At 34.1% G+C, this 115,343-nt stretch carries 99 protein-coding genes and 1 pseudogene (1 of these 100 running past the window's edge); 51 read left to right on the top strand and 49 right to left on the bottom strand.

Annotated elements, in window-relative coordinates:
- Together BM088_RS04575 and BM088_RS04580 are read left to right on the top strand one after the other, a co-directional pair.
- Positions 1-323, top strand: a 323-nt coding sequence (locus tag BM088_RS04575) for an IS66 family transposase (RefSeq protein WP_177207949.1), incomplete at its 5' end; no start/stop codon positions are given.
- Between the two features lie 31 nt (positions 324-354).
- Complete coding sequence (locus BM088_RS04580) at positions 355-1,863, top strand: response regulator (RefSeq protein WP_091980597.1); 1,509 nt, start codon at positions 355-357, stop codon at positions 1,861-1,863.
- A 538-nt stretch (positions 1,864-2,401) separates the two neighbouring features.
- Here BM088_RS04580 and BM088_RS04585 read toward each other — a convergent pair.
- The 13 genes and pseudogenes from BM088_RS04585 to BM088_RS04640 form a co-directional block, all read right to left on the bottom strand.
- Positions 2,402-2,761, bottom strand: coding sequence for a VOC family protein (locus BM088_RS04585; RefSeq protein ID WP_091980601.1), 360 nt, complete (start codon positions 2,759-2,761; stop codon positions 2,402-2,404).
- 210 nt (positions 2,762-2,971) lie between these two features.
- On the bottom strand, positions 2,972-3,367 hold the full coding sequence (locus BM088_RS04590; protein WP_091980605.1) for a hypothetical protein: 396 nt from the start codon (positions 3,365-3,367) through the stop codon (positions 2,972-2,974).
- A 120-nt stretch (positions 3,368-3,487) separates the two neighbouring features.
- On the bottom strand, positions 3,488-3,754 hold the full coding sequence (locus BM088_RS04595; RefSeq protein ID WP_091980608.1) for a hypothetical protein: 267 nt from the start codon (positions 3,752-3,754) through the stop codon (positions 3,488-3,490).
- A gap of 212 nt (positions 3,755-3,966) precedes the next feature.
- A complete protein-coding gene (locus BM088_RS04600; RefSeq protein WP_091980611.1) occupies positions 3,967-4,167 on the bottom strand; it encodes a hypothetical protein in 201 nt (66 codons plus the stop codon).
- Positions 4,168-4,288: 121 nt separating this feature from the next.
- Complete coding sequence (locus tag BM088_RS04605; protein ID WP_091980615.1) at positions 4,289-4,546, bottom strand: hypothetical protein; 258 nt, start codon at positions 4,544-4,546, stop codon at positions 4,289-4,291.
- A 345-nt stretch (positions 4,547-4,891) separates the two neighbouring features.
- Complete coding sequence (locus tag BM088_RS04610) at positions 4,892-5,278, bottom strand: hypothetical protein (protein WP_091980618.1); 387 nt, start codon at positions 5,276-5,278, stop codon at positions 4,892-4,894.
- A gap of 1 nt (position 5,279) precedes the next feature.
- Complete coding sequence (locus tag BM088_RS04615) at positions 5,280-5,816, bottom strand: SMI1/KNR4 family protein (RefSeq protein WP_091980622.1); 537 nt, start codon at positions 5,814-5,816, stop codon at positions 5,280-5,282.
- Between the two features lie 161 nt (positions 5,817-5,977).
- On the bottom strand, positions 5,978-6,499 hold the full coding sequence (locus BM088_RS04620; RefSeq protein WP_091980626.1) for a hypothetical protein: 522 nt from the start codon (positions 6,497-6,499) through the stop codon (positions 5,978-5,980).
- A 112-nt stretch (positions 6,500-6,611) separates the two neighbouring features.
- Positions 6,612-6,923: a hypothetical protein gene (locus tag BM088_RS04625; RefSeq protein WP_218156453.1), complete on the bottom strand. Its 312-nt coding sequence runs from the start codon at positions 6,921-6,923 to the stop codon at positions 6,612-6,614.
- 213 nt (positions 6,924-7,136) lie between these two features.
- Positions 7,137-7,697, bottom strand: a complete 561-nt coding sequence (locus tag BM088_RS04630) for a hypothetical protein (RefSeq protein ID WP_091980633.1) — start codon at positions 7,695-7,697, stop codon at positions 7,137-7,139.
- A gap of 274 nt (positions 7,698-7,971) precedes the next feature.
- Positions 7,972-8,209 (bottom strand): annotated as a pseudogene (locus BM088_RS28060) (transposase); the annotation flags it as partial.
- Positions 8,210-8,666: 457 nt separating this feature from the next.
- A complete protein-coding gene (locus tag BM088_RS04635) occupies positions 8,667-8,945 on the bottom strand; it encodes a hypothetical protein (RefSeq protein WP_177207950.1) in 279 nt (92 codons plus the stop codon).
- 22 nt (positions 8,946-8,967) lie between these two features.
- A complete protein-coding gene (locus tag BM088_RS04640; RefSeq protein WP_091980639.1) occupies positions 8,968-9,513 on the bottom strand; it encodes an alpha/beta hydrolase-fold protein in 546 nt (181 codons plus the stop codon).
- Between the two features lie 448 nt (positions 9,514-9,961).
- Here BM088_RS04640 and BM088_RS04645 point away from each other — a divergent pair, with 448 nt between their 5' ends.
- Positions 9,962-12,280: a winged helix-turn-helix domain-containing protein gene (locus BM088_RS04645; RefSeq protein WP_091980645.1), complete on the top strand. Its 2,319-nt coding sequence runs from the start codon at positions 9,962-9,964 to the stop codon at positions 12,278-12,280.
- A gap of 136 nt (positions 12,281-12,416) precedes the next feature.
- Here the strand turns inward: BM088_RS04645 and BM088_RS04650 are convergent, their stop codons facing one another.
- Positions 12,417-12,764: a hypothetical protein gene (locus BM088_RS04650; RefSeq protein WP_091980649.1), complete on the bottom strand. Its 348-nt coding sequence runs from the start codon at positions 12,762-12,764 to the stop codon at positions 12,417-12,419.
- A gap of 287 nt (positions 12,765-13,051) precedes the next feature.
- Positions 13,052-14,560: a S41 family peptidase gene (locus BM088_RS04655; RefSeq protein WP_091980653.1), complete on the bottom strand. Its 1,509-nt coding sequence runs from the start codon at positions 14,558-14,560 to the stop codon at positions 13,052-13,054.
- 202 nt (positions 14,561-14,762) lie between these two features.
- Between BM088_RS04655 and BM088_RS04660 the strand changes: the two genes are divergently transcribed.
- Both BM088_RS04660 and BM088_RS04665 read left to right on the top strand, forming a co-directional pair.
- Positions 14,763-16,043: an ATP-binding protein gene (locus tag BM088_RS04660; protein ID WP_091980656.1), complete on the top strand. Its 1,281-nt coding sequence runs from the start codon at positions 14,763-14,765 to the stop codon at positions 16,041-16,043.
- 41 nt (positions 16,044-16,084) lie between these two features.
- On the top strand, positions 16,085-16,807 hold the full coding sequence (locus tag BM088_RS04665) for a response regulator (protein WP_091980660.1): 723 nt from the start codon (positions 16,085-16,087) through the stop codon (positions 16,805-16,807).
- Positions 16,808-17,064: 257 nt separating this feature from the next.
- Here the strand turns inward: BM088_RS04665 and BM088_RS04670 are convergent, their stop codons facing one another.
- A complete protein-coding gene (locus BM088_RS04670) occupies positions 17,065-17,493 on the bottom strand; it encodes a hypothetical protein (RefSeq protein ID WP_245763755.1) in 429 nt (142 codons plus the stop codon).
- Between the two features lie 338 nt (positions 17,494-17,831).
- Between BM088_RS04670 and BM088_RS04675 the strand changes: the two genes are divergently transcribed.
- Positions 17,832-18,413, top strand: coding sequence for a hypothetical protein (locus BM088_RS04675; protein ID WP_091980667.1), 582 nt, complete (start codon positions 17,832-17,834; stop codon positions 18,411-18,413).
- Positions 18,414-18,979: 566 nt separating this feature from the next.
- Here the strand turns inward: BM088_RS04675 and BM088_RS04680 are convergent.
- On the bottom strand, positions 18,980-19,945 hold the full coding sequence (locus BM088_RS04680) for a TolB family protein (protein WP_091980670.1): 966 nt from the start codon (positions 19,943-19,945) through the stop codon (positions 18,980-18,982).
- Between the two features lie 182 nt (positions 19,946-20,127).
- On the opposite strand from BM088_RS04680, the gene BM088_RS04685 reads away from it, so the two are divergent.
- A complete protein-coding gene (locus tag BM088_RS04685) occupies positions 20,128-20,325 on the top strand; it encodes a hypothetical protein (RefSeq protein ID WP_091980674.1) in 198 nt (65 codons plus the stop codon).
- Between the two features lie 87 nt (positions 20,326-20,412).
- Here BM088_RS04685 and BM088_RS04690 read toward each other — a convergent pair whose 3' ends face one another.
- The gene (locus tag BM088_RS04690; protein ID WP_091980677.1) at positions 20,413-21,153 is read right to left on the bottom strand and encodes a transporter substrate-binding domain-containing protein; all 741 of its coding nucleotides are present in this window, start codon (positions 21,151-21,153) and stop codon (positions 20,413-20,415) included.
- Positions 21,154-21,414: 261 nt separating this feature from the next.
- On the opposite strand from BM088_RS04690, the gene BM088_RS04695 reads away from it, so the two are divergent.
- Both BM088_RS04695 and BM088_RS04700 read left to right on the top strand, forming a co-directional pair.
- A complete protein-coding gene (locus BM088_RS04695; RefSeq protein WP_091980680.1) occupies positions 21,415-23,796 on the top strand; it encodes a TonB-dependent receptor in 2,382 nt (793 codons plus the stop codon).
- A 67-nt stretch (positions 23,797-23,863) separates the two neighbouring features.
- Positions 23,864-25,432 (top strand): tetratricopeptide repeat-containing sulfotransferase family protein, encoded by a 1,569-nt coding sequence (locus tag BM088_RS04700; protein WP_091980684.1) that lies wholly within the window; start codon positions 23,864-23,866, stop codon positions 25,430-25,432.
- Positions 25,433-25,523: 91 nt separating this feature from the next.
- Here the strand turns inward: BM088_RS04700 and BM088_RS04705 are convergent, their stop codons facing one another.
- Positions 25,524-26,648: a pyridoxal-phosphate-dependent aminotransferase family protein gene (locus BM088_RS04705; RefSeq protein WP_091980688.1), complete on the bottom strand. Its 1,125-nt coding sequence runs from the start codon at positions 26,646-26,648 to the stop codon at positions 25,524-25,526.
- Between the two features lie 417 nt (positions 26,649-27,065).
- On the opposite strand from BM088_RS04705, the gene BM088_RS04710 reads away from it, so the two are divergent.
- The 17 genes from BM088_RS04710 (at position 27,066) to BM088_RS04790 (ending at position 50,639) form a co-directional block, all read left to right on the top strand.
- Positions 27,066-30,233, top strand: coding sequence for an HD domain-containing phosphohydrolase (locus BM088_RS04710; protein ID WP_091980692.1), 3,168 nt, complete (start codon positions 27,066-27,068; stop codon positions 30,231-30,233).
- 294 nt (positions 30,234-30,527) lie between these two features.
- Positions 30,528-31,874, top strand: a complete 1,347-nt coding sequence (locus BM088_RS04715; RefSeq protein ID WP_091980696.1) for a type VI secretion system protein TssA — start codon at positions 30,528-30,530, stop codon at positions 31,872-31,874.
- A 42-nt stretch (positions 31,875-31,916) separates the two neighbouring features.
- The gene (locus tag BM088_RS04720) at positions 31,917-32,447 is read left to right on the top strand and encodes an Hcp family type VI secretion system effector (protein ID WP_091980700.1); all 531 of its coding nucleotides are present in this window, start codon (positions 31,917-31,919) and stop codon (positions 32,445-32,447) included.
- A 29-nt stretch (positions 32,448-32,476) separates the two neighbouring features.
- Positions 32,477-32,980: a type VI secretion system contractile sheath small subunit gene (gene tssB / locus BM088_RS04725; protein ID WP_091980703.1), complete on the top strand. Its 504-nt coding sequence runs from the start codon at positions 32,477-32,479 to the stop codon at positions 32,978-32,980.
- Entirely contained in the window at positions 32,980-34,458 is a 1,479-nt protein-coding gene (gene tssC, locus BM088_RS04730) for a type VI secretion system contractile sheath large subunit (RefSeq protein ID WP_091980706.1), read from the top strand. The genes tssB and tssC overlap by 1 nt, the downstream gene beginning before the upstream one ends.
- A gap of 64 nt (positions 34,459-34,522) precedes the next feature.
- Positions 34,523-35,923 (top strand): type VI secretion system contractile sheath domain-containing protein, encoded by a 1,401-nt coding sequence (locus tag BM088_RS04735; RefSeq protein ID WP_091980709.1) that lies wholly within the window; start codon positions 34,523-34,525, stop codon positions 35,921-35,923.
- Entirely contained in the window at positions 35,923-36,336 is a 414-nt protein-coding gene (locus BM088_RS04740) for a GPW/gp25 family protein (protein ID WP_091980713.1), read from the top strand. The genes BM088_RS04735 and BM088_RS04740 overlap by 1 nt, the downstream gene beginning before the upstream one ends.
- The gene (gene tssF / locus BM088_RS04745) at positions 36,329-38,134 is read left to right on the top strand and encodes a type VI secretion system baseplate subunit TssF (RefSeq protein ID WP_177207951.1); all 1,806 of its coding nucleotides are present in this window, start codon (positions 36,329-36,331) and stop codon (positions 38,132-38,134) included. The genes BM088_RS04740 and tssF overlap by 8 nt, the downstream gene beginning before the upstream one ends.
- The gene (locus BM088_RS04750; RefSeq protein ID WP_091980720.1) at positions 38,125-39,129 is read left to right on the top strand and encodes a type VI secretion system baseplate subunit TssG; all 1,005 of its coding nucleotides are present in this window, start codon (positions 38,125-38,127) and stop codon (positions 39,127-39,129) included. The genes tssF and BM088_RS04750 overlap by 10 nt, the downstream gene beginning before the upstream one ends.
- A 4-nt stretch (positions 39,130-39,133) precedes the next feature.
- Complete coding sequence (tssH, locus tag BM088_RS04755; RefSeq protein ID WP_091980724.1) at positions 39,134-41,740, top strand: type VI secretion system ATPase TssH; 2,607 nt, start codon at positions 39,134-39,136, stop codon at positions 41,738-41,740.
- A gap of 8 nt (positions 41,741-41,748) precedes the next feature.
- Positions 41,749-42,456 carry a type 2 periplasmic-binding domain-containing protein gene (locus BM088_RS04760; RefSeq protein WP_091980727.1) on the top strand — a complete coding sequence of 236 codons (708 nt, stop codon included), beginning with the start codon at positions 41,749-41,751 and terminating at the stop codon, positions 42,454-42,456.
- Between the two features lie 20 nt (positions 42,457-42,476).
- A complete protein-coding gene (locus BM088_RS04765; RefSeq protein WP_091980731.1) occupies positions 42,477-43,481 on the top strand; it encodes a type VI secretion system-associated FHA domain protein in 1,005 nt (334 codons plus the stop codon).
- A gap of 1 nt (position 43,482) precedes the next feature.
- A complete protein-coding gene (gene tssJ / locus BM088_RS04770; RefSeq protein ID WP_091980734.1) occupies positions 43,483-43,986 on the top strand; it encodes a type VI secretion system lipoprotein TssJ in 504 nt (167 codons plus the stop codon).
- A gap of 19 nt (positions 43,987-44,005) precedes the next feature.
- Positions 44,006-45,340 carry a type VI secretion system baseplate subunit TssK gene (gene tssK, locus BM088_RS04775; RefSeq protein ID WP_177207952.1) on the top strand — a complete coding sequence of 445 codons (1,335 nt, stop codon included), beginning with the start codon at positions 44,006-44,008 and terminating at the stop codon, positions 45,338-45,340.
- A 12-nt stretch (positions 45,341-45,352) separates the two neighbouring features.
- Positions 45,353-46,513 carry a type IVB secretion system protein IcmH/DotU gene (gene icmH, locus BM088_RS04780; protein WP_091980741.1) on the top strand — a complete coding sequence of 387 codons (1,161 nt, stop codon included), beginning with the start codon at positions 45,353-45,355 and terminating at the stop codon, positions 46,511-46,513.
- Positions 46,510-49,854, top strand: a complete 3,345-nt coding sequence (locus tag BM088_RS04785; RefSeq protein ID WP_091980745.1) for a type VI secretion protein IcmF/TssM N-terminal domain-containing protein — start codon at positions 46,510-46,512, stop codon at positions 49,852-49,854. Before icmH ends, BM088_RS04785 begins: the two co-directional genes overlap by 4 nt.
- 98 nt (positions 49,855-49,952) lie before the next feature.
- Positions 49,953-50,639, top strand: coding sequence for a hypothetical protein (locus BM088_RS04790; protein ID WP_091980748.1), 687 nt, complete (start codon positions 49,953-49,955; stop codon positions 50,637-50,639).
- 82 nt (positions 50,640-50,721) lie between these two features.
- Here the strand turns inward: BM088_RS04790 and BM088_RS04795 are convergent, their stop codons facing one another.
- The 3 genes from BM088_RS04795 to BM088_RS04805 all read right to left on the bottom strand — a co-directional run bounded on the left by BM088_RS04795 (position 50,722) and on the right by BM088_RS04805 (position 55,641).
- Positions 50,722-51,606 (bottom strand): sterol desaturase family protein, encoded by an 885-nt coding sequence (locus tag BM088_RS04795; protein ID WP_091980752.1) that lies wholly within the window; start codon positions 51,604-51,606, stop codon positions 50,722-50,724.
- Positions 51,607-51,615: 9 nt separating this feature from the next.
- Positions 51,616-52,209: a hypothetical protein gene (locus tag BM088_RS04800; RefSeq protein WP_091980756.1), complete on the bottom strand. Its 594-nt coding sequence runs from the start codon at positions 52,207-52,209 to the stop codon at positions 51,616-51,618.
- A gap of 330 nt (positions 52,210-52,539) precedes the next feature.
- Positions 52,540-55,641, bottom strand: a complete 3,102-nt coding sequence (locus tag BM088_RS04805; protein WP_091980763.1) for a beta-propeller fold lactonase family protein — start codon at positions 55,639-55,641, stop codon at positions 52,540-52,542.
- A 129-nt stretch (positions 55,642-55,770) separates the two neighbouring features.
- On the opposite strand from BM088_RS04805, the gene BM088_RS04810 reads away from it, so the two are divergent.
- The gene (locus BM088_RS04810; RefSeq protein WP_091980766.1) at positions 55,771-56,352 is read left to right on the top strand and encodes a TetR/AcrR family transcriptional regulator; all 582 of its coding nucleotides are present in this window, start codon (positions 55,771-55,773) and stop codon (positions 56,350-56,352) included.
- Between the two features lie 102 nt (positions 56,353-56,454).
- On the opposite strand, the gene BM088_RS04815 is transcribed toward BM088_RS04810, so the two are convergent.
- From BM088_RS04815 to BM088_RS04825, 3 genes are all read right to left on the bottom strand, one after another.
- Entirely contained in the window at positions 56,455-57,663 is a 1,209-nt protein-coding gene (locus BM088_RS04815) for a hypothetical protein (RefSeq protein WP_091980767.1), read from the bottom strand.
- A 190-nt stretch (positions 57,664-57,853) separates the two neighbouring features.
- Positions 57,854-60,082, bottom strand: coding sequence for a GAF domain-containing protein (locus BM088_RS04820; RefSeq protein WP_091980769.1), 2,229 nt, complete (start codon positions 60,080-60,082; stop codon positions 57,854-57,856).
- Between the two features lie 68 nt (positions 60,083-60,150).
- Positions 60,151-60,570: a hypothetical protein gene (locus BM088_RS04825; protein WP_091980772.1), complete on the bottom strand. Its 420-nt coding sequence runs from the start codon at positions 60,568-60,570 to the stop codon at positions 60,151-60,153.
- Between the two features lie 242 nt (positions 60,571-60,812).
- Between BM088_RS04825 and BM088_RS04830 the strand changes: the two genes are divergently transcribed.
- The 5 genes from BM088_RS04830 (at position 60,813) to BM088_RS04850 (ending at position 65,014) form a co-directional block, all read left to right on the top strand.
- Positions 60,813-61,952: a hypothetical protein gene (locus BM088_RS04830; RefSeq protein ID WP_091980776.1), complete on the top strand. Its 1,140-nt coding sequence runs from the start codon at positions 60,813-60,815 to the stop codon at positions 61,950-61,952.
- 141 nt (positions 61,953-62,093) lie between these two features.
- Positions 62,094-62,699 carry a hypothetical protein gene (locus BM088_RS04835; RefSeq protein ID WP_091980779.1) on the top strand — a complete coding sequence of 202 codons (606 nt, stop codon included), beginning with the start codon at positions 62,094-62,096 and terminating at the stop codon, positions 62,697-62,699.
- Between the two features lie 270 nt (positions 62,700-62,969).
- Entirely contained in the window at positions 62,970-63,563 is a 594-nt protein-coding gene (locus BM088_RS04840; protein ID WP_091980782.1) for a hypothetical protein, read from the top strand.
- Between the two features lie 35 nt (positions 63,564-63,598).
- The gene (locus BM088_RS04845; RefSeq protein ID WP_091980786.1) at positions 63,599-64,279 is read left to right on the top strand and encodes an EAL domain-containing protein; all 681 of its coding nucleotides are present in this window, start codon (positions 63,599-63,601) and stop codon (positions 64,277-64,279) included.
- Between the two features lie 111 nt (positions 64,280-64,390).
- Positions 64,391-65,014 carry a hypothetical protein gene (locus BM088_RS04850; RefSeq protein WP_091980790.1) on the top strand — a complete coding sequence of 208 codons (624 nt, stop codon included), beginning with the start codon at positions 64,391-64,393 and terminating at the stop codon, positions 65,012-65,014.
- Between the two features lie 185 nt (positions 65,015-65,199).
- Here BM088_RS04850 and BM088_RS04855 read toward each other — a convergent pair whose 3' ends face one another.
- From BM088_RS04855 to BM088_RS04865, 3 genes are all read right to left on the bottom strand, one after another.
- Complete coding sequence (locus tag BM088_RS04855; RefSeq protein ID WP_091980794.1) at positions 65,200-68,400, bottom strand: DEAD/DEAH box helicase; 3,201 nt, start codon at positions 68,398-68,400, stop codon at positions 65,200-65,202.
- 395 nt (positions 68,401-68,795) lie between these two features.
- Positions 68,796-69,764 (bottom strand): transcriptional regulator, encoded by a 969-nt coding sequence (locus BM088_RS04860; RefSeq protein WP_091980799.1) that lies wholly within the window; start codon positions 69,762-69,764, stop codon positions 68,796-68,798.
- A gap of 12 nt (positions 69,765-69,776) precedes the next feature.
- On the bottom strand, positions 69,777-71,012 hold the full coding sequence (locus BM088_RS04865; protein WP_091980802.1) for an AAA family ATPase: 1,236 nt from the start codon (positions 71,010-71,012) through the stop codon (positions 69,777-69,779).
- A gap of 801 nt (positions 71,013-71,813) precedes the next feature.
- Between BM088_RS04865 and BM088_RS04870 the strand changes: the two genes are divergently transcribed.
- On the top strand, positions 71,814-73,028 hold the full coding sequence (locus tag BM088_RS04870) for a replication protein A (RefSeq protein WP_091980805.1): 1,215 nt from the start codon (positions 71,814-71,816) through the stop codon (positions 73,026-73,028).
- 60 nt (positions 73,029-73,088) lie between these two features.
- Here the strand turns inward: BM088_RS04870 and BM088_RS04875 are convergent, their stop codons facing one another.
- Positions 73,089-73,961 (bottom strand): DNA replication terminus site-binding protein, encoded by an 873-nt coding sequence (locus BM088_RS04875; protein ID WP_091980809.1) that lies wholly within the window; start codon positions 73,959-73,961, stop codon positions 73,089-73,091.
- Between the two features lie 186 nt (positions 73,962-74,147).
- Between BM088_RS04875 and BM088_RS04880 the strand changes: the two genes are divergently transcribed.
- The 4 genes from BM088_RS04880 (at position 74,148) to BM088_RS04895 (ending at position 77,805) form a co-directional block, all read left to right on the top strand.
- Positions 74,148-74,609, top strand: coding sequence for a low molecular weight protein-tyrosine-phosphatase (locus BM088_RS04880; protein ID WP_091980812.1), 462 nt, complete (start codon positions 74,148-74,150; stop codon positions 74,607-74,609).
- Positions 74,596-75,585, top strand: a complete 990-nt coding sequence (locus tag BM088_RS04885; protein ID WP_091980815.1) for a FecCD family ABC transporter permease — start codon at positions 74,596-74,598, stop codon at positions 75,583-75,585. The genes BM088_RS04880 and BM088_RS04885 overlap by 14 nt, the downstream gene beginning before the upstream one ends.
- Positions 75,586-76,350 (top strand): ATP-binding cassette domain-containing protein, encoded by a 765-nt coding sequence (locus BM088_RS04890; RefSeq protein WP_091980818.1) that lies wholly within the window; start codon positions 75,586-75,588, stop codon positions 76,348-76,350.
- A 99-nt stretch (positions 76,351-76,449) separates the two neighbouring features.
- Entirely contained in the window at positions 76,450-77,805 is a 1,356-nt protein-coding gene (locus BM088_RS04895) for a class II 3-deoxy-7-phosphoheptulonate synthase (RefSeq protein ID WP_177207953.1), read from the top strand.
- A gap of 33 nt (positions 77,806-77,838) precedes the next feature.
- Here BM088_RS04895 and ppsR read toward each other — a convergent pair whose 3' ends face one another.
- Positions 77,839-78,648: a posphoenolpyruvate synthetase regulatory kinase/phosphorylase PpsR gene (gene ppsR, locus BM088_RS04900; RefSeq protein WP_091980825.1), complete on the bottom strand. Its 810-nt coding sequence runs from the start codon at positions 78,646-78,648 to the stop codon at positions 77,839-77,841.
- Between the two features lie 208 nt (positions 78,649-78,856).
- On the opposite strand from ppsR, the gene ppsA reads away from it, so the two are divergent.
- Together ppsA and ydiJ are read left to right on the top strand one after the other, a co-directional pair.
- A complete protein-coding gene (gene ppsA / locus BM088_RS04905; protein ID WP_091980829.1) occupies positions 78,857-81,232 on the top strand; it encodes a phosphoenolpyruvate synthase in 2,376 nt (791 codons plus the stop codon).
- Between the two features lie 160 nt (positions 81,233-81,392).
- A complete protein-coding gene (ydiJ, locus tag BM088_RS04910) occupies positions 81,393-84,446 on the top strand; it encodes a D-2-hydroxyglutarate dehydrogenase YdiJ (RefSeq protein WP_091980833.1) in 3,054 nt (1,017 codons plus the stop codon).
- Positions 84,447-84,511: 65 nt separating this feature from the next.
- Here the strand turns inward: ydiJ and BM088_RS04915 are convergent, their stop codons facing one another.
- Both BM088_RS04915 and BM088_RS04920 read right to left on the bottom strand, forming a co-directional pair.
- The gene (locus tag BM088_RS04915) at positions 84,512-85,723 is read right to left on the bottom strand and encodes a tyrosine-type recombinase/integrase (RefSeq protein WP_091980837.1); all 1,212 of its coding nucleotides are present in this window, start codon (positions 85,721-85,723) and stop codon (positions 84,512-84,514) included.
- Between the two features lie 303 nt (positions 85,724-86,026).
- A complete protein-coding gene (locus tag BM088_RS04920) occupies positions 86,027-86,485 on the bottom strand; it encodes a hypothetical protein (protein WP_091980841.1) in 459 nt (152 codons plus the stop codon).
- A 539-nt stretch (positions 86,486-87,024) separates the two neighbouring features.
- On the opposite strand from BM088_RS04920, the gene BM088_RS04925 reads away from it, so the two are divergent.
- Positions 87,025-88,896, top strand: a complete 1,872-nt coding sequence (locus tag BM088_RS04925; RefSeq protein ID WP_091980844.1) for a DEAD/DEAH box helicase — start codon at positions 87,025-87,027, stop codon at positions 88,894-88,896.
- A gap of 91 nt (positions 88,897-88,987) precedes the next feature.
- Positions 88,988-89,278: a DUF1244 domain-containing protein gene (locus BM088_RS04930; protein WP_091980848.1), complete on the top strand. Its 291-nt coding sequence runs from the start codon at positions 88,988-88,990 to the stop codon at positions 89,276-89,278.
- 49 nt (positions 89,279-89,327) lie between these two features.
- Here the strand turns inward: BM088_RS04930 and BM088_RS04935 are convergent, their stop codons facing one another.
- Complete coding sequence (locus BM088_RS04935) at positions 89,328-89,852, bottom strand: YehS family protein (RefSeq protein ID WP_091980852.1); 525 nt, start codon at positions 89,850-89,852, stop codon at positions 89,328-89,330.
- A gap of 218 nt (positions 89,853-90,070) precedes the next feature.
- Between BM088_RS04935 and BM088_RS04940 the strand changes: the two genes are divergently transcribed.
- Positions 90,071-91,735, top strand: a complete 1,665-nt coding sequence (locus tag BM088_RS04940; RefSeq protein WP_091980856.1) for a formate--tetrahydrofolate ligase — start codon at positions 90,071-90,073, stop codon at positions 91,733-91,735.
- Positions 91,736-91,799: 64 nt separating this feature from the next.
- Here BM088_RS04940 and bamJ read toward each other — a convergent pair whose 3' ends face one another.
- The 9 genes from bamJ to BM088_RS04985 all read right to left on the bottom strand — a co-directional run bounded on the left by bamJ (position 91,800) and on the right by BM088_RS04985 (position 100,590).
- Entirely contained in the window at positions 91,800-92,270 is a 471-nt protein-coding gene (gene bamJ / locus BM088_RS04945) for a BamJ family beta-barrel-assembly machinery protein (RefSeq protein WP_091980860.1), read from the bottom strand.
- Between the two features lie 110 nt (positions 92,271-92,380).
- On the bottom strand, positions 92,381-93,493 hold the full coding sequence (gene asd / locus BM088_RS04950) for an aspartate-semialdehyde dehydrogenase (protein ID WP_091980864.1): 1,113 nt from the start codon (positions 93,491-93,493) through the stop codon (positions 92,381-92,383).
- A gap of 153 nt (positions 93,494-93,646) precedes the next feature.
- Entirely contained in the window at positions 93,647-95,329 is a 1,683-nt protein-coding gene (locus tag BM088_RS04955; protein ID WP_091980868.1) for a diguanylate cyclase domain-containing protein, read from the bottom strand.
- Positions 95,329-96,744: an ABC transporter substrate-binding protein gene (locus tag BM088_RS04960; RefSeq protein ID WP_177207954.1), complete on the bottom strand. Its 1,416-nt coding sequence runs from the start codon at positions 96,742-96,744 to the stop codon at positions 95,329-95,331. The genes BM088_RS04955 and BM088_RS04960 overlap by 1 nt, the downstream gene beginning before the upstream one ends.
- 301 nt (positions 96,745-97,045) lie before the next feature.
- On the bottom strand, positions 97,046-98,317 hold the full coding sequence (locus BM088_RS04965) for a sugar MFS transporter (protein WP_091980874.1): 1,272 nt from the start codon (positions 98,315-98,317) through the stop codon (positions 97,046-97,048).
- Between the two features lie 143 nt (positions 98,318-98,460).
- Positions 98,461-99,156, bottom strand: coding sequence for a hypothetical protein (locus BM088_RS04970; protein ID WP_091980878.1), 696 nt, complete (start codon positions 99,154-99,156; stop codon positions 98,461-98,463).
- A gap of 54 nt (positions 99,157-99,210) precedes the next feature.
- Positions 99,211-99,717, bottom strand: a complete 507-nt coding sequence (locus BM088_RS04975; RefSeq protein WP_091980880.1) for an RNA methyltransferase — start codon at positions 99,715-99,717, stop codon at positions 99,211-99,213.
- Between the two features lie 39 nt (positions 99,718-99,756).
- A complete protein-coding gene (locus BM088_RS04980) occupies positions 99,757-100,266 on the bottom strand; it encodes a YcgN family cysteine cluster protein (RefSeq protein ID WP_091980883.1) in 510 nt (169 codons plus the stop codon).
- A gap of 36 nt (positions 100,267-100,302) precedes the next feature.
- Positions 100,303-100,590: a YcgL domain-containing protein gene (locus BM088_RS04985; RefSeq protein WP_091980887.1), complete on the bottom strand. Its 288-nt coding sequence runs from the start codon at positions 100,588-100,590 to the stop codon at positions 100,303-100,305.
- A gap of 110 nt (positions 100,591-100,700) precedes the next feature.
- Between BM088_RS04985 and minC the strand changes: the two genes are divergently transcribed.
- Genes minC through minE form a run of 3 tightly spaced genes read left to right on the top strand, consistent with a single transcriptional unit; the run spans position 100,701 to position 102,488 of the window.
- Positions 100,701-101,414 carry a septum site-determining protein MinC gene (gene minC / locus BM088_RS04990; RefSeq protein WP_091980890.1) on the top strand — a complete coding sequence of 238 codons (714 nt, stop codon included), beginning with the start codon at positions 100,701-100,703 and terminating at the stop codon, positions 101,412-101,414.
- A 5-nt stretch (positions 101,415-101,419) separates the two neighbouring features.
- Positions 101,420-102,229: a septum site-determining protein MinD gene (minD, locus tag BM088_RS04995; RefSeq protein WP_091980894.1), complete on the top strand. Its 810-nt coding sequence runs from the start codon at positions 101,420-101,422 to the stop codon at positions 102,227-102,229.
- A gap of 1 nt (position 102,230) precedes the next feature.
- Positions 102,231-102,488, top strand: coding sequence for a cell division topological specificity factor MinE (gene minE / locus BM088_RS05000; RefSeq protein ID WP_091980898.1), 258 nt, complete (start codon positions 102,231-102,233; stop codon positions 102,486-102,488).
- A gap of 57 nt (positions 102,489-102,545) precedes the next feature.
- Here the strand turns inward: minE and rnd are convergent, their stop codons facing one another.
- The 3 genes from rnd to BM088_RS05015 form a co-directional block, all read right to left on the bottom strand.
- The gene (gene rnd, locus BM088_RS05005; RefSeq protein WP_091980903.1) at positions 102,546-103,688 is read right to left on the bottom strand and encodes a ribonuclease D; all 1,143 of its coding nucleotides are present in this window, start codon (positions 103,686-103,688) and stop codon (positions 102,546-102,548) included.
- A gap of 61 nt (positions 103,689-103,749) precedes the next feature.
- Complete coding sequence (locus BM088_RS05010) at positions 103,750-105,411, bottom strand: AMP-binding protein (protein WP_091980907.1); 1,662 nt, start codon at positions 105,409-105,411, stop codon at positions 103,750-103,752.
- Between the two features lie 195 nt (positions 105,412-105,606).
- Positions 105,607-106,491 carry an alpha/beta fold hydrolase gene (locus BM088_RS05015; protein WP_091980911.1) on the bottom strand — a complete coding sequence of 295 codons (885 nt, stop codon included), beginning with the start codon at positions 106,489-106,491 and terminating at the stop codon, positions 105,607-105,609.
- Between the two features lie 111 nt (positions 106,492-106,602).
- Here BM088_RS05015 and BM088_RS05020 point away from each other — a divergent pair, with 111 nt between their 5' ends.
- Positions 106,603-107,904, top strand: coding sequence for an alkaline phosphatase (locus tag BM088_RS05020; RefSeq protein ID WP_425439276.1), 1,302 nt, complete (start codon positions 106,603-106,605; stop codon positions 107,902-107,904).
- 34 nt (positions 107,905-107,938) lie between these two features.
- Here BM088_RS05020 and BM088_RS05025 read toward each other — a convergent pair whose 3' ends face one another.
- Positions 107,939-108,694, bottom strand: a complete 756-nt coding sequence (locus BM088_RS05025) for a class I SAM-dependent methyltransferase (RefSeq protein WP_091980915.1) — start codon at positions 108,692-108,694, stop codon at positions 107,939-107,941.
- An 83-nt stretch (positions 108,695-108,777) separates the two neighbouring features.
- On the opposite strand from BM088_RS05025, the gene gloB reads away from it, so the two are divergent.
- The 3 genes from gloB to BM088_RS05040 all read left to right on the top strand — a co-directional run bounded on the left by gloB (position 108,778) and on the right by BM088_RS05040 (position 111,572).
- Positions 108,778-109,545 carry a hydroxyacylglutathione hydrolase gene (gloB, locus tag BM088_RS05030; RefSeq protein ID WP_091980919.1) on the top strand — a complete coding sequence of 256 codons (768 nt, stop codon included), beginning with the start codon at positions 108,778-108,780 and terminating at the stop codon, positions 109,543-109,545.
- A 156-nt stretch (positions 109,546-109,701) separates the two neighbouring features.
- Positions 109,702-111,285, top strand: coding sequence for a lytic transglycosylase (locus BM088_RS05035; RefSeq protein ID WP_091980922.1), 1,584 nt, complete (start codon positions 109,702-109,704; stop codon positions 111,283-111,285).
- Positions 111,286-111,323: 38 nt separating this feature from the next.
- Positions 111,324-111,572, top strand: a complete 249-nt coding sequence (locus BM088_RS05040; protein WP_091980925.1) for a hypothetical protein — start codon at positions 111,324-111,326, stop codon at positions 111,570-111,572.
- A gap of 37 nt (positions 111,573-111,609) precedes the next feature.
- Here BM088_RS05040 and BM088_RS05045 read toward each other — a convergent pair whose 3' ends face one another.
- Genes BM088_RS05045 through yoaA form a run of 3 tightly spaced genes read right to left on the bottom strand, consistent with a single transcriptional unit; the run spans position 111,610 to position 114,649 of the window.
- Positions 111,610-111,951, bottom strand: coding sequence for a hypothetical protein (locus BM088_RS05045; protein WP_091980929.1), 342 nt, complete (start codon positions 111,949-111,951; stop codon positions 111,610-111,612).
- A 43-nt stretch (positions 111,952-111,994) separates the two neighbouring features.
- A complete protein-coding gene (gene tsaB / locus BM088_RS05050; protein WP_091980932.1) occupies positions 111,995-112,687 on the bottom strand; it encodes a tRNA (adenosine(37)-N6)-threonylcarbamoyltransferase complex dimerization subunit type 1 TsaB in 693 nt (230 codons plus the stop codon).
- A 21-nt stretch (positions 112,688-112,708) separates the two neighbouring features.
- Positions 112,709-114,649, bottom strand: coding sequence for a DNA repair helicase YoaA (gene yoaA / locus BM088_RS05055; RefSeq protein WP_245763756.1), 1,941 nt, complete (start codon positions 114,647-114,649; stop codon positions 112,709-112,711).
- Between the two features lie 135 nt (positions 114,650-114,784).
- Here yoaA and BM088_RS05060 point away from each other — a divergent pair, with 135 nt between their 5' ends.
- Entirely contained in the window at positions 114,785-115,303 is a 519-nt protein-coding gene (locus tag BM088_RS05060; protein WP_091980935.1) for a TlpA family protein disulfide reductase, read from the top strand.
- Positions 115,304-115,309: 6 nt separating this feature from the next.
- Positions 115,310-115,343, top strand: the 5' end (the start) of a protein-coding gene (locus BM088_RS05065) for a gluconate 2-dehydrogenase subunit 3 family protein (RefSeq protein ID WP_091980938.1). It continues 566 nt past the right edge of the window; the window shows 34 of its 600 coding nt (coding positions 1-34); it begins with the start codon at positions 115,310-115,312; the stop codon falls past the right edge of the window.

The raw sequence follows: 115,343 nt of genomic DNA on the forward strand, positions 1-115,343 counted from the left end.
CAACAACCGCAGTCGGCAAGCCAATCCATTATGCCTTGAATCAATGGGAAAAACTGATCCGCTATGTTGAAAACGGTCACCTGGATATTGATAACAATCGTGCCGAACGTGCGGTTAAACCATTTGTTATCGGGAGAAAGAATTGGATGTTCAGTAATACACGCAATGGTGCACAAGCCAGTGCGGTACTTTACAGCATAGTCCAAACAGCCAAAGCAAACGGATTGGTGCCATATGACTACATCAGTCATTGCCTTGAGCATCTTATCCATGCTCCTGAAAACTTGGATGCCATTCTGCCCTGGAATGTAAAACTGGGCTAGGTGTATTTGCCCAGTCGTTTACGATCTAACAGTGTTAATTATTGAACCTGTCGAAAATATGAGAGTTACGATAGCAGCGATGCTTGTTAAATTGTCATTTGGAAAAGTGATACAAGCAAAAAATGGTGCTGAGGCTTTGGTAATACTGGACAAGGGTCATATCAATATTGTTATATCGGAATATAACCTGCCTAAAGTCAATGGTATAGAGTTATTGAGGCATATCAGATCAAATTATGAAACAAGTAGAATACCATTTGTTATGTTATCGTCCACGATTGAACAAAATGAAGTATTGCTAGCCATTCAACACGGTGTCTCAGAGTATGTTGTAAAACCTTTTTCAATAAAAATTCTACAAAAATATCTAATAAGTTCTATGGAAAATCCTATCAAGTCAACTGCAAGTTTACTTAGTACGTATAAGGAGAATGCGATAACTCAATCTGAAATAGTACAAGAAAAGCCTGTAATACTTGTTGTCGATGATGTGCCGGACATTATTCATGTCATAGCTGATGTATTAAGGAAAGATTACAAAGTCAAAGGAGTAGTGAGTGGAGAGAAAGCATTAAAAATTTGCCAATCAAAATCTCAACCTGACTTGATTCTACTTGATATCATGATGCCAGGGATGGATGGCCTTGAATTGTGTAAAATTATCAAGACTGATCCATTGACTCAGCATATCACCATTATTTTTCTGACAGCTTTAAATCAACCTGAAAAAGTTGTCGAAGGACTGAGCTTGGGAGCGGTTGACTATATTACAAAACCGATTAACCCAAAAATAACCAAAGCTCGAGTTAAAACTCATATCAATTCGATTTTGAATCAAAAATTACTCCGTTCACAATTAGATACTATGATAGATAATATTAGTCTTAGGGATGAATTTGATCGGATAATTCAAAATGACCTGAAAAGCCCAATTTCGCATTTGCTGGCAGGTATTGAAGATATATTAAAAAGCAAGAAAAACAGTAATGTGGTTGCTACGATTGCACAGAGTTTAAAATTATCCTGCTCTTCTCTATCTCAACAAGTTAGCAATATGGGCATCTTGTACAAAATAGAGGATGGTAGTTATAAATTATCACCTGAAATTTTTGATCTTTCCCTTTTAGTAATTGATGTTATTGAAAAATATTCTTTACTTATTGAAAGAAAAAACCTTGAGTTAAAGACGGAGTTTAATGGACAACACAAAGTTAAAGGTGAGGCGTCACTTACTTCATCTATCATTTCTAGCCTTTTACAAAATGCAATTGAAGCTGCACCGAACGGGTCTGTAATTAAACTTAGTTTAGAAAATAAAGCTCAACTTGCATATCTTAAATTAACGAATCGAGGTAGTATACCACAAGAAATGAACAAGGTTTTCTTTGAGAAGTATTCAACGTCGGGTAAAAAAGATGCTTCAGGCATAGGCACTTATTCTGCAAAATTAATGACAGAAATTCAGCTCGGCACAATAGAATTAAATTCATCTATTCAAGGTGAAACCACCATTAACCTTTCACTACCTGCAAGTAATTAAATAATAAAAATTAACTTTCATAAAACGCCCTTAATACATTGAACAATGTGACAAACATTGACTCTTATTGCTCTCAGACACACTAAAAAAACTTTACTTACAGATAACTTAAGCTCACTGTTTTAGTGCATGCTTATTGAAAGTCGATTAAATTACAAATTCTAGCGCAGTATGTCCCTCTAAACGCCATAGGATGATTAATTTCATGTCCGTAGTATGATCAGAATGCTGACCTACGTTGCATCAAATTATTTATACCTCTAAAAACAAATTAAGTATTAAGATATAATTTTTTATGTTCCGTTTTCCTATCTTAGTGAACAATAAAAACCTTCAATATTGACCTTTGCTAATGACTTCACCAGGCTCAAAATTATCGTTTATGATAATAATCGATTACACGACATTGCGGTCATTAACCCAACTCAATTAATAGACGGAAAAAGTTTATTATGGAAAATGAACCGCCCAGTGCGGACCCGCATGATGGGTGGTATGGGGGCAGGGGGCTGGAGGTTAGAGACCTCCGACTACCCGATTAGGTGCAAAACTCCATTACTTCATGGACAATTCCGGAGGGATCTTTAAAAGCCGAATAACGTCCCCATCTATTTTGGTTTGGAGATTCATGCACAAAAACAACCCCTTTTGATTTCAAATCTCTCATTTTTTCATCCAAATTTTGAACAGTAAAAACCAAGGTAGAATTAGCATTATAACCATGCTCATATTCGATTGACTCCATCCCGCTCTGGAACATAAACACTATATGATGACCAATATTAAATTTTAAACAGTCGTTATGCTCTTCCATCAATTCAAAGCCTAAAACATTCACATAAAACTCTTTTGAAATATTAAGGTTATGAACGACTAATAACGTTGATGGATTCTCCATAATCAACTTTGCTCCTAACGAGCCTGTAGAATTTATCTAAAGGCTAAAATTTGTAGAAAGTGAGTTCCTGTATCGTATTGTAAGCTTAAAATCACAGCTAACTAATGCAATTAGGGCCCCATTTTTGGGCTGTAAAATTAAATTTTTAATTATTTTACAGCCTCAACGCTTTTATAATAGAGAGATGTTAACTATTTAAGCACGAAGCGGCTAGTTAACATTATTGCGCCAATTTGGTTGACGCTGTTCTAAATAGTTCAAGTTCTTAGCTAGGTTACAATGCGTAATGGAGGTTTTTTTCTTATCATTTTCAAAGAAAACAAATTTATCACCTAATTTGAACTCAGTATTACAAGAAGTCTTGTGGTTAAATGACAAGAAATAATAACCACTTTGAGGTTTTCCTTTTAAGACATCGACAATCTTTATTGAAACTTTGTCATAGTTTCCACCTTTATCAGTGATTGCCTCAACTGAATCGATTGATCCAACAAAAACATACTTAACCTGATTTAAGGACTCTTCAATTGTTGGATAATCAGCACATGAACAACCCCAAGTAGCCTTTGATATTATAATCAGTAGAAAAGAAAGTATTAAACGCATTCTCTTTGGTCCTTAATGCCTCTAGCCAAATTCTGGGGCGAATTGCTCAGTAAATGGCATAGCAAGCTTGGTAAATCTTAATTTAAACACTGTTATACGGAACTATTTCAAAGGCTGCCGCTACTTTTTCAATAAAATATTATTCTCTTTACCTTCTGGCTTCCAGCCATATTCCAACGCAAATTCAATACCTAGCTTAATTTCTGATGGCTTTAATTCAAAGTGCCAAGATGAAATATCAATGTATAAAATGGATGAGTTATTCCGATCTATGTTAACTCGAACATAAGATTCAACAAAAGGATATAATGTTAAATCTGATTGCTGAGTTACCCAAACATATTCTTGCTTAGCTATATGTATTTTTCGTATAGATTTACGACTCATTGTATGCCAATTTACCTGCTGTAAAACCCCACAATAAAAAGCTATAAATCAGATGGTTATACTTAATCTAGGTGCGAACGACCAACTGTTTTTTGTACTATCACTTCACTGGCTTGTAAAGTTACGTACTTAAATATCACCGCTTCCATCTGCTTGAGTTGGCTCAAAATCTCTTTTACTATTGTGAGCTTTGCTATTTCTATTAGAGTCTATTAAAAGTCAATTATTAAACCTACCATTAGACAAGGTAAACTCCAAGCTAATGCAAAATCCCAAACAAAAGTATTTTCCTTTAGGTTGTAGCTTAAAAGAACAACAATTATGATACTTGTTAACGAACAAATGATTCTTCCGCCAAATAAGCTGCAAAACGCTATAAAAAATCTTGCTCCTGAAATACGTTTATTTGACATTTAATTCAAACCTTGAGAGCAAAGCCCCGCTAGGAAGTGCGCCAAACGCGGGCGGGCGATTTGCTCCAAAATGGTATGACCACTTTGGTGAATCTTAATTTAGCGGCTTGTTATAAGAAATTTAATCACCCGTTCCTGTAATATTTGTATTGTTGTTCACGCCACCACCAAATAATTTTGATGGGCTTAGTTGAACATCTTGAGAGCGATGAAATAGCCAGAACCCAATAGCTGCTGCTACCGGAATTAGCCAAACAAGAATAATTTGAGCTACTTTCTGAAAAGTTTCAAGATCATCTCTCTTAGTCAAGTAAATTGACACAAATAAATTCATTAAAGCTACAACAGCAAAGAAAATGTGCCAGTAATTCAATTCCATCCAAACCTCCATAACTTTTAACGCTTTACTAATACGCGCATGAAATTAAATGTAATGTTCACACCTGTTTACTTTTAAAACAACAAGTTAAAGTTAAAGCTTTCCGATTTAGTAACTTGTTATAAGCCCTATACACGGCAGCCATTTTCATAATAATAGTGCTCTTGACTAACCGTAGTAAAACCACCAACTGAAAAATTGGCATTGTTTTTATTGAGCACCCAGACTGATCCCATACACAAAATTTCTAAGAGCTTATAACACCAACCACAACTGCGTTGTAAGTTTGCGGGCTTTTTGAAACAAAAAGCATGACAGTTTACGGAGTCTAATTGATGGTTCTTATTAACGAGCATACGCATCAAGTCTTGTAATTGTAAATGCAACAAACTCACCCACAACTTTTGGATCATGTGTATCAATGGGGACTTCAAGTTTAATGGCTCCTGCATCAACAATAACTTCAGGAGTTATATCAATTACTCTACCATAAACTCGATATGACCAGCCTATTAGATGTTCAATACCCATTTTTTGTTCGAGATTACCAGAGAATATAGACTCCCATTCTTCATCTTCGTAGAAAAGACCAGCTGAAATATCAATTTCAATCTTTTCACCAGCAGTACAATTTTCACCGCCAAAATCATCCATAGCGTGTAACTCAACGCCATCGATTTCAATGGTAGCTTGGAGGTACTCACCTTCCGATTTTATGAATATAGCTTCCATACTAGCCTAGCGAGTTAACGCACAGTTCCTTTTTCCAATATTCTTCAAGGCTTTTCCCATAAACTCCAACATCAGTACCAACTATAGAAATCACGGGGGATAAGCTTTTATTTTTAAAAACAACTAAAGCCCTATGCCCATACAATGCAATATAACCTTCAATATCATCGAAAGGAAAACCTTCAAGTTGCAATGCTTCGTTTACGTACTTTCTATTTTGTTCAATTTCTTCTAATAGCCATTTAGTATTTTCCAAATCTTCAGGGTATTGATAGCAAATACGACCATATATTTCTGGCGCTGTTTCCGCTTGAAAATCGACACAGTCTTGATCAAAACCATTTAATTCAGATAAAAATGTTCGATACATAGAGGGAACTGAAAACCCCAGTTTTTTCTGTAAAGAGTCTATTTCATTATGTGTTAACCCAGAGTTCCACCTTGTTTCAGGTTGAATCTGATAACCACAAACCCCTTCATAGAGATCACAATCATACCACTCAGATTCAGTTAAACTTTTAAATTCTCGCCAATTCATATTCGAACTACTAACCCTTTACACAACGGAAAATGCGTGGGCTTTATCTTTCCAATTGATGTAACTTGTTAACTGTGCACAACACTGATGTTAAAGCAGTTTTAGTGCAACAGCTAAATTAAAATTTATTAGTAACAGGTTTAAATGACTTGCTACCGCTTTTATTTATAAGTTTCATTATAAATATATACCGTTCCCTTGAAAATCCTCGGCAATTTTACTCGCCACTGTTTAGATTCTAATACAAGAGTATAAACAACAGGATCTCGCTCTTCATATATTAAATCCCGAACAACAACATGAGCAATATCTTCTTTTTCTTTAATAAAACCTAGAATGTTTTCCGGTTCATACAAACCAAAATTTTTTCCTCTAGTTTCCCATGTAAGTTGTGACCAAAATTCAAAAGCATCGTTTTCCAATATCTCTTTTATATCCTTTTCACCCAAAGGCTCTAATTCAAAGTCTTCATAAAAACTTTTTTTGTATAATAAAGGCTTTGTCGCCTCTTTTAACCATAATAATTCTGATTTTGCAACATACTCTGCTGCTTCATAGTAATTCTTTACTTTCATTTCACTAAGAAATTTATCAACTATATCAGCTGGGGATTCTATTGTTTTAGCCATTACATTTAGACTATTTAATAACAAGATAAGAAAAGACAACTTCAAAGGGTTCACAAGAGTACTCCTAATTACACATACAATTTAAAAAATAATATTTTTTGCACTGACCTCTCAGCAAGCGAAAGCGGCTTTAAACCGTTCCACGTGATTGCCATTATTACATGCTTTAGCTGATAGAGCATTTGGCCGATTCCGCTGCTAGTTTTAGTGTGAAGCCCGACATAAATGAGATGTTTAGATGGCAAGCATCAGGACTTGGTGCAGCCTTTGCGAAAGACTCTATCTCCTCGGTCATGTTGTTATGAATAAAACCCAATGATTCTAAACAGTCGTCTTCTGTATACGGAGTGCCTGAATCACGTTCTTTACACTTAAATAGGCTAACACTCGAAAACTCCAAATCTAAGGTATTTGGGCAATCTGTAGCAACCCAATCTCCTGTAGATTTAACCCAAGAAAGCTTTACCTTACGATTCAATACGTCATAGGAAAGACCGATGAAATCAAGATTGTTGTGCAAGTCATAATATACGCCATCGCTCTCAACGGCGATGAAGTCACTTGCGATATTAAAGTTAGATAGATTCATCGTGTCCGTGATATATAACGCTTACCTTTTGAGATTTTAATTGCCGCGAAGCGGCTATTAAAATTCCCTAAGAGGTACTTGTTAGCTTTTGTTTTAATAAAATTAGTATCCATTAACATATTTACTTACTATTACAATAATATCGACTAATGGCCACTCCCAATTACCCTCTATAAAAAAGTAACCCGCAAATATCACCATGAATAGTAAAAAATATCTTGTTGCAATAAGATAATTTCTGGGGATATCAAGTTCCCCTTTTTTGTCACGAATATAGTATCCAATATCAATTAAAAAACCAAAGGCACCAAAAATACCAAATATCAAAACTACACCGCTAAATTTAGAAATAGAACCTGTAGGTAAAATTAAATCTGTAATTGCAAACCATAGACTCAAAGCGAAACCATTAAACAAAAAAACTGGTTCATAGTCTGTTTGTTTGCTCATAAATGAATATGCTGGTGCTTTTGATGCTCCCAAATAAATCAAAGATAAGGAAAAGAACAAATAAAACCCAATTGATCTTTGTTCAATAATAGCCAAATCAAGTACTACAAAATTCATAAAGAAATACAGTGCAACGATACAGCCAATATGTACAATTACTTTATTGTCTACAGCACAGGCTTGCTTCTGTTCATGTTTAATATTTAAATTCACTCAAATTCTTCAGTAGTAAGCTAACGAGCCTGTAGAATTACTCGTTTTTATTTATATTTTTCAATCGAAACACTCTACTGATATTAAATTGTTTTAACAATCAAAAACGTTTACGTTTTTGCTAATTTTTTATTTTTATAAATAGAATGAAGATAATGGTGGTATTTATTAATAAAAAGGCCGTATTTAAATAATATTTGAGGTGCTTTCGTGAGTTTTATCTTTAATGCAGGCTATTTCTAAGCTTTTCTATGTTATAAACTAAACAATACATTTACCACTGAGCATTCACTTTATCTTATCCTCGCAAGGTGAACTTATTTATGCTTTTATTGACTGTGATATTGCCGCTCTTTGTTACAAAATGAGGCTCTATCGTACCTAACCTTTACTGTATTGTCGTCGTCCTATTGGGCTATCTATTTCAAATTGCACTTTTCAGTACAGCTTGATTTTTTAGCTTCGCTTTCATTCAAGAACTGTACTTGTCGACCTGTTTTACTTGGCGTTTTTCAGCCAAAGCTTCAGCAATCTGAGTGCATATTTTTGTTATATTTTGACCTATATAACTCGTGAATTAATCCCATATACTGGAATTAATTCACTCGCTAAGGGTACCCCCAATACATTCGTTTGTTTGAATTGGCGCGCCTCTTCAACGCATACAATCAAATTCAATTATTAATGCATCATAATTTTGGTCTTAGGTTCTCAATAATTTCTGTGCTCACCCAATAAAGATTTGATAATTCGTTTTCTTCGTTAGCTGCTGGCAAGGTCAAATTCAAAATCCGTTGCCTTCGGGCGTGACGGTTCAAGTTTTTTATAGCTTGAAAACAATAAACCAGTAATTGGCTGGTTTATTGTGTCTGTAATTTGATTTTTTTTATGCAGGTGAGGCCGTGTTTGTGCTTGCTAATAAACAGAAACTAAAGTTTTATTAGCTAATGCGTGTCTGACTCCATTTATTTATTCTTTTGACTTTGGCTGCAAGCTTTTTAGCCATCTCATACCGTGTGCCGCCACCAGAGGAGACGAATCGCTATGTCCATAAGACTCAGCAACAATGTTCTCTATTGAAGCTATTCCCTTATATTTTTTATTGCTTAGTTGGCTAACAAAATCTTCGACAAATGGCGCTACCTCTTTCTCTAATTCACCATAAGAAGTTAAGACATTAATCGCAGACTGTGAATTTTTTAAAGCGGCATGTTCTTGAGCAAAGAGTGTAGGAACTTTCTCGTCCAATGGACTACCGAGAATGTAATTTTTAAATGTGTCGGGTTGTACCATTAGTGTGTAAACACCAAATACTCCACCAGCGGAAAAACCGAAATAGGTTCGATTGTTCGGTTCGGTAATTGCCTTCTACAAACTTAAAAACATCTTTGCGAATAAAAGCTAGGTGCTTATCAGCTAGGCCAAATTTTATTTTGGGATGCTTTTTACTAACGGTCTTCTTAAATGTGTAATCCATATAACGACTGACATGAACCCCATATTGTTGCCTTAAATCCTCTGAAATATCTTTCTGCCAGGAGATGCCAACTAAAATTACATCTTCCCAAATCATATATGAGGCAGATGATAATAATTCGATATGCTCGACCGCATCTGTAAAGTAAACAACTGGGTAGTTTTTGTCCTTATTTTTCTCGTAATTATCGGGGAGTTTGATGAGTAGCTCGTATTGTTTATTCGATATAGTATCCTTAATAGGAACAACTTGTGTTCCAGGCATAGAGTATAATTTGTGCTCACTTGCTCCAACATTGAAGAAAGGTAACAAAAACAAAAAAACTAAAATCTTTTTCATATAAAATCACTCACTTATAAATTGTAAAATTGCTTGACAGTTCCTTGCTATAAATCAACACATGCTTGATAAAAACCTATGTTGTGAAAAAACTAAAGCGCAGAGAGGTTTTAAGCAACTTAAAACTTCTTAAATCTTCTTAAATCACAACCTAAACAAGAGAACACAACTTGCAATCAGACTAATTATCAAAGAGTTAAGGTCTATTCATGTTTTATTGTCTGGTAGAGGTTTAAGGAAGTATAAGCTTTAGCTAGTATAACTTGGTCTCATAGTTTGGACGTAAATGGCAGTCTATTTTGAGCAAAGCTGTTTTAGTTAATGTTAATACTAATGTTAATGAAATGCGATTAACGACAGGTCAGTCAGGTTAAAAACAAAGAATACATTTATAGATGAAGGTATACTCTCCCTACAATAAAATCATCTTTACTCTTTGGATACATTCTTGGAACATAGTCAGCAATATCAACTGGGGTCGTGGATAATTTGTCCACAGACCAATACCTTAACGAATAAAGCTGACACACACTCTATCGACAATAAAAGCATGCAAGTGCTGTTGTTTTTAATGCACCATAGTGGAGAGCAGGTCACTAAAGGCCAGATTTTTGAACATGTCTGGAAAGATAGTTTTGTGGCAGATGACATCTTATCTGTCGCGGTGAGTAAAATACGAAAAGCATTGGGCGATAATGCACGCAGCCCGACGTTTATCAAAACCCTGCCAGGAGTGGGCTATACATTAATTGCCAAAGTTAAAAAACTAGATGAGCCTGAACAGGACCGTAGTAAAAAAATTGGCTTCTCTAATATATATAAGCCAAGTATCACTATAGGCATCATAACCTTATTGCTAATAGCCACATCTCTGGCAATGTATTTCATCAACACAGATGAAGATTCACTTGCTAATCGAATTAATATCAACTCCATTGCAGTATTGCCTTTTGATGATTTGAGTTCAACGCAGGATAACCAGCATTTTACCGATGGATTGTCCGATGCCATTATTAATCAGCTTTCCCAAATTAAACAATTGAAAGTGATCTCTCGCTATTCTTCTTTTACTTTTCGTGGAAAATACAAGGCAACAGAAATAGGTCAATCATTGAAGGTAGATGCTTTATTGGATGGTAGTGTGCAAACCATGGGCGATCAGGTTCGCATTAATGTCAGAATATTTAGTACAAGTGATAGTCGACAACTTTGGTCTAAAACCTTCGACAGTAAAAATGAGGATATATTCACCCTACAAGACAATATCAGTGCCGCTATACAAGAAATAATCCAACCGGATTACGCACAAAAAAATAGCATTAGTAGCCAAACACAGACTAAAAAAATTAATGTACAGGCGTACGAATGGTATTTGATGGGGCAATATCACTGGCGACAAAGTAACCCAATATCCCTTTCCAAGGCAGTGACTTATTTTAAACATAGTTTAACGCTAGAACCTGAATATGCCGATGCACATATCGGTTTAGCGATTACTTATGTGGGTCTTCATCATTCTGCAAATTGGAGTGAAAAAAAGTCATACGATAAATCATTGCCCCATATAAAGAAAGCCTTGGCTTTAAAGCCGAATTCACCAACAGCACTCGCGACTCAAGGACTGCTATTGACCCTCAAAGCGGGCTATGAAACAGGTTTTTCTGATGCTGACTCAGCCTTGATTCAACAAGCACATCAAGCTTTCTTAAGTTCACTTGCCTTAGATGATAATGCCACTACTCACCGGTGGTATAGCCTATTGCTAAAGAAACTAGGTAATGAATCACAAGTCATCCTGCACCTGAATAAAGCAATTAAACTTAATCCATTGTCAGCGTCTTTAAAGCGATCACTCAGTAAATATCTGCACACTATAGGAAAACCAGATTCAGCGCAAAGAATATACCAACGTACTTTAATTCTAGAGCCAAATCATTTATCTCGTGTAGTTGATTTAACTCGCATTTTTAGAAATACGCAACAATCTATCATTGCTATGGCCCAATGGCACTCAGCAAATGCAGACATTTTTACAAATTGCTCTAGTGTTGAGTATTGCGAACAGTTGGTGCTCGCTTATTTAAGTATTGGTGCAACAGATGTCGCTAATAATATTTTGGCTAACATGAGAGCTAGACACGGCCACTTTGTAAATTCTTTGAATTTGATTAAGTTCGGTTCAAAAGGAGAAGAGCAAAGTATATTATCGATTAAAGAACGCATCGCATTTTATAGGCCCAACCAACGCAGCGCTTTATTAGGACTTGCTGTAGCTCAATTTCGTACTACAAAATATACACAAGCTAAATCCACATTGCTAAAAGCCTATCCAGAGTGGGATAAACCAGAGTCTATTACCTTAAGCCATATCACCCCAGATAATTATACGGCAATGGTTTTGTATGCCGTGACTTTGTTAAATTTAGAAGAGAAACAGTCCGCTGAATTATTGCTACGCAGCCTACAGACATTCCTCAAACAAGATAAGGTGTTTGATAAAATTCAGGCTGAATTTACTTTAGCTGAAGTCAACGCGCAATTAGGTGATCTTCCTCAAGCGATAGCGCATTTAGCAGCGGCACTGAAAATGGGCTGGCTCGAGACTTACGATAGGGAGTGGTGGTCATTACAGAATAACCATCTTTTACAGCCTTTGTTTGAAGAACCTGAATTCAAATTATTACTGAAACAACATCAGGAAGAACTAAACGAATTGCGAGAGCAAGTTACCCGAAAGTTAAGCACAATTTCTAGTTCGATGGAGTAAAACCATCTTTCACAGTATTAACTTCCAATAGCGACGATTGGCGCACAAAGTGAACGCCTCTGAAATACCTACTAACGACAACTACAGGCTCATTCCAGGCCTAATTAACTGTTCCATTATGTCAAAGCTAGCATGTTTAACTCAGTTTAGCTGTATCTAGTTTTTCTTTTAGCTTAGCCTCTAATCGACCTTTAGTTAAAGCTAATTCTACTTCTAACGCTTTTCGCTCTTTTACTGACTCTGTATCCTCCTTACTTTTTAACTGCTCTATTTGTAAACTCAACGCCATAATTTTCATGCTCAACTCTTGTATTATTTTATCAAGAACACTTTCTTCTTTTTCCTCTGCCAACTTAACTTCTTGCTCTGGTGTTAATTTAGGAGCTTCTTTATTTTGATTATTTATATTCTCTTCAGTCCCCTTAGTTTCTGAGGCGTTTTTTTCTTGGGACTCTTTAGAAATGACAACATTATCAGACTGCAAAGTTGTAGGAGTAATTAGTTTTACAGGAACGCCTCTTGATATTTAAATTAACTGAACCACTACAATCAGTTGCTAGGTTATTTAAAGTAGGTTGTGAGGTTATTATTTTAGAAATGCTTGTCATGTTTATTTCCTTTTAAAAAATGACAGTTTCTATAGATTATAGAATACAGATACAAGTCAGATTAAATAGTACCTTTTTTAAACAAAATAAATATGTGGTAGCAGTAAAGCCCCTTTACAGTTATTAAATAAAGGGCGCTAATAAATTTAGCGCCCTAAACTTATTAACTTTGACTCTGAAGCCATTCAATCGCGGCTTCAATTATCAAATCTTTTTCTTGTGTACGTTGCTCTTTTGTAAAAAATGGTTTTTCAATCGAAACTGGGACTCCCATGCCTTCAAATTCCAAACCATCATGACTAATATAAATTTCATTTGAAATACTATATTCCAAACCATGGGGTAATGATTTAGGTAAAGTATCAGACAAGCCACCACCCGTTGATTGGCCAATTAAAACTGAGTTATCTATCGCCCTCATCGCAATAGAAAAAATCTCCGCAGCACTACTGGTATCGGCACTGGTTAATAATGTAATAGGCTTAATATATGAAAAAGTTCCTTGTGGGAGTATTTCAACTTTTTGTAACTCTGTTCGAGCATCGCCTAAGCGTGCTTGTTTGCTATACGCATGTATTTTATTTTCAATTAAATAACTGATTATTTTTTGACTTACAAAGTCATCACCACCACCGTTAAACCTGACATCTATCATTAAACCTTGCGTTTCTTTTAAATCAGTGAAAATCTCAGTTAATTGCAGCTCTAATAAAGCAAGTTTGTCCGCTTGAGTGTCACCTTGTTCAATAATCTCAGCTAACTCCATTGATTCTATATATAAGTAACCAAAGTTATCATCTGTTTTTGACCAAATTAAAGTCTCTGTTTCATTTAATTTTACATCGGCATCTTGCACTAAATAGCTGCCAATAATCTCCATCTCAATTGAAACTTGTTGTTCATAATAATCGAAAAAATCAAATAACTGCGCTTGAGTGTCAATTTCTTCTAAATCATTAATATCAAGATACTCAGCTAATGCAATATCATGCATCTCAAGCTTTCGAGAGACACCAAACTCAGCATCTATTGCTTCGTTTTCGATTTCCACATGAAAGTCTTTTAATGGGGCAATCATTTGAGCAAAAATCTTAAACAACTCTTCCTGTGATGTTGTAGCAGTTACTTGAGTAACAAATTTTTGATAAATTTCATTCCAATTTACATTTTCGAGATGAAAAAAAGCATAATAATCTTTAAAGTTTTGCCAAAATATTTCAAAGTCTTGCTCAGGATTAAAAACATATCCATCTTCACCTTGCTGTTTTAATAAATTATCAATACAGTTCTTTGGTAATGATAATTCACGAGTCATTTCAAATCCGGGAGTTTTTATGCCACCAAGTGTTGACATCAAACTATCTTTATCATCAGACAGCTCAATACTATTTATTAAACTATCAAAAGATAATACCGATTCATCAAGCTTAAACTCATGACAATATTGCGTTGTTGTTTGATAAAATTTATAACCATTACTTTGTATATCAAACAGCCAGCCATAAGCAGGTGCATTCCAAATACCAATTTCTGTTTTTTCAACATGTGGTGCGGGCGGTTTTTTATTTTTACTATCAGAATCATTACAGGCACTTATTAAAGTAATAGAGCCAGCTAAAAGTGACCATTTAATTGCATCAAAAGCGAAAGTTTTACCTTTTATATTTATCATGATTATCCTTTTCAGTTTATTAATAACAGTTTTTTATTGAGTTAATAATGACTTAAGACAGTTTTAAATTCCGTTGAGAAATTGTCTGAAATTGTTAGTACCTTTTTCAAATCAAGACAAAAACAGACAAAACTCTGCTGGAGATAAAAAAAAATACAGGTTAGGCTGCGAGTATTTATTTCTAAATTTTAAATAACCTTTTATGACACGATTATTTATTAGCTTTTATGTCGTTCTATTTTGTTTGATCAGTGCGTATAGTTTTGTTGAAGATGTGAGTGTTGGAACTTGGTTGAGTGACATGATGGTAATAGATAAAGCCAACGATTACATTGGTGTATTTTACCTGATGGAGCATTTACATAAATCACTTGACGAACAAGCGTTCGATAAAGCAATCACAAATTTCCCTTCCCAGTCTAATACTCCACTAAAAATGTTTAACATTAATAATATTGATTTTGACCCCAAGTTATTTGAGAGTGACTCGATTTATGTCGCAGATGAATATAACGACTTATTATATTACAGATTTAAAGAATCTGATCTAATTGTCCGTATTGGTCCTATTAATACCTATGAACCTCTCACTGAATATCGGTCTTGGTATGAAAGTGGTTATTATCCATTTTTAGCATTAGGGATCTTTTTATGGATATTATTATTCCATACAAAATTAAAACGCTTAGATAAAGCAGCAATCGAATTAGGCAAGGGAAATCTCTCAGTTAGAGTTTCTCAAAAGGGCAGGCATAGGGTAGGGAGCCTAAATCATTCATTTAATTTGATGGCGATCCAAATCGAAAAGTTAGTACAAGGACATAAAAACCTAACCAATGCGGTAGCGCATGAATTACGTACTCCAATGGCTAGAATACGATTTCAGTTAGATATGCTGTATGAAGAAAATGATAAAAACCAGCGTGAAGAGTATATGTATGGTATTTCAGATGATCTCAATGAACTATCCAATCTCGTTGATGAGTTACTAACTTTTGCTAAGTTTGATAGGGAACCTATGACTTTAAAGTTACAACCTAATTCTCTCAACGACAGTATTAACAATGTTATTCGAACCCGACATTTTGATAGTGATATTAGAATTAATTACCAGCAACAAACTAACAAGTTTGATTTTGTGCCCTTTGAGCCAAAAAACTTAGAACGCGCAATTGGTAACTTATTAACCAATGCTCAAAAATATACGCTAGACACTGTCAATATTATTATTAAACATGATAAAAAACTAACAAGCATATGTATCGATGATGATGGACCAGGTATACCACATGAAAACAGAGTTGACATATTTCAGCCATTTAAACGCTTAGATGATAGTAGAACCCGTGAAACTGGTGGTTATGGTTTGGGGTTAGCGATTGTTAAACAGGTTGCTGTTAGACATGGTGGTAATGTATCTATTGAAACATCTCCTATAGGTGGAGCGCGATTTATATTAAGCTGGCCACGCAGTCCCCATTAAATATAAAACCATCCAAGATATAATAATTAAAGTAGTAGATTATGAATACAATTATATTAGTAGAAGATGATGAAAAGCTATCAAGCTTAATTCAAAAGTACATGCAACAACAAGGTTTTCAAGTTGAGATTATCGCGGATGGTCGGTTAGCAACAAACGCCATTTTATCAAATCAACCTGATGTCGTGATATTAGATTTAATGCTACCAGGTAAAGATGGTTTAACCATTTGTCGTGAAATAAGATCACAATATAAAGGCAGCGTATTATTTTTGACAGCCAGTGAAGATGATATTGATCATGTAACTGGCATTGAATTAGGCGCTGACGACTTTATTATAAAACCCATTCAGCCTAGAGTATTATTAGCTCGTGTACGGATGCAATTAAGAAAAATAGCTTTAATACCCAACAAAAATGAACAATCGTCATCATATAAAGTACATACGGTATCTGATTTACATTTTGGTAAATTATCAATTTTCACTAAAAAGCGACTAGTCACATTAAGTGATGAAAAAATTCCGCTTACGACAAGTGAATATGAATTACTGTTATTACTAGCAAACCATGCTGAAGAAGTTCTATCTCGCGATTTTATTTTTAAAGCAACAAGAGGAATAGAGTATGATGGCATGGATCGTACTGTTGATACCAAGATTGCAAATTTGAGAAAAAAACTTGGTGATAATGGCTCTTTATCTAGCAAAATAATCACTGTTCGTAGTCAAGGATATCTTTTTGTACCTGATAGCTGGCATTAATAAATTACAATTATAACGATTTTAGTTACATTCCCATACTTACTGCGCCTACCAACTACATTTTTATCGAATCATAATGACACCTCTTTAATACAGTTTGTAGATTTAGGTGTTGCCATGAAGAAAATATTACCTTTGATATTTGTAAGTTTAATAGCCGCTGTTGGCTGTAATAGAAAGAACAAACTAAATAGACAGCTAATTAATTTGATTTATTAATTGTATTTAAAAGTGAGTAATTTTTAAAACATAACTTTCTAAGCACAGCCTTTATACCAGCTGTGATTATGACTATGTGCGCACTTCATGAGTGATGATTTTGAACCCGCAAAATTCGCATATTGTCGCCTAAAGTGTTGAATCGTATTTATCCATGAATCAATTTCAATATTGAGCACTGTTAATATTTTTGGTATCTCGCTTGAAACAGCTCCGCGTTTATTTGGCTGAATGATACGACTGCTAAAATCAGCTAACGATAAATAGTCAAACAGTGTAAAAGGCACTGTATTTCTATCTGCTGTTAAGCCAAAACTCATTAAAGCTTTAGGTTGTTGCAATACATTAAAATCTGATGTCTTATTTACTTTGTTTTTTAGCTTATACTGTTGTTTTTTAAATGATTGGTATTGTTTAATCCGCTCTTGAATTGATGTGAAATCACTCCCTAATAATGAACCTGCCATTTTTGCTCTAATAGGATTTAAATCGACATACATCATGCAACTAAGTAGTGACGTTTCATCTAATAAAGCTTGCGATTTAAAGCGCCCTTCCCATCAATTTATCTGGAAGAAATTAAAACAGCTCAGCTGGCCCGCAGGGTGAGTGCCATGGATGGCAATGAATAAAATTTACCCGTACACTTGTCTTCCATATTTGCTTTTCTGGCAATGAATTCGTTCAAATTTCTCATAAACCAACTAACATCATACAAGCGTGTGCGCCATTCATTTACGATTTCATTTATGCGATATAAAAAAGCAGAAGTGCTGATTATACTAATTTTAGGAGTTAGCCTGCCATGAACAACTCTTCTTATCTTTCTCGCATCAGTGCGACCTTCGCACTAGTGCCACTTCTTTTACTTAACTGTGTTAATGCAGAAGAAAAAGCTGATGAAGTTGCCAGAACAATAGCAAAGGCAGCTAATTACATATATTTTAGATCTTTTGAACAAGATCCCGTTGTTGATAGTTTCACTAAAAATGAACTTGAAACTCTTTCTAAGCATTTAGGACCATTAAATAGTCTGATTCGTGGAGCCATAGGCGTGCAACATAGCATCGGTGGAGCAATGCTTATGGCTCATTTCAGCTTAAAAGATAATTTTGACTACCTACGCTCAACAATGCTAGCGCCGGGTAGATTTTATGGATGGGAAGGCAGTTATACGAATGACGAGGATACGTTTTATTCTGACGAACAGTACGTGTATCACTCTAAATATTTAAAGGCAATTGAGAAGCTCATGAATGCACCATTACATGAGGTGATAATATTGAATAACCGAGAAAGAAAATACATTTTAGATATATCAGCGAACCCAAATCATGAAAGCTATCATTGGTCGATTTGGATTGGTCGAAAACTCAGAATTTTTTGATCTAAACAAAATATGACTATCCTTTCAATATTTATTTCCGCTTACCTATCAATAACGCACCTGATGTTTGAACAATTTGAGCTAATAGATTTAGTCCGTTTTGTGGTAACTGATATCGAATAAGCCACTTATCCTTACGTCTGCAATGTCGGATGAGCTGTCGTTGACAAAACCGATACCAACGACTGCTTCTCGCTCTAAGAAGACATTAATTTTTTCAATTTGTTACGTCAACTAAGCGCACAAAATGAATATATCTGAAATGCCTGATAACGTCTGCAATAGGCTCAAAGCGCTGTTCGTATTTGATAATTCACACTAAAATTTTTAGTATATTTTGATCTACAGAAAACATGGCTTCACAACTATAATACGTTAGCCGTTTCCTGATAGCAGATGCTAGATACAGATAAGAATATCTGCACCTAGGTGATGATTTTTGCCAATACCCCGTTAAATCTGAATGAGAACTCAACCACCCAAACGGTCTTTGAAACCTATATTTTAAAATAATATCTGTAAACCAATAACGATTGCTCAGAAAAGCCAATTACGCCATATTGTTTTTATTGTTGTCTGGCGTTCTCTAACCTTCCCAAATAGTTTTTATCAATGTGATAGACAGTTGCAGTTTGAGAAGCATTAATTAGCACTCTCTCAGTGGATGAGCCATCTTTATTGACCTTGTAAATATCATAAATTCCAAATACGTTTTGCGATGTAAAAAAGACTTTAGATCCATCAGGAGACCAGGCAGGATCCCCATCTCTAATTCGGTTTTTAGTAAGCCGTATTTGGTTGGAGCCATCAACGTTCATCACATAGACCTCTTGATTACCATCTCTATTTGAAAGGTAGGCGATTTGCGTACCATCAGGCGAAATCTTTGGATTAAAGTTATCAGTATCATCATTGGTAAGTTGAATTACATTACTACCATCTATATTGGCAATGCTTATTTGAGCTGCAACAGTTTTAGAAAAGCGGCCTTTAGAGTGAAAGAGTAGCCGTGCATCTGGCATAAATTCTGGAGCGCCTCCCTCTAGTCCTTTTATTTGGCGTTGCTCAGTGCCGTCTGCGTTCATCTGCCAAATTTCTTCTTGTCTGTCGCCGTTCTTATCAGTGTACTCTCTGCCAAATAAAATAGTCCTCCCATCAGAAGAAAAAGCAGGGCCGTAATCCCAAACATTTTTTAAATTGGTCAAACGGTGCATATTGGTGCCATCGATATCTGCGATGTGAATAGACCAAGTCTTTCGTTGGTCGTATTTACCATAAAAAGCAATTTGCTTACCTGTAGGCGAAACCGCAGGGTAACCGCCAGTGTTATTAGGAACATCAATAACTTTTATGCGTCTCTTTCCTTGTTCATCGCTCAAATAAATTGATTTATTATCACCTTCTTTGAATCCATAAATAATGGAAAAAGGCTGGGAAGTAGCTCCTTTATTGGTTTGACACCCAGTCGTTAAACCAATAAAACAGATAAAAAGCAGTAGACATTTTATGCCCGAAAATTTTTTAGGTGGCATAGCGCACAGTCCTTATTGTAAGTAAAATTCTAGGGGAATTATAAAGATATTAAAGTGGAAAACATGACGTTTCACTGATTTTCCGCTGATTCTTAGCCTCCTAGTATTTATCAAGTGTATTGGGCATGAACGGCTGTAGAATACTTGGTTCAGACTGAAAAAATCAGCCCAGTACCTTAAACATGAACTACCCCACATTAGTGGGTGATAGTAATTGGTATATTGATGACCAAGATTATAAAACCGATATTTCGTTTAGTGGCCATGTATTATTAGGCGCAAAGCACAAACATTCACTCAATCAAATACCGGTATCACAGATGCATTTAATGTTAGATACTTTTAAATTCACAACTCAGATTATAGTCGTAATTGATTAATCTAACTTTAAACAAGAATATTAATTAAGCTAATTTTTCGATTGAAAATATAGTGAATCGCATCGAAGAGCACTCACTTTATTGAATTTAATATAATTCAGGATGTTCAGCAATAAATTGATTTATCACCTTAACAAATAAACCTTCTTGAGCAGCAAGCTTAATTTTTGCAATTTCTATTTTGCTTAAATGAATATGGCTCAGTTTACTAATGCCAAAATTCAAATTTCTATTAAGCCCATAGGTAAAGGCATTCACTTTAATTTGGTTTTGTATATTGAGTTCGCTTAATAAGCTATTTAATATTTCTTGTGCTGTGATCACGATATCGATACGATCTTTAATTAACATTCGAAGTGCGATTTTAATATCTTTAACAGGGACTTTTTTTAAACTTGAATCATTATCAAACTGTTCAAAATATAATGTATTTTCTGTAACGCCTATAAGTTGCTGTTTTAAGTCTTGATAAGATTCAATGTCATTCTCATCTGCTCTGGTAATAAATATATACTGTGTATCCTTTTTATATGAAATCAAATGAGCAATTTCTCTTCGTTTAGGGTTATCGACTAACCCTGCTAAAATATCGACTTGACCGAGCTCCAATAATTTTAAACATCGCGCAAAATTAGGCCCAGTTACAAACTCTATTTCATAGTTTATAACTTTGGCAAGTGCTTTTAATGCAGAAATGCTTTCTCCGTAAGGTTTTTCTGCTAATACTTGTAACGGTGGATAATGATCTATACAAGCCGTTAACATTTTAGCTTCAATACTAAAATTAAGTAAAAAAATGACGTTATAAAAAAGTATTTTTAAGGGCATTAAATGTCCCAAAATGACAAAAATACGGTTTATAAATTATTAGTCAAACTTGCAAATTTAACAATAATGCGTCTTTTCTCAAAAAATAAATTTGAAAACATATTCTGCATAATTTCAATATAAACAAGCATTGCTCTGAATATTATGCACTTTAGAGTGAATACCCATTCAAAACTATTTTTCCTCAGTTGTTTTAATAAAAGTTACATGTTTATTTAATGTAACAAATATAAAAAAACAGTAAATAAATAGGGGAATTTAATGTTTAAACCAAGTGTGATCTCACTGGCTATTGCCGCTTCTCTTGCAAGTCCTGTTACAGCCATTGCAGCTGATACAGGCTTGCAAGGTAAATCAATAGAAGTTATTCAAATATCAGCAACAAGGCGAAAGGGCACGGTTCAAGAAGCACCTTTGAACATTACCGCTTTAGATGGTGATGTTATGAAAGATCAAAATATTAGTGAGCTTGCCGATGTTGCTCGTTGGGTGCCAGGCTTAACAGTGACAGATCAAGGAGGCCGTTCAGGCTCACCAATTATCGTACGAGGTTTAAATACAAATTCTTCAGGCCCCGGTTCTGATGGAGGGACTGTGGCAACGTATATCAATGAAATTCCTGTTTCAATTGATATGCGCTTAACTGATATTGAACGTGTAGAAGTATTAATTGGCCCGCAAGGAACACTTTATGGGGCAGGTACCTTAGGCGGTGCAATTCGTTATATGTTAAAAGCACCACAGTTAGATATCACATCAACCGAAGTTTATGGTGATATATTCTCAGTGAATGAAAGTGACAGCATGGGCGGTGAAACGGGCTTTATATTTAACCTACCACTTATAGAAGATACATTAGCTGTACGAGCTAGTTTAAATTTATATGATGATCCAGGATTTATTGATTATAACTATGTTGTGAAAGAAGGCGGTGTTTCACTGCCAGACCCTGATTGGACAGACAATACAGCCATTAATAATAATTTAAAACAAGTTAAAGATGCTAATGGTGAACAAACTACCACAGGTCGACTTTCTGTACGCTGGCAGCCTGTCGACTGGTTAGATAGCACACTTAATTATTTCTATCAAAAACAAGAAACGCAAGGGCGTTCAATTGTTCATCAAAACGCACTAAATTCGAATAATGGCTTAAATCAGGTTATTGATCAATATGAGTCTGCCTATCGTTATGAAGAACCAAGAGATAAAGAAGACTCATTATTAAGCTTAGAAATAAAAGCTGATCTTGGTTTTGCAGAGCTAGTATCAGCATCGGGTTATTCAACTTTTGAAGCCGACGGTCAAAGAGATCAAACCGACTTGTTAATAAGATTGAACTATGGCTACGAAGAATTCCCATCATTTTCAGCTTTTACTCGAGAGCTCACTGATGATAAAGCTTTTACACAAGAAATACGTTTAGTATCTCAAAATGATTCAGACTTAAGCTGGATTGTTGGTGGTTATTATAATAAATATGAAAGTGATGGCTCTAGTAGAGAATATACACCAAAATATGATGCCTATTTAGGAGGTTCTCGCCCTGATGCATTAGAGTATTATTCAATTAGCCGAAGTGAAACCACTGAGCAAGCTATTTTTGGTGAACTTGGTTATGCCGTAAATGAAAAACTCAATATTACGCTTGGCGCACGTTTTTATGAATACAAAATTTGGGCAGAGTCAGATGAAGATTTTCCATTAGCCAATACAGTATTCAGTGGTGCTGCACCAGATGCGATAAAGTTTGAATTTGTAGAAAGTAATGCAAAGGACGATGGTAACCTATTCAAATTTAATGCTAACTATCAATTTACTGATGATGTAATGGCATATGCCACTATGAGCGAAGGTTTTAGAATTGGTGGTTCTAATGGTATCACTTTGTGCCCAGATCCATTACCTGAAAAACAAACCGGTTGTGGTACGGCTGATGATTTATTGTATAGTCCTGATAAAACAACTAATTTTGAATTAGGTTTTAAAAGTACCTGGTTGAAGAATAAATTACACTTTAATGCAGCACTATTTAATGTAGACTGGGATGACGCACAAGTTGCAGGTGTAACAGATATTGGTCAGTTACCAATTACATCCAATGCAGGCTCCGCCAATGCAAAAGGAGTTGAAATATCATCTCGCGCTATTATCAGCAATAACATTACAGCTTATGCCACATATGCCTACACTCAAGCTGAATTGACCAGTGCTGCACCTTATTTGTTTAATAAAGACGGTACAGATGGCGGCCAAGACGGCGACAGATTACCAGGTTCAGCTGAAAATCAATTCTCTTTAGGTTTGAATTATCAAACTGAAATATTAAAAGATAAAATGTTAGATGTGAATTATGGTATTACAGCACAAAGTGATGTGATCACTAAGGTAGGTTTACATAATAATGCTGAAACTTTACCTGGCTATGGCCTGAGTAATTTATCGGCAAAATTATCAGCCGATGCTTGGTCTGTTACTTTCTATGTAAATAACTTATTTGATAAATATACTTATACATCGGTTAGACGTGACAAAGCAGATATCACGAGTGCCAATGGCGCTAATATTCAACGTAATTATGGTCACTTTATTAACCGACCTAGAACCCTGGGATTAAAATTTAATTATCAATTTGAGCTTTAATTTTAATCTAATTAGCCAAGCCTAGGAAATATCTTAGGCTTTTTTACTTTGAATAAGAAATATAAAAATGCAGCAACACGATGCTTTAAAACTTCACCATCAGGCACAAGTAGCCTTGAATAAATCGGATTTAAAAAATGCGCATAAAGCCTTAGTGGCTTTATTACACTTAGAGCCTGAACACGCAGATGCATATTTTTTATTGGCCATGGTTAATTTACAAGTCGGTCAATTAAAAAAAGCGATAGCCTTGATTTTAAAAGCCCTTTCTTTTGATAAGCAAGATGAATATTTAGCGCAATTGGCAAAATGCTATGCTATTGAAGGCGACTTAAAAAATGCAAAGTCATGTATTAAACATGTTCAGGTTTCAACAATAAAGTCAGCATTAGTTGCCGATACATTTGCAGTTGCACTTAGCCATTTAGAACACCATAAAGAAGCAATTAAGTTTTTCGAACATGCACTTATGTTAGATAATAGCAATTCACAGTTCTATTATAATTATGGCGTTTCATGTAAATTTATTGGTGATTTTAATAAAGCCGAAACAGCATTTGAACAAGCGATTAAAATTACACCAGATCATTATCAGGCGCACTTTGCATTGAGTGATTTAGGTAATACTCGCTTAAAAGCAAACCATATCGAACGCCTTAAAATCGCATTTAACAAACAAACCCATGCTGATGCTTTATTACATTTAGGTCATGCTCTTGCTAAAGAATATGAACATATTGGTGATTATGAAAACGCATTTCATTATTTAGATAACTGTAAAAGTAACAAGCTAAAAAGCAGTCAGTATGATTTCTCAGAGTTTCAAAATTTATTTACTCATGTAAAAAATATGAGTAAAAAAGTAACTTCAAACATAGGATGTATTAGTAAAGAGCCAATTTTTATTTTAGGTATGCCGCGCTCTGGTACCACCTTAGTTGAACGTATTATTTCTAGCCATGATCTTGTCACTTCAGCAGGAGAGCTACAAGATTTTGGTATGAGCATTAAAGAGTTAACACAAACAAACACCAATAAAGTGCTAGACATTGAAACAATCACACAAGCTTATGATTTAGATTTTACAGCTGTAGGCACGACATATTTGAACCGAACTCGCACTGTGACAGGAAGTACACCTCATTTTATTGATAAATTGCCTTTTAACTTTTTTTATGTCGATTTAATCAGGCGCGTATTACCCAATGCTAAAATAATCTGTTTATTACGAAACCCCATGGATACCTGTATAGGTAATTATCGCCAGCTGTTTACTATAAATAATCCTTATTATGGTTATGCCTTTGACTTAAATACCACAGCTAAATTCTATAGTGAGTTTTATCAACTAATCCAACACTGGCAAGCACAAAATAATAAAAACTTTATGACGTTAAAATATGAAGAACTGGTATCAGATCCTGAACAAAAAATAAAACAAATATTAAACTTTTGCGATTTACCCTTCCAGAAAAGTTGCTTAGACTTCCATAAAAACACCGCTGCAGTTTCTACTGCAAGTAAAATACAAGTAAGAGAGCCAATTAATTTAAAATCAATTGATAGATGGAAGAAGTATCAAGCTCATACAGCAGAAGCTCAAAAAATACTGAGTAGTCAAGGTATTAAGTATTAAAATCAAAAATACCTTTAAATTCAATTATCAGGAAGTCTGCGCTTCTTTATATAAGATATATGGGGGCTTTTCTTGTAAAGCCCCTTTACATTTAAGATTGACTTAATGCATCTTCCAATGCAGTTAAACATAAGGCCACATTTTCATTTCGAGCTGCATACCCCATTAAACCTATGCGCCAGGCCTTCCCCGAAAAATCACCTAAACCCGCACCAATTTCAAGGTTATAATGATTTAACAAGTAATTTCTTACTTTAGCATCATCGGCTGTATCAGGAATATATATAGCATTAAGCTGAGGTAATCTTTCATCTTCTGGCACAATAAAATTAATGCCTAACTTGGTCAAACCTTTAGCAAGCTGGTCATGCTGAAGCTTATGACGTGCCCAAGCATTTTCAAGCCCTTCGTTATGCAAATGCAATAATGCTTCATGTAAAGCGTATAAAGAGTTGACTGGGGCGGTATGATGGTAACTACGCTTGCCAGCTCCTGACCAATAGCTCATAATCAAAGATTGATCTAAAAACCAACTTTGCACAGGTGTTTTTCGGTTTTTGATAATCTCAACCGCTTTATCACTGAATGAGATAGGCGATAAACCAGGTACACACGATAAACATTTTTGTGAGCCAGAATAAATGGCATCTATACCCCAATCATCTACTTTTAATTCCACTCCACCTAAAGACGTTACGGCATCAACGATTGAAATACACTTATGTTCTTGCGCCATTTTACATAGTGCTTGGGCATCAGATAATGCACCCGTTGAAGTTTCAGCATGGACAAAAGCAAGAAATTTAGCGTCAGGATTAGCAATTAATGCCTGCTCAACTTTATCTATTTCAACAGCACGACCCCATGGAGAGTCAACAATAATCGCTTGTGCGCCTATACGGGTAACATTTTGGATCATACGGTCACCAAAAACACCATTACGACATACTATTACTTTATCACCCGCTTCAACTAAGTTAACAAAACATGCTTCCATTCCAGCAGAACCAGGCGCTGACAATGCAATCGTAAATTCATTTTTTGTTTGAAATGCATACTGAAGTAAAGATTTAACTTCATCCATCATGCCAACAAACAGAGGATCTAGATGACCAATCACAGGTCTGGATAAGGCAGATAAAACTTCAGAGCTAATATCCGAAGGACCAGGCCCCATTAAAGTTCTACGAGGTGGAGTGAATGATGTATATGTCATAATAGGGGAGCCTGTTATTTATATTTAGTTATAATTTAAAACAAGTTGAGAGTTCAGTAAAACATCAAGTTGACACTTATGTCAATTTAGTGTTTTTATTATTTTGCTCTTAACATAAATGTAAATTACCTGAATTTTATATTAATAAAAACACAAAAACATATCACAGACTTAATACTCAATATCACCAAAATAAATAACTTTCTTCAAACAATATAGAAATAAATAAAATAGCAGTTTAAATACACTTAAAAACTTTAGTTCATCTCGCAGTATGCTTCATTTTCATGCCGATTTTTTGTAAATATAGTTTCATAGTAAAAATGAATGAAATTAAAAAATTCACTACTAATCAAAGAGTTTTTAGACTACTTTTAGTATCTGTTAGCTAAGTTTTGCAAATGATAAGGATATTCAGTGTTTAAGAATAGTATACGTCGTTTTCGGATTTCCATTCATCTGACACTTGTCAGCATTTTTTTCATTGCAACAAGCTTAACAGCTGTAATTGCGATTGGCCTTCATTATTACTTCAGCATGTCTTTTGCCACTGAAACCGCGCTTAACAGTTTTCAAATAACAGCCAAATATACCAGAGATTATTTATCCAATATTGATGAACAGGCCACTAAAGTAACAAAGGTATTAGCGCAAAACACTTCTTTGTTAAATTCTAATGCTCTTACCTCGGCAAACTATCATCTTTTTGCACAAGTTATGGAAAACAATCCTATTTTTTACTCTTTATACATAGGTCAAGGTAACGGAAAATTTAATCAATTAATAAATTTGGATGCTTCCCCCTTAATACGAAAACAATTCTCTGCATCACCTACAGATAGGTGGCTAAACGTAAAGTCAAACGCAAGAACAGCACAACAATCGATAGAATATTTAGATAAAAATTTTAACATGAGACATATTCGTGAAACGCAAAGTGATTTTGATCCAACAAAAAGGCTTTGGTATCAAAAGTCGCGTATCGGAAAAATATATAAATCGGATCCTTATCAATTTAATTCATTACAAGCACCAGGTCTCACATTCTCAACTCGCTTGGCTGATAGTGGAAATGTTTTAGGAATAGATATCGCACTTTCTAGTTTATCTTCACATTTGCAAGAACATCAACTACCACAGGGCAGTGAAATTTACCTTTATCAAGAAAGTGGAGAATTAATCGCAACAAGTAATACCAAACATTCTCAACTAAAAGTACCAGATGCCTTACCTTTAGCTTTAACTGTGCAGCAAGAGCTGGCTATTTCAAATATACCTGCTATTACCTTATCGAACTCAAAAGATTGGGTACCGATAGATTTTGCTATAAGTGGTCAGCCAAAAGGTTATGCCATTGATGTATTTAATTTAGTATCACAAATGACAGGTATAAGATTTGAATATGTAAACGGCTTTTCATGGCCAAAACTTGTATCTATGTTTAAAAATAAAGAATTAGACGCGCTTCAAGCTGTTTATGATACTCCTGAAAATAGAAAGATAGGCGCTTTAAGTGATACATTTTTAAACCTGCCTTTTGCCGTTGTAACACAAGTTGATTCACCAGAAATATCCAGTATTCAATCGCTTAACAATAAAACATTGGCTATTGCCGAAGGTTGGTCAATTACTCAAATTTTAAAAGGTAATTTTCCATTAATTAATATTATTGAATTTAAAACCCCTAAGGAAGCCATTCTAGCGGTTAAAACAGGTGAAGCGGACGCAGCACTTGATAGTAAAATAATTCTAGAAAATATGATTTCTCAATATTTTATTGAAGACCTGACATTGCAGCCAACCATTAGCTTTTCCCCTATAGAGATCCCTGAAAATTTACACTTATTATTACATCACGAGCACGCTGATTTGCTCCCTACAATCAACATGGCTTTGCGTAAAATAACACAAAAACAAAAAAACATTTTACAAAAAAAATGGCTTGAGACTCAATTTAACAGCGCCCTTAATCAATCCATAAATGTACCGTATAAACCACTGATTTCTTATGCAAAAAAAACTACAACACATAATAAATTAATAAAACAAATGTTACCTTCTGGTGAGTATTTTATGTTTATTAGCCCAGTAAATATGAGCAACCAAAATAAGAGCTATTTTGCCGTAGTTGCCCCCTATGCAACTATTATTGCGCCAAGCTTAGCCAAGGTGAAAATATCAATTTTAATTACAGTTCTCTGTCTTTTATGCATGCTACCCATTTCATATCTATTTGCTGGATTAATCGAAAATCCGATAAGGCGATTGGTAGAGCAAAATAATTTAATAAAACACCGAAAATTTAATGAAATAGAAACACCATTCACACACATAAAAGAGTTTGATGAATTAGCCGACTCTTTAACAGATATGGCAAGCTCAATACAAAAACACGAAAATAATCAAAAACAGTTAATGGAGTCTTTTATAGAACTTATTGCACAAGCGATTGATGACAAATCCCCTTACACTGCTGGTCACTGTGAACGCGTACCCGAACTTGGTATTATGCTGGTTAATGAAGCAAGTCGCTGTGAAACGGGTTGCTTTTCTGATTTTGCTCTGAAAACAGAAGATCAACAAAGAGAATTTAGAATTGCAGCCTGGCTACATGATTGCGGCAAAATCACCACACCTGATCATATTGTTGACAAAGGAACTAAGCTAGAGACGATTTATAATCGCATTCATGAAATCAGAATGCGATTTGAAGTTTTATGGCGTGATGCTGAAATAGACTATTACAAAAAAATATTATTAGAACCCGATTCAGGTGCTTTTTACAAACAAGAACTCAAACATATTCATAATCAACTTCAAGATGATTTTGCTTTTGTTGCCCAATCAAATATTGGCGGAGAGTTTATGGGGAATGATAAAATAGAAAGGTTAACTCAAATATCAAAACAAACCTGGCTTAGATATTTTGATGATGGATTAGGATTATCTCCTATTGAATTCGAGAAGCATTCAAATAATTGTAAAATTAAGCTTCCAGTCACCGAAAAGTTATTGATGGATAAAAAAAGTCACATCGAAAAACGCACTCGAAATAAAAGTTACGATCCAAGTTTCGGTATTAAAATGACAATACCTGAAAAACTTTATAATCGAGGTGAGTTATATAATCTATCAATTTCAAGAGGTACTTTAACAGCAGAAGACAGGTATAAAATAAATGAACACGTGATCAGTACAATTAAGATGTTAGATAATTTACCATTTCCGCCTGAGCTAAAAAATGTGCCTCGTTATGCCTCTACACATCACGAAACCTTAATAGGCACAGGTTATCCAAGAAAACTCTCAGCAAAAGATTTATCTATCCCAGAAAAGATTTTAGTTCTGGCTGATATTTTTGAAGCACTCACAGCTGCAGATCGGCCCTATAAAAAAGCAAAACCTTTAAGTGTAGCAATTGATATTATATATAAAATGGTTTTAGATAAGCACATAGATAGAGATATTTTTGTCTTATTTTTAACATCGGGAGTTTATCTCAGTTATGCACAAAAATACTTACCGCCAAGCCAACTAGATACAGTGGATATCAATAAATATCTTAATATAGAAAATGTGGCTTAAATATTTAATTTACAGCGATTATAAAACAAATTAAATATTTCCTTATTTTATCCACATTTCCTCCATTGTTTTATTTTATTTTAACTATATTCTGTATTAATAAGATAGTTAGGAGTAAGCTTTGCGTAAATGTACCTCTTTCTGTGAACATATTAAACAAAACTAGTAACTTATTGTTACTTTAAGTTAAAAATTAGTTTGCAACTGATCTAATACAAGATTTGCATTAACATTTTTTTACCTTACATTTTGTTTAGGCAATAAATACATAAATAACAATAATACGGAATATGAGTGGATTATAAGAATTTATTACACCCTATAGAAGGTGATTCAGCGGTCGGTTGTTATCTCAAAGATGATCGTTCAGCATATCGTGGTTTACGAAATAACTTTAATGCTGCTCAATCTTCGTTTAGACGTTTAATTGAAACGCCTGACTCCACAACAGATGAAACATTATTTGAAGAAAACCAAAAAAACTGGCAAGTCGTCAATGAAAGCTGTTGGCAAACATTAACGGAAAAAAGTAAAGACGTTGAAGTTTATTGTTGGTGGGTGATGTCTTTAGCGTTCCAAAAAGAGTCTATTTCTAAAATTTCATCTGCTTTATCCGTTTTAGTTGAATTTATCGAAACATTTTGGCCTGATATTCAACCATTTTTACCAGATAATAAATTAAAATCATCTGAGCCAAATGAACAGGCAGCGCAAAGAGCGGAGTTACAATTAAGACCTCTGATACAGTTATTGGGGGAAAGTGTTAATAGCGGCTTGTTGTATATGCCATTACAAATGTTGCCTTTAATTGGTGAGATAGATCATGCTCAATACTTTTCTGCAACAAAATCAGGCAGTTTAGCAAAATTAAAAGCGCAAGCTAAAAAAGATTTCACAACATATAAAAGTGAAATATCAATTACAATTCATGCACTTGATGATGCATTGTCTTCTATTAACAAACTTGATATTTGGCTTAAAAACACAGCTTCACAGCTTGCTATACCGGTTATCAGCGCACAATTTATAAAAGAAAATCTAAATGATTGTCTACAAGCAATAAAATACCTTGTACTTGATAGCTATGCGACTTGGCCGTTAGATGTTATAACCCCAAGTACTATAATTGAAGAAACAGCAGCGCCAGAACAAGTTCAACCTATAGAGCAAAGTAATAGCCAACAAGGTAGAACAGTTTCAATACAAGCTGAAATGATCAAAAATAATGAACCTCTAACACAAGTTTCAGGTCAACTAACAAATAGAGATCATGCTTTTCAAGAACTCAGAAAAATAGCAGATTATTTTTCAAAAACAGAACCTCATAGCCCAGTGTCTTTTATATTAGAAAAAGCAATTCGCTGGGGCTATATGTCTTTACCTGATTTGATGCAGGAGTTGGTTTCTGGTAATGATAAAGTTTTAGAACAAATAAGTTTAGTTACAGGCATAAACAACGAAAAAGCAGATATCAGTGCTTATAAAGCGCCTGAACCTGTTATTCAACCCTCAGCACCCGTTACCGAAAAAAAAACTGAAACGGTTGCTGAAGTAAAACCTGTACAAAAAAAAGATTCAAATGAAATACCCAATATCGAAAACACAAAAAACACATCTACAGAGTCCGATTTTAATTGGTAAACGGATAGTAGATTTATAACTTTTTAAAAGTGGAGAAATATCATGGCTTCTATTTACATGAGAATTGACGGAAACGATACAATTAAAGGTTCTGCAACCGTCACTGACATAGGTGGTAAAAAAGGTTTTTTTGCTATCGACTCTATGTCTTGGAGTGCAATGCGTAACGTATCTGTTGATATCGGTAATTCAGATAACAACGATGGTGGTATGGTTGCATTAGGTGAAATTCAATGTTCTAAGCAATTAGATGGTGCAAGCCCGTTTATTACCACTTTCTTATTTGCACCAGGTGAAACAGGTAAAAAAATTGAAATCGTTTTCACTAAACCAAACCGTGCAGGTAAAGGTCTAATTCCTTACCTTATCGTAACACTAGAAAACGCACGTATTTCTAGCTACAGTTTATCAGGTAGCGACGGTAGTCAACCTTCTGAAAACTACGCTATGACTTATGCCACAATTGCTCAAACTTACTATGTTGAAGCTGAAGGCGGTAAAGTTGAAAAAGCGGCTGAAGTGACATTTGATACAACGACAGCAGAAATTACTTCTCAAGCAGACCTGAAGTAATATCATAAAAAGAATTTAGGAATACTAAAATGGCATTAAATTCTCAACATAAACGCGTTAGTAAAAACCGCGTAAGCATCACCTATGATGTTGAAACGAATGGTGCATTAGAAACTAAAGAGTTACCTTTTGTTGTTGGTGTATTAGGTGACTTTTCAGCTGATAATGATAATAAACCAGATGTTGCTGATCGTGAATTTTTTCAAATCGATAAAGATAATTTCGATACGGTAATGAAACGTGTAGGCCCAGAACTTAAAATGAAAGTTGATAACGTTCTGGTTGATGATAATAGTCAAATTGAAGCGAATTTAACTTTTGACTCAATGAAAGACTTCACACCAGAAGCGATTGTTGAAAAAGTTGATGTTTTAAAGCAATTAGTTGATACACGTAACCAACTAAAAGTACTTTTGAGTAAAGCTGACCGTTCACGCGATCTTGAGAAGTTACTTAAAGAAGTACTTACCAGTGCAGAAACCATTCAAGCGCTTTCTGACGAACTTGGTTTAGGTTCTGAGGGAGATGCATAATGAGCACAGAACAAGAACAGGGCGCTGCAGCACAAGGTGAAGCTCAAGAAGTTAGTTTTCTTGACCGCGCCATCGCTGCAACGACGCAAACAGCACCGGATGCAACAAAAGAACTAGTTTCTGTTTTAATGGAGCAAGCAACCGCAGGCACTATTAGTTGGGATAAAAATCTGACTAAAACAATCGAAAATGCAATATCTTCGATTGATGAAAAGCTATCTAAGCAGTTGTCTGCCGTAATGCAGCAAGACAAATTCAAGAAACTTGAAGGTTCATGGCGTGGTTTGAATAAACTCGTACGTGAAAGTGAAGTGGGTACTGACTTAAAAATTAAAGTTGCCGACTTTAATCGTGATGATGTATTAGAGCAGTTTGAAGATGCACCGGCGATTGACCGTAGTCCATTATTCAATACTTTATATCAATCTGAATATGGTACTGCCGGTGGTGAACCTTATGGTTTATTACTAGGTGATTACCAGTTTGATGCCAGTGATGAAAGTGTCTCTTTATTACGTTATATGGGTGAAACCGCTGCGGCATGTCATGCCCCATTTGTTGCAGCCGCTTCTGCTAATATGTTTGAATTAGACAGCTACGAAGTATTCAATGAAGGCAAACCTGTTGCGCCAGCATTTGATTCACCTGCGTATGCATCTTGGAATTCATTCAGAGAAAGTGATGATGCCCGTTATGTTACTTTAACTTTACCTCAAACGATTGCACGCCTACCTTATGGTAAAAAAGGTGGCGCAACTAAGTCTTTTGATTATGAAGAGTTAGCCCTTGATGCTGAAGGTAACCCAAGACCAACAGGAAATGACCAAATTGTATGGTCAAATGCTGCTTTTGATATGGGTCTTAAAATGACACAAGCTTATACTGCATCAGGCTGGTGTACTTCAATCCGTGGTTTAGAAAATGGCGGTAAAGTGGAAGCCTTACCAAACCTGACTTTTAAATCAGATGCAGGTGATATTCAGCAGCAATGTCCAACTGAAGTAAACCTTACCGACGAACGTGAAAAAGAGCTCAGTGACTTAGGTTTCTTACCTTTAGTTCACTATAAAAACTCTGATTACGCAGTATTCATTGGCGGACAAACAACACAAAAACCTAAAACTTATGTTGACCCGGATGCAACGGCTAATGCTGCTATTTCAGCACGCTTACCTTTCATCATGGCCAGCAGCCGCATTGCGCATTATTTAAAAATTATGGGCCGTGATAAGTTAGGTTCTAACCTTGAAGCAACGGATGTAGAACGTGATCTAAATACTTGGATCAGCCAGTTTACAAATCCAGGTGCGATAGGTAACGAGCAACGCGCTAAAACACCTTTAGCTGAATCATCGATTCAAGTTGTTGAACAACCAGGAAAACCAGGTTCATACTCAGCAATTGCTCACTTAAAACCATGGTTACAAATGGAGTCTTTAACCACTTCAGTACGTATGGTTGCAAAAATACCAGGATAACTCCTGTTTAAGGCACTCATTTTATGAGTGCCTTTATTTATTCAAAAAAATAATAATGTGATAAATGAATAATATAGACGGATTAAAAGCGCTTAATTCTATTCAAAGTAATGATAAAAACTATTTGCCTAAGGCAATTAAAGTCATTGCTGATGCGTACTCGTCTCAAATAAATACATCAGATCAATTCAAAGCGCTCATTGTGCAACTTATTGCAAATATCGATACCGCTTTAAGCAAGCAAATGTCATTAATTTTGCAAAATCCACATTTTGAAGAATTAGAAGCAAGATGGCGTGGCATTCAAAATTTAGTATCAGTTCCCTTTAATAAACAACGTATAAAAATAAAGTGCCTTGATTATGATTGGCAAGCAGTATCCAACGACGTCAATTTATCAAGTGAGCTTAAAAGAACGCAACTGTATAATAAAATAGGCAATAACGAGCTAAATACCTTAGGTGGAGAGCCATTTGGTTTAGTCGTTGTTGATCATTGTGTGTCTGCTGAAATTAATGACTATAGTGGATATGACGATATTTATACACTTGAATTATTAGGTGCCTTAGGCCAGCACTGTTTATGCCCTTTTATTTTATCACCCGACGAAAGCTTTTTTGGTGAGTCAGACGGAAAGTGGTTTAGTGATATAAACCGAGTGAAAAAAATAATTGAGGGTCCTGATTATCTCAGCTGGCAAAAGTTAAGAGAGGTCGCATCAAGCCGATTTATTGGTTTAACTTTACCTAAATTAAAGCTCAGAGAAGAATATGAGAACTACTCTTGTGGTTTTGTATTAAATGAAGTGTCAAATAGAAAGCATCAAGGCTTATATGGTAATGCACATTTTGCATTTGCTAGCACAATAATACGTGAGTTTAATCGGATCAGTTGGTTTGGTTTTATGAAATCACGTTGGAATGATAGATTACAAGGGGCTGTACTTAACTTGCCCGAGACTTGCAAAAACCATCTTTGGTATCAACCTAGCCCTAAAGTAAGGTTATTTGGCAACATCGCACAATTTTATGCAAAACAAGGTTTTATTCCTTTAGCTCATAGTCCTTTAACAACCAAATATTATTTTATGGATAACCATTCTGTCTGGGCGGGGCAGCATCATAAAGATGATAAAGTATTATCCTTAATCCAAACGACTTTAATTTGTTGTCGTATTGCTCATTATCTAAAAGTTCAAATCCGAGAGTTATTAGGAAGTTTTGTTTCAGCTGGTGAATGTGAACAACATTTATCTAAGTGGCTCAGTAAATATGTTTCTAATGTTTCCTCCGCCAATGATGAAACATTAGCTAAATACCCTTTAAGGAGTGCAAAAGTAACAGTTCATGAAGCCGACAACAGCACCGGTGAGTACTTTTGTGAAGTCGCAATGCAACCTCAATATCAATTTGATATGTTTGCGGGTCAAATTTTGTTAACAACTGATTTAACTGAGGGGAAATAATGGTTTTTATCCGCTCATTTTTAAAAACACAACACTCAAGCGATGAGTCTCATTTACTCACATCGGTGAAATATAATTTAAAGCAGTTACTCGAAAGTGAAGCACCATTAATTGTTCTAGATGCAGATCTCACAGAATGTAAGAGATCTATTTTTTCTTATGGTGTAGAAGACATTCAAAGTTTAAATTATCAGTTAGGTAAAAATATTTTTACCTCCAGGATCAAAAGCCTTATCGATAACTTTGAATATAGAATTGAAAATGTTGAAATAAACATCTTAACAAATGATGATAAAAGCAATGCCATTAGCTTTATTATTTCTGGAGATTTAGTGGACGGTCAAGAGTTTCAACTAAATAGCAAACTTAATATCAGTGATTTTAGTTTATCAATGGAGAATGAAATTGTCTGATTTGTTAAACCGCTATTTTGAACGAGAACTGTCTTTGATCAGGCGTTCTGCGAGCGAATTCAAAACAAAGCATGCAGGTGTAGCAAATACCATGCACCTCAATGAAAAACGCTATGAAGATCCTAATATAACCCGTTTATTAGAGTCTGTAGCACTGCTTAGCGCTAAAAATGAAATGAAACTGGATCAACAGTTGCCTCATATCTCAAATGCATTGTGCTCAGTATTATATCCTTCATTTAATCAATTATTACCTTCTGCAATGAGTGTCAAACTCAAAGCTGACACAGATTCATTTGTTGAAACCATTAAAATTCCCCGAGGTGAAGCATTAAAAGTTAAAAATGAAACTGGGCAACTATGCCAGTTTAAATTTTGCAATGACGTCGTTTTTTCACCTTTATCATTAAATTCAGTATCAGCAAGATATGCTCCTTTTCCTTTTGACTTGCCAATAAAACATGATGCCAACTCGGTCATTCAATTAAAAATAAATACCAATGATCCTGAGGGACTTATATCTCAAAGTGTACCTGATATTTTAGGTTTATATTTACACGGTTTTGGTCAAGGTGCAGCGGGATTAATTGCACTTTTATTATCTCAGCTTAAATTTATTGCAATTTCAGATACAGACTTTAAACAGCTGACACTGTTAGATAAAACACAATTCAAACCCAGATGCATAGAACCTGAATTTACCGTTTTAGATAAAAAAGGAGTTGAGTTTACGGCTTACCAGATGATGCTGGAGTACTTTAACTATTCTGAAAAAAGAAAGTATTTTCAACTTGAAGGCTTAAATAAAGCAGTTAAATCAATCGATTCAAATGAAATGGTCATCAGCTTTTTTGTAAAAGATATTCCATCAGAATTTATAGGATTGTTTGATACAAGTGTATTTCAGCTTAATACGGCATTGGTGATCAATCAGTTTACTAACCGAGCAGAACCAATTTATTACAATCACCAACAGTTATCTGTCCCTTTAAACCCAGATGCGAGCAATCAAGCATCGAATATTGAGATTATCAGTGTTAAAAGTGTTAAAGAAGTGAAACCGGATGGAGAGTATTTATTACAACCCTTATTTGCAAAGCGCTATTTTGATAAAAATAATGGATTATTGTGGTTTAGTGAAACCCATATAAATCGTAATAAAAAGTTTCAACACCACTTATCAATTAGCTTTGACCCAAATTCACAGCATGAAATCAATCACGCAAAAGAACATTTATTAACCACAGATTTGTTATGTTGCAATGGCCGAACACCTTGCTCAATCAATACTGGTAGTACATTAAAGTTTTCAGGCGCAATAGAGCTTCCAGGAGAGCTGGTAAGTCATAATGTTCCAACAGTGCCTTTTTACCCAAATGAGTCTCAACAGCTTCACTGGAAGTTAATTGAACTATTAAGCACCAATTTTAGCGCATTGACTAATGTGGAGGAGCCGACTGAAAAATTACGAAACTTATTATCCGTTTTTAGTCGCTCTACACAGCAGCAAGTTTTAACATCAGCGATTCAAAAAGTGAGTTATCAACAAAAAGTAGCTCGCATGTATATTGATGGCGTTAATATATTTACTTCAGGCACATTAATTCAAATAGAAATGGCTGTATTTGATAAAAAAAATGCAATGAATATTTGGCTTTTTATACACCTTTTAAATGAATTTTTTGCAGGGTTTTGTAGCTTTGATCGCTTCATTGAATTAGAAGTCACTCTATCTACCGATAAAGGTAAAGAATATATAAACTTTGATAAGATTCATGGTGCTCAGCGATGTCTTTGATTCAACAAGCTCAGGCGCAGCCAGATAAATTTGAGCTAGTTCAGCTGATTCGGATTATCAATCGTCACCTAGCGAAAACTGAACAAGCGTTTGAACTCATTGTTGAGGCTGATCCTATGCCAAATAATATGAAGTCGCAGATCAGTGAGTTTAAATTTTTAGGTAAAAAAGCCATTATTTCCAGTAGTAAAACTTCTCTGACCTCTGGTGACACTGTTGTACCAGTTTATATCTACGAAGAATTATTAAAGGCATTTCATGGTGAAGATTATGCTTTATTTGATTTTTTAAATATTTTTAACGACAGATATTTTAAATTATTTGCTCGAACAGTAGAAAAAACACACTTATTATTAACAGATGAAATTGATCGTTACTTTAAAGATGCTAGACAAAAAAATAGCCAGGTTCATTTAGCAAACAGCATTGCACAACTTACAAGTCTGCCTAATAGCCCACAAACAAAGAACTGGCTAGGCTATAGTTTAATGTTAGGTTTACCTAATAGATCACAGCAAAATTTACAACAAATATTATCTGACTATTTTGAACTTAACATTACCACTTTTTGCACCCATTTGAGCAAACATCAATTAACGCATGAAAGCTGGACTAAGCTTGGAGCAAAAAAAAACATTAATAATGCATCAAGCGGTGGACAAAACAATCAGCTAGGACAAGGTTTTTTATTAGGTCAAAGATGCTGGTTGTCGAAACAAAAAATTAACATTACAGTAGAAGTTAAAAATGAATATCAGTTACATCAATTAACCAGTGATAATAATTGGTTTAAAGAGCTAGCAGATATGACGCGTTATTATTTAAGAGATAAAACGCAAATCGGAATTTTTTTAAAAGCACCTGATAGTTGGTTTGAACGAACTAAGCTCTCGACAAAACAAGATGAGACTGTTTGTTTAGGTCGAGGATTTCATATAAAAAGCACTCAACAGGATAAACCCGTAGTTTACCTGATCCACTTAGTAAAGGATTGATACTATGCCACAAGTAAATTTACCTAATTTAATCGCAAAGCTAGATCCTACAGCTAAGCGAGCCTTAGAATTAGCAGCTGGAGACGCAATGAATACACATTGCCCAGCCATTGAGCTTGAACATTGGCTTATGCAGCTTATTTATAAACCAGATACACAAGTAACCCAGTTTTTTACCAGTCAAAAAATAGAACCAGACGCGGTGATAAAAGAACTTTCAAGTAAGTTAACAAAACTCAATAAAGGTTTTGAAGGCCAACCAAGTCTAAGTGGTAATTTAACAGAATTAATAAAGTCTGCTTGGCTATGTGCAACCGTTGATTTCTCTCATGATCAGTTAACAACTTTGCATATTATATTAGCATCGCAACAAGTTGGTGATTTAGGCACTAAAGCCATTACCCTTAAAAGTTTAGACAACTTTTCCGAGTCAGCTTTACGGAATCAAATATCAAAATTGAAAGTTGCTCATGTTGGTACTAAATCAATGGGAGCCAGTACCCCTGGAGTGAGTTCAGGTGATGCTTTAGAAAAATATACGACAAACCTGACACAAGCTGCTCGTGATGGACAACTTGATAGCGTTTTAGGACGTAATCAAGAAGTCAGAACCGCAATTGATATTTTATGTCGTAAAAGACAAAATAATCCTATTTTTGTTGGCGAACCAGGCGTAGGTAAAACGGCCGTTGTTGAAGGTTTAGCAATTAAAATAGCACAAGGTGAAGTTCCAGGAGCGATTAAAGGTGTTGAAATACATAGTTTAGACTTAGGTTTGCTGCAAGCAGGGGCGAGTGTAAAAGGTGAATTTGAAAACCGCTTAAAAGATGTCATTAATGAAGTGAAAACATCCGAAAAACCTATCGTCGTTTTTATTGATGAAGCACATACCTTAATTGGCGCTGGAGGAGCAGAAGGTCAAAATGATGCTGCAAACCTGTTAAAACCTGCTTTAGCCAGAGGAGAGTTTAGGACTTTAGCCGCAACAACCTGGGATGAATACAAAAAATATTTTGAAAAAGATCCAGCATTAACCCGTCGCTTTCAGGTCGTGAAAGTTGAAGAGCCAAATGCTGCCGATTCATTGCAAATCTTACGCGGCGTTGCCGAGTCTCTACAAAAACATCATAATGTTTATATTCGAGAATCAGCAGTTGAAGCTGCAGTAAATTTATCTATCCGATATTTGCCTGCGCGTATGTTACCCGACAAAGCAATTAGCTTGTTAGATACCAGTTGTGCTCGAATTGCCTTAACACAAGGCGCTAAACCTGAAGCAATTGAAAGTTTAGAGCAGAACCTGCTTTACTCTCAAAATGAGCTAGAAGTAATGCAACGAGAGTCATCTATTTTTGATGGTGTCTCTTTTGAGATTGATAAATTAAAACAAAAAATATTAGAGATTGAACAAGCGCTAACAGCTCTTAATGCCCGCTGGGAAAATGAATTAGAACTTGTTCAAAATGTAATTGAATTACAAAGGCTAGTAACCGAAAACCTAGCCAATGAAACACCTGATGAAAACAGCCATAAAGAACTTAATACTAAGCTTGTTGAACTTGAATCATTACAAGCAGGTGAGCCTTTAGTAAATGCGATGGTTGATGATATTACCATAGCACAGGTTATTGCCTCGTGGACCGGTATTCCAATAGGCAACATGCTCAGTGATGAAGTGAAAAAACTGTTATCAATTGAAGAAAATTTACATAAACGTGTAATAGGTCAAAGCACAGCGATTAGTGAGCTTGCAAAAAGCATTCGCATATCACGTGCAGGTTTAACCGATAGCAGAAAACCCATAGGTGTCTTTTTAATGTGTGGTCCTAGCGGTGTCGGTAAAACAGAAACTGCTGTTGCACTAACAGATTTATTATATGGTGGCAGCAACGACATGACTGTTATCAATATGACCGAATTTAAAGAAGAGCATAAAATCTCTATGCTATTAGGTGCTCCGGCAGGTTATGTTGGTTTTGGTAAGGGTGGTGTTTTAACGGAAGCGGTACGTCGTAACCCATATTCAGTTTTATTACTAGATGAAATGGAAAAAGCTCACCCAGGTGTGCACGATTTATTTTATCAAATATTTGATAAAGGTTCGATTGCAGATAGTGAAGGCCGTAACGTTGATTTTCGTAATACGATTATTATCATGACATCAAATGCCGCCGATCAAGCCATATGCGATGTATGCGATGCGCATACTGAACGTTTACCTAATGAAGAGTTAGTTGAAGAAATACGCCCTGCATTACAACAATACTTTAAACCTGCATTTTTAGGTCGCGCAACTGTTGTGCCTTATTATCCACTCAATGACGAAGAGTTAGGTAAAATCTGTGATATAGCATTAAACCGTATTCGTAAAAAGCTCGTTGAACAATATAAGGCCAGCTTCAATTATGATGCGTCATTTGTGCAATATGTTGTCAATAAAAATAATGATCCGACCACAGGTGCCCGTGGTATAGAACAGATAATTAATCGTTCTTTAATGCCTAGGCTTGCAGAACAATGCATTACCTTATTAAGTGAAGGTAAATCGATTAATACTGTAACCGTAAAATGTGCCGATGAAGGCGATTTTGAAGTTATAATAGAGTCTTAGGAGTTGATGTGTCTCAATTCATATTGAAGTTTTTGTTTGTCATATTTTTGCTAATACCCAATAGTGTATTAGCAAATTCAGGACCAAAAAGACTGTTACTGACAACACAAGAATGGCCTCCGTATCAAACTTATTCGTCTGATACGATTTCAGGTTTAGCGGTTACCCGACTAAAATGTGTTTTGAGACAGCTAGAACAACCTTATCAACTCACAATGACAAGTTGGGAGAATGCACAATTAAAAGTGCAAGATAATGAGCAACATGGTTTTTTTGTAGCAGAGCAAACCCCGATAAGGGATAAATATGCTACTTTTTCTAAACCTTTGATTAATCACCATTGGTATTGGTATTTTTCAAATTCATTGTCAAATATCGATTTAACACAAAGTAATAAACAACAATGGAAAGTCAGCTCAAAATTTGGCACTAATAAATGGTTTTATTTACATAATAAAAATTACGATGTAATAAAAAAACCTAGAAATGTTAAAACGCTATTAGATATGTTAATGCATAATGAAGTAGATGCGGTTTTAGTTGATGAACTTGCCATGCAAGTTGAATTAAAAAAAAGAGGCATGTTAGCAACAAGCTTTAGAAGCAAACAAGTGGCAACTAAACCATTAGGCGTGTACTTTCAGAAAAAATTTATTAACAAGTACCCTAATTTTTTAAATGAATTTAACCAGTTAATTCCAGACTGTTTAGAATAAAATAAATTGAATATATAAACATGGCTATAACAATACAATTAACTGAAGTACCACAAAATGAAAACGTCACTAATCGTGTTTTCACTTTGCCTAAACAAGGCGGCACCTTTGGTTCATCATTTGACTGTATGATTGAATTACCAGATAGAAGTGGCCAAGTAGCTGCAATTCACGGTCAATTTATCGCTAATAAACACAACATGGGAATAGAAGCTTTTAATGGCAATAAAATAAAAATAAATGGCACAACATTAGCTTCAGGGCGGATTGCCCCAATTGAAGATGGCTCTATGATTGAAGTTGCTGATTATATGATGCTTATCAGTCAGGTAAATGATTCAAATTCAAATGATATTGAGAAAGACTCTTTTTCTCAGGCTAAATTTAAAGATGTGCATTTTTCATTAGATGGTATCCAAGACAATGATCTTGAAGAAGATATAATTATGAAAAATGATAAAAAACAGATATCTCAAGGAGTTTTAATGAGCGAAGATCAACAACCACATTTTATAAATAATGGCGTTTTTGTTGATGACCCTTTTGATGAAGACCCATTTAAAGATGAAGATATTAGTTTAAAGCAAGAATCGAATTCAACAGGTGTGCAAAATGAAACGGATGTTTTCACTGCTGAACCTATCAATTCGAATAAACAAGATAACTTAATATTTGAGCATCAAACAATTAAAAGTGATTCAGCTCCGGAACCTGTGAATAATACAGTTAATACAACTAAAATTGATCATTTAGTTCGACTGTTAGATACACAAATAGTCAGTGCTAATGAGCAACAATCAAACCTGTTTCAAGCATTAGATAAAACATTGACAACCTTTATGGAAGAATTTTCACCAAAACATCTTGAAGATGTTTATAGTGATTTTGGCACGCCTCTATTTGCTTCAAAAGAAAAGCAATACTGGCGATTATATAGAAAATCATTTAATCGACGTTTAGATAAAGGCGATTATCACCGCTTATTTAAAGCTTTATTACTTGAAAATATGCAAACGAAGGATTGAAATGATTAAATCATTTTTAATGGTATTCATATTATGCACACAGCTAGTACTGAGTGGCTGTAGTGTATTTTCAGGGCCAGATGAACCTGAACCAGTATTACTGGCAGTCACACTCAATGCAGGAAAAAACATAAACCCGTCAAAATTAAGTGAAGCGAATCCTGTGGTGATCCGTATTTATCAGCTAAAATCGATAGATACATTTAAATCAGCGCAAGTTTTAGATTTATTTCAACAAGATGCAACAATTCTTGCTGATAGCTTAATACAAAAGCAAGTATTAGCGAGTTTAGTACCTAAAGAAAAAAGAAATTTAGAAATAGAATTACTTTCAGGTACAAAGTATTTAGCTGTTTTTGTACAATTCTCTAACTACTCTCAAGCAAAAACAAAAGCTTGGCTAGATGTATCTAAATTTGAAGATATTAAAAATATAAATGTATCTATTGATTCATTAACCATCAATATGCAAGAAATACCGCAAGAAAGCTTTTGGTCATGGTAAACATCTTAGGAGAATAAACTTGGATTTATTAAAACAAGTTGTATGGAAAGAAGGGAGTTTTATCTCACCACAGCATTTTCAGCAACAAGCATTGCATTTTAAGTCATATATACAAAATTATAACGGTACTATGGGATACTCAGGTCACTATGGATTAAGTGATATCACAGTAAATACCGACTTGTTAAAAATAGGAAAAATTGCCATCACCTTTTGTAATGGTCTTTTTCCTGATGGGCATTATTTTCTATTAGATGAAGAAATTGTTATTGATGTACCAGAAGATGCCGTAAAAAAAACAGTTTATATTTCAATACCGCTGGCGCTTCAAGGTAGTCCTGCATTTGGAGAGCAAAGCAGTCAAGCAACGCGCTATTTATGCCAAACGATGACGAGCTATAACAATACCTCAACGCAAAGCGACAGTATCGAACTAGAAGTTGCCAAAGACAATGCATGCCTCTCTATTGGCAAGACAGATATGGCAGGTTATGTTTCATTTCCCATTGCACGAATACTTGAAACGCGTGAAACAGGTGAAGTGGTTTTTGATAGTAGCTTTATTCCCGCCTGTATTCACTTCCAAGCTTCAATTTATTTATTCGATAAAATAAAAATGCTGCAAAGCTTATTACAAATAAGAGCAAAAGAAGTACATAAACGCATTGCTGTAGGTCAAGAAAGTAAAAGTGACCAAACCTTGTATAAAGATTTTTTATGGTTACAAACATTAAACCGCTGGCTCCCTTGGAGTGACTGGGTTGAACAAGATACGCAATACACAACACATCAACTATACCGAGATTTAACGACATTATCGGCTGAGCTTTCAGGTTTAACACCTGAACTACCTGATACATTTGCAACTTTAAATTACGATGACCTATATCAAGTATTTAGTCCGATTTTCATGAAACTACGTAATCAGTTAAGCATGGTATTACAAGACTCTGTAATTGAATTTAAATGGGACGACCAATTATTTGAAAAACGCCGTTTATTACGTACTATCATTAATGATCCCGATAATATGTTAAAACGACGCTTTGTAATGAGTATAGAGTCAAGTTTATCTAATGATGAAATTGCACAACATATACCACAATCAGCCACTTTAGCGGGTAACAGTAATATTGTTGAGTTAGTACGAAATGCAATGTCGGGTATTGAACTAATACACCTTTTGGTTGCACCTCACGAACTAAAACCAAAATCAGCTGCTAGCTATTTTGAAGTAAATACCAAAAATGATTTATGGCTTGATATGCTCAATAAAGGTGAAACGCTTAATATGCATATTGATAACAGAATACCCGACTTAAAAGTGACCCTATATGCACTTACACTCGGTTAAAAGAAGAGATATATGTCACAGTTAAGCAGTCAGACCCTTAATATTGACTTTAGTGATAAAGTGCAAAAAACACAGTTACCTTTTAACTATTCTGATAATGCACTTTATAATTTAAGCATACCAATTTTGTCAGTTATTCTGACTTTATCTCGTTTACCCAAACCTGAGAACTTGGAATTATTTAAAAATTTATTAAAACAGTACATAGTAGATTTAAGTGAAGAAGGTAAAAAACTTGATTATCCAGCAGCTGTAATCGATAAACTTTGTTGTTTACATTGCATTGTTTTAGATGAGTTCATTATTCACGGCTTCTGGGGTGAAGATGCAGGGTGGGAGAATAATACTTTATTAAGCGAACTGTTTGGCTTAAAAAATGGTGGGGATTTATTTTTTACTGTCACTGAGAAGGCACTTAAACAATCAGCAAAAATGCAGGATATATTACAGTTATGTTATGTTTTTTTACAAATGGGGTTTAAGGGTCGATATCGTTCAAGACAATCTGAACAATTAGGATTAATCTCAAAGCAAATACACCAAGCAATAGAAAACAAAACTCAAAGCGCTAATATTTTAATTAAAGATGCGCCTATTGCTAAGTCTTTATTTTTAAAAAATGGCGCAAGATACATCTCTTTCACGCTCATTATTTTGTTTACCTTAACCTTGGTTTATGCTTTTTTTGATTATTGGTTTAAAGAAACATATTCACTTCGTGCAAAAGAATTAACAGATTTAAAGAAAATGACAGCAAATTATGTTCTGAACACGCAAGCAAAAGATATTGTTTATATCAGTACGGCTGAAGATATTCATGCGGTTAATAATTTAACGCAACAACATCCCCCTAAAACGTCAGAAAAAAACATGCAAACAGGACACTCACATGTTGATCTAGACTTATCTCAAAATATAGGTATCGCAACTACTCGCCTACCATTTAGAATTCAGCTTGCTACTTTTTCGTCAAAAGAAAACGCAAATAAATACCTGACTAAAATAAAAAATAGCCTCTATCAGATTTCAATGATGCCGACGGGAAATTATTTCATCATCTATAGTGAAGCAGAATCTAAGTTAGAAGCAAAAAAACAACAAAAGTATTTTAAGGAAAATTACCAGATATCAACAATTAGATCTGAAGTTGATATAACAGGCACGGTGCAATGATGACTTTTACCCTTACAAAAAAACACCTAATTGGCGGTATTTTAATATCACTTTTTACCGGTTTTACACTTGCTTGGTGGCTTGTACCAAATTTAAATTGGATTTTTGCCGCAGCTGCCATCGTTATTTTAATAATAGGCAGTTCCTTATGGTTTTTTAATCGTGATAACGCAACAGTAAAGCAACAAAAAAACTTAGAAAAACAAGATGTTCAATTAGTTAAAAAATTATTTAACTCTTTTATAACTGAGTTAAAAGACAGAGGATTACACAAACATAAATATAGACTTCCCTGGTATCTTTATATCACGCATAACCTTAAAACAGATGAAGCAATTTTAACGCAAATGGGTTTTAGAAATAGCACGGCATTAAACTTTTCAAATCAATTACCTGTTCAAATTTGGTTAAAAAACAATGCGGTTATTTTAACAGCTCAGATTTCCAGCCAAGACCGCCGCTCATTAACCTGCATAAAACACTTAATAAAGCATGCAAAAAACTTTCGTTCTCGCCAGACTTTGAATGGCATTATTACCAGCCAATCTGTTGATAACTTAATTAGTAAGAATAAAAACAACTGCCAACAAGTCGCTAACGACTTACGTTTAGCAATAGATGAAACCCAAACTTTATCCGGTCAAAAATTACCTATTTATGTTTTATTTAATCAAATGGCTGGCTTGGCTGATTTTTGTCAATTTTTTGCATCTTTAGATGAACCTGAACTAGATGGTAATTTTGGCGCTTTAAATGTAAAAAATGCTAATTTAGGTAAGTTTACACTGGATTGGTTTGAAAAAAGTTACAACGATATTTGCCAAAGAATGGGACACTCAGTTTTAAGAGCCTTAGATAGTCAGTTAAGTGAGCAGTTTAGGCGCTCAGTTGTGGCAGCACCCGTGCAATTTAAACAAATTCAATCCGAGATCAGTTACTTTTTAGAGCAATTATTAATACCAAAATCAGCAACTAAAGATTATGAATTTAGAGGCTATTTTTTTACCAATACTCAGCAACAGTCTCAAGCAACCGACCCCTTAACAAAACAAATTGCATATCAATTAGGTTTTAATGAAATGCTGTGTAGTGATAGTGTTAAGCTACCACATAGTATTTTTGTTACGCATTTATTTGATGACATCATTCGCCCCGAAGCGGGACTTGCTAGCATTAATATAACTCGAAAGCGCCTTTTCTGGGGATTTCAAATAAGTTATAGCTTAGCTGTATTAACCTTAGTTGTGAGTTCAATCGCTTTACTTAAGCTCAACTTTGATTATTACCAGCCTTTAAATGGAAAAACGTTACAGGCATTGAAACAGTATCAAAATGTCATACGTAAAAAACCTTATGATATTGAAGAGCTAGCATTAAACGTCAATAATTTGAAAATGATCCGCAATATTTATCTTGATTATAATAAACCGACACCATTTTATATTTCTGATTTAGTGCCTAACCCACAATTAACTCAATCTGTTAAAGAGGCCTACCATAACGAGCTTAAAGATATTTTATTACCTTCTTTGGTGCACTATTTAGAAGATGAATTATTTGTATATGAAACTTTAGGCGACAGCTTACAAACGGCAAAGCTATTAAATTTAAATGAAGAATTACAAATACATGATGAAAAATCATGGAAGCATTTAAAATCTTATTATCGTCAATCTTTTATTAAAGAAGGGCATTCAGAAGCTGATACTTTGAAAAACCTCATTGTATTGATGGATGATTTGTATCAATTAGGCATGCCTAAGGTCACGCTTAATCAAAGCTTGCTTAGCCAATCTAAGGCCAGTATAGATAAAATAAACACCACTAAAGTACTTTTTGAATACATTAACGACTTACCTCAGTTTTCATCTATGGTAGATATTAGTACTGAGCTTGGTAATAACTTTGAATTGTTATATCAATTTAATAACAAATTAAAAGCGCAATTCGTACCCTTTATTTTTACGCCTCAAGGTTTCATCGGAATGGATTTATCCGCCAGTTCTAATTTGATGAAAGATATTATCAATAATAATAAATCCTTATTAGGTCACAAGCTTAATGAATTTGAAATTAATAACTTAGCAAAGAGTTTACAAAGGTACTATCAAAGGGAATATGTAAAATATTGGGTTAATTTTATTGATGCGATAGCACTCAAATCTATTTCAGATAATACACTGATGCATAACTTAGAGTTGATGGCTTCCAAAACCAATGCACCTCAAAATCGATTATACGAAACAATTGGCTATTATACTTTTCCAGAAATCGTCGTTAAAAAAGCAGCTGAAACGGAAAAAGAAAAACCAAAAAAATCGATAAAACCTTCTACAGACCAACTGGTTATGGCAAAAAATATTCAAGCTGAATTTGCCGTATATCACAGGTTTATTAAGCAAGACGATAAAGGTCTGAGTGAATTAGCATATTTACACGAAAATATCACACAAGTAGCTAAGTGGCTAAAAAAAGCCAAAGATAATAAAGATGTTGGCGCTTACTTCTTCAAGCAGCTCACTTCAAATAAACAAGATCAGAGCTTATATCAATTAGCGCAAATGCAACTTTCAATAGCCAAAATTGATTTACATGTTACGGGCTTAATTGACCTAATTAATCAAGAAGTTAATGCATATGTAGGTGAGCATGTTAATCAGGTTTGGCAAAAACAAATTAGTGAACCATTTAGCTTACAGTTTGCCAATAAGTTTCCATTTAATTTAGATAGTCAGAGCAGTGTTAATTTTAAATTATTTAATAAATACTTTAAGCCTGAAGGGGTCTTTGATCAGTTCAATGCACAGATACTTAATAAGTTTTCACTCGTTGAAAATAGCTTGACGTTAGATGGATTCACAACACAAAACAACTTAGTTATTCGTTCTGATATATATCAGCAGTTCATTGATTTAAAAGCAATACAGCAAACTTTGTATCAGCAAAGCCCGACACAAGCAGCCATTACTTTTAAAATAAAAACAGCATCTATGTCAGCTGATTTATTAAATTTTGAGTTGTTTTCTGAGCGCACTCTATTTGGTTATGAACATGGTCCTAAGTTATGGCAGAGCTTTACCTGGCCAGACTTCACTAAACAGAATACCTTGTTAACCATTTTTACAGATGTAAACAGTCAAAAGATCACGAGTGAATATGAAGGTGATTGGGCATGGTTAAAGCTTGTTTATAAGTATTATCAATTAGATGAAGGCAATGCTGAAATTAAAATAAAAGAAGCATTATCTCAAGTGACGCTATCACTATCAGTTGAGGGCGATACAGACCCATTTGATCCCCGTTTCTTTAGTCAAATAAAGCTTCCTAAAAAATTATTATAAATATGTAAAAATATATTATAAAATATACCAGATAACGCAGTGTCATAAATAGTTGGCACTGCGTTTTTTGCATGAATAATAACAAAATAGGAATCGCGATGAGCGTAGCCCAAGACTTAGCAAAACTGCGCCAATTAAGTAATGTTGTAAACGGCCCTTTAAGACTTGTTTTAGTTGAAGTATTAGAGCTTACACCTTTGGTAATTGATTGGATAAATGTAAATACAAGTGGCTCAGCTGTTTGCCGATATCAGGCAAATAACATACGCAAATATGAAGTTCGCTATCAATTTGGTAATTTAGGCAATTTAGTGCATGAACTTACTCATGTTGGTATCAATGAGTCATATGGGTTAGATTTCATAAATTATCCAAACTGGTCAGCATTAAATGTACCAGAACGAAGCCTTGATGCTATTGGTCGATGTTTAAATGAAGCCGAGCGTCAAACAAAACAAATGAATCATGCAATGAACGATAATAAAATAAATATACTTACACGCATAAAAGCGTGGTCAGATGCAGCGACAGAGCTGACACCTGAACAAAAGTATGAAATATCGAATAAACTTGTTTACGGCATGATGAATCCACAAAAAGAAAGCGATACTGTACTTAATCAGGTTTTAGTATGGTTATTTGAATGGGGCTTCCCTATGATAGGTCATCATAGCAAAAAACCTGTTGTAAACGCCTTATATGAAGAACTATCTGCGGTTGTTAAGAATGCTTACCTTGAACGCCAAAAGGGTAAAATACAACATTTAATGCGTGAAATAATTTAATAACCTAAGTTCATATTAATAGATAATATTATTCAAAAAGTAATAAGTTGAACATTAACTTATTACTTTCTTAGATCATCTATTATTTATTCTCCTGTTTCCACCCCCAGATAGGTGTTTTATAAAATAGCCTTAATCGCGTATGCCAGGAGTTTGCCTTTATCAGTTGTTTTCCTAATTTATAATAACCATAAAAGTAAACCTTAAGTGGATTGACGCTATTAACTCTTGGAAATACGCCATAATTTACTTTTTCATCTTCTTTAGCAAAAGTACCAAACATGCGATCCCAAATAATAAAAATGCCAGCATAGTTTTTATCTAAATATTTTTTATTAGTAGCGTGATGTACCCTGTGATGTGAGGGAGTATTAAAGACACCCTCTATCATAGTAGGAAATTTTTTTACCGCCTCTGTATGAAGCAATGTTTGGAAAACTTGCACAAAAACTTCACTAAAGAAAATAATTAATGGATTAAAACCAAGAAATGCCAGAGGTAGATGAAAAAACAGTGGAAACAGTCCATCAAGGGGGCCATGGCGATAAGCGACAGATATATTAAAGTGTGGTGAACTATGATGCACATTATGGGTTGCCCATGCAAAACCATTACTATGTAAAAATCGGTGCTCCCAATAATAAGCTAAATCGGCAAGTATAATACAACCCGCGATTGTCCAGCCTGTCATAGGTAAATGCGTAATACTATAATGCTCATAAACAAAATAAAAAAGCGTTACGTAAAACAGAACCGCAAATAAAGCATTAATACTTGTTGTTGCAAAAAGTGTTACAAAGTTAGTGATAGAATCGCTAATGAAATTCCATGTGATTTTGCTTTTAATTGCATAACGTATTAATTCAATTATAAAAACGGCGATAGCAAGTACAAAAAACCAATCATCAACAAACTTTTCTAGCCAATACACTTCATCTTCACTAAAAACCATTAATAAATAGTCCATCTTTATCTCCTATTTATAAAGTACTGAAACAGAAATAATTTCACCATTTGCATTTACAATATGCTCTTCAAGCACAGCTTCTATTGTTCTTTGATAATCTAACTTTTCCCATGTATCAAAAAGTATTTCCTGTGAATATTTTGCAGGTGATAATACAATTTTATAATCACCTACAGGCACTTTATAATTTTTATCTATGGCAGGTTCTATATCTTTAATATCATAACCTATAGTCACCTTAGCTTGACTATAATTAGTATTAAAATCAGTATATAAGGTATATGTTTTAGGGCTGATTTTATTAACCCTATTTTGCAAACTTGTATTTTTATTGAGTGTTAACCAGAAGTTTTCAACCTCAGAAATATCAATTGTAGATGAGCTACCGACTATTATAAGGTCATTAATATTTTTACGATTAGCCTCTAATTTTAACTTCTTCACTTGTTTTTTTTGTTGTTTCACTTTAATTGTTTGCTGCAGACCTTGAACACTCTTAACTTCAACATTAAGTTCTGCTTTTACAACAGGTTGAAATGCAACAGCAGTCAAAATAGTGGCTGTAATAATTAAAGTAACAATCATTGAGCTTGGTAAGTTCATAATTTTCCTAGTATGTATTTAATAACCTATACTTTAGTGGCTGGTAAGTAGGCAAGAATCTATCTTGCCTTTTTGACTCTCAAGTCATCATGCATATAAATGGTCTAAACATAGCTAAAGTATATTTCTTCCACATAGCGGTTAGATAGACAAGTAAGGGAAAGCAAAACAACTCATAGCAATAACTCCCCAAATCAACATTACAAACCAATAAGTAAGTGGTTCTGAATTTGATTGTATTGCCCTATGTAAATAAACTTCTCCAGTGGCTAAATCATAGACCAGCCATATCAAGCCAATAGTTAGCAGGTATATTAGAGAGCATCATTTTTATACCTCATCGCCATTTAATGTACTGTCTAGGTTTTTATCTAATGCCATTTGCCAACCGCGCCCAGGAATAACACAAGTAAAAGTTAAATGATTACTCTCTTTCAGTGCCAGTATTTTCATTTGCACACTTGTTAAGACATCATCATTCGCTTTATCAGAACGATAAACATTGCTCTCATTCAAATATAAATAACCTCTGGCAACACCATTGATTAATCCGGTGGCAATCAAATCACACTCAGTAACCTCACCACCTAAAATTTTTGAAACAAATTTTGTTTGAGCTCGCTGTTCTAATAAACTTAAACGTGCAACAGAGGACTCAGGCGAAGAGTTATTTAAAGTAACTTGCTGGCCTACAACAGGCGCTAAATCATTATCAAACTCCATCATATAATCTACTAATCCCTGACGTGTTTTTTCATCTGGGATCCCAATTTTTCCAAGATTAAAATGACAGCCATTGACCTCACTTGCATCACCTGTACAACCTTCTTCACCATTATCAAATACACCTCCTTTTAAAAAATTAAGTAATTGGTCTGTTGCGCCATCATGTAAAAAACCAAAACCGCGAATTTGCTCTCCTTGATGCTCTTTGGTGTGTGAAGGTAAAAAACCAGCTCTATCAGGTAAACCAAACATACCAACACGAGTATATAAGTTGCGCAATTGTGGTACCTTTAAGATTTGTATTTCTCCACCATGTGAAATTTCGCCTCTTGTACCATAGAAACCTTTTGCATGATCAACCCCATGACAGCCTTCACAGTTAACACCATCAACAGAATCGCCATTATCAGGTGAGTCAAATTCAAGACCGTCGGAGCGACGTTCACCATGGAAAAATTGACTGCCTATTTGAGCAGAGGATGACATTGAATTGTCAATTTTACGGATAGGATTGGGTGGCAGAGCAACTTTTAACATAAAATCAGCAAACTTATCAATATCCTGCTCAAGAGCAATTACGTCTTCGGATTTATTATTACTATTTACAGATTCAGGTAATGTGATATCCATACCTAACAAACCTTCAAATGCCACGATAAAATTTTTGAATGAGATACGTTCATCAAGTGTTTGGTCTGTATCGTTACCAAAATATCCAACTGAACGATCTCCTCGCCAATGCATGTGCCCATGAGTACTCATACCACGCATTGTTTGTGTTGTCATAGGACCCTTCATAGCGGCAATCGTACGCTCGTCACCATCTCCATTTAAAATTTCAAGTAATTCACAACTTTCTTCTTCTGGACCAACAAATAAGCAGCCTAAACGCAAAAAGTTCTGTGTTGGATATGGTTGAGGGTTACGTCCATTTACAGCATCAGGATTGCCTAAATTCCAACTTAAGTGATCTGTATCACCAAAAACATGACAACTACCACAAGATGACTCTCCATTTGATGAGGAACGATTTGCGTCATATAACATAAAACGACCCGAAATAAATGAGTCAGGCTCAGGCGTAAACATAGGCAATCTCTGGGTTTCAATGCCTGTATCAGTATTAATAGCCACGATGCTATTGTCAAAACGAGTAAAAACATACAAACGTTTAAACTGCTCATTTAGTAATAAACCAACAGGGCCACCTTCAATGTTTAAATAGTTTTTACTTAAACTCCTTGGATCAAACTCAGTAGCTTCATAATCCCAGTATTTATTTTCGCTCAATTGATTTGTTGGTAAAACAGCCACTTTATTTGAACCGATAACGGCCGTATATAACAAAGAACCATCATTTGAAATTGCAACCTGAGTAGGGTTAGATAGGCTGTGTTTTTTTGTCTCTTTATTCGCTTTTAGTTGTGCATAATTAATATGACGATTTAAGTGTCGCGGTTTTACCTCTCCTGATTCAGGGTTAATAACTGTAATACGAGACTTGGCTATATTTCCCTGTACAGTCGAGCCTGCAAATACCCCTGGACCTTCAAATCGCGTATTGTTATTCGCCTCAGTATTTGTTACAAAAATTTCTCCATTAACAGGATTTATAGCCATATTAAATAATGTAGTGCCGACATGACGATAAGCATTTTTTTCAAGTAAACTCGATGTATCAATGGCAAATACATCTTTATCAGGAAGCGTAAAACGTACAGCATTAGAAAAGTTACGACCTTTACTATCTTGCCATTGACCAATTTCATTATTATATTTTACGATCATGCTCGTCCAAGGTTGATTTTTGCCTTCTGCATTAATACCTGGTGCAGTTCTTCCTCCCGGTAAACGACCATTCTTCAACCCATTGGGACTGCTAATTTCATCCAAAACTGTGCATGGATATCCCCCTAAAGGGTCATCTTCAAACCCGTAACACATAACAGCTTCATGAATTGCCGTTGTTTGGTTTCCGGAGTGATGTACGCCAACATAAACTGTTGATTCATCCTTAGTGACGACAAGTGCTCTCGCTGTATCACCAAATAATGAAAGAATTTTTATCGGCTTACCACCTAAGATCTGTCCTTGAGATATGGCATTAAAAACCCATACATCAGCACGCCCTGTATTTGGTGTATGTAAATGCGCATCACCAGCCCCCTCAACATCTGCTAATAGAGGGTTTAACCGTTGCTGTCCTCGGTGGGCCGTTGTAATAAAAGCTTTATTGCTAGCAAAAACAATATCCCTTGGTTCATCACCAACAAAAAGTGTTGTCGTTATTTTTGCCTTATGATCGCTAACATCAATAATACTAATAGAATCAGATAGATGGTTAACAACCCATACCTCTTCTTCTCGTACAGCAACAGCTACGGGCTCTAAACCTACAGGCAGTGATTGCTGATGCGTTAAATGTCCATTATCTGAAACCAAATAAATTTCTAAGCTATTATTTGAGGTATTGGTTATAAAAAGCTTTTTTCCATCTTTAGATTGAGCGATAGGACGCACTGGTGCAGATTCAAACCCAATATAGTCCCTTGTTTTAGGTGGTGTAACTTTTGGTGGTACCGTTTGTGGTGGTGGATTCAAAGTTTTATCGCCTATCGTTGATTTTGATATCTCAGTATCAGAACTTGAACCTCCACATGCTATTAATGGTAAAACCATTAAACTTAACATCATAAATTTTATCATTCGAACCTCACACCTTAGTAAATTTTCACACTGACAATTTAAATAATAAACAAACCAATCATAAATTGTCAATGTGAAAATTTATATTGCAGTGATAAGATATTATAAAAAAAGTAGAAAGGACAAATTATGGCTAGACCCAGTATGGCGGGTCAGCGTCGAGAAGAGATTTTAGATGCGTTGGAAAAGTGTATTTTAGAGAAGGGGATACAAGCTACCTCACTGGAATATTTAGCTGAAACTGCTCAAATGAAACGTACAATTTTACGGCATTATATTGGCAATAGAGATGAAATTATTTGTGCACTTAGCAGCCGGTGGGCCAAGGTATATCAATCTCAATGGCAAGAAGTAATACTTTTATTACCAAAAATAAAAAGAGTTGAAGCACTTATAGATATATTATTTTCACCTAGAACAAATGAATATATAAATAATACAATTATTGGTGAGGCATTATTTTCAGAAGCAAAACGTTTAGCACCGATTAAGTTAGATCAAAAAAATAATATGAAGCAATTTATTGAAATTTTAAATGTTGAATTAAAGTTACAATTCCCTAAATTAGCAGATGATAAACTTGATTTGATTTCACATAGTTTACATGCAAATTATTTAATGAGTGAGTCGCTTTTACCATTAGGCATGGAAAATGAAGTTGAAAAGTTAAAAAAAGCCAGCTATTTGCTTATCTCTTTTATTTCAACCTAGCCGTTTAACGGCTTGTAAATCTAATGTATGGATTATTTTCACTGTATCAAATAAAAACCGGCTCGAAATTCAGAGCCGTTTTTTATCCATAACATGAATACGCTATTGTAATGGCAAAGGGTATAAACGTATTTGAACATTATATGCTTCACTGTTTACATCAAAAAATACATTAACAAAATCGGCTATATTAAATATCCAAGTATCTGTATACGTTTTACATTGCAACTCAGTCACGCTGCCATTTTCTTCTTCATAAACAACAAGTAAATCATTAATATCCCACATAGGATCTAAAGTGGGATCAAATGCAGGGTCAAAATTAGGGCACGAATCAGGTAATTCAGCTAAAACTAACTCAGCATTAGGATATAAACGACAGGTATACATATCGCCCTCAACAGCAACATCACCTAAACCCTCCAAGCCACTGACTTCACCACAACAAAAATCAGTTGCCGTACATAAGTTTTCACCTTCTCCTATAATACCACTCTCAAAGCAAGCTTCATCTAATGCCCAGTAACATACACTACCCGAAAATGAAAATAGCCCTGAAATATCGGTCGCATTTTTAGCGCCTTTGCCTTTTGTATTACTATCCCAGCGAGTAAGGGTGCAATTGCCTTCACCATCATCACAGGTTTCAGGTATAAAACTGCCATCACTGGTTACAACTCCTGCGAGCCAAACTTCACTGTCATTACCAAAGCTATCACCTATTACGGGAATTTCCCGACCTGTTACACTGAAGCTTGGGCCACCGCTGTCTCCGGGTTTGCCTAATACTCGGCCATATACTGCATAACCTTGCTTATCTTCAGGTATACGGATAATGGCAGGATCATCACGACTAAACCCTGTACAGGCATCCGTTACTTGTAGTTTATCTGGGTTAACATCAGAGGCGCTTGTATCTTTCTTCTTACTTCCTGTTCGACCTGATTCCATAAGCAGTTTAACTGTATCGCTGCCTCTTGGCATATTAACAACATTACCGTATTCACAAACATAGCTAAACCCTGATTGAGTTGGACATTGTCCAGATGGAAATTTATCACCTATCACATATAAAGCGTCGGTTAAGTCATTTTGATTCGTATCGATTATTTCAACTATTTTAATATTGGTTTCACAGTTGAAATCAGCTTTTTTACCATGAAGGATTAAATTATGATGAGGCCCGCTTGGAAAGTTATTACCAAGAAACATTCCTTCACTTGTTGTAGGTTTAGCTGCATATATTTCAACAGGTAATAACAATAACGAAACGATAATAAGTATAAATTTATAATGTTTAATATTTAACATTTTGGTACCTCCAACCATTCATAGCATTAAAACAATTAACCAAAAAAAATTCACCATCCATAAGTATAGTTTTAGTCTGAGACACTTGGTATAGCGGATATTAGACTGTTTTTACATTTGCCTTGAGTACTTAGATTAAGTCTTTATATGGCGGATGATTGGTATGTTTTATTCCCTCAAACAAGGAGCGTTATTTACTTTGCATTTTAAATACCCCATCCCAGTCCGGGGCAGGGGCATGCGCTATAAAATGTTCACACCTGTCAATATACATGCTAGTAACTGGGTCTTGGTGTAATAATAATGCTTGATTAAATGCACTGATGGCTGCACTAAACTTCTGCTTTTTGTATTTTTTTAAACCATCATGAAAATAAGCGACAACCTCCATAACATTTGGAAAGGTTTCTTCATCATGATGATCTAATACTTCATAAATTTTAACCGGTTTTGTTTGCCCTTTTACTACAACACAATCTAACTCTCTGATCCTATAGGTGCCTTTTAAGCGTTTTTTAGTATTATCGCTGATGATAATATTGGCACTATATTGTTTACAAGCACTCTCTAATCGAGAAGCCAAATTCACGCCATCACCTATCACAGTAAAATCCATGCGCTTAGGTGATCCTATGTTGCCTGATATAACAAAATCACTGTTAATACCAACACCAATATCTATAGGTGAAAGATTTTGTTTTTGTCGGGAATTATTTAGCTGTTTTAATTCCTGCATCATCTCAATAGCACTGATCACACCTTGATCAGCATCATCCCCATGGGCGATAGGTACACCATAAGCAGCCATAATCGCATCGCCAATAAATTTATCTAACATGCCACCATGGGCAACAATGATATCCACCATAAGCGTAAAATATTCATTAAGCAGATTTACAATGCCTTGTGCACCGAGTTCTTCAGACAAATTAGTAAAACCCCGAATATCAGAAAAAAGCACGGTTGCTTCCACACTTTGCCCACCCAAAATATCACTGCCATCTTCCATGAGTTGATCAATTAAATGAGCATCTATATAACGTGACATTGTTGATTTTACGCGTTTTTCATTACTGATATCTTCCATTAATAAAATAGAACCAATATTATTTTTATCATGATCTTTGAGGGTTTGTATCGTCACATTTAAATATTTGCTTTCTTGTTCGAGTGTTAATTCAACATCCACTAAATGTGTGCCATGTTCTTCATGTTTATTTTTATTTATTAAGTCAATAAGCCACAGATTTTGGTGACCAAAAATAGCATGGGCATCTCGTTTAATGATGTCACTCTCCATGCAATTTAATATTTTTAAACTGGCGGCATTGCATGTTGTTGCCATACCATCTTCGTTAAAAGTCAAAACACCATTAGACATGCTTTCTAACATGCTTTCGTTATAGTTTTTAATCTTTTGCACATCATCAAATAGGCTGGCGTTTTCTAACCCGATGGATATCTGTGCGGTAAATGCTTTAAGTCTAGATTCATCTTCTTCATTAAAAACACCATCTTTTTTATTAAGAACTTGAGTCACACCTATGACTTTGCCTGTTTTATTGATAACTGGAATACATAAAATTGATCTGGTAAAAAAGCCAGTTTGTTTATCAAATGCGGGATTAAACCTTAAGTCTGCGTAAGCATATGGAATATTAATACTTTTAGCCGATGTAAAAACAGTTCCAGCAATGCCTAAATGATTAGGAAAACGTATTTCAACGGAATCCAAACCTTGGCCAACAAGAGACCATAGCTCATTATTTTTTTCATCATTTAAAAAAAGGGTCGAACGCTCGGCATTCAACATGTGGGTAGCTTGAGTCATAACCTTATTTAACAGTGGTCCTAATTCTAATTCTGAAGTGGTATCTGCAACAACATTTAAGAATTCGAGTTCTTTTGTTCTGGACTCATTTAAATGTTCAATCATTTGAAAGCTTTGCACAATAATGGCAACTTGATCTGAAATAATTTGCAAAGTTTTTAAATCTTGACTTTGATACTCTCCCTGCTTTTTATTGATGCTTTGTACTATACCAATGACTTCACCTTTAGCCGATAACATAGGTACGCACAGCATGTTACGGGTAACAAATTCAGACTTTCTGTCTATTTTACGATTAAAATGCGGATCACAGTAAACATCATCAATAATCACACCTTTACCCGTTTGAAAAACATGTCCCGCGATACCTTCATTATCAAATATTCTGATCTCTCTTTTTTTTAAACCTTGAGCAAATCGGGTATAAAGTTCATTGGAATGATTGTCATGTAAGAATATGGAGCTGCGTTCGGAGTCACTTTCACGAGAAGCAATATTGGCTAGTGCAGAAAAGACCTGATCTAAGGTTTCTTGTTGCGCTATTTCACGATTAATTTTAAAAATACGTTCGAGAAAGCTAGATTTCATAATGTTATTCGCAAATTTAGAATTTATTTCAACATTTCATGTAACTGTTGCACAATTTATTTTAATATTTATTCATTAGTGTGTAACTCAAGTTTCTCACGCAACGCTTGTACTGTTTGCATTAATTGTTGGTTTTTATCATTTAATAAAGCACTAGCCTCATGTATGCATTGAGTTTGATCATTTGTTTGTAATTCAAGTTTATTCCTCAATTTATGAACCGCTTTTTTTAATTGTAAATTTTCTTCATGCAATAAAAAAGTGGCTTCTTGTATACATTGACTTTGATTATTAGTTTGTAGTTCGAGTTGTTCTCGCAGCGCATCGATAGTGTCTTTTAATTCGATAATTTCACAATTTAAAACACTTTGAGCATCAGTGATAGCCTGCGCATTGCCCGATTGAGTTGATTCAAGCTGCTCTCTAACAGCTGCTATCATTTTTTGTAACTGGGCATTATCACTTTTGAGCTCGCTTATTCGAGACACATATATTCCTACGCTAATAAATGAATTTTATTTAATAATAGATGAAATTAAGAATTTCACCTTAGGGTCGATTAAACTTTCCTACTGAATTAACAGCAATTTGTATTATTTTCGCGTAAACAGTGAAAGTACTCTATACAGTGCGTTTTATGGGTATTTATAAGCCATTAGTGCGAGTAATGATTACATATATCAGATAACGTTTTATAAATTTATTTGATTTGTATCATTGGAAGGCAGCTATGAAAAATGAGAGTCGACTACCTAAGAAACAAAACTTAAGAACTAAAATCCGGCAAAACCTCAAAAGTATTTCAATGGGGTTTATGGCTGTTTTTTCTGCAATTGCGATCCCCGTTTGGCAAGTCTATTTTGTTGAAACTTCAGATATAAAAGTTGAAATAGCTTCAATAATACGCAAAGAGTCAGACGGCACTAACATTGCCCTAAATACAGATGAATTAGCACAATTAGAACTTTATATACCCGAAACTTTATTATATGAATATGATAAACAAGGAAAACGCGGTGATAAATTAGACTTCCCCACGTTTAGTCTTTCGGTATTACTCAAGTCATTTGATAAAGCAAAACAAGATATTAAAAACATTGCTGATATCAATAACGCGCTAAGAGGATATCAGGTACAAATTCAAAACTTTATTTCAGATAAAAATGATGACTTCCAATTAATTGAATTCCGAATTGCCAATTTAAAGGAGTGGAATCTAAGTCGCTATATTGAAGACTCCGAAGCGTCATATTACGAAGATCAACTGTTAGCAATTACCCGCAGTTACTCAAGCATGACCTTTGATGCAAACAATCAACCAATTATTAACCTTAAAGCTGTAAAGTCGTTATTAATTGATGTTGATGAAGACTTATCAGAAGTCAGTTCAGATAATATAAAACGGCTTAATCGTTTAAGAGATGATATTCGTAACATTGAATCACAATTAGAAAAGTTACAAAAAAGCCAAACGGATAAATATAGTTTTTTTGAAGTTGAATTAGTCGTAACCAATAATGGGCGAGTGAGCACATCTTTAAGGCCTTTAGCATTAATGCGAATTCAAATTAGTGAAAACAATTATGCAGATGTTATTTTAAAAATGAAAAACTATAGCCAAAATGCAGAACTCGACTCGGCAGCAACTAAAATTATTCGTTTTACATCAGAACAAATCATCTCATTTCCTAAAGATGATCAACGAATGGTGAATAGCTTTTGGGGTAGCACAGCCTGGTTTCATATTTATACAATGAATACCAGCCAAGAAATTTTTATTTCAAATAGAGTCGCATTCGCAGATAGCCTAAATCAAAAATTTATATTAGATAAATTAAAAGACAAAGCTTCAGATCATATGATCAATTAACATTCAAAAAAACATAATAGGTACAAAGTAATTTATCGTCATTCTCTTTCAATTTAGCTTTTTTATTAATTAATTAGGCAAAGCATTGATTTTTTAAATTAATAATAATGAATGGGTTACTAAATAATAGAGGCTTATACTATGAATGAAGAAGAGAAAAACACACAAGATATTCCATTTGTAAATGATGATAATATTCCTGAAGAAAGCATTGAATATAATGGCGTAGATGAAATAGAAGAAACAAATACCAATAAGGTTGCCATTATCGTCGGAAAGCTAGCCATGCCTACAACGGTGATCTTAGTTTTGATCACTTGTTTATCCGGTTATTTCTTAAATGAAGCTGCTTTTACGCCTGTTGTCGGAATGATAGCCCCTGTCGTTATGGCATTGATCATGGTAATTAAAGAAGCCTCTGTAGGAAAAGATGAGGACCCAGGCGTTAAAGACAGGGAAGGAGAGCGAAACGAAAGAACCACGCGATATAGCCATGACAAAGAAATAAAACTAGCCCAATTAGAACGAGATGAAAGAGTTAATCATCAAAATGTTAAAGAGCATGCGCGACAGTTTGATATGCTGCATTCCTCAACACAAGAGTTTGTAGATTTGATCAGAGAAATGAATACAGAAATGACAGTGCAGATGACAAAGCCAAAATCAACTGAATTGGCAATAGGTGATACTAAAATAAAAATCAGCGATGGTGGCGCAAATGTTGAAACATCTAAAGACGTAAAATGAATGAATAAAATAAAGAGAATAACCTTAAATCGAATTGAGGTTATTCATTTTAAACTCTCCTTTAAATCACTGAAAATATACTTACTTTCCCCACGTTTTATCAAAGATGACGCGTTAATATAAAAATTCAAAACCTCCAAACAAGTTAAATTTATTATGCGAAAAAAGAAAAGAAATATCAGCTTTAGGACCATGAATAAAACGTCTACACGATTATATAAATATACATTTATCTTTACGATATTCGCTTGTCTTCTATTGGCTTTAAGTATGCAAAGCACTGACTCAGTCAATCAACCAGATACAGATACAGATACAGATACAGATACAGTTTTAACCATGTTAAATAAAGACGGCTTAAATAAAACAAAAGTAATAACTTGGTTAAAAGACCATTGGAAAATATTTAGTCTAAATGATCCTGAGCTAACAGATGCAATTGAAGCATTATGCCCTGAAGTTTTTGAATATGATTTTGAAAGTTATCAAAATACAATGAAAATGTGTTTAAACAATTCATTAATAAGTAATTTAAGAGATTTGTCAGAAAAAAATAGACCTCCTTTTCAATATGCAGGCAGAGAAGTTCGAATTGGCATTCCTGCAGATGAAAATCAGCCTCCTTTCACATATGCCTATACCTGTTTTGAGGGCCCGTTAGAAAATAAAATTATTAATTTATACCCAATAAATACCTTACAACCATTAACAGTTCAAGTCTTAGGTGCCTATCAGTGCAACGGAATAGAAAACTACCCAGATATACAATTAAATCAACATCAAGCTAATAAGCTATTTAACAGAAAAGCAAGAGCCATAGAATATGCAGTCGCTTTAATACAAAAACAAATAAAGCATTATTAGTCATAATAATTGATGTTTATAGATAAGGAAAAACAATGCCCAATACACATACCGATAATTCATTTGTGAAAATGCCAATAATTTCAACAGAAAAAGAAAATATATTAGGCTATGAAATTTTACTTAGAACTTTTAGAGGCATTCCTTTAAGTATATTTAATCGTAACCCTGAATTATTTACCGAACTATCATTTCCTATGCTTGAAGCTATTTATAAATTAGATGCTGCAGGGAAAATTAGAGACAGTAAACAATTACTTTTTTTAAACCTAACAGTACATCAATATTTATCTAAAGGTACTCTAGATTTTTTATATCAAGAATATAATCACAAAGACAAAGCTAAAAATGTTGTTATAGAGCTTACAGAGCAAGAACTTGATTATAAAACAGAGCAATTAAAGGAAAGAACATTAATATTTAAATGCTTAGATTTTAAATTAGCGATTGATGATTTTGGTGTTAAAGGATCCAACTTTCAAAGAGTATTTGAACTTTCCCCCCATTATATTAAATTAGATCGTGGCATTATTGCCCGATATAATAGCAGTCAAGTAAATCACAAGGTTTTGATTGAATTTGTAAAGCTTTGCCACACCCTAAATAAAAAAGTCATTATTGAAGGCATAGAAACGAAACAACAATATCAGTTAGCAAAAACTTGCCAAGCCGATTATGTACAAGGCTTTTATTTTGGATTACCACAATATATTTAATATACATGTAATGATTAAGTTATTTGAACTTAAATTTACCCATTTCCCCCGAGTTTAGTCACAAACAACTTACTAACATGAGAGATACCTTAAATCATCAATGATCACATTATGAATACTCATGCATTTTTATCATTTATAAGCAATAATTATGACTTTTCTAGAGCCAATATTATTCTATCGGAACTAAATTTAACTCACTGCTGGAAGCATTGGCTAACAGCAGAGTTAATTCACTTACTCAATACAGATAAGCAATTTAGTGATATTCAAACAAATACTCGTTACCCAGCTAAGTCTAGTAATAACAATGACCAGGAAAGTTATTTACGTTATCAAGTAGAAAAACCAATAGAAAAAGTACACAAAAAGAATTTAGCCTCATATTGTGATTTTTCATTTAAACATCAAGAAAAACAACATTATTTTGAGATTATTTGTGCAAATAGTACCTCATTTAAAAAAAATAAAGATTTAATTAAATTTGAAGCTGATATAACAAGAATTGATACATTAAAGAAACAAAACCCTTCAGTATGTATTTCAACTATTTTTGCTTTCTTTGGTACTTTTACAAATGATGAAGTGAAAATTTTCGCTCCATTTGATAATAGTAAACGTTGCAGTTATGTTCTTGACTCAAATATAAAGGGTAGTTCTAGTATTGCACGTTTAACACAAATACAAAGGGCAGGAGACCCTAGGCTTTGTTTTGCGATGTATAACGCAAGTTAAGTTTCAGGCATAAAAAAACCAACCTAAAATAGGTTGGTCAATATTACTAAAATAAGTAATCAAAGGGGAAATCTAACATACAACTTTCAGGGATAGACGTTAAAAAAATCAGGTTATTTATAACGCCTGTATAGATAGACTAACGTCATTCAATTAAGTTCAATAAATGATGAAAAATAATTAAATTAATTATTATCAGCTAGTAATTCCAACATTTGACCTTCAGTTTGTGTATTAAATTTTCCACCTTTAGCATCAAAAAAACTATCGGCAAGTTCAGCTTTATCTTGCTGCATTTGATAAACCCGCTCTTCAATAGAGTTTTGACAAATTAACTTATAAACAAATACAGGTTTTAATTGACCAATTCGGTGCGCTCTGTCTGTTGCTTGCCTTTCTACTGCAGGGTTCCACCATGGATCGTAATGAATAACGGTATCTGCTTTAGTTAAATTAAGACCTGTTCCTCCGGCTTTTAGGCTAATTAAAAAGATAGGATTATCACCTTCTTGGAAGCTGTTTACCGCTTCATCTCTATCTTTAGTTTTCCCAGTTAAAATACTGTACTTAATATTAAGCTGAGCTAACTCTTGTTCAATAAGCGATAGCATACTGGTAAATTGACTGAAAATAATAATCTTTCTGCCTTTTGCAAGCATTAAAGGCAGATTTTCACTCAACCAAGCTAATTTAGCGCTGTGAACTGCACTTTTATTAGATAATGCCATAGACTCTAAATCATCAACTCCATTCACTAAACGAGGATCGCAACAAGCTTGACGTAATCTCAATAAAGCTTCTAAAAATGCAAAGCGACTCTTATCAGCACCTTGCTCTTTAAATAGCTCTTTCATTTTTTGTTCCATATTGGCGCGAATATTTTGATACACAACTTGCTGATTAGGCGTAAGCTCTATCATTCGGACCAATTCGGTTTTTGGAGGCAGCTCAGTTAATACTTGCTCTTTAGTGCGACGAAGCACAAAAGGCACAACTAAGTTTTTTAATTGCTCAGCTCTTTGTTCATTATGTTCTTTTTCAATAGGGATTTGATAATAAGTCTTAAACTGAGCCATGGATCCAATTAGACCCGGCATTGCAAAATCAAGTAACGATTTTAATTCTTTAAGGTTATTTTCAACTGGAGTACCGGTTAAACATAGATTGAAATCACTATTAAGCGCTTTGACAGCTTTAGATATTTTAGCCTGATTATTTTTAATTGTTTGAGCTTCATCTAAAATAACATGACTAAAATGAAGTTCATCATAAACGGTATTATCGCGAGTGATCAGCGGATAAGTTGTTATTACGCAGTCAGCAGCGCTGATTTGATTAAATACATTTTTTCGGCTTGCACCATGGCTAACCAATACATTTAAGCTTGGTGCAAAACGGTTAATTTCCTTCACCCAGTTAGTAACTAAGCTTGTAGGGCAAATAATAAGTGCTGGTGATTTTAACCCTGTACGCTCTTTTTCAGACAATAAAAAAGCGATCGTCTGCAATGTTTTACCTAGCCCCATATCATCAGCGAGTATTCCACCAAGCTGATGCTTTTTCAGAAATAATAACCAATTTACAGCTTGTTTTTGATAATCACGTAAGGTTGCTTTTAATGTTTTTGGAACTATAAGTTTATCTTTAAAATCGGGGTTTGAAACCTGAGTAATGAGTTCTAATAATGCGTTATCAGCACAGTCAATTTGGCTATTATTTAAATTTGCAAAAGAAGAAGCATAAGATAAAGGTAAACTTAATCTTTTAGGTATTGTTTTATTGGCATAAAATTGTGCTATTAAATCAAAAACAATATTTAAATCAGGCTTACTTGCTGCTAACCAAACATCTTGATATTTATAATAATTGAATAGATGAGATTTATTATTACAAAGCGCAGCGAATGATAAAAGATCACTCAAATAAACGGTTTTATCTGATATTTCAAAATAGGGGGCTACAGAAAGTTTGTTAACACGCGTCCTTGTCATAGAAAGAATAAGCTCAGTTAACATAATATCAGGGTCAACATAAAGCTTAGTATCAATATGCCAAGACTCATCACTTAACTGTTTACAAACTTCATTCACAAACCAATGATGTTGTGGTGAAGACTCATCAGATGCATTAAAAGTTAAATAACATGCTTTTTGTAAAGGGCCTTTACATAATATCAAACCACAATTTTGTAACCTGTTTAGACAAGTGTCTTCAAAAGCAGTTGTGATCTGTGTTCCTTGTTGCTCATCTACGTTAAGTTCGTGTATTTTTTTCCCATATGAAAATTGTAAGTGGAACAAACAACGTTCGTCTTGTTTTATTAAAGTTAACCTTGGTACTACATCTACATTTGGTGCAATAGAGATATCAGACTTTTCAATTAATGCAGAACCAAAAATACGATTAAATTGCTGATTAACATGTTCAAACATTTCATCTGCAACAATTGGAATACTAAACAAATGAGAAACTTCAGCAGCAGTTAATGTTGTTTCAAGTTCACCAATTTCTAAGTTATTAATATCAATATAATAAGGTGGTGTTGTATTAAAAACTTGCCAGGAATCACTTTGCGGTAGGGATAAATTCAACTCATGAAATGAATCATTTTCAGTCCAAGATACATCTAAAGGCCTTTGAGCAGATAAACGAATTGCTTGTCGGGAGTCTTGCCAAAAACACCTGCCTGTAGCAACCATTTGCACTAATGCCATTACCCCCCACCGATTCTCTAAAACAAGTTGACCAAATGAGTTTTGAGAACGGATCCAACTTAAGAGTCTAAAATCACTTTCATTAACGTGTTCAGGTGTCACTAAACTGTTTAATTGCTGCTTAGTCATAGGACGCCCTTGTGAATAACGTCCATTATTTATAGGGGGAGACTGTTTTGGAACTAAGATCAAACCATTATCATGTTTTTCAATTACGAATAAAATAACATCTTTTTTAACGGTTTGCCGCTGCTTTTTTAACTGCTCTAACTGATTAAACCAATCATGTAATAAATAATGCTTACCAAATAAACCTGAGTGCTGGGTTTTTAATTTTAATAATGCAGCACCGATATGGTGACATTTATTTCCAATTTTACATGAACATAAACCAACGATAGATAAACCAGCTTGTGATTGTTTAATTTGAATATGCTGATGAAAAATGTCACCAGACTCACTGTAAACCTCAGCACTTACCTGAGAAAACTGTTTATCACTTTCAACCCAATTAACAAGCTCTTTTAACAAACATTGTTTCGCTTTTTCAAATACAGTCGGTTTAAAGTATCTTTTTAAGAATCCTTCTGTAATAGGAAAAGCCACTTCTTGTTCTTTTTTTATTTCATCAAACAAAGCTATGAGATCAGTTTTAGTTAAACCTTTGGACATCTGCAACCAGGAAAAAATCAAAGATTTCTCCAGTATAGAGCTTATGGGTTTTAAGCTAAAGCATTAAATTAATTAAAAGTAAAAAAAAACACAGATCACATTTTTACTAAGGTGATTTTAACGAATAGGAATATGTAAAGGGGCTTTACATTAAAACTTAACAACAAAAAGAGAACAGGAAACAAACAAGTTACTCACAGCTAATTAACAGACAGCAGAGTTTATAGAACAAATTTTTACTAAGTCAGGCTAAAAAAGGTGTTTGGACAGATAAAAAATAAAAAATGAAGAAAATAAAGCACTATTTAGTAGGTAAAAAAATGATCTGTTAAGTATGAAACGAAATACAGATCATAATTTTACTAACTATTTAAATCTCTTGGATCATAATTATACTAATTAAAATGCGTTAATAGCTTAGATAATTGTTCAAAACGTTTTTCAGTCATTACCTTGTTATCGATCTTTATAACTAAATCGCCTGTTTTTACATTTTTGTGAGCATTAATATATTCATTATTAAAATTGAGAGCTTCTCTAGACGTATTTTCTTGAGTTTTAGCTTCAATCAAATGTTTTGTAATTGCTGCGGCAGTCTTATCATCCGTTTCAAGTAGAATTTCAGATAATATAGATTGAGTTTCTTTTACTTTTTTTGAAAATACATCAAAATCATCTTCTATTGCAACAATCAATTTTTTAGCTATCTCACGACCTACATGATTAGCTGTTGGATACAAAGCAAGGACTTCACTTGGAATTTTATTATAAGCCTTTAAAGAGTCAGCTATAGCAGTATGTGAAACGCCCTCGATAACGGCAATCTCACGATAGGAACCTTTTTTACCTTGCGCAATTAACTCATCACGTGTTTGTTGATAAGCTTTACCCAATTCCCATAGACTCGGGGCTATGTATTGATCAGAGGAAACAGCAAGAATTTTAGCATCTTCATCTGTAAAATCAGGTGAAGTTAAAACAATATAATCGGCACCACTGAGTAAACACGCTTTACGTCGTCTTGAACCTGATAAAACAAACTCAAGTCCTTCCTTTTGCCAACTTAAAGCAGGGTGTTGGTTTCGACCATCAGCTTTGATTGCAGGTAAAATATCTGATACAGATGCTTTTGTCAGCAAAGATTGCTCTCTGCGGTTTTTGCCATATACACAGGTCGATTTATCTATTTGGTCAAAAGGTACTATCTTGCAACTCAATCTTATCGTTCTTTGAGGATCTGAAGGTGAAGGCATTGTAATTTCATCGCCTACAACCGCATTTTCTAATAATTTATCTAAACTACTTACTTCAACAGCAGCAGCAAAAGGGTCTAAGCGTGTATCATTTTTACGTTTTCTAACCATTATATTACCTTATTAAGCTGTTTCTAGCTGACATTGCGTTGAGTTCCAATTAGATCTGATCAACATTTCAAGTTCATCAACAACATCTTTAATATTTTCTTGTGACTTAATTAAAGACTCTCTACTCGCTAAACTGTCTGACGTTTTTTGATCAAATATTGTATTAAAAGATGAAGAGCTAGCTGTAATAGCAGAACTATGATTTATAGGGTAACTCATAACTTGACGGCCAAACGCACTGCGTATGTCTTTTACAATATCTCTTTGGGAGTGATTTCCTTTAACATAATTAGTAACTAAGAACTGCATAAAATCCCAACCTTCATGTCCTAGAGCTGCAACTGTATGATAAATTTCGGCTAACCGTTTTAAAAATTTATTATTTGCATCAAAATCTACAGCTTCAGGATGCACAGGGATTAACATTGCTGTAGAAGCCATTAAAGCATTATAAAACATAAAGTTAAGAGATGGTGCAGTATCAACTAAAATAATATCAAATTCATTTTCAACTGGTTTTATGACCTTTTCTAATAATTTGTGATAGTGACGATTTTCAGAGTAATCACGACCTTCATTTAATTGAGTTGCAGTTTCATGTTCAAAATAAAAGTCATCCATACCAGAGGGTAATACACGGATATTTGGGATGTGAGTTGGTAAAAAAGATCCTGAAACAACATCAGCTTGTGTTTCACCTTCATCAAACTCAATACAATCACGCATTAAGTCTCCTACCGTAATGGGATCGGGCTCTGTTGGCGGAAAGAAACTTGATGATGATCCTTGAGGATCTAAATCAATGATGCCTATTCTATAGCGCTTAATATTTGTTGTTGCAAGGGCGGCTGCAATATTGACAAGACTGGTTGTTTTACCACAGCCTCCTTTTAATGAATTGACAATAATGACTTGTAATTTATCATTTTCATTACGATTTTGAGCATTTATACCTAAGATTTCTGCCATATCGTGAATATTTGATAATGTATAAGCATAATGCCCATTAGCCCCTCTTCTAATATCTAAATGGCTAAAATCACCTTGATCATGACGACGTTTTAAAGTGCGATTATTACAACCTAAAAGGTCTGCAGCTGCTTTTTGTGTGTAGGTTCTAAGTTCTTTTTCTTCTGATTTTAAATGAGCTCGGTAATGTTGAATTCGCCCTTCTAGAGAGTCTTCAGCGACAGTAGCTGTCGCTTTAAGTAACTTATAGGTATCTAACGCACTTTTACTTATTGTCATTATTATATCCTTTATGGTGAGTAAACATTATAATGTCACTTACTTATAGAGTAAACTCTTTTTTTAGATGACATCAGTAAAATATTAAAACATTTAAAACATTTAAAACATTTAAAACTTATAACTTTGCTAAAGATTAATATATAAGTATAGAAATGGTTAAGTAATAAGGTATTAAAGGATAGAGATACAAAAAACTAAGTAAGTTGTTGATTAATAAAAAAGTATTCAATAATACTGGATCCGATTTTTACTTGGTAAAGATCAGTTCTTTAGGTACTCATAGATCACTTTTTTACTAAGATAAATTACCCAACCCTAGATATTCACAGGTTGCCCCCATGGTTATTAACAAAAAATAGCTGCGGATCTGCTTTATACTAACTATTATTGATTGATAATTAAGCTTATTACTAAATCTAATATAGATCTACTGAATAAAGATCTGATCTTTACTTGGTTTAGATCAGATCTTTACTAATTAGTTTTGATCTTATGCACAACTAATAATAGAGATCATTATTTTACTAAGAAAAAATGGTTTTAGGTCGATATATATACATCTTGAGATGTTTTTGGACTTTAAATTGACAATTCACTTAGTAAAAAATTGATTTATAATTTTTCTTAGTAAAAATATGATCTGTTGACTTATTTTTTGTACTATAAAAATTTAAGTTAGTAAAAACATGATCTGAAAAAATTTAATTAGAACGGATCAATTTTATACTAACTTAAATGATTAACATTTTATTCAATATGTGTTGTTATTAGCTGTCTAATAAAAAAATGGTAAAAATCATGAAACCAAAGGTAAACATCTCTGTAGAAAATCTACCTGATTCTCTAAGAGGGCAAATTCACGGAGTCGAAAGTGCAAGAGATAATGAAAGCCTCGCTTTGTTTACTGATAATAAAGATGTTCGGGTTTCAGTTGATAATACCTTATATCAAGATTTACGATCTTACTCTAATACTTTTAATCACTATGATCTTTGGGGTCGCTTTGTTAGGTCTGGCCATAAAAAATTACCATTAGAGGAAGCTCCTAAAAGAACAATAATTACTAGGAAAATATCTGAAAAAGTTGATGGTATTCAATATTCTGGAGAAATTAAAATAACCCCTGCTGTTGTGAGTACAAGACAAAATGGTGAGGATGTCGAGTTTTTAGTTTGGCCATCAGATCGTGAAGAAAAAGTAGAAAGAGCTTTGATTCGCCTTGCATCCAAAGGAAAGATTGTAAAAATAAACTTTAAGTCAGGTATTCAGTATGCTGTTGTTTTTTCAATGAATGAACTTGCGCAAGAGCTAAAGTCTGTTGGCCAGTCAATGCCATTTCCACAAATAAAAGAAGCTTTAGAAGCATTGCAAGGTTCTAAATTATCTTTTAAATATTCTGCAACCGATACAAGAAATACAGATATTGATGATTCATTTTATGAGTCAAATATGAACTTTTTATCATCACTGCATTTTAGCGGAAAAAAAGGCCAAGGTGGTAATATAAAGTGTGTTGCATGCTTAAATGCTTTTGTTCATAACATGATCGATAATTTAGAATATAAAGGATATTATTTTAATCGGGCACAAGAACAAAAAAGAGGGTTGTCACGATGGATGATGCTAAGGTTATATCATTTGTGGCGATATGCAGCACCAGGTAAAACTCATCACTTTAGATTATTATCAATAATGGAAAAGTATGGTTCTATTTATTCAACCGATGATATTAGTGAAAATAAATTAAAAGCACTTCGCCGAGATATGACAACGACGATGAAAGACTTGATCACTAATGGTGCAATTTCGGATTATAGCATTTCAAATGTTAAAGATGATAAAACTGGAAAGATTATTGATTACACTTATGAACTTCATCCGACAAATGAATTTTGTGAAGAAATTCTTACATTGAACAAACACAATAAACGATTAGAAATTCAAAGTGGAAAAAGAAGTGCAGAGCCCACAATTACAATAGATGAAGATAATATAGATCAAATTGTTGTTTAGATTAAACCTATAACTAACTTAATAAAAAAGCCATATATAAAATATGGCTTTTTTATTAAGTTAACTATTCTTTTCTAGATATAGTCTTTCAATGAGATAATGTGTTTGTTTTTTTCTTGGGTGATGTTCAGGTTTTATGTAATTTTTTAGAGTGCCATATTTTACATTTTCTTCAGGATTGATAAGAATAAAAGGTAATGCAGCACTAACATGATATCTGTTTTTTGCATCATAACGAATATTAACTTGTGGGCTAACACGGGTAGGTCGTCTTATTCTTAATTTTTCTGAATCTTTAATACTTGCTATATTTAATTTCTCTTTTTGTACTAGTTGTTGCCAGGCTAATAAATCAATGACTTTAGAGTTTCCGAAAGTTTCAGAGTTATTTAATAAAGAAAGAGCATCAGATTTAGATAATAGTTTTATTGAATGTTTATTCATCCAAGTAAATCTAATTGAATAGGGGGATTGAGATTCGAAGTGAATATTTCTATAAGCACACAGTGTGATTAAATTTGGTACTGCACTATGTACTAAATCAAATCTAGCATCATTATTACCTGCATTTACAATTATTTTTTTTAATTCGTTTTTTGCAGAATTTATTTGTTTTATTCTAGATTCAATAAGTTCTGGTTTTTTTGACTCTAGGGCAATAATACCTGGGTGCCGTTTAATAATACGCCCACTTAAATTATTTTTTTTATAAAAATCATTAAATGCAGCGCAACATTTATCAAATGCAATATTGCCAGAAAACGCATTCACACTGATTTCTTTAACCGATTTATTTTCATCTTGAGCTGTCATTTCTGGTAATTGGTAATAACGCGCATAAATTAATTTTTGCTGTGATATTTCAATAATAAGTTGGTTTATAAGGCTAGTCACATTTTCAAACTGAGTTCGAACATTAAATTTCAAATCCATAGAACACATCATACCGAAATAGAAAAGTTATATTCTATATTTTTGTGCTTTGTTTTAATAGTTATTTAATTAATTTTACTGGATGCTGAGATTTATTTTATTATTAAAATAGGTATGATGTGTTCTTCTTGGTTTGGCTATAAATAACAATTACTTGTAGAATGTAATAAAATTAAAGGAGGAAGTATGAAAGTCATAAAATCTGTTTTGTTTGTTTGCTTAGGAAATATATGCCGTTCGCCAACAGCACATGCAATAATGCGTTACAAAAACACCCAATTGAATTTAAATTTGAAAATAGACTCAGCTGGTACTGATTCATACCATAAAGGGGAATCACCTGATAGTCGTTCCCAGCTTGCAGGCGAAAAACATGGTTACATTTTTGATGGCATCACATCCAGAGCAATACAAAAAGAAGATTATAATAATTTTGACTTGATTTTGTGCATGGATAGCAAAAATTTGCATGACTTAAATAAATTTTATAATGATGACCCTCATAATAAAATCAAACGCTTATTAGAATACACAGATCTTGACTTATATGATGTGCCAGACCCATATTATGGGGGTGAAAAAGGGTTTGATCATGTCATCTCTCTTATTGAAAATGCAATTAATGGTTTAATAAATGAAATCAGTTAAAAAAAAACTATATATAACAATATTAACTTTACTTATTTTATTTATAATTTCACTATTTTATGGTGGAATTTCCTCTCACACTATTAGTCCCATCAATATATCAGATATCAATAAAGTGATTCTTTATGACTTGCGCTTACCTAAAATATTAACTGCTATTTTAGTGGGTACATGTTTAGCACTAAGCGGCCATTTATTTCAATTACTTTTATCTAATCCTTTAGCCGAACCTGGACTATTAGGTGTATCGAGCCTTGCTTCTCTTTTTGTAATGTTAGGAGCTGCGATTTTTAATTACATTAACATTAGGTATGATGTGTTCTTTTTGGTTTTATCTTCTTCTCTCGGTGCGCTTTTAGCTGTAACTATCATCTTCCAATTAGCTAAGAGGCTAGGCCAATATTCAAGTGCATCACTTATTTTAAGTGGCATAAGTTTAACAACTTTAATATCGGCCATATCAAGTTGGCTTATTTATTATTCAGACAATACACAATTACGTACTTTTAACCTTTGGCTTTTGGGGAGTTTTGAACACGTCACTTTTTTTCAACTCATGTTTATAGGTCTTATCACTGTTACAGTGACAATTTTATGCATGTGTAAAAGTAAAGAACTTAACATGCTCTATATGGGAGATCAGAACGCCACTTTATATGGTCTCAAAGTGAACAAGTTAAGAAAATATATGCTTATTCTTGCAAGTACACTTGCCGCTTGTGCTGTTGCTCTGGGAGGCGTAATTGCATTCATAGGTTTATTAGCACCCCATGCAACAAGAATTATATTTGGCCATGATAATAGATTGGTTTTACCTATGCTCGTGATTAACGGTGCAAGTTTTATGGTGTTTATTGAATGGATTTCTCGAACCAGTATGTCGTTGCAATTACCTTTAGGCCTTGTAACAGCGACTTTGGGTGGACCTTTTTTCTTATTTATTCTATTTAAACATTTTAAAAATCAGGGTTTATAAATGATAAATATTACTAAGGTGAATTATAAAATTAGTGATACTTTCAAAATCACTAACTTAGACTTAAATTTAGACAAAGGTACCTACCATTTATTAGGGCCTAATGGCGCAGGAAAAACATCATTCTTGAATTTATTAAGTGGGTTATGTTCGCCTGACACGGGTCATATATTTATCGGAAATGTAGCAGTAAACCCGTTGAATTTAGGCCAACTTAGCAAGGTTAGAGCCTATTTAATGCAAAAGCAAGTTGCTCATTTTGCACTAACAGTCAAAGGTATGTTAGCTATTACTTTATCATTAAGTGAAAGTGCAGTTGAAACTTTATGTGAAAATCATGATGTGATCAAAGGCCTAGATTTATTACAATTATTAAATAGGTCTATTACGGCACTATCTGGGGGGGAATCACAAAGAGCACATTTAGCACGTGTTTTGCTTCATTGTGATTTAAAACTTGAGCCGAACTTTTGCTTACTATTACTAGATGAACCTTATACAGGGTTGGATGTATCCCACAAGCTCTGGTTAAACCAATACCTTACACAGCTTGGCAAATATATTACGGTTTTAATAAGTCATCATGAGCTTAATTTAGCACTTAATTTAGCGCAACCTTGCATAATAATAAACAATGGCCAGATACATAGGGTATTAACAGATAGCCGAGATATTGAAAAATCAACTTTAGTAGATGTATTTAAGCTACCACTCAGTGTATTAAGTGAGACAAATGAGGGTATATTACAAATAATTGGCATTTAGACGAATTTCATCTTGAATTTTGCACCAAGATAGGTAGATTCACTATGTACACAATATTGTGTATTAATTTTAATTGTTATACGGAATGAGGAAATAACAGTGAAATCTTGGAGTCCTAACAGTTGGAGAGAATCCCCAATTGTACAGCAGCCGCAATACCCAGATCTTGCAGAGCTAGCAAGTATAGAAAGCCAAATTAATAGTGCACCACCTTTAGTATTTGCTGAAGAAACAAGAAGCTTATATAAACAATTAGCTGACGTATGTGAAGGTAAAGCCTTTTTATTACAAGGCGGAGATTGTGCAGAATCTTTTTCTGAATTTAATGCTGCTGGAATTCGTGATACATTTAAAACACTTTTACAAATGGCTGTTGTACTCACTTATGGCGGAAAATGCCCAGTTGTAAAAATTGCACGAATGGCTGGTCAATATGCAAAACCACGCTCAGCTGATTTAGAAACAGTGAATGGTGTCGATTTACCTTCATATAGAGGTGATATCGTAAATGGTATCGATTTCACAGCGCAGGCCAGGATCCCTGATCCTAAACGCTTATTAACTGCCTATCACCAAAGCGCTGCAACCTTGAATTTATTACGTGCATTTGCTCAAGGTGGGCTTGCTGATTTACATCAAGTAAACCGCTGGAACATGAGTTTTGTGGCCGCAAACCCACTAAAAGATAAATATCAAAAATTAGCAGCTCGCATACAAGATGCGCTTGAATTTATGGAAGTGTGTGGTATTAATGCATCTAATGCACCTAGTATTAAAGAAACAAGTCTTTATACTTCTCATGAAGCATTATTGTTAGGTTATGAAGAAGCACTGACCAGAAGAGATCACCTTTCAGGTGATTGGTATGACTGTTCAGCACATTTTGTATGGATAGGCGAACGAACACGCCAGTTAGACCACGCACATATAGAGTTTTTTAGAGGAATAAAAAACCCGATAGGTGTTAAAGTTGGACCAGGAATGGATCCTGATGAATTAATTCGTTTAATAGATGCTGTTAATCCAGAAAATATCCCTGGACGCTTAACATTAATAACACGTATGGGCGCAGATGTATTAGCTGATAAGCTTCCTGCTTTAGTGCGAAAAGTTGAGCAAGAAGGCCGTAAAGTTGTATGGACTTCTGATCCTATGCATGGCAACACAGAGAAAGCGAGCAATGGTTATAAAACGCGTAGCTTCAATAATATTTTACGTGAAATTAGTCAATTCTTTGCGGTTCATAATGCTGAAGGCTCATACCCAGGTGGTATACATCTTGAAATGACAGGGCAGCATGTTACTGAATGTACCGGTGGCGCTTATGGTTTGTCCGAGCATGATTTAGCACAAAGATATAAAACACAATGTGACCCAAGACTCAATGCAGATCAAGTATTAGAGCTTGGTTTCTTGGTTGCCGATTTACTAAAAGATGCTAGAAGCAATCGCTAACTAGCAACTTTAAAAGGCGAGGGAACTCGCCTTTTAATATTTACGCCTTTCTAAACCAGTTTCAGCTAAGATTTTTGCAGATATTTCTTCTACCGAATGTTGTGTTGAATTCAAATAAGGGATGCGATGAGTTTTATATAACATTTCGACTTCTCTGACTTCTATACGGCATTGCTTAATGGAAGCATATTTACTATTTGCTAACCGCTCATTTCGAATAGCTGATAACCTTTCTGGTTTTATTGTTAAGCCAAATAGTTTCTTTTTATGTGGTAAAAGTGCAGGTGGAATTTTTAGATCATCCATATCATCATCTGTAAAAGGATAATTAGCAGCTTTAATGCCATATTGTAAGGCCAAATATAAACTAGTAGGTGTTTTTCCACTCCTACTGACACCAACTAAAATAATATCAGCATCATCATAATTTTTTAAGTTTGCACCATCATCATTTGCTAAAGCATAATTGACAGCGTCAATCCTAAAATCATAACTTTTTTCATGTATACTGTGAGTACGATGTGTCCGAGGAACTGGCTCAACTTGTATTTCTTTTTCTATCTGGTCACTAAAAACGGTTAAAAAATCATAACAGACACCATTTGATGAGTTAATAATATCTGTCAGTTCATGATCTACAAAAGTATAAAATACCAAAGGTTTTTCGCCTTTAGAACTGATAGCCTTGTCAATTTGATTTTTAACTTCTAGTGCTTTTTCAATTGTTTCGACAAAAGGGATCGTTATATTTTTAAAATCAACTGGAAATAAAGAAAGTGTTGCATGACCAAAAACCTCAGCCGTGATAGCTGTGCCATCTGAAATATAAAAAGCAGTTCTCAAGTTATTCGCCCTATACTAATTGTTCATATAAATATTACGCATAATATACACTAGTTTTTGAATATATATCTAAAGCTTAAATAATATCTCAAATTCATATATTTGAGTATTTACCAACAGACCATCAGCGGTGTAGAATTACCTAGACCTAAAAGGATGGTCACATTCGTTCAAGATAACTTTATAATCTGCTTTTGGAGATATTTCCGTGCAAGAATCCGTTCTCTGGTATCAAGAACTTGGTATGCAAGATGTTCCTCGTGTTGGCGGCAAAAATGCCTCACTTGGTGAAATGATTTCTAACCTAGCAAATGCTGGTGTTCAAGTCCCGGGTGGATTTGCAACAACATCAGATGCTTTTAATGAGTTCCTTGAACAATCGGGATTAAATGCTCGCATTTATGATGTACTAGATGATCTAGACGTTAACGATGTAAACAAATTAGCAAAAGTAGGTGCTGATATTCGACAGTGGATATTAGATACACCATTTCATGACTCATTTAATGATGCAATAAAAAAATCATATGACCAATTACATGGTGATGCAGATCAAGATGTTTCATTTGCTGTCAGATCTTCAGCCACCGCTGAAGATATGCCAGACGCCTCATTTGCTGGGCAACAAGAAACCTTTCTAAATGTACGTGGTATTGATGCGGTTATGATAGCCATCAAACATGTATATGCATCCTTATTTAATGACCGTGCAATTTCATATCGTGTTCACCAAGGTTATGACCACCGAGGTGTCGCTTTATCTGCCGGTGTGCAACGTATGGTGCGTTCAGACAAAGCATCATCTGGAGTCATGTTCAGTATAGATACTGAGTCTGGTTTTGAAGATGTTGTATTCATCACGTCAAGTTATGGTTTAGGTGAAATGGTTGTACAAGGTGCGGTTAACCCCGATGAATTTTATGTTCATAAACCGACCTTAGCAGCTGACCGCCCAAGTGTTGTTCGCAGGAATTTAGGCTCTAAAGCCATTGAAATGGTATATTCCGATGATGAAAGTCATGGTAAGCAAGTTGAAATTATAGACGTTCAGCAAAGTTTAAGCGATCAGTTTTCTATCACAGATGCTGAAGTTCAAGAACTTGCAAAGCAAGCTGTGATCATTGAAAAGCATTATGGTCGAGCCATGGATATTGAATGGGCTAAAGATGGTAATGATGGCAAACTTTATATTGTTCAGGCACGTCCAGAAACAGTCCGCTCAAATGAAGATGCGAACGTAATGGAACGTTATCAGCTTGTTGATAAGTCAAAAATAATCATCGAAGGCCGTGCAATTGGTAACAAAATTGGCACAGGCACTGTACGTGTTCTAGAATCTATCGCTCAGATGGATCAAGTTCAAGTCGGCGATGTTTTAGTGACCGATATGACAGATCCAGATTGGGAACCTATCATGAAACGTGCTTCTGCGATTGTCACAAATCGTGGTGGACGCACTTGTCATGCAGCAATCATAGCCCGAGAGCTCGGTATTCCGGCTGTTGTAGGTTGTGGTAATGCAACTGATTTAATAAAAGACAATGATGAAGTTACCGTTTCATGTGCCGAAGGCGATACAGGTTTTATTTACCAAGGCCGTTTAAAATTCGATGTGATCACATCTCGTGTGGATGAAATGCCTGAGTTACCAATTAAAGTTATGATGAATGTTGGTAATCCAGATCGTGCCTTTGATTTTGCCCGTTTGCCTCATTCAGGAATAGGATTAGCTCGTTTAGAGTTTATCATTAATCGTATGATTGGTGTTCACCCAAAAGCACTTATTAACTTTGCAGATCAAGATGAATCTGTTAAAGATGAAATCAAAGAAATGATGGCCGGGTACGATTCTCCGATTGAGTTTTATATCAGTAAGTTGGTTGAAGGCATTTCAACATTAGGCTGTGCTTTTGCGCCAGAGAAAGTTATCGTTCGTATGTCTGATTTTAAATCAAACGAATATGCTAATTTAGTTGGCGGCCAACAATACGAGCCCGAAGAAGAAAATCCTATGATAGGTTTTCGCGGTGCTTCAAGATATATCTCTGAAGATTTCCGTGATTGTTTTGCACTTGAGTGTGAGGCAATTAAACGTGTTCGTGACGATATGGGTCTAACAAATATAGAGATCATGATCCCATTTGTCAGAACCGTAGGCGAAGCAAAACATGTCATTGAATTACTTAACCAGCACGGATTAAAACGTGGGGAAAATGGTTTACGTATTATAATGATGTGTGAATTACCTTCGAATGCTTTATTAGCTGAAGAATTTTTAGAACACTTTGATGGTTTCTCTATCGGCTCTAATGATTTAACTCAGCTAACTTTAGGCTTAGATAGGGATTCTGGTCTCATTGCACATTTATTTGATGAACGCGATCCAGCGATTAAAAAGCTGTTATCTATGGCAATTAAAACAGCTAAATCAAAAGGTAAATATGTTGGAATTTGTGGTCAAGGGCCTTCAGACCATGAAGATTTTGCTGCTTGGTTAGTAGAGCAGGGTATAGACTCTGTTTCTTTAAACCCAGATACAGTGCTAAAAACTTGGCTATATCTCGCTGAACAACACGGCAAGTAGATATTTAGCTTTTCAGTTTTAAAAAAGGGGCCTAGGCTCCTTTTTTACTTTATAAATCATGAATAATTATAATATCAGACAATAAGAACACTGTTGTTTATCTTCACCGTGATATAATTGATCTTAACTCCTCAGTTTTCTATTTTTTGAATAAAAGATCATGATAAAAAAATTATCGCAAACAGATACAGTTTCAGATTTAACACAGCAATATATATCGCAATTAAAAAACACCGCATTTAGCGGCGATATAGACATTTCATTTGCGACAAGAATAGTAACTTCAACCGATAACAGTATTTATCAGGAACTTCCACAAGCAGTTATATTTCCCAAAAGTGCATCAGATATTCAGATATCATCTGAACTAGCCAATAAAAACGAATTCAAAAAGCTAACCTTTGGCCCTAGAGGCGGTGGTACTGGTACGAATGGTCAGTCTTTAACACCTGGCATCGTACTTGATTTATCTAGACATATGAGAAATATTCTAGAAATAAATGTCGAAGAATCATGGGTTAAAGTTGAAACCGGTGTTATAAAAGATCAACTTAATGACTTTCTTAAACCTTATGGATTCTTTTTTGCTCCAGACTTATCTACCAGTAATCGTGCAACAATTGGCGGTATGATCAATACCGATGCTTCAGGACAGGGATCATTAGTTTATGGAAAAACCAGCGATCATGTTCTTTCTTTAGATGCGGTATTGATAGATGGTACCCAGTTTTCAACTCAAAAAATGTCCCTCAAGAATGCAAAAAAAATTGCTGAAAAAGATGATACTGTCGGACGTTTATACAATACGGTTTTGAACATAGGAATTGATAATAGGGCATTGATTCTTGAAAAATTTCCTAGACTTAATCGCTTTTTAACTGGATATGATCTTGAGAATATATTAAATAATGAACTCTCTGAATTTGATTTAGGTCGTGTCCTCACAGGGTCTGAAGGGTCATTGGCTGTTATTACTCATGCAAAATTGAACATTACACCAATTGCAAACTTCAAAACACTGATTAATATTAAATATGATAGTTTTGATTCAGCATTAAGAAACTCTCCTTTTTTAGTTCAAGCCAATGCAACTTCTGTAGAAACCGTAGACAGTAAAGTTTTAAATTTAGCACGAGAAGATATCATTTGGCATTCAGTTTCAAACTTAATCACTGATGTACCAGGCAAAAATATGCAAGGTTTAAACATGGTTGAGTTTAATGGAGAAACCCAAGAAGAGATTGACTCTAAAGTAAAATCATTATGCTCAAGATTAGATGAGTTAATTCAAAACCAGCAAGCAGGCTTAATTGGCTATCAACTTTTAACAGATAAAGATGATATTTTGAAAATTTATGCCATGCGTAAAAAGTCTGTTGGGCTATTAGGTAAAACAGCAAGTAACAAAAAACCTTTAGCATTTGCAGAAGATACTGCGGTGCCACCAGAATTTTTAGCTGATTATATTCAAGAATTTAGAACCTTATTAGATGGCTATGAACTTGACTATGGCATGTTTGGTCATGTTGATGCCGGGGTTTTACATGTCAGACCAGCACTTGATATGTGTGATCCAGAACAAGAAAAGTTATTAAGAATAATTTCTGATGAAGTTGTAAAACTCACAGCCAAATATGGTGGCTTAATGTGGGGTGAACACGGAAAAGGATACAGAAGTGAATACGGTCCTGATTTTTTTGGCGAGGAGTTATTTTTAAAATTAAGAGAAATAAAAACCGCATTTGATCCACTCAATAAATTAAATCCAGGAAAAATATGCACACCAACGACAAATGATTTTGAGTTAGTTAGCGTTGACTCACAAAAAAGATCTTGGTTTGATAAAGAGATCCCAATAAATATTAAAACCAGTTTTGAAAATGCAATGAACTGCAATGGCAACGGTTTATGTTTTAACTATGATGAAAAGTCACCTATGTGCCCATCATATAAAGTGACAGGTGACAGAAGATACTCACCAAAAGGTCGTGCATCTTTAATGCGTGAATGGTTAAGATTACAAACAAAATCTGGCACTGATTTAATTAAAACTGAACAGCAAATCAACGCAAAATCCACCACAATCTCAAATATTAAAACTTGGTTTGGAAAACTCAATAACACAAAAGAGAAATCTAACGGAATATATGATTTTTCTCATGAAGTAAAAGAATCAATGGAAGAATGTTTGGCATGTAAAGCCTGTACCACAGCTTGTCCTATTAATGTTGATGTACCAACATTCAGGTCTCGTTTTTTAAATTATTATCATGGTGTTTATGCGCGTCCTTTAAAAGATTATTTTGTTGCAAACATTGAAAAAACAGCACCCTTAATGTCAAAGCTTTCTTTAGTTATTAATCCTATTTTAAAAATGAAACTAACAAAAGAAATTATTAAAAATCATATTGGATATATTGATACACCTTTGTTAAGTCAGCCATCACTTGCAAAACAAGTTAGATCTAATTATGAATTCAATTTTGAAGCGTTAAATAATTTAAATGAAGTTGAAAAATCAAAAACAGTTTTAATTGTACAAGACCCATTCACCAGTTTTTATGAAGCGGAATTAGTGGTCAGTTTAATTACATTAGTTGAAAAATTAAATTTACGACCTATATTATTACCTTTTAAACCGAATGGTAAACCACAGCATGTAAAAGGGTTTTTGAAATCCTTTTCAGCTACAGCTAAAAATTCAGCACAATTTTTGAATCAAGTAAGCAAATTGAATATCAAAATGATTGGACTCGATGCATCTTTAGTAATGTGTTACCGTGATGAATATAATAGTATTTTAAAAAGCGAAAGAGGTGATTTTGAGGTTTTACTAGCGCATGAATGGTTAGAGCATCAAAAATTTCCTCTTGTAAAAAATACCAACGATAAGAATTTTGTTTTAATTAATCATTGTACAGAAACAACCGCTTTACCAAATACAGTAAATGTTTGGAAAAATATTTTTAAACAAAGTGATTTAGATTTAAAAAGTGTTAGTACAGGCTGTTGTGGTATGGCAGGAACTTATGGTCATGAAGCAAAAAATATTAATAACTCTAAAGCACTTTACGATATGAGTTGGAAGCCAGTGATTGAAAATAATCAAAGGCATATTATTTTGGCAACTGGATTTTCTTGTCGTAGCCAAGTGAAACGATTTGAAAATTTCAAACCAAGACACCCAATAGAATTGTTAGCTGAAATTTTATAAAGGAAGCTGAAAAAGTTTAATTCGAAGTAAAGGGCGAACTTAAGTTCGCTCTTTTCATTTTTTGATTATAGTTTTCGTTTTAAACCAGACTTTGCGCGCTCTTTCACATTTGTTTGAATATAAATTTGATCTGTTGTTGCAATTTTTGAATGCCCTAAGTCTTCAGATAAATGTTTTAGAGGTCGAGATTGTGCATCATGTGTAGCTCCTGTGTGTCTCAACCAATGTGCTGTTGCTGCTTTTAATTGTTCCGCATCATCAAAAAAACCATCTTTAAATAATGAGGCCTGAGCTAAATCAAAACTTTGTTGAACCAGCCTGCGAAGTTGGCGAACAGTCATTCCGCCTTGGCCCCTCAATTTATGAACGATAGGAGATGAATCATCTGAACGAGGTAGGGCACTTAGCCCACGGTAAACGCGATATCGTTTTAAATATTCTAAAAAATCATCTGATAAAGTGACATCTCTTAATTTATTGCCTTTACCCATCACCCGTAAAAACCAGAAATTATCATTATCTTGCCAGAAGTCTGACATCACAGCTGACCACTGAGATCGCTCAGACAATTCTGAAATTCTTAAATACAAACCTTTTAAACAAGCTAAAACAAATAGGTTTCTTTCTAAATTAGGATCTTCAATACATTTATCTTTTGTAATACCAAAAACATATTCCCACTGAATATCACTTAAAGTATCAGGCATATTTATTTGTGATTGCACAACTAAATATGGACTATTTTTTTTCACAACCGGTACATAATTAGAAAATGTTTTTTCTTCTAATATCGCAAATTTATAAAATACATTCAGTGCTGTAAATAATGATGAAAAACTTTGCTGACTTAAACCTATTTCTTTTGTTATAAATGGACGCCATTTTTCATTTTGTTTTCGAATATGCAATGCATTTTTGTATCGCCATTGCACAGAGTCAGTGGTCCATTTTGGATCAGGTTTAACAACAAATTCAATATATTCTTCGATATCAACACGTTTTAAATCAAAAACTGACATTTGCTTTATATGCCATGACCATAAGTAAAACCTTTCTAGTTCACCTCTAAAACGGTTAAAAGTACCTTCAGATTTTCGACCATAAACAAATAGGAATTGATATAAAAATTTAAGATCATCAAAAGTATTGGGTATTGTGCTAGAGATTTTATTCATAAAACCATGCAATTGTGGATATTCATGATCTAATGTATTTTCTTCTAAATGTGTAATTTGAAGACGTAGTTGTTTTAATGTATCGACTAGAGCTATTAGCATAAATGTAAGTAATCAGAGTGTATATGAAGAGATCATACCATAAAGTCCGATACCTTTTAGTACTGGACATTATTTTATATTTAAAATCAGTTTAATAAAAATACAAATATGATGTTTATATTTAAAAAGAATAGAAGCAATACCTTACAATTAACAAATTATAGTCTATTTAACATAACCTTCTTTATGGGCTATTAAAGATATTTATTTATATATAGAAATCATTAAAACCTCTAAAAAAAATACAGCCCTTTGGCTGCATTCTTCATATATGGCAATAAATAAATTAAGTTTATATGCTCTTTAAATAGCAGACTTCTCTGAATATTTTTTTACAAACTTTTTAATTGATTTTCCATTACAACGTAAAGAATCAACATTTTTATGTTCAGTTTTAACTGCTTCAATACCCGTTTTTACTGCTTTAACGCATAAATCAGATTCTAAATTCTTATCTGCAGAAAATAATTCAATTTGTAAATCAGTATCTGATTTAACAGCTGAAACTTCATTTCCATACTGCTTAACAAAACGGTTTAGTGGAATTGAGTTGCAATAAAAATCATTTTTATAAGCACTTAAAAATATACCATTTTCACTTGCCAATGTTTTGGCTGCTTTTATGCCTTTTTGTGCAGCCATTATGCAAATTTGTGATTCAAGATCCATTTTAACAACTTCAAATTCATAACTTTGTGTTTGAGAAGCTTGCACATTAGTCAAAAATAATGCGCCACTAAGTGTTAATAATAATTTGTTCATGAAGACCTCTGAGTTTATCTAAAAATACTTTTAAGCTATGATAGCTTAATTTTGGCTGAATTATATACAGATAAATAAAGAGTTCAAATGAATTGTTTATTTATTTTAATCTAAGATAACGAATTAATTACTCATTAATCTTTAATAAATAGAATTAGCATTACATTTACAAATTTTACAATTGCACTTTGATCATGTCGTAAAATACATATTAATTATTTAAAACTTGTGTTTGACAATAAAAACTGTATAGTACGCCTCACTCCGACAGGTGCTTGAGATTAAGACATAATCCTACTTATAATCACTGAGATTTAAGTACAGCCAAGTTCGGTAAATCATAAATAGGTTTAGCTACTATTTAATGATTACAATAACTGAGGTTGAAAGCATCTGTGAAAATTTGTTTATTCAAACAAGCTATTTCACAACAAGACTGAGATCCGCATATATAATAATTTTATGCATACATTTTAGGTCAAGGGGATGTCTTTTAAAGCTTTAGCCTCGTTCTTTACTAAGAATTGAAAGAGACATACATGACTGATAGCACAAATATCACTTTTGAAGAATTAAATTTAAACCCATTTGTTTTACAATCAATTTCTGAAATGGGCTACACAACGCCTACCCCTATTCAACAACAATCTATTCCTGCATTATTAGCCGGTGGCGATGTTTTAGGTGAAGCCCAAACTGGAACTGGTAAAACAGCAGCCTTTGGTTTACCAACCTTATCAAGACTAGACGCAAATTTACGTGCACCACAAATGTTAGTTGTATGCCCTACCCGCGAACTTGCAATTCAAGTAGCCGAAGCTTTAACTGATTTTGCTAAACATATTAAAGGCATGTTTGTAACTACTGTATATGGTGGTCAATCTTATACACCACAATTACGCGATTTAAAACGCGGTCCACAAATTGTAGTTGGTACACCTGGCCGTATGATGGATCACATCAAAAAAGGTCGTTTAAATCTAGATAATTTAAAAGCATGTGTATTAGATGAAGCAGATGAAATGCTTAACATGGGTTTTCTAGAAGATATAGAGTGGATTTTAGAACATGTTCCTAATGAAACGCAAATGGCATTTTTCTCAGCAACTATGCCAGCGCCAATTAAAAAAATTACGCGTCAGTTTTTAACAGATCCTACCCATATTAAAATAGAATCAGTTAAAGCTAATAACGCAAAAATCACACAAAAAGCATGGCGTGTAGGCCGAATTGGTAAAAATGCAGGCCTTGAAAGAATTGCAGAAGTGGTTGATTATGATGCAATGATTGTTTTTGTAAGAACTCGAAATGATACAATTGTGCTAGCTGAACATTTAAATAGTAAAGGTTTCGCTGCATCAGCACTTAACGGTGATTTACAACAACAAGATAGAGAACGTATCGTTGATCAATTAAAATCAGGAAAAATTGATATTTTAATTGCAACAGATGTTGTAGCTCGAGGATTAGATGTACCTCGTATTTCTCATGTTATTAACTATGATTTACCACATGATCCAGAATCTTATGTTCATAGAATAGGTAGAACTGGTCGTGCTGGCCGAGAAGGTGAAGCAATTTTGTTTGCTACCGGAAGAGAAATGCGTAGTTTACACCGATTAGAACGTGTAACAGATGGTCAAATTGGTACTTTTGACATGCCAACTTCAGAACAACTTGGTAAGAAACGTGTTGCTAAAACTCAAGAAAAACTAGAAAAACTAATTGAAAGTAATGACTTAAGCCAATTTCAAGAAATACTTGAAAAAGTAGCTGAATCAACTGAATTATCTGCTTTAGAACTTGCTTCAGCATTATTATTTGAGCGCCAAATTAAAATGCCATTTTTCCCACAACCTGATCCGGTAGAGCGTGCTTTTGATAAGAATGAGCGCAGTTCACGTAATGGTAAAAATGACAGAAATGGTCGAGATAGACCTGAGCGTGGTGAGCGTAGACCTCGCCGTGACAATGGTGAATTTACAACATACCGTTTTAATGTTGGTCGTAGTCAAGGTGTTAGACCTGGAGATATTGTTGGTGCTGTTGCAAATGAAATTGCAATCAGTGCAAGTGACATTGGCCAAATCAGGTTATATGGTGACTTTACACATGTTGATTTACCAAAAGATATGGACAAAAATGCTTTTGAAAAATTACAACAAGTTCAAATTCGCAGACAAGCAATTACACCAAGCTTAGTAACTGCAGCTCAAATACAAGAAGCACGCGCCACAGATCAAAACAATCAAGACCGTAAAGGTAATGACCGTGGAAACCGAAATGATTCACGACGTAGAAATGACTCTAGAAGCAGAAATGATTCACGCGGTCGTGATGATGTATGGGCTAAAAAACCAAGATCAAACAAAGGAAGTGATTCTGGTCGCATAATTCGTCAATTTTCATAATAAATAAAATGATATAAATAGGGTAGCTTAGCTACCCTTTTTTATTTCTGGTAAAATATTTAATAATTAATTTATACAGCATGGATACATCATGGATCAGAAAACACGTACTGAATTAGAAGCAGCAGCTTTTAGACGTTTATTAACACATTTAGATAATAATAAAGAAGTTCAAAATATAGATCTGATGATCACGGGAAATTTTTGTCGTAACTGTCTCAGTAAGTGGCTAACTTCAGAAGCAGAAGAACTGAATGTCACTTTAGATATGGATGAAGCTAAAGAGTGGGTATATAAAATGCCTTACAGCGAGTGGAAAGAAAAACATCAATTACCTGCAACAGAAGCGCAAATGGCAGCGTTTAATTCACGTCAAAAGTAAATGAAACAAATGGCTAGTTAGCACTAGCCATTAAAATACAAATGACTATTTATTTTTTTGACCAAGGAGAGTCTGTTGGTGCTGATTCTTTCTTTTCTGATGGTCTAAACTTTTCACATATACCAGTTAAAAAATTCCTCAACAATTGATCACCACACGCTTTAAAATTTCGCGTTCCACGTTTTCTAAACAAGGCGGTCATTTCTGTTTTTGAAAATCTAAATCCAGCTTTTTTCATTACATCAAGCATATCATCATCTCTAAATTCAAAAGCAATACGTAACTTTTTCATAATGATATTATTATTTAGTCTAACAACTTCAGCACTATTTTGAGTTGATTGCGTTTGATTATCATCCTTAGCGCCACGATTTTTTATGATTAACCCATCAAGAAACTTTTCGAGAACAACATCTGTACATTCAACATACGCATCTTCTTCTTCTTTCTTTAGAAGACAACTAATTGAAAAACTAGTTATTTTATGGCCAGAAAGTGCAAAAATTTGTGCGATAGAATCTTCGCGTAAATTAAGCGCATAACGTAAACGTCTTAGTACTAGGTTATTAATCATAAAAACTCCAAAATTAGGATCGCTAAATTACCACGAAAAACATAAATAGTCATGTTTGAATAAACAAATACAATATTATTCCTATGATTATTTAAATTTTATATCTGAGCTCATAAAATTGCTTAAAATTTGTTTTATATCCGCTATATTGTTTCATATCAAAATATACATACTTCAACAGCGTAACATCTAATTTTTATAAAGATAAGGCACATATTATGGCAAGTGATGTAGAGATTGCACAAAAATTCAAACCAATTCCAATTACAGACATATCAAATAAACTAAATATAAAAAGTGAGTATGTTCACCCTTATGGTCGAGATATCGCTAAAATTGATTTAGCTGCATTAAATGATAAAAAAAATACAAAAGGTAAATTAATTTTAGTTTCAGCAACAACACCTACTCCATCAGGTGAAGGTAAAACCACAACAACAATCGGATTAGGACAGGCTTTTACGCAATTAAATGAGTCTGTTTGTCTTGCTTTACGCGAACCTTCTCTTGGCCCATGTTTGGGAATGAAAGGAGGCGCAACGGGTGGTGGATATAGCCAAATTATGCCCGGAGATAAAATTAACTTACATTTTACGGGTGATTTTCATGCAATCACAAGCGCTAATAATTTATTATCTGCAGCAATTGATAATCATATATATCAAGGGAACACCTTAAATATCGACATGCGCCAGGTTGTTTGGCGCAGAGTCATGGATATGAACGACCGAAGTCTCAGAAATATTGTCTTAGGCTTAGGAGGAAAAATGCAAGGCGTCCCCCGAGAAGGAGGATTTGATATCACAGCGGCGTCTGAGGTAATGGCAATGTTATGTTTAGCTGATGATGCCCAAGATTTAAAAAATAGATTAGACAAAACATTAATTGGCTATAGCTATTCCGGTGAACCTATATTTGCAAAACAACTTCAAGTCACAGGTGCTATGATGGCGCTATTACGTGATGCTTTACAACCCAACCTAGTCCAAAGTTTTGAAGGCACCCCCGCATTTGTTCATGGCGGACCTTTTGCTAATATTGCGCATGGATGTAATAGCGTATTAGCAACAAGAATGGCAATGCATCATGCAGATTGGACGATAACCGAGGCTGGCTTTGGTTTTGATTTAGGCGCAGAGAAGTTTTTTGATATAAAATGTCGCATAGCAAATTTAGATCCTGATGCTGTCGTATTGGTAACAACAGTAAGAGCATTAAAAATGCACGGTGGTAAAAATAAAAAGCAGCTTGAACATGAAGACTTAGATGCTTTGCAACAAGGATTAGAAAACTTAGATAAACATATAGAAAGTGTTGAAATGTTTAACAAACACCCTGTTGTTGCTTTAAATCGTTTTGCATCAGATACTGATGCTGAAATTGCTTTGATCCGTGCGCAATGTATAAAACATAACGTTTCATTTTCTGAAACCACCCATCATGCCGATGGCGGCAAAGGTGCAATAGAACTGGCCAAAATAGTCATGGATTCTGTGGGTAAAAGTAAGCCTTTTCAACCTCTTTATCATTTAGATATGCCCGTTGTAGAAAAAATAAGGGCAATTAGCAAGTCTATGTATGGTGCAGATGATGTCGCATTCTCTAAACAAGCCGAAAAAGACTTATTACATGTTGAGCAATTAGGTTTGTCTGATTTACCAATATGTATCGCAAAAGCACCCAGTTCTTTATCTGATGACCCTACTTTACATGGTCGTCCAAGAGATTTTGAAGTAACAGTGCGGTCAATTCAAATTAATGCAGGTGCAGGGTTTTTAGTTGTATTAACGGGTAACATTATGCGCATGCCTGGCCTACCTAAAATACCTGCAGCAAATAATATCAAATTATTAGAAACAGGTATTATTGATGGCTTAGAATAATTTTCAGAGTCAATCATTTTGTCTCAATGCGTAAGTCTAAAGCTTGTTTTCTTACGCATTATATTTATTGAATTTCAATTAGTTCAACTTCAAAAATTAATGTAGAGCCTGCTTTAATTTTTCCAGCATTTTGATTGCCATAAGCAAGATTACTTGGGATCACAAATTTCATTTTGTCTCCCACAACCATCAATTGTACCCCTTCAGTCCAGCCAGAAATAACTTGATTCAATCCAAAAGAAATAGGTTGACCGCGCTCCACTGAACTGTCAAATACAGTGCCATCTATTAAAGTACCATGGTAATGTACTTTTACCTTACTATTACTCTTTGGATGAACTTTACCCTCACCTGGCGTTAATAATTGATATTGTAAACCTGAATCTGTCGTTTTTACAGAATCTTGAGTTTGATTAAAAGCTAAAAATTCGGCGCCTAGTTTCAGGTTTTTTTGCGCTAATTTTTTTGTATTCATTTTATTATAAAAATAAAATACCACTAAAATCACAGCTAAAACTGCAACTATCATTTTCATAAACATTCCATAATAATATTCTGATCTCAATTTTCATCATCATACTTTAAAAATAATGAATTTATATAAGCAGCAACCAAAAAAAACCCGATTTAATCGGGCTTTTAAATTTATTGCTCAACAATTATACGTAACATACGCCTCAGTGGTTCAGCAGCTCCCCAAAGGAGTTGATCTCCAACCGTAAATGCACTGATATATTCAGGTCCCATTGCGAGTTTACGAATACGCCCCACTGGAATTGTTAAAGTACCAGTAACATTAACTGGGGTTAAATCTATTGATGAAGCTTCTCTTTCATTTGGTATTACATTAACCCAAGGGTTATGATCTGCTAATATAGATTCTATTTTTTCTACCGAAATATTTTCTCTTAACTTTATTGTCATTGCCTGAGAATGACAACGCATTGCACCAATACGAACGCATAGACCATCAATAGGAATAGGCTGTTTTAATGAACCAAGTATTTTATTCGCTTCAACTTGCGCTTTCCACTCTTCTTTGCTCTGTCCAGTAGGCATTGGTACATCAATCCATGGGATCAAACTACCCGCTAAAGGCACTTTGAATTGCTCAGTCGAAAGGGAGTCTGACTTTATTGTTTCACAAATAATTTTATCAATTTCAAGAATTGCAGCTTGAGGATCTGATAGTTTATCTGCAACACTTTGGTGAACTTCGCCCATTTGTTTAATAAGCTCTTTCATATGCCTTGCACCAGAACCTGATGCTGCTTGATATGTTTGCGGACTAACCCATTCAATCAAGTCTTGTTCAAATAAACCACCCAGAGCTAATAGCATAAGTGAAACAGTACAATTACCGCCTACAAATGTTTTAACGCCTTGCTCTAATCCTTGTAAGATTACATCCTTATTCACAGGATCCAGTACAATAATACTGTCATCTTTCATACGTAAACTAGAAGCTGCATCAATCCAATAGCCATTCCATCCAGATTCTTTTAAATGTGGATAAACAGCATTTGTATACTCGCCACCTTGGCAAGTTAATATAATATCCATTTTAGCTAATGCTGATAAATCTTTAGCATCTAATAATGGTTTGCTAATACCCGCAAAATCTGGACCTAGTTGTCCCGATTGAGATGTGGTAAAAAATGTAACATCTAAGTTATCAAAATCATTTTCATTTTGCATTCGCTCCATTAAAACGGAACCAACCATTCCTCTCCAACCTACAAGCCCTACTTTTTTCATAGATAAAAACCCTAAAATATATTATTAAAACCAATTTTAAATTGCGTGAGTTTTTGGATAAATTGGTATGTCGATGCAAGAATTTAGCATTGAAAATGGTATAAAACTAGGAAGAATTCAGCTGTATTAATTTTTTTCAATTAATATCATCATTTATCCCAATGCTATGGAGTTTCGTTGTATTTTAGCTGCGTATAAAGCCATATCGGCACGATTATAGAAATCATCAATTGATGTATTTGGAGTCGGCTGACAACTGTAAATTCCAATTGAAATAGTTACAAAATTAGAAACTTGAGATTGACCGTGAACTACTTTTTTTAATGCCAATTGAGATTGTAACTGACTCAGCTTAGCTTCTTGCTCTATAGCGTGAGTATTTGGCATTAAAACAGCAAACTCTTCACCTCCGATTCTATAAGCACTATCGCCTGCTCTTTCACAAACATTATAAATTAATTTACTGACTATTTTGAGACATTCATCACCTTTAGGGTGCCCATATGTATCGTTATATCGTTTAAAAAAATCGATATCTATGATTGCTAAACTAAGGGGAAGATTTTGACGTGAATTTCGTTTAATTTCCAATTTTAAGTTTTCTTTAAATTGAGCATGATTCAACAATCCTGTTAATGAATCACGAATAGACAAATCCTTTGATTTTTGAACATAATGTTTTAATTTAGTTAATGCTTCTTCCATATCACCAAGTTCATCATTTTTATGAATTTCAACTTCAATATCAACATCACCATTAGCCAGTTGTAATATTTTTTCTCGTATTGTTGTGATCCGTATTAATAAACTTTTATTAATGAATAACCATATAAAAATAAATGATAAAAGAACACTACCAAAAATAATGATAATAAATAGTATATTCATTTTATCGACTGTATTTATTGTTGTTTGCTTTTTTTGTTCCATGATTGATTGCATATCAAGACTTAAGTTATCAGCTACATGTTCAATTTTACTTGCTGTGTCTATTTGCTGATTAATTAATGTGGTAACAACTGAGCCTAGCCTTAAAACATCATATCTATTTTTAAATAATGAATACTCACCAGCATAAAGATGTTCTATTTTTTTTAGCCAAATTGTTGTAACAGGTTTATATGCGAATGCGTTATCACCACTTATTAACATTTTTTGATATAAATTTACTGACATTCTCTTAAGCGTATTCAATTCATTAATATCATTTGTGCTTATTGCTAACTTGAAGAACTTTAATAAATCAGTGCTACTTTTATAAAATTTATAAGACTGTTCTAATTGTTTCATTTCATTTTTTGTCAACGCAGAACTGACAATTTTACGAGCAAATTGCTCCATCTCTTTTTGCAAAACATTCTGACTATAATCATGTGCAGACTCTATAGCCTGTCTGTGTATTTTTTGTAACTTGTCAGCATTGTTTTTTAACAATAAAGGCCTAGAAAATTGCTGATTATAAGAAAGATAAGTATTGATATAAGCATTATATTTAGAAAGGTCATCTATTGATAATTTAGAAATTTTTTCAACAAGTAGCTTTTGTATTAAATTGTCTATTTGTTGCCATAATAGATGAATATCATTCATATTTGCATCTATTGACCCCGCTAAAATCGTATTATTTATTTCACGTAAACGTAATTCTATTTGTTTTGATAAAAATGATAATTCCGATGCATGTCTTATTATTGGTAATGTTTTATTAATCACATCCTCATACGATTTACTAACAATACCTACAAGGTTATTTGCAATAAATATACATAATAAGGTCAGAAATATACTGAAAGAAAATGCAAAGTTAAGTTGGTTTTTAATTTTTAAAGGCCGCATCAATGCATTACCATTGCTTTTTCGCCATTTTCATTTTGAGCCTTCATCATTTCAAACATTAATTTGTTAATACCTACATCATATTTAAGTTCTTTACTTGCAATTAAATATGCATATTGACTTAATAAAGGATAAATTGTTCCCATGGCAGTACTCATGTAATGACCATGGTTTTTAATATCACCAGACCAAGCCATATTAGCTTTAAAAGAAGCTTTTAAGGCATAATGCTGGGGCGAGAATAATTTGATTTTTTGTGTTAACTCTAAACTAACATCTTTTCTAGTTGGATTCCCTCCTCCATTTGCATATTTAAATTGACCTTGCTTAGATGTCATAAATCTTAAAAACCAAAAAGCAGCTTCAGGGTTTTTACTGTCATAAGCAACTGAAAATGCGTATGCTCCATGATAAGGTTTTCCACCAGGCGTTGCCGATATAGCAAAACGCTGCTTTGGATCATTACTTTTAAGTAGTGAAGATTTCACCCATAAATTATTATAAGCAAATGGCCACATCGCAACATCACCATTAGATAATGCTTCAGCCGATTCAATATACGCAAAACTTTCATTTGCAGGAAAGGCATATTGTTTTAAATTCAAATAATATAATGCAGTTTGTTTTAAAAACTCATCATTATTAGGAATACTAAAATTAAGTAAGTGTTTGTTTACGTAATTTGGTTTAAACCAATATCCTCCCTTTGCCCATAAAATAGCAGACCATTCGTCATTTATATGAGGCTTATTCCCAGACATCAAAGCAACACCATAAAAATTTTTGTTAAGTACTTGTCCTTTAAGTAATTGGCCTTTTTTTCGTGTGAAGAATTTTGCTACATCGGTTAGTTGATCTAAAGTTTTAGGCGGTGCCAGCTTATAGTGATACTGAGCTTGAAAGTTTGCTTGTTCATTTACATCATTAAATAAATCATACCTATAGTGATTTCCCATAACATAAGTATTATATGGCACACTATAAAGAAGCCCTTTGTAACTTAATATCTCTATAAGAGAAGGAAAAAAATATTTCAAAAAATTTTTCCATCTTTGCTTCTTTTTATCATATTTTTTAGCTAAAGAGTTTAATGGAATTGTATAACCCTTTGACGCCCATTCTTTTGCCCAACCAGCTTCTAAAGTGACAACATCATACTGACTTTTAGCATTCACCATGCTTTGAGTTTGCACGTCTTGCATATGAGCAAGTTCCAACTCAATTATTTTAACAGGGACTTGGGTTAGCCTTGTAAATTCAGGGGCTAAATATTGATTTACGTACTCAGTCCAATGTCCTTTTTCAACAACGACTGTTATGCCTTGTTTATTCTTGATTGTTGGAAAATCAATATCTTTAGCATTCACAAATAAACAATTAAAGGCTAATACCATCAAAAGTAAATACTGTTTCATTAGATGCATATGGTTGATATTTAAATAAAGGTATACAACTAAGGTAGCAGATTATCCTGTTTTATTAAATAATATAGAAAATTGAAGTAATATCGTTCTTACATATAAAACTTGGAACGTTCCCTTAATAATTATATTCATAGGCTATGAATACGTATTCAATCATTCCATTGCTAACTTCAGAACACAGCAATTTAACTTTTGAAGTGCGCATTAATTCAATCTACTCAAAGAAGAGAGTGGCTTACATTAATACGCAATGATCTTTAATCTTTAATCTTTAATCTTTAATGTTTAATGTTTAATCTTTAATACTTTTAATCCAAAGACTTGAATATTTAGTTACATTTAATGCATACCAAATGATAAAAACATAACAAAGTGCAGGCACAATAAAACTAACTTGTAGATGAAAGATATCAGCCAATAGCCCCTGCAACAGAGGTACTAATGCACCGCCTACAATTGCTAGGCATAACCAACCTGAAGCTTGACTGGTTTGTTTACCCAAGCCTGAAATTGCCAATGTAAATATAGTTGGGAACATAATTGAATTAAATAAGCCAATTGCAAGTACGCTAAACATAGCTGTATTGCCTGTTGATGACATTGTAAGAGTTAACAAAGCAACAACACATATACTATTAATCAATAATATCTTAGCCGGTGATACAAAACGCATAATAAAAGCACCAATGAATCGGCCAACCATAGCCCCTCCCCAATAATAGCTAATAAATACAGCAGCTTTAGACTCTGAGATACCAGCAATCTCCTTTTCACCAAGAAAGTTAATAAGAAAGCTTCCAATTGAAACTTCTGCTCCAACATAACAAAATATTGCAAACACACCATAAATAAGGTGTTTAGCTTGAAATAATGATGCAGTCTCTAATGGAACTTGATCGTCATTTTCATTTGCATGTATTTCGGGTAACTTAAGCAATGAAAATAACACGGCGATTGTCATTAAGGCACCCGCTAAAATTAAATATGGGATTTTAACACTATCAGCACTAGACGCTTCGATAACAAGCGCGCTTGTACCACCAAAAAAAAGAACACTACCAACCATAGGGCCTAAAGTAGTACCAAGTGAATTAAGCGCTTGTGCTAGGTTTAACCTACTTGACGCGGTTTTATCAGGGCCTAAAGCAGCCACATATGGGTTTGCAGATACTTGTAAAATTGTAATACCACTGGCCAATACAAAGAGCGCTGTAAGAAAAATCCAATATTCTTTGATCATTGCAGCAGGGTAAAACAAGGCACATCCAACAGATGCAATAACTAGCCCTATAATAACACCATGCTTATACCCTACCTTTTTTACCAAAGTACCCGCAGGTAAAGAAACGATAAAATAAGCACCAAAAAAACAAAGCTGAATAAACATGGCTTCTGTATAAGATAACGAAAAAACATCTTTCAATCTGGGAATTAATAAATCATTTAATACGGTTATAAATCCCCATAAAAAAAATAGCACTGTCATTGCCGTCAAAGGCAAAAAATAATTTTTATTATTATCAATATCTGATGAATAAGCTTGACTTAGATTGAGTTGACTCACGCATGGCTCTCCGATTTAAATTCAGTTTTTAGTTTACACAATGTTAACTAAAATACACACGACTATTTATGGAACGTTCCACTTTTCTTACTAAATATACACAAATTTAGATGAATTGTGTATATTTAGGTTTATGCCTGATACTAAAATGGGATATTGGAAATATTTATATTTTCTGCATTATTTGAAATGAGCAAATCAAAATAGCTTAAATTTCCAACTTGATAAAATGCAATAAGCGCTTGTTCATTGCCTGTGTCTGAGGCTAACTTATACCCTCCCCAACTTGTTGATGTTGCGATAAACTCAAATGATAAAGAATTTCCATTATCAACAATTATTTGAAACTGCTCACTCTCACCTGAAAGCTGTATGATCCAGTTATTGGCCTGATATGTTTTGTTAACATCATCATTACTTGGACGTTTTGCTACACGACCAGAGTCTTTTTTATAATTAACCGATTTTAAAGCATTTATACAGGTATTTCCGGCATCTGATATATTTTTACACTGATAACTATAAACATCTTCTTTAAAGTTACCCTGTACTTCAACCCATTTTTGTTCAGCAGTATCAAAGTGAGTTCCAATAACTGAACCATTCGCGGTAAATGTTAATACTTTTGACAGTGTAGTTCCGTTTCGTAACCGCGAATAAGCAAAAGCAGATTGTCCTGATACATATAAAGCTTGGCTAGCATTACTTTGCTCGGTGTAGAACCCATTGCCTATTAGGTGAGTTTTTAATGTTGGGGCTGGCGTGTCAGAACTTCCACCGCCACCACACGCTATGCACAGAAATAACGCTATACATAAAATATAACTTCGTATAAACATGGTTAAACTCCTTTTAGTTATCGAATATTCACTTTATAAAAATAAAGTGAAATACTAAATTTTAACTTTATTATTATTATCACGGCTATTTCTAATGACGTCATCGCCTAATTTTATATTAGCTGACTTAGCCAATCTATCGTATAAAACAACGTTGACGGTCGCAGCTAAATTCATACACCCCTGGGTAGGGATGTATATAACATCTTCACACCAAGATAGAACATCTTTATTAAGCGACCCATCTTCAGGGCCAAAAATATAAAAAGCACTTTTAGGGTGAGTATAAGTTGTAAGCGGTTTAGCACCTTCTATTAACTCTATAGCGACAGGCGTTGCACCTAATGGAATAATAGATTTTAAATCATCCGCAGCAATTAAAGGTATATCTTGATGTACTTTTTTTGTATCAGTAACAAACTTTTTTGCATGCTCGTATCTATTTCCAGTATAAAATACTGAATTGGCTCCATAACAACCTGCAGCTCTCATTACTGCGCCAACGTTGCTTGGGCTTTTAGGGTTAAACAAACCTAAACAAGCGAATCCATCTTTTTTCATTCTAATCTCTTCTTTTTTAATATTTGATAACAAAAATAATTAATCACAATCGTGCAATGGCCACTGCGCAATGTAATTTTCAAATTCTTCTAAATTAACTTCATTATCTTTTACAACTTTACCGACTACGCTAATATCAGCATCATGCATTGATTGCTTAGAACCTTTGTTTAATAATGGATGCCAACTTGCAAGCCCTCTGCCTTCATATAAACGTCGATAGCTACAGCTTTGAGGCATAAAAAAGATATCTCTGACATTTTCTTTTGTGAGTTGAACACATGAAGGCACAAATTGAGTGCGTTTTTCGTATTCAGTGCAATAACAAGATTGTGTATCTAAATATTGACAAACAATATTTGTATAAATGAGCTCCTCCCCCTCTCTTAAAGAGTCCGTAGGTTCAAAATCGTCTTCAATATCACTATCAATGAAACTATTTAAGCAACATTTACCACAACCATCACAAATCGCTTCCCATTCAGCGTTATTCATTTGTTCTAATGATTTATTCTGCCAAAAATTAGGTGCTAATATATCTTTATTCATATTAAATATAATCAATATAACCCATCAACTTAATGATTAGTTACTTAAATTATTTGCCCCATTTTCATTTCTAAAAGTTTCTAGCATGTTTTCTACTGGAGGCGGTAACTGAAGGTAATACCCTTGCTCAGCTAAGCTGTGTTTTACTTTTTCAATATCAGATCCTGCTAACGTATCTCTAGTGGCTAGGTTTATTATCATGACAAAAACAGGTTTTGAAAAGGTATCTAATAATGCCTGTGGTACTTTAGTAAAATCATCTCTTTTTTCAACAAAAAGATAGGTATCAGCTTTGCGGCTACTTTTATAGATAGCAGATAACATTTGGTGCCTTTAGAACTTGCTTAACAGTGACGCACACTATACCATGACAGAACAAGAAAGTGAGGCATTTTGCACTCAAAACGCCGATAAAGAATAATTATAAAACGCCTATGTCAGAACAAATTTTTGAACTTAAAGGGAATCTTTTCACATTATCTGTTTTAAACTTGTATAAAAACGACATACAAGAATTAAGTAAACAGCTAGACGAAAAAATATCTCAGGCACCAAAGTTTTTTTACGGTGCACCTATAGTGATCAATCTGAAATTTATTTCAGATCAAAAAGTCAATTTTGCAGAGCTAAAGCAAGTACTAGTTGCATTGCAATTAAACCCTGTTGGTGTTTGTAATGGAAGTGACACTCAAAACGCCTCTGCAAAAGAGAATATGTTATCTGTTTTAAATTATTCTCAAGACGTCAAACCTAAGGTAGCAAAAGTAGCAAACTCAGCATTAAATACTTCAATAATAGAAAAAGAAGTATATTTACCCGCGCAAGTTATTCAAGGTACAGTAAGATCAGGGCAACAAGTATATGCAAAAGATCGTGATATAATTGTACTTGGTGCCGTAAGTCATGGTGCAGAGGTAATTGCCGATGGCAATATACATATTTATGGAGCGCTTCGTGGTCGTGCTATCGCTGGTGCAAAAGGTAATATTCAAGCACAAATTTTTTGCCAAAAACTAGAAGCTGAATTAGTTTCTATTGATGGTAATTATTGGATCAGCGACTCACTGCAAGGTGATTTATGGGGCCAAGCAGCCGCAATTCAATACAAAGATGATTCATTAGAAATTACAGCATTGGTTAAAGGATAATTATCATGGCAAAAGTGATCGTTGTTACATCAGGAAAAGGCGGTGTTGGTAAAACAACATCAAGCGCAGCTATTGGAACAGGTTTAGCGGTAAAAGGCTATAAAACCGTCATTGTTGATTTTGATATTGGTCTGAGAAATCTTGATTTAATTATGGGTTGTGAACGACGAGTTGTATATGACTTTGTTAATGTCATTAATGGCGAATCAAACCTGAATCAAGCTTTAATAAAAGATAAAAGAGTCGAAAAACTATTTATTTTGCCTGCATCTCAAACACGTGATAAAGACGCTTTAACCAAAGAAGGTGTTGAACGTGTTTTAAATGAGTTGAAACAAGAGTTTGACTTTATAATTTGTGACTCCCCAGCTGGTATAGAAGCTGGTGCTATGATGGCACTTTACTTTGCTGATGAAGCAATCGTAACAACAAACCCTGAAGTATCATCAGTACGTGATTCAGACCGTATTTTAGGTATTTTACATAGTAAATCTAAACGTGCAGAAGAAGGTTTAGACGGTGTAAAAGAACATCTCTTATTAACCAGATACAACCCTGAACGTGTTGAAAAGGGAGAAATGCTGTCTGTTGAGGATGTTCAAGATATTCTTGCCATAGATTTATTAGGTGTGATCCCTGAATCACCATCAGTATTAAGTGCTTCTAATTCTGGTCAGCCTGTTATTTTAGATATAGACTCTGACGCAGGAAAAGCTTATCAAGATACCATTGATAGGCTATTAGGAGAAGAAATTGATTATCGTTTTTTACAGGTACGTAAAAAAGGTATTCTTAAACGGATTTTCGGAGGTTAACATGTCATTACTTAGCTATTTTCGCTCACCAAAAACAAAAACTGCATCATTGGCAAAAGAGCGCTTACAAATAATAGTTGCCCATGAAAGGTCTCAACGTGGTACACCTGACTACCTTCCACAGTTAAAACAAGATATTTTAGAAGTAATTCGAAAGTATGTGGAAATTTCATCCGATCAAGTCTCTGTTCAACTTGAACAAAACGAAGATGATTTGGCAGTATTAGAATTAAATGTAACATTGCCTGACGAAAAATAATACTTTGTTTGAAAAGGGCTTAAACTAAGCCCTTTTAATTATTTTAAAGTAACAAGTTTATTCCCATTCTTTTATTTTTCCTTTTAATAGTTTATACCGCCAACAGCTTAATAAATCAGGTATCAGCTTGTTCTTTTTCTGATCTTTTTCATATTTCCAGCTCCAGCTTATCAGTTGATTTATCTGCTTTTTACTTGAAAGTGCTTCAATAGGAATGTCATTTAATTTTGCTATACCGTCAATTTTTTGCTTTAGTAATTTAACCTCATTTTTATAACTGGGGAAATCAACTAAACGGATAATTTTTTCAGGATTTTGTTCGGGTAATAAAGAACCAGCATCACTAATACATGCTAAAATTTCTTTACCAGATTTATTAACTTCCATTGCTTCTATGCCTGGCAGTTTTCTTAAGGCAGTTAAACTATTTGGCTTATATTTTGCGATTTCAATCATATTATGTTCTTTAAGAATAAAACCTAAAGCCAAGTTTTTCATTTTTGCTTTTTCACGACGCCAGATTGCTAGTTTTTTCAACACCCCTAAATCTGATGAATTAAGTTGCCATGCATTTTTAATTTCTAAATATAAATTCTCATCGGGGATCTGATATTGGCGTTTTTTTGCCATTAAAGCACTTTCACTTAACACTATATCTAACCATTCTTTTTCATCGATAAGTTTTTTAACAATTTCAAAACAAGGCAATAAAAAGATCACATCACCCGCAGCGTAATCTAGTTGTTTTTGTGTAAGTGGTCTTTGCAACCAGTTTGTTCTTGATTCGCTTTTATCTATTTCTTGGCATAATAATTTATTAACCATCATGGCAAAACCGACACTATTCCCAAAGCCCAATAACGTCATTGCAAACTGCGTATCAAATAAAGGTGCAGGAATGCAATCACCGTGTTTCATAAAGACTTCTAAATCTTCAGAGGGGGAATGTAAAACTTTAAGTATCGATGTGTCTTTAAGGATATTCCAAAATTGAGTCAGGTCTAATTCACAACAAGGGTCAATCAAAGCCAAGTGTTTACCGTCAAACACTTGGATCAAAGCGAGTTCTGGATATAAAGTTCGTCTGCGCATAAATTCTGTATCAATCGCTAGAATAGGACTTTCTTTGATTAACTGAATATAAGCATCTAATTGTTCTTGAGTTTTTATATACTCATTTTCTAAGCATAGAGAATGCAAGTGCGTATCCTGATATTTTGATATAAAAAAACCGGCATAGCCGGTTTTATAAAAATAAAAATTAACTGGCTTCTTTAAGAGCTCTCCGTAAGATTTTTCCTACATTTGTTTTTGGTAGTTCATCTTTGAACTCTACAAATTTAGGCACCTTATAATTTGTTAAATTTTTACGGCAATGGTTTATTATATCTTTTTCTGTTAACAATGGGTCTTTTTTAACAACAAATATTTTAACTTGCTCACCACTAACATCATGTGGTACACCAACGGCGGCCACTTCTAATATACCCTCATGCATAGCGACTACTTCTTCAACTTCATTAGGAAATACATTAAAGCCAGAAACAATTATCATATCTTTTTTACGGTCAACAATAAAAAAGAAACCTTCTTCATCACATTTTGCAACATCTCCTGTTGCAAACCATCCATCACTCATGCAGTTTTGAGTTTCATCTTTTCGATTATAGTAACCTTTCATAACCTGAGGTCCTTTAACCCATAACTCTCCAGACTCACCAACAGGCATGTCCTGACCATCTTCTCCAACGATTCGTAATAAAGTACTTGGCGCAGGTAAACCGATTGAACCGTTATAGCCATCTAAATCATAGGGACTAATGGTGACTAAAGGTGCACACTCTGTTAAGCCGTAACCCTCCATTAGTTTACTATTCGTTATTTTTTGCCAGCGTTCTGCTACTGGACGTTGAACAGCCATACCGCCACCAAGAGAAAACTTCAAAGAACTAAAATCTAATTCATTAAATCCAGGCGTATTGAGTAAACCATTAAACAATGTATTCACTCCTGTAATCGCTGTAAATTTATTATTTGATAAATCTTTAACAAAAGCTTTCATATCACGGGGGTTAGTGATCAATAAATTTAACCCACCATACTTCATAAAAGTTAGACAGTTAGCCGTTAACGCAAAAATATGATAAAGCGGCAATGCAGTAACAACAACTTCCTTACCTTTTACAAGTATTTTATCCAGGCAACCTGACACTTGTTCTAGGTTAGAAACCATATTACCATGGGTTAGCATTGCACCTTTAGAGACACCTGTTGTACCTCCCGTATATTGTAAAAAAGCCAAGTCATCATGTAATAAATGTGGTCTTTTATAATCATGCTCTTTACCTTGTGAAAGAACATCATTAAATGCGATAGTATTTGGCAAATTAAATGCTGGTACCATTTTTTTGACACGTTTTACAACAAAATTAACAATATGTTTTTTTAAGCCGCCAGATAAATCACCTACTTGAGTCAATACAATATTGTTTATATCTGTTTGTGGCAGTGCTTGTTCTAATGTGCGGGCAAAATTTTGTAATAATATAATTGTTTTAGTTTCTGAATCTTTTAGCTGATGTGCTAACTCTCGAACTGTATATAAAGGGTTTACATTTACAACAACGCAACCAGCCCTTAATACGCCTAAAATAGTAATTGGCGTTTGCAACAAGTTAGGCATCATAACTGCAACTTTGTCGCCTTTTTTAAGACCTAAATTATTTTGTAGATAAGAGGCAAATTTTTTGGTGGCAATATCAATTTCTTTATAAGTTAATTGATTTCCCATATTTGAAAATGCAGGCAATTCAGAATAATCAGAAAAACTTTTTTCGAACACTTCAAGCAGTGAGTCATAGTGATTTGGATCTATTTCTTCAGGCATGCCTTCTGGATACCTTTTTAGCCAGATTTTTTCCACTTGTTTCTCCTGTTTTTATATTTATTTTTATGAATAGCAAAGAATTAAATTCTATTAAATCGCTATATTTATTAGGTATTATCTTAAACTTTAATTCAACTAAGGTTATTTAACAACTGAGTATTTACTCTAACCGAACGCTTATCATCACACATTTAAAATAAAGTTACAAATATCAGCTAAATATTTCATTAATTATGCAATAAAAGACGATAATAATTTTGCAACTTCTTGAGGATTTTGTATATGACAATGATGGCCACCAGCAACTTCTCTAATTTTTAAGTTCCTGTAATGATGAGCATAAATATCCACGGCTTGTTTTATTTGTTTCATTCCCGTTTTACCCAATACAACTAAAACTGGTGACTTGATATTCTTACAGACAGTCACAATTTGCGCTTCATTAAAACGAAAACCAGAATGTTGTTTTAATTTTGGATCAATTGTTAATTTTACACCTTGCTCAGTGACGGTTGCATTTCTTTTCATTAATAATTTACATTCTTCGTAATTTAGGTCACTCACAGCCATTCTCGCTTTAACCAAAGTATCAAAGTTTTGATAATATTTAGCATTGTTTTGTTTTATATTTTTCGTGTTTTTTTTACGATGTAAAATAGCATTTCTAAGTTGTTGAACAACTTCATTTTCATGAGTGGATATCAGCCCAATTCCTTCTATTAATGTGACAGATAAAACAAGTTCAGGAAAACAAGCCGAAAATAAACTTGCGGCCATTGCGCCCATAGAGTGGCCTACTATGTGCACAGGCTCATCATATTGAGTAGTGATCACTTGGTAAATATCATCAATATAATCAACAAAATAATAATGACAATCATTACTTCGCCACTCAGATAATCCATGACCTGGAAAATCAAACGCTAACCAATTATATTCTTCCATTAATGTGATTAAGTTTAAAAAGCTTGCACAATTATCTTGCCAACCATGAAAAGCAACAATATTCTTTTTTAATTTACCTTCGTCAGAATCATAGTTTTGAATACCTGCTAATCTAGGTCCTGATGTTTTAATAGAGACATCTCTTAAAGCATTATTTTTATTTGGAACCATGAGAAATTCTCTTTAAAGTTATAATAAACAATATATTTTATCGCAACACAGTACCATTGCGCATTTATTTCTGGTATTTAATAACTATATAAATATATTTTGATCAAAAAAATGAAAAAAACTCTAATTTCAATGACATTTGCCCTTTTATCCCATTGTGCCTTCGCACAAACAGAGACTATTTCAACTCCCCCTAAAAACATCATATTTATGATAGGCGATGGGATGGGTCCTGCTTATACCACAGCATTTCGCTATTTTAATGATAATTTACAAACAAAAGAAATTGAGTCAACAGTTTTTGATACAATTTTAACTGGCATGTCTCGTACTTATCCAGATGATGATACTTATGTGACAGATAGTGCAGCAGGAGCAACAGCACTCAGTAGTGGTCATAAAACTTATAATGGTGCCATTGCTGTTGATAATGATAAATCACCAACAAAAACGATGCTAGAAATAGCCAAAGAAAAAAACATGATTACTGCATTAATCGCAACTTCTCAAATAAATCATGCAACACCAGCAAGTTTTGCTTCACATAATGAATACCGTCGAAATTATAATGAAATAGCTGATGATTACATTGATAATAAAATAAATGGCAAATTACCTGTAGACTTACTTTTTGGAGGTGGTACAGATTATTTTAAACGAAGCGATAGAAATTTAATAAATGAATTTATTAAAAGTGGTTACCAGTATACAGAATCTCTTAAAGATTTAGATTTGATTACTCAGCTTCCAGCGATTGGGTTGTTTGCTAAAATAGGTTTGCCATATGTAATAGACTCAAAGACCAAACATTTAGAAAAAATGACAACAAAAGCTTTTTCTTTATTAGAAAACAACTCAAGGAATGGCTTTTTCATCATGATAGAAGGAAGCCAAATAGATTGGTGTGGGCATAATAATGATATTTCATGCGCCATGGCCGAAATGAATGACTTTGCAAATTCAATATCAATTGCCAAAAAATATGTAGATAAGCATCCAGATACCCTACTCGTTGTAACAGCGGATCATTCTACTGGCGGACTTACTCTTGGGGCAAATGGGTTATACAAATGGGAAACTCAAATAATCAAAGATTTAAATGTAAGCGCAAAGCAACTCAGTGATAACCTTTTTGAGTCTTCAAATCTTGAATCTATATGGAAAAATCATTCAAAAATAAAACTAACAGTCGAAAATTTAAAAGCACTTAATATTGCCAAAGCTAAAAATAAAGAAGCCTTATTTTTAGCCGTTAAGAAAATAATAAATGATTTAAGCTATACAGGTTGGACTACAGATGGACATACAGCCGTTGATGTGCAAATTTTTGCGTATGGCCAAGGTTCTAAGTTATTTCACGGCAGCATGAATAATACTGACATCGCGAAACAACTTATCAATATAATTCAGTAACCCTAACTAACAGCTTGCCAAAATGGCTTGGTATTTACTTCAAGCCATTTTTAATTGACTCTCTCATACCCACTCCTTTTACCGCAGGAGCAAATTGTGGTGGCCTGGCATGCCATTTAGGTTTTATTGGGGTCAATGGTGAAACACGTTTGCGTGCAACTATCATATAAACACTGCCAATAGGTTTGAAATATTGCTGGCAAAAATCTTTCCAAGGCTCAAATCGTGATAACCTGCTCCCTCTAGCGAGTGATGAATATATAAATTTTTCATCATTTATTATTTCAAAGCCCAGTAAATTTAACCAATCTTTAACCCTTGCAGGTGTAAAAAAACGACCACTCCACGGCAATTTTTGCCTACTAAATGGAAGTAACCTTGCTAAACCACAAAAGCTAAAAGGATTAAAACCGGTCAAGATAATATATCCTCCAGGCAATAGAACCCTTTGTGTTTCTCTTAAAATATGATGTGGGTCACTATAGTATTCTAAACAATGACTTAATAAACACCCATCAACTGAATGTTCAGCAAAAGGTAATTCATCAATTTCAGCCAATACTCCCGCGCGATTACATTCAGGTGCAACACAGATCTGATGTTTAATACAGCATGCTTGAGTATCAAGCTGACCACTTAAGTCGCCCAGTTTTAAAAAATGATAGCCAAAAATACGAGGTAACCATTTTGAAATTTTTTGTTCTATTTCATTTTGTAAATGATCTCCGTGAGGAAACTCCTGCCAACTTTGCGGTTTTGGTGCATATTGAAAACTCAGTGCTGGTTTCAATTAGAGATCCCCTATGGTTTTTAATCTACATAATCTGATATATTAATATAATTAAAGCATTACTCAATGAAAAGTAATAAGTCATGTTAAATATTGAACCAATTCACGCATATTCAGATAACTTCATTTGGGCTATAACTAAGACATCAGAGCAATCACTTTTTGTTGTTGATCCAGGTCAGGCAGAACCCGTTATTGCGTATATCAAACAGCATGCATTACAGCTCAAAGGAATTTTAATAACACATCATCACTGGGACCATACAAATGGCGTTGAAAAATTAAAACAAATCTATCCTGATGCCATTGTTTACGGGCCTAAAAACAGCCCTTTTAAAGGAACTGATGTAAAATTAATACAAGGCGATAACCTAAACATATTAGGTCATATGTTTAATATTACAGAAACACCTGGCCATACATTAGATCATATTTGTTATTATACTGATGACATCTTATTTTGCGGAGATACGCTTTTTAGCGCAGGATGTGGAAGATTGTTTGAAGGAACCCCTACACAAATGTTTCAATCTTTACAAAAAATATCGACATTACCTGCCACATGTAAAATATATTGTACTCACGAATATACATTAGATAATTTAACCTTCGCAAAAACAGTAGAACCTAATAACGTAAATTTGACGCAATATCTTAAAGAAGTGATCCACAAACGAAATAATGACATTAATACGATACCAACAAGTTTATGTGTAGAATTTAAAATAAACCCCTTTTTAAGAAGTTTAAATCCAGATAATCAGTTTGTTATTCCCAATGAATTTAAGAATACAAATAATAAACCTGAATCTTCATTTACCAGCTTGCGTCAATATAAAGATAATTTTTAACATATAATCACTTACTTACATTCAAATATACAATATAGATTAAATACTTACTATTTTAAAAAATTTATCATATATCTATGCTACTTGAGGCAAAAGTCTTTAAAAGGTAATATCACACTGTTTTGTTACTTTGATAGATAAATACTAAATATAATAATGAATAAATCTCACATAATTTTTTTTACAACATTATTGTTAGCTGGTTGTCAGTTAACAATAACTGAAGACACTCCGTTAACACAGGCCCAACAACCTGCAGGACACCAAACGGCTCAACCCAATGATGTTGTTGATGCCCTAACTATTCTAGCTTTACAAGGCAATCAAAGCGAGCCTGTTGAAGAAGTACCTATATTTGATGATGTATGGGAAAGAATTAATTATCAACTGTCTATTCCCGTACCTCAAAATCGTGCTGTGGTCACTGAGCGTAATTATTATGCAAAACATCAAAAGTATTTAAATCGAATATCAACACGTGGTGCCCCCTACCTTTACTACATAGTAGAAGAAGTAGAGAAAAGAAAAATGCCGATAGAACTTGCATTACTGCCCATAGTAGAAAGTGCATTTGACCCTTTTGGTTTCTCACACCGCAGCGCTTCTGGTATTTGGCAATTTATGCCAGTTACAGGAGAACGTTTCGATTTAAAACAAAACTGGTGGTATGATGGACGTCGCGATATTGTACAATCAACCCGCGCTGCACTGGACTATTTATCATATTTACACAAAACGCTTGAAGGTGATTGGCTAAACGCGATAGCTGCATATAACTCAGGTGAAGGGCGAGTGTTACGTGCAATAAAGAAAAACCGTAAAAAACACCTACCAACCGATTTTTGGTCTCTTGACCTACCAGCTGAAACCACAGCTTATGTACCAAAACTACTTGCATTGGCTGACTTATTAAAAAATCAAAAAGAATTTAACGTTACATGGAAAAAAATAATAAATGCACAAGTAATTGATGTTGTTGATGTTGGCACACAAATAGATTTGGCATTAGCAGCACAAATGGCAGAGATTAACATTACGGAACTCTATCGTTTAAATCCAGCATTTAATCGATGGGCAACCGATCCAGATGGCCCTCATAACTTATTATTGCCCATTGATAAAATTGCGGCTTTTTCTAAAAAACTGGCTAAAACAAAAGTAGAAGATAGGATCCGGTGGCAACGTTATCAAGTACAAAAAGGCGATAGTTTATCTGTAATCGCAAACAAATTTAAAACAAGTACTGACTCTATTAAAACTTTAAATAAACTAAGTTCTAATATGATCAAACTTGGTCAGCATTTATTTGTACCATTAAGTAATGGCCAAATTGATAATAAGCATCTGTCAAAACAGATGAAGTTTGCAACTAAGACCAGTTCACCTAAAGGTAAAAAGTCATCTTATATCGTTAAAAAAGGGGATACGCTTTGGGATATAAGCCATGCGCACGGAGTAACAATCCAACAACTTAGTAATTGGAATAAATTAAAAACAAGCGCAATGATAAAGCCAGGACAAAAACTACTAGTTTATAAAAAAGTTAATGCTATCAAGGTTGTTTCGTCGGCCAATAGAACAATAACCTATAAAGTACGAAGTGGAGACTCTCTTGCACGAATAGCTGATAAATTTAATATTTCTATAAGTGATATTATAAAATGGAACAGCATTAATCGAAAAAAATACCTACAACCAGGACAAAAACTGAAATTACATCTTGATGTAAAAAAATCCTAAGCTAAACTTACTTAAGTCCCAAATAAAGGAAAATTCACATGGATGTAAAAAAAACAAAAAAAACTAAGTTGCAAGAGTTTTACTTATACTGCTTTAGTACCTTAGTGACAACTTATTTTGTTGGTAGTTTAGCTGGCATGACAATGTTATCAACAAAGTTTGATTTTACACTTCCCGTTAACCTGATCCTGTTATTTTTGTTATTACCAATACTATATTTTGGATATATGACTTATCGTTCTTTGAGAATATTGATCAATGCTTTAGATTTAAACGCTGAAGTTTAATAATTACAGTCATATTCAATTGTTGAAAATGCTTACGCTAAGCAAATACATCAATACCAATTAAATCTTGGACTTCACTTCTACGGTTTTGGTGAGCCAATGATGTATATGCCGCGATGGCAATACTCGACTTATGGTTTGGTTGATCGTAAATTGTACTGCCCGACTCTTTCTCTAAATTTTTCTCAAACTTATAAATGGCATCGGGACTATTCTTAAATTCGAAAGCATCTCTTGTATTTTTTGGATAATGTTGAACACTTACAGCTTGTTCTAACTTACTTGACTGTAAATCAAAGGAGGGTGTTTTAACTAATTGCTTGGGCTTTGAATATGTAATAGCATCAAAGCCCAACTGTGCGCCAATCAATAGTGACATTTAAACATTAAACTCCTTCAATTTAACAATGAGTATAAAATACTTATTCTTTACCCGGTAGTTTTTTCCAAGTCACTGTATCACGAACATAAACGGGTTGAGCCTGCGCTGCAGTAACTGTATCACCTTTTTTATATAAACTCTCTGCAATTGGCAACATAAATTTAGCATTTGGTAAAGTAATTTTAGATATAAATTGTATATTATCACTTTGATGCAATTGGGGGTAAGTTTCAAATCCGGTGCCAACCGCAACAACATTTAAATCGCCAAGCTCTAGTAATTCAGGTTTAATTACTATTTCTTTATTAACTAACTGAGCAATGCCGTTATTATCAGCGCGATAATGCGCAAAATAAACTTCCGACATTCTTGCATCTATTGCGGCATAAACATCAACGGCACCCGTTTCTTTAATTGCCTGCTGCGCCATAATTTGTAGAGTAGAAATTCCAATTACAGGAATATTAGCAGAAAAAGCTAATCCCTGTGTTATTGCAACACTGATCCTAACACCCGTGAAACTCCCTGGCCCGCGACCAAATGCAATGACATCAAGCGCTTTTAATTTTGTATTGTCTTTTTCTAATAATGACGCTATTAAAGGTAAAATTTTCTGACTATGCTCTTGAGGGCAAACTTCAAAATGGCTCACAATTTGTTGCTCAGTTTCAGCTGAAATAGCAACCGACAAAGCTTCTGTAGCGGCATCTAAAGCTAATACTTTTAAACTCATTAATATTTTCTCACTTATTGTTCAATCTATCTGAGTTAAAAACTCAGCTGCTTTATCTAAATCTCGTGTTCTATTCATATTTGGTAAACTTGAAATAAATACTTCACCATAATGTTTTGTTACTAAACGGTTATCACAAATAACCAAAACGCCTTTATCAGTTTGATCTCTGATCAACCTTCCAACACCCTGTTTAAGCGCTATAACAGCTTGCGGTAACTGTATTGTGGCAAAAGGATCTTGCCCCGCAAGTTTACATGCCTTCATTTTTGCTTGTAGTAAAGGGTCATCGGGCGCAATAAATGGTAATTTATCAATGATAACACAGCTTAATGTACTTCCTCTAACATCAACCCCTTCCCAAAATGAAGCTGTTCCAAGTAAAACTGAATTACCATGCAGCACAAACTTTTCAAGTAGTATTCTTTTTGATGTTTGTCCTTGTACCAATAGAGGATATTTCACCAAAGTAGAAATACCTTGTGCAACAAGATCCATCATTCTGTAACTGGTAAATAATATAAAACATCTTCCTTGAGCAGCATCAATTAACTGCTTTGAAACCTTTACTAAAGCATGTGCCATATCTTGAGAATTTGCTTCAGGCAAATAACGCGGTAAACACAATAATGCTTGTTTTTGGTAATCAAATGGGCTCTGAACAATTAAACTTTTTTCAGGTTTTAGCCCTAAAGAAGTATTAAAGTGTAGTAATGAATCATCCACAGATAATGTCGCGGAAGTAAACCCCCAAGCAGCATCTTGTTTTTCCATCATATCACTGAATTTTTGAGCGATATCCAATGGTGTGATATTAATACTGACATGTAATCTTGTTGTTTCAAACCAATAACTTAAGCTATTATCTTTGGTATCAAACATCAATTCTAACAAGGCTTTAAAAGAAATACAGCGTTCAAAACAATGTTCTATTTTATCACTTCTTTCTAAAGCTAATTTTATAACCTGATATAAAAATGTAATATCATTAATAATCCGATCAGCGGCAAACTTTATACCTGAATGTTTAAGTATTTGACGCCAATCCCCTCTTCCGGAACCCGCTGGAAACTCAAGTCTAAAATCTTTTAGACTGGACTCTAATTTATCAATTGCTTTTCCAAGTTGGACCATATCAAATAATTCAGATCGGTAAATCAAACGTAAATCTTTAATTAATGCGAGTAATGCCCTACTGCTTACACTCTGGCCAAAGTAATTACTTGCTATTTCTGCTAGCTGGTGTGCTTCATCAAAAATATATCCGTGTGCTTGGGGTATAAGCTCCGCAAAACCTGTATCTTTAACCGCCATATCAGCAAAAAACAAATGATGATTAACAATCACTAAGTCTGCTTCCATGGCTTTCATTCTGGCTTTTTTGATATAACAATCGTCATAATCAGGACATGTCTGCCCTAGGCAATTATCTGAAGTAGAGGTCACATATGGTAAAACTTTCGCACCTTCTTCGATGCCAATACAGTCTGCCATATCACCCGTTTTAGTATTACTGGCAAACTTAGCAACCATTGCCAGTTGATGCAAAACATCAGGGTCATCAGTTGGTACATGCGAAATATGCTGATTTAATCTGAATGGGCATAAATAATTAGCCCGCCCTTTAAGTAAAGCTGTTTTTTTTCCTAATTTCATTGCCGATAGCACATTTGGCAAATCACGATGAAAAAGTTGTTCTTGAAGCGCTTTAGTCCCCGTTGAAATTATTATTTTACATACAGATTTAGTATCTTCATGTAATAACGCTGGTACTAAATAGGCAAATGTTTTCCCTATACCCGTGCCAGCTTCTATCACAACCTGAGTTTTTTCCTTTAGTGCTTTTTCAATCGCAATCGCCATATCAATTTGCGCTTGTCTTGGTTGATAACCTTCCACCTTGAAAGATAAAGGACCATCTTTTTCAAAAAAGGAGGCGACTTTACTCATTTGTTGCGACATGAATTTATCCGAATATATAAGAAAGGCTATTTTACATTGTTTAAGATCAATATCAGATAAAAAAATACAAAAATCACATCATTTTTATGTTTTGATAGGTCTATTAACTAGTAACAAATAATTCTAAGGAAAATAATGAAGTTCGTTACTTATATTTTTATTTTAATGGGAGTCTTCTCCGTCACAACAAACGCTCAAACATCTGTATCTGTAGGTGAATTAGCACCAAGTTTTAAATTAATAAAAAATGACGGTTCCACGTTTGATTTAAAAGATTATATAAATGAAAAACCTGTTTATCTAATTTTTTGGAATACCTGGTGCGCTCATTGTCTAAAAAAAATACCAAAATTAATTTCACTGCAAAACAAATTAGCGTCAAAAATAGCAATACTGGCCATTAATACCAGCTGGAGTGAAGATGAAAAAGGCATTGAAGACTTTATAAAAAACTACAAGGTAAATTACTCAGTCGCATATGATCATAATGCATTAGTCACTAAAAAATATAAAGTATTGGGCACACCCACTGAATTTATCATAGATATTAACGGCAGAATAATATTTAGGGATTCAGTGCCTGAAGATATTTCTGACTTTATACCTAAGTGGTCGACAATAATATCTAACTCTTCCACTCATAACACAGAATAAATTTAAATGAATTTATGTGAAATACAAATAAATAAAAAGC

It is taken from the genome of Pseudoalteromonas denitrificans DSM 6059, from assembly GCF_900112265.1.
Taxonomy (GTDB): domain Bacteria; phylum Pseudomonadota; class Gammaproteobacteria; order Enterobacterales; family Alteromonadaceae; genus Pseudoalteromonas; species Pseudoalteromonas denitrificans.

Coding starts and splice junctions, on each gene's coding strand:
- BM088_RS04585 (WP_091980601.1), bottom strand. CDS start 2,761: ATGGAGAATCCATCAACGTTATTAGTCGTTCATAACCTTAATATTTCA.
- BM088_RS04590 (WP_091980605.1), bottom strand. CDS start 3,367: ATGCGTTTAATACTTTCTTTTCTACTGATTATAATATCAAAGGCTACT.
- BM088_RS04595 (WP_091980608.1), bottom strand. CDS start 3,754: ATGAGTCGTAAATCTATACGAAAAATACATATAGCTAAGCAAGAATAT.
- BM088_RS04600 (WP_091980611.1), bottom strand. CDS start 4,167: ATGTCAAATAAACGTATTTCAGGAGCAAGATTTTTTATAGCGTTTTGC.
- BM088_RS04605 (WP_091980615.1), bottom strand. CDS start 4,546: ATGGAATTGAATTACTGGCACATTTTCTTTGCTGTTGTAGCTTTAATG.
- BM088_RS04610 (WP_091980618.1), bottom strand. CDS start 5,278: ATGGAAGCTATATTCATAAAATCGGAAGGTGAGTACCTCCAAGCTACC.
- BM088_RS04615 (WP_091980622.1), bottom strand. CDS start 5,816: ATGAATTGGCGAGAATTTAAAAGTTTAACTGAATCTGAGTGGTATGAT.
- BM088_RS04640 (WP_091980639.1), bottom strand. CDS start 9,513: ATGAAAAAGATTTTAGTTTTTTTGTTTTTGTTACCTTTCTTCAATGTT.
- BM088_RS04655 (WP_091980653.1), bottom strand. CDS start 14,560: ATGATAAATATAAAAGGTAAAACTTTCGCTTTTGATGCAATTAAATGG.
- BM088_RS04660 (WP_091980656.1), top strand. CDS start 14,763: ATGACACGATTATTTATTAGCTTTTATGTCGTTCTATTTTGTTTGATC.
- BM088_RS04665 (WP_091980660.1), top strand. CDS start 16,085: ATGAATACAATTATATTAGTAGAAGATGATGAAAAGCTATCAAGCTTA.
- BM088_RS04670 (WP_245763755.1), bottom strand. CDS start 17,493: ATGGCAGGTTCATTATTAGGGAGTGATTTCACATCAATTCAAGAGCGG.
- BM088_RS04675 (WP_091980667.1), top strand. CDS start 17,832: ATGAACAACTCTTCTTATCTTTCTCGCATCAGTGCGACCTTCGCACTA.
- BM088_RS04680 (WP_091980670.1), bottom strand. CDS start 19,945: ATGCCACCTAAAAAATTTTCGGGCATAAAATGTCTACTGCTTTTTATC.
- BM088_RS04685 (WP_091980674.1), top strand. CDS start 20,128: ATGAACTACCCCACATTAGTGGGTGATAGTAATTGGTATATTGATGAC.
- BM088_RS04690 (WP_091980677.1), bottom strand. CDS start 21,153: ATGCCCTTAAAAATACTTTTTTATAACGTCATTTTTTTACTTAATTTT.
- BM088_RS04695 (WP_091980680.1), top strand. CDS start 21,415: ATGTTTAAACCAAGTGTGATCTCACTGGCTATTGCCGCTTCTCTTGCA.
- BM088_RS04700 (WP_091980684.1), top strand. CDS start 23,864: ATGCAGCAACACGATGCTTTAAAACTTCACCATCAGGCACAAGTAGCC.
- BM088_RS04705 (WP_091980688.1), bottom strand. CDS start 26,648: ATGACATATACATCATTCACTCCACCTCGTAGAACTTTAATGGGGCCT.
- BM088_RS04720 (WP_091980700.1), top strand. CDS start 31,917: ATGGCTTCTATTTACATGAGAATTGACGGAAACGATACAATTAAAGGT.
- tssB (WP_091980703.1), top strand. CDS start 32,477: ATGGCATTAAATTCTCAACATAAACGCGTTAGTAAAAACCGCGTAAGC.
- tssC (WP_091980706.1), top strand. CDS start 32,980: ATGAGCACAGAACAAGAACAGGGCGCTGCAGCACAAGGTGAAGCTCAA.
- BM088_RS04735 (WP_091980709.1), top strand. CDS start 34,523: ATGAATAATATAGACGGATTAAAAGCGCTTAATTCTATTCAAAGTAAT.
- BM088_RS04740 (WP_091980713.1), top strand. CDS start 35,923: ATGGTTTTTATCCGCTCATTTTTAAAAACACAACACTCAAGCGATGAG.
- BM088_RS04750 (WP_091980720.1), top strand. CDS start 38,125: ATGTCTTTGATTCAACAAGCTCAGGCGCAGCCAGATAAATTTGAGCTA.
- tssH (WP_091980724.1), top strand. CDS start 39,134: ATGCCACAAGTAAATTTACCTAATTTAATCGCAAAGCTAGATCCTACA.
- BM088_RS04765 (WP_091980731.1), top strand. CDS start 42,477: ATGGCTATAACAATACAATTAACTGAAGTACCACAAAATGAAAACGTC.
- tssJ (WP_091980734.1), top strand. CDS start 43,483: ATGATTAAATCATTTTTAATGGTATTCATATTATGCACACAGCTAGTA.
- icmH (WP_091980741.1), top strand. CDS start 45,353: ATGTCACAGTTAAGCAGTCAGACCCTTAATATTGACTTTAGTGATAAA.
- BM088_RS04785 (WP_091980745.1), top strand. CDS start 46,510: ATGATGACTTTTACCCTTACAAAAAAACACCTAATTGGCGGTATTTTA.
- BM088_RS04790 (WP_091980748.1), top strand. CDS start 49,953: ATGAGCGTAGCCCAAGACTTAGCAAAACTGCGCCAATTAAGTAATGTT.
- BM088_RS04795 (WP_091980752.1), bottom strand. CDS start 51,606: ATGGACTATTTATTAATGGTTTTTAGTGAAGATGAAGTGTATTGGCTA.
- BM088_RS04800 (WP_091980756.1), bottom strand. CDS start 52,209: ATGAACTTACCAAGCTCAATGATTGTTACTTTAATTATTACAGCCACT.
- BM088_RS04805 (WP_091980763.1), bottom strand. CDS start 55,641: ATGATAAAATTTATGATGTTAAGTTTAATGGTTTTACCATTAATAGCA.
- BM088_RS04810 (WP_091980766.1), top strand. CDS start 55,771: ATGGCTAGACCCAGTATGGCGGGTCAGCGTCGAGAAGAGATTTTAGAT.
- BM088_RS04815 (WP_091980767.1), bottom strand. CDS start 57,663: ATGTTAAATATTAAACATTATAAATTTATACTTATTATCGTTTCGTTA.
- BM088_RS04820 (WP_091980769.1), bottom strand. CDS start 60,082: ATGAAATCTAGCTTTCTCGAACGTATTTTTAAAATTAATCGTGAAATA.
- BM088_RS04830 (WP_091980776.1), top strand. CDS start 60,813: ATGAAAAATGAGAGTCGACTACCTAAGAAACAAAACTTAAGAACTAAA.
- BM088_RS04835 (WP_091980779.1), top strand. CDS start 62,094: ATGAATGAAGAAGAGAAAAACACACAAGATATTCCATTTGTAAATGAT.
- BM088_RS04840 (WP_091980782.1), top strand. CDS start 62,970: ATGCAAAGCACTGACTCAGTCAATCAACCAGATACAGATACAGATACA.
- BM088_RS04845 (WP_091980786.1), top strand. CDS start 63,599: ATGCCCAATACACATACCGATAATTCATTTGTGAAAATGCCAATAATT.
- BM088_RS04850 (WP_091980790.1), top strand. CDS start 64,391: ATGAATACTCATGCATTTTTATCATTTATAAGCAATAATTATGACTTT.
- BM088_RS04855 (WP_091980794.1), bottom strand. CDS start 68,400: ATGTCCAAAGGTTTAACTAAAACTGATCTCATAGCTTTGTTTGATGAA.
- BM088_RS04860 (WP_091980799.1), bottom strand. CDS start 69,764: ATGGTTAGAAAACGTAAAAATGATACACGCTTAGACCCTTTTGCTGCT.
- BM088_RS04865 (WP_091980802.1), bottom strand. CDS start 71,012: ATGACAATAAGTAAAAGTGCGTTAGATACCTATAAGTTACTTAAAGCG.
- BM088_RS04870 (WP_091980805.1), top strand. CDS start 71,814: ATGAAACCAAAGGTAAACATCTCTGTAGAAAATCTACCTGATTCTCTA.
- BM088_RS04875 (WP_091980809.1), bottom strand. CDS start 73,961: ATGGATTTGAAATTTAATGTTCGAACTCAGTTTGAAAATGTGACTAGC.
- BM088_RS04880 (WP_091980812.1), top strand. CDS start 74,148: ATGAAAGTCATAAAATCTGTTTTGTTTGTTTGCTTAGGAAATATATGC.
- BM088_RS04885 (WP_091980815.1), top strand. CDS start 74,596: ATGAAATCAGTTAAAAAAAAACTATATATAACAATATTAACTTTACTT.
- BM088_RS04890 (WP_091980818.1), top strand. CDS start 75,586: ATGATAAATATTACTAAGGTGAATTATAAAATTAGTGATACTTTCAAA.
- ydiJ (WP_091980833.1), top strand. CDS start 81,393: ATGATAAAAAAATTATCGCAAACAGATACAGTTTCAGATTTAACACAG.
- BM088_RS04915 (WP_091980837.1), bottom strand. CDS start 85,723: ATGCTAATAGCTCTAGTCGATACATTAAAACAACTACGTCTTCAAATT.
- BM088_RS04920 (WP_091980841.1), bottom strand. CDS start 86,485: ATGAACAAATTATTATTAACACTTAGTGGCGCATTATTTTTGACTAAT.
- BM088_RS04925 (WP_091980844.1), top strand. CDS start 87,025: ATGACTGATAGCACAAATATCACTTTTGAAGAATTAAATTTAAACCCA.
- BM088_RS04930 (WP_091980848.1), top strand. CDS start 88,988: ATGGATCAGAAAACACGTACTGAATTAGAAGCAGCAGCTTTTAGACGT.
- BM088_RS04935 (WP_091980852.1), bottom strand. CDS start 89,852: ATGATTAATAACCTAGTACTAAGACGTTTACGTTATGCGCTTAATTTA.
- BM088_RS04940 (WP_091980856.1), top strand. CDS start 90,071: ATGGCAAGTGATGTAGAGATTGCACAAAAATTCAAACCAATTCCAATT.
- bamJ (WP_091980860.1), bottom strand. CDS start 92,270: ATGAAAATGATAGTTGCAGTTTTAGCTGTGATTTTAGTGGTATTTTAT.
- asd (WP_091980864.1), bottom strand. CDS start 93,493: ATGAAAAAAGTAGGGCTTGTAGGTTGGAGAGGAATGGTTGGTTCCGTT.
- BM088_RS04955 (WP_091980868.1), bottom strand. CDS start 95,329: ATGCGGCCTTTAAAAATTAAAAACCAACTTAACTTTGCATTTTCTTTC.
- BM088_RS04960 (WP_177207954.1), bottom strand. CDS start 96,744: ATGAAACAGTATTTACTTTTGATGGTATTAGCCTTTAATTGTTTATTT.
- BM088_RS04970 (WP_091980878.1), bottom strand. CDS start 99,156: ATGTTTATACGAAGTTATATTTTATGTATAGCGTTATTTCTGTGCATA.
- BM088_RS04975 (WP_091980880.1), bottom strand. CDS start 99,717: ATGAAAAAAGATGGATTCGCTTGTTTAGGTTTGTTTAACCCTAAAAGC.
- BM088_RS04980 (WP_091980883.1), bottom strand. CDS start 100,266: ATGAATAAAGATATATTAGCACCTAATTTTTGGCAGAATAAATCATTA.
- BM088_RS04985 (WP_091980887.1), bottom strand. CDS start 100,590: ATGTTATCTGCTATCTATAAAAGTAGCCGCAAAGCTGATACCTATCTT.
- minC (WP_091980890.1), top strand. CDS start 100,701: ATGTCAGAACAAATTTTTGAACTTAAAGGGAATCTTTTCACATTATCT.
- minD (WP_091980894.1), top strand. CDS start 101,420: ATGGCAAAAGTGATCGTTGTTACATCAGGAAAAGGCGGTGTTGGTAAA.
- minE (WP_091980898.1), top strand. CDS start 102,231: ATGTCATTACTTAGCTATTTTCGCTCACCAAAAACAAAAACTGCATCA.
- BM088_RS05015 (WP_091980911.1), bottom strand. CDS start 106,491: ATGGTTCCAAATAAAAATAATGCTTTAAGAGATGTCTCTATTAAAACA.
- BM088_RS05020 (WP_425439276.1), top strand. CDS start 106,603: ATGAAAAAAACTCTAATTTCAATGACATTTGCCCTTTTATCCCATTGT.
- gloB (WP_091980919.1), top strand. CDS start 108,778: ATGTTAAATATTGAACCAATTCACGCATATTCAGATAACTTCATTTGG.
- BM088_RS05035 (WP_091980922.1), top strand. CDS start 109,702: ATGAATAAATCTCACATAATTTTTTTTACAACATTATTGTTAGCTGGT.
- BM088_RS05040 (WP_091980925.1), top strand. CDS start 111,324: ATGGATGTAAAAAAAACAAAAAAAACTAAGTTGCAAGAGTTTTACTTA.
- BM088_RS05045 (WP_091980929.1), bottom strand. CDS start 111,951: ATGTCACTATTGATTGGCGCACAGTTGGGCTTTGATGCTATTACATAT.
- tsaB (WP_091980932.1), bottom strand. CDS start 112,687: ATGAGTTTAAAAGTATTAGCTTTAGATGCCGCTACAGAAGCTTTGTCG.
- yoaA (WP_245763756.1), bottom strand. CDS start 114,649: ATGTCGCAACAAATGAGTAAAGTCGCCTCCTTTTTTGAAAAAGATGGT.
- BM088_RS05060 (WP_091980935.1), top strand. CDS start 114,785: ATGAAGTTCGTTACTTATATTTTTATTTTAATGGGAGTCTTCTCCGTC.